This is a genomic window from Arsukibacterium indicum (assembly GCF_019100565.1).
Lineage (GTDB): Bacteria > Pseudomonadota > Gammaproteobacteria > Enterobacterales > Alteromonadaceae > Alishewanella > Alishewanella indicum.
In genome coordinates, this window is sequence record NZ_JAHRID010000009.1 from 57672 (window position 1) to 173014 (window position 115343).

The following is a 115343-nucleotide window of genomic DNA, read 5'->3' on the forward strand; positions in this document are numbered from 1 at the left end:
TGAATGTCACGCCGCCATGGCGTTTGGCATTACAAAAGCCCTGATAGAACGCCCACTGCAGATCTTTACTCCAGCCGTCCCCCGTTAACTGCAACTGAGTAACCCCCAGGTTATCCAGGCTACGCCCGGCTTTCTGGATAGCCCGAAGCGGTTCATTGCCGGATAAATGAATTTGATAGCCAGTTTGAGTCGGGCTTAACAATGCATTGGGGCCCCATTTTGCTGCGGCTTTATCGGCAGCAATACTGATTTGTAATAGTTCTGATGTTGAATTAGACGTTGAGTTAGACATAGTAATCCCCATTTAATAGAGCTTATTCGTGGTGATGGCTAGCTTTGGTGGTCTGAAGTGTACCATAGCGGGAATGCATACAACGAGCGCAACAGGTTAAAAGGCGGTTGTTGCGGGCTGTTTGGATGAGTATTACCAATTAAAATTAACCACTTATGCTGCAAACCCGGGGTAGTTGCTAAAACAGGTGACGGCTACAGCCACAATCTGTATACTTCGCCGGCTTTTTTATTAGTGATTGCGGTGGTGGCAATATTCTGCTATCTATAGCCGCCACTTTTTTTTGCTTGGCAGAATTGTACAGGAGATGATCATGCCAGAAGGCAAGAATGTTAAGACATTAGGGTTACTGGCGCTGGCCGGCGTAACACCTTATCAGGAAGCGGTCGGGGAAGAGTATATGAACCCGAAGCAGCTCGAGCATTTTCGCAAAATTCTTGACGCCTGGCGCCAACAACTGCGCGAAGAAGTAGATCGTACCAAGACTCATATGGCCGACGAAGCTGCAAATTTCCCTGACCCGGTAGACCGTGCGGCGCAGGAAGAAGAGTTCAGTCTGGAATTGCGCGCCCGTGATCGTGAGCGTAAGCTATTGAAAAAAATTGAGAAAACGTTACAAAAGATTGAAAATGACGATTTCGGATTTTGTGATACCTGTGGCATTGAGATTGGCATAAAGCGTCTGGAAGCAAGGCCTACCGCTGATCAGTGTATTGATTGCAAAACACTGGCTGAGATCAAAGAAAAGCAGTTAGGCGGCTAGTTGCTGCCACCGTGACAACCGCAAATAATCTCGCTAATAGTCTCGACATGCCAACAGCTGCTGCTGTTGGCCGGTTTGCTCCCTCCCCTTCCGGACCTCTGCATTTTGGCTCTCTGCTGGCTGCGGTTGGCAGTTATCTGTATAGCAAACAGCGCGCCGGTAAATGGCTGCTGCGCATAGAAGATATCGATACCCCCAGAGTCCGTCCGGGTGCAGACAGCAGTATTAAGCAAACCCTGGAGCAGCATGGCCTGCTATGGGATGGTGAAATCCTGTATCAAAGCCAGCGTACTGAGCGCTACCAGCAAGTCTTTAACCAGCTGCGTCAACAAGATTTATTGTACGGCTGTCAGTGCAGCCGCAAGCAAATTACTGCCGCTGGAGGCCTTTATCCGGGTACCTGTTCAACATTGAATCTGGGCAGTAAAAACCGCAGTGTTACAACGTTAAGCTGGCGTTTGCGTGCGTCGGGAGTGTCCAGCAGGTTTGTGGACTGCTTACTTGGCCCCCAGCAGATAGCGCCGGAGCTGGCCGCTGAGGACTATATTCTGTTGCGCAGGGATGGGTTATTTTCATATCAGCTGGCGGTAGTGGTCGACGATATGGACCAGGGCATTACCGAAGTGATCAGGGGTGCCGATTTGCTTAGCATGACATCCCGCCAGCAACATTTATTTCAGTTGCTGGGTGCAAAACCTCCTGTTTATGGCCATTTACCATTAGCGGTAACTGCGCCAGGCCATAAACTGAGCAAGCAAAACCATGCCACCGCACTTGCTAACTGGCCAGCCAGCTACACCATGGCCAAAGCACTGACAATCCTTGGACTGCAACTACCCATTGAGTTACAACAGGCTCCGGCCTCTGAACAGCTCACTTATGCTCTGGCCAACTGGCAGCCCGCTGCCATTCCGGCTGCACAGGAAGTATTAACCAGCGAATTTGGCTGATTTTAGCCAGATTAATTCTTTTTTGTTGCTTGCTGCGGTATTATTAGCCGTTTTTTTTATTCAGCAGCCAATGCCATCTGTCAGACTGGCGAGTGCTCAGGAGAGATATCATAATTTCGCGTGTGTTAGATTTCTGTCGCAGAACCTTAAGCGGCAAGCCTCAGGGCGACAATAAAACTAAGCCGGTTGCGGCCAGATCGGCTGCGGCCGCTGCGCCTGCTACCAGGGCGACAGCAAGCTCAATATTACCACCAATGCAGATCATTACCCGCGATCAGCATAGTATTTCACGGCGCGATATTAGTCCAAGTGCCCTTAAAGTATTGTATCGTCTGAAAGATGCGGGCTATGAAGCCTATCTGGTGGGTGGCTGTATTCGCGACTTATTACTCGGACTAAAACCAAAAGATTTTGATGTGGTGACTAATGCTCATCCGGAGCAGGTCAAACAGGTTTTTCGCAACTGTCGCTTAATCGGCCGCCGCTTCCGGCTGGCTCATGTGGTGTTTGGCCGGGAAATTATTGAAGTTGCTACCTTTCGCGGTCATCACAGTGGCGCAGATGACGAAGAAAATACTGCCCCCAAACTTAAAACCGCAAGTTTGAGTGACCACGGTCAGATTTTACGTGACAACGTATACGGTACTATTGAAGAAGACGCCGAGCGTCGCGATTTTACGATCAACGCCCTGTACTATTCAGTGAAAGACTTCGCAATTTATGATTTTGCCAACGGCATGCGCGACATTGCGGCCAGGCGCATTGAACTGATTGGCGATCCGGAAGTACGTTACCGGGAAGATCCGGTGCGGATGCTAAGAGCGATTCGGTTTGCCACCAAACTGAATATGGAAATCGCAGCCGACGCGCTAACCCCAATCAGCCAGTTAGCCGTATTATTGAAAAATATTCCCGCCCCGCGTTTATTTGATGAACTGGTTAAAATGCTGATGGCGGGCAAAGCATTTGACAATTTTATGCTGCTACGTGATACCCGAATTTTAAAACAACTGATGCCACAGCTGGACAAAATACTGAAGCAGGAACCCGAGGGCAAAGCTTTCAGCCTGGTTACCCGGGCGCTGCAGGATACCGATCAGCGGGTTGCGGTCGATAAGCCGGTTACCCCAGCTTTTATTTTCGCCGCAATGCTATGGTACCCGGTTGAGCTTCGCAGCCAGACACTGCTTGTTGAAAGCGGCCTGAACGAAATAGACGCCCTGAATATCGCGATGACAGAGGTGCTGGACGATATTCAGCGCACTATTGCTATTCCCAAACGGTTCAGTTTAACCATGCGAGATATCTGGGCATTGCAATCGCGGCTGACTAAGCGCAGTGGCCGCAGGGCTTTTAAGATGCTGGAGCAAACTAAATTTCGGGGCGCCTTTGATTTTCTGCAACTGCGCGCTGAAGCTGAGGGTGGCAGCCTGACTGAACTGGCCAGCTGGTGGCAGCAATTCCAATTTGCTGACGACGCCGAAAAGCTGGAACTGATCAACAGCCTGGGCCGGGCCGGACAGGAGCGGCCAAAACGCCGGCGCAACAACTATAAACGTAAGCGTAGCAGCACGCCCGATGCCTGAGCAGTCCGACAAACATCTGGTTTACCTTGGTCTGGGGGCAAACTTAGCCAATCCGGTTACCCAGCTGAAAAACGCGGTAACTGCAATACAGCAACTTGCCCACAGTCAGTTGTTGGCGGTTTCAAGCTTATATGGTTCAAAGCCGATGGGCCCGCAAGACCAGCCAGACTATATTAATGCCGTTGCTAAAATCAGCACAAGGCTTACGCCGCTCTCGTTGCTGGATGCACTACAGCAGATTGAGCAACAACAAGGACGGCAACGTAAAGCTGAACGCTGGGGGCCACGCTCGCTGGATCTGGATATTCTGTTATATGGCAACCACACTATTAACACAGAGCGATTAACGGTGCCGCATTATGGTTTAGCTCAGCGTGAGTTTGTGCTGTATCCGCTGGCCGAAATTGCCCCTCAGCTGATACTACCCTGTGGCACACCGCTACAGGTATTGCTGCAACAGGTACCATTAAATGGGCTGCAGAAACTAAACTAAACTTGCAGCAGCTAACTTGCAGCTGCCGGAACTTTGTGCGATCTTGCGCACCCGTATTAATGGTCGGATGAGAACTTTATGGCTAAGATCACCACAGCAGTATTGCAGAAGATGAAGCAACAGGCTGACAAAATCAGTATGTTGACGGCTTACGACGCCAGTTTCGCTAAATTGTTCGCTGAGCAGGGTGTTGATGTGCTGTTAATTGGTGACTCACTGGGCATGGTGCTGCAGGGACACAGCGACACGCTGCCGGTGACAGTTGCTGATATTGCCTACCATACCAAAAGCGTGCGGGCCGGCGCGCCTGATGCATTTGTTATTGCTGATTTGCCCTTTATGAGTTACGCCACCCCCGAGCAGGCAATGCAAAGTGTTACCCCGTTAATGCAGGCAGGCGCCAACATGGTAAAACTGGAAGGCGGTGACTTTTTACTACCTACCATTAAAGCCCTGACTGAGCGTGGCGTGCCGGTGTGTGGCCACCTGGGTTTAACGCCGCAATCGGTTCATATTTTTGGTGGCTATAAAGTGCAGGGTAAAACCGATGCTGCCGCAGATGCGATGGTCGCTCAGGCTAAAGCACTACAGGATGCCGGTGCTCAGCTGCTGGTGCTGGAATGTATTCCTACCCCATTAGCCAAAAGGATCACAGACGCCCTGCGCATTCCGGTTATCGGCATTGGTGCCGGTAATGTCACAGATGGTCAGGTACTGGTAATGCACGACTTACTGGGCATTAGCAGCGGCTATATTCCTAAGTTTTCCAAAAATTATCTGGCGCAAACCGGTGAGATCAGAAGTGCGATTGCCGCTTATGTCAGTGAAGTTAAAAGCCAGGTGTTTCCTGGCGCAGAGCACAGTTTTAATTAAATGAATATCATTGCCAATATCGATGAGCTGAGGGCACAAATTAACAGCTGGCGCCGTGCAGGTCAGAAAATTGCTTTTGTGCCAACGATGGGAAACCTCCATCAGGGCCACCTGCAACTGGTTGATGTCGCAAAAAGCCGCGCCGATAAAGTGATTGTCAGCATTTTTGTTAACCCCATGCAATTTGGCCAGAATGAAGATTTGGCTAATTACCCGCGTACGCTGGATGCCGATGTCGCGGGCTTAAGCCAACACGCTGCTGATGCCGTTTTTACCCCTACCCCACAATTAATGTACCCGCGAGGGCTTGAGGCCCAAACCTTTGTTGAAGTGCCGCAACTGGGTGACTTACACTGCGGTGCCAACCGGCCGGGCCATTTTCGTGGTGTGTCGACCATTGTATGTAAGCTGTTTAATCTGGTGCAACCTGATATTGCCTGCTTCGGTAAAAAAGACTTCCAGCAACTGGCAATAATCCGCCAGATGGTGATTGACTTATCATTGCCCATTGAGATTATTGGTGTGGCAACAGAGCGCGCCAGCGATGGCCTGGCGTTAAGTTCACGTAATGGCTATTTAAGCGACGATGAACGAGCTAAAGCCCCGGCCTTATATCAGGTATTGCAGCAGTTAAAAGCCCAAATAGCTGGCGGCAACCATGATTACCGCATGCTGGAGCAACAGGCTAAAGCCCAGCTGGCTGCAGCAGGCTTTGCACCGGACTACATTAATATCAGCAACCAGCAAAGCTTAGTGCTGGCTACAACCGCAACTGAGCCAAAAGTGATTCTGGCAGCAGCCAGACTTGGCACTACCCGGCTGATTGATAATCTGGAATTGTAATCCTTTGCTTTATATTGGCTGCCCAATGTGGGCTAATCCACGCTGGAAAGGCAGCCTGTTCGCCGCTGATCTGCCTAACAACCGGTTTTTAGCTGGTTACAGCCAGTTTTTTAACAGTGTCGAAGGCAATACCAGCTTTTATGCTGACCCAGCTGCCGATCAGCTTGCGCGCTGGTCAGAGCAATTGCCGGCAGATTTTCGGTTTGTGTTTAAAATACCACGTCGCTTCAGCCATGCGCTGAACGAGATTGATAGCAACGCGCTGTTGGCCTGGTGGCAACACTTTGCGCCAGTACACCCTTATATTGGCTTAATTCACTTGCAACTGCCGGCAACAGCGGGCCCGGCAATGCTGGGGCCTTTAAGTGCTGTGCTTGAACTTTTAAGCATTACGGTTCCCTTAGCGGTAGAAGTACGCCATCCGGCGTTTTTTGATAAAGCGGAACATGAACTGGCATTAAATAGGCTGTTGCAAGGTTTTAATGCAGAACGGGTGGTGCTCGATAGCCGGGCATTGTTTTCTGTTGCAGCCAGCAGCCCGGCATTACTGGACGCCCAGGCCAAGAAGCCGCGCCTGCCGGTCCATGCCATCAGCCTGAGCGCACGGCCAATGCTGCGCTTTATCGGCACCGATGATATGGAGGTAAACCGCCAGTTTTACACGCCCTGGCTGGCTAAAATTAATACCTGGCTGGGTGAGGGTAAAACACCCTACTGCTTTTTTCACACCCCGGATAACACCCTGGCACCCCAGCTATGCCGGCAGTTTGCAGCCGATTTACAGCAACACCACTCTGTATTGGCGCCGTGGCCAGGCGAGCAGCAGGCACAGCTGGGTTTATGGTAATTGATTCAGCGGCTTTTGATGCAAACTTGATCATTGTTTGACACTGCTACATCAGCGTTTTCGATAGCAATACTTATTCATTTAACGAACCCAGTGTTACGGTATTTCTGCCGGCTTGCTTGCTGGTGTACAAGGCTTCGTCTGCTTTTTTAAATGCCCGAACATAGTCGTATTGCTCGGGGATAACATGAACCAAACCAATACTTATGGTAAGGCCAACATTTAAGTTATCAATCAGCTGCAGCTGTTTGGCTACTTGCTCACATAACCTGTGGCTGATACTAAGCGCTGTCGGCTGATCAATATCAATTAATAAGGCTGCATACTCTTCGCCACCAATCCGGCCAATGATGTCATTGCAACGCAGTTGTTTTGACAACAGTTTAGCCACTGACGCTATTACCCTGTCCCCCACCCCATGACCAAAAGTGTCATTAACCTCTTTAAAAAAGTCTATATCAATCATTATTAAAGCAGATGGTAATAGAGGATGCTGCTGCCAGTAGCGCTCCACCTGATTAAAAAAATGCTCCCGGTTGGCCAGGCGGGTTAAACCATCTCGTTGTGATTTAAGGGTCAGCTTACGTTCCAGCTTCAAAAAGCTCAGCCATGGCAATAGCAGAGCCGTTAATGTGGTTAACAAAATATGGCTGGCCAGAGTATACAATGACGCTTCCGGCAAGCCATGCATATTCAACTGCTGCCAATTTATAATAACCAGGATTGTCTGAGTGAACATCACCGCGGCGTGCAGCAGAAAAACCGTTTGCAGGCTTCGGGTGAAAACCGGCTCGGTGATAATGGACTTGTGCAGCAGCCAGGCGCATAAACAAAACAGGGTACCGATCGCCATTGCAGCCAGGACGCTTAACAACCCCGGATGCTGATAGCTAATCAGAAAGCCAGCCACCACCAGTAGCAGGCAACTCAGGGCAAACTGACGCCGCCGTCTGGTGTAACGAAAGCGTGAAAACCTGATTAGGCCCGCGAAAACATATACCGGTGCCAGTAATAACAAAACATCAGCGATAAAAAACGTAAAAAATGGCGGTAACGAAGAAGGTCGCAGTGCAACTAACGCTGCGCCAAGCACAAAGAAAAAACAGGAGTAACTCCATAGCTTAAAACACTGATCTTTCGGTTTACGCTGATAAAGCAGGAACAGATAAACACCAACCGTAAGATTAATTGCCAGTGCTATTATTATTACCGTCGGTAAATGCATCTATTCCTCAACTATGTGGCTGCCGTGACGTTATCTGAGTTTGCAGTGTATAAAGCAGGCCAAACAAAACCGCGTGGCCCAGCATCACAACGTACCGGAAAAGTTTACTTAAAGGTACAACTATGCAAATTGAAACACCAGCTTACGCTATCAACTGGTGTTACTAAATAATTTTATTGTCGAAATATGTCAGGCCTTTAACCGGTCTATGAGCTATACGTTACTGAATTACATTTCTTTTTATCAAAAATAAGCCCGACAATGAGTAATTTTTATATGAAAACCTTGTATTTAGCACTGCTATTCACTCCGGCTCTTTGCTTAAGTGCTGGTAAGCCTGCACAGGTCACCGCCCAGCAGTTTGTTAATCTGCAACAGGGTGACGCTGTTTTCCCCGGATTTCGCCGTGCTCATGCCAAAGGTATTTGTATAAGCGGCGAGTTCCATTCTAATGGCCAGTTAGCTGGCTATTCGAAGGCCAGTCTGTTTAACGAGGGCGTTACACCTTTCATCGGCCGCTTGTCTATTGCTGGTAATAACCCGACAGCACCTGATTTAAAATCGCCGGTTCGAAGTATGGCGTTAAGTTTTGCTATCAGCCATACAGAGCAATGGCGCCTGGCGATGAATACCCCCCCGGTTATGGCAGTAGCCGATCCGCATACTTTTTATCAGCAAATACAAGCTGTACAGGCTGGTCCGGCTGCAATTCAGCAATTTTTATCTGAACACCCTGAAGCGAGCGAGTTCAGGGCCTGGGCCGCACAATATCAGGCGACAGGCAGCTTCGCGGCTGAGACCTATCACAGTATCAATGCGTTCTATTTGGTTAACAGTAACGGCGAACAGCAAGCAGTGCGCTGGGCAATGCAACCAACAGTGGCTGTCCCGGCCAGTGCTTTAGATGGTAACGATGCTCTGCAGACAGAAATTGCCAGCCGGATTGCCGGCGCTCCTGTGGTATTTAACTGGGTTTTCACGCTGGCAGAGCCGGCAGATGACGAAGATAATCCGACTAAAGCCTGGCCTGAAAACCGCCGGCAAGTAACCGCTGGCCAGCTGATACTTACCGGTACAACCGCCCAGCTCGAAGGTGACTGCCATGCTATCAATTTCGACCCACTGGTGCTACCCAGTGGTATTGCTGCAACCCGGGATCCGATTTTACGGGCACGCTCAGCTGCTTATGTAGAATCATACCGGCGCCGGGCAAAAGAGCAATTAGATGGTGCACTGGAGGGCAGCAATAATGACTAATGCGCAAACAACTGACTCAGATCGTTTTTCCCTGTCTATGCGACTGTTTCACTGGGGAATGGCCGCGCTGGTGTTGTCGATGCTGGCGGCGGGTTTGCTGATGGTGACATCATTGCAGCCCTGGCAGTTAACGCTGTTAAACATCCATAAAGCATGTGGGGTAATCGCTATTTTACTGGTAACGGCCAGGTTGATAAACCGCCTGCGACATAAGTTGCCAGCGCTGCCCAAAGAGTTGTCTGCATGGCAGAAAACTGTCGCAAAAGTATCACATTGGCTACTCTATATTTTAATGTTTGCCATGCCCGTTTCCGGCTACTTAATGCAGTATTTTGCCGCCCGGCCAATAGATATTATTGGTATATTTCGACTGCCGGCAGCGTTACAGGTCAATATTCAGTATTACTCGTTGTTTCGTGAGTTACACGCAGTGTTAGCAATCTCGCTTATTACTCTGATTGCATTGCATGCTGGCGCAGCACTACATCATCATTTTATTCGGAAGGATACGGTTTTAAAAAGTATGTTGTAGCACTTTTATCTTAGCCGCTAAGCGGCCAGAACAGCGGCAACAGCGTCATGGTTATGATAAACAGCAGCAAACTTAACGGGCCGCCGACTTTCAGGTAATCAATAAAACGGTAGCCGCCGGGGCCCATTACCAGAGTGTTGGCGGCATGTGATACCGGGCTGGCCAGGCTGGTAGCGGCTACCGCGACCACCATCATCGCGCTTTGGCCATTTACTCCAAGCGCGGTGCTAAGCAGCAAGCCAATAGGGGCCATAATCAACACCAGTGCTACTGTTGGTATCACCAGGGTGCCAAGCGCCGTAACCAGATATAAGCCCGCCATGACGGCCAGCGGGCCATACTGACCTAACCCTGACTGCACACCACCCGCCAACCAGGCAGCGGCGCCTGAGTGTTGCATCGCCAGCCCCAGCGGCAGCATGCCGGCAATCAGAAATATCGAGCGCCAGTCGATGGCAGCGTAGGCTTGCTCCATACTCAGGCACCGACTGGCAACCATTAGTGTTGCCGCCAGAATGGCGGCTAAATAAACCGGTAGCATGCCGGTTACTGTTAACAATACCATTAAACCAATCAGGCCAGCAGCCAGCGGAGCCTTGCTGGCATTAACCGGTTTCACCTGCACCGGATTCATCACGATTAAATGCTCGCTATCGGTTAATTTTGCCAGACGAGAGCGTGGCCCCACAATTAACAGGGCATCACCGGCCTGCAGCAACATACTGCCCAGAGCCGAGCGGTACGGGCGACCTTCGCGCCAAATCGCTGCGACCTCTACCTTGTAACGTTTATCAAGTTGCAGTGCGTTAACACTCTGCCCAATGTATTTGCTGCGCGGGTGCAACGTAGCTTCAACCAGTTCTAGTTTACCTTTGGCCAGTAAATCGAGATAAGGTGACATATCATCGAGCCGCTCCAGCTCTTTAAAACCGCGTAGAATATCCAGATCTTCTTCCCGGCCCTGGATTAACAATAAATCACCGGCTTCCAGTTTATCGTCAGAGCTGAATTGCTGAATAATTTCGCCGTGGCGAAACAGGCCAAGTAACCGAAAGTCAAAGGCATCACCCAGCCGGTTATCCGCAAAAGTACTGCCAACCAGTGGGCTGTCAGCAGGTAACCCCAGCACAAACAGCCGCTCTTCCAGCTTATACTGCCGTTTGACATCATCTGCACTTAACGGCGTTACGCTGCTGAACGCTTCCTGCTTAGGCATTGTTTCTAGCGCACTGCGACTCCCCTGCACCAGAATCCTGTCACCGGCGGCCAGCGACAAATCGGCCAGCCGGGTATAAAGCGTTTTACCTGGCCGCTTCACAGCCAATACGTTCAGCTGATAATTTTCACGAAAGCGGTGATGTTCAAGCTCCTCACCAGCAAGCGGTCCGTCTGCCGCTACTTCTAATTCTGCCAGACCACTGGCTGCCAGCAGCTTTTCGTGCAGCATAGGTGCTTCACGTTCAATGGTTAATGAGTTCCAGCTACGCAGCCGCTCAAAGCGGTTAAATTTACCCTGCGCCAGCACTATGTCACCGGCTTTTAATACCGTATGGCGTGAAGGTAGGGTAAAGGTTTCCTTACCACGGGTTAGCGCTATTATCATCAGACCAACTGTATTGATCAGCCCCGACTCTTCCAGCGTCCGGCCCGCTAACAAGGAAGGTTCAGGCAGGCGTAAAGCAAATATTCTCTCTTGCAGCCCGTATTGGTCGCTCAGGTTACGGCTACCTGCCAATCCGGTGCGACCAGGATCGGTATCAGGTAGAAAATACCGGCCAATAAAGGCCACAAACAGAGTGCCCGCCAGTAATATCGGCAACCCAATCAATGCAAAATCAAATAGCTGAAAACCGGGCTGGTTAGTTTTCTCCAACGCAATACTGACCAGCAAATTCGGTGGTGTGCCAATTAAAGTTAATAAGCCACCCAACATTGCACCGAATGCCATTGGCATCAGCACTTTTGCCGGCGAAATACCACAGCGTCTGGCTGCTTCAACTGTCACAGGCAGCAGCAAAGCGACAACACCAATATTGCTCATAAAGGCCGATAGCATACCAGCGACCAGCATAATTACGATGATCATCCGGGTTTCGCTATTTCCAGATAATCGAATGACCCGCCGGCCAATACTGTCAGCAATACCCGCCCGGGTAAGCCCCTCGCTCATAATAAACATCGCCCAGACAGTAACAACTGCCGGGTTACTGAAACCGCTGACCGCCTCAGATGGCGAGACCAATCCCATTAACGCCAGAATGCACAACATTAGCAATGCTACGATGTCCATTCGCAGCCATTCGGTAACAAATAGCACCAGCGCTGCCAACAGCAGCAGCAACACCAGGGCGATTTCAAGCGTCATAGTGGCCAAAACACCGTAAGCAGCGGCAGAGCAACTACTACTACCAGGATTTCCAGCGGCAGACCCAGCCGCCAGTAATCTTTGAACTTAAAGCCACCCGGGCCAAGAATAAGCGTATTGTTCTGGTGCCCTATCGGCGTTAAAAAAGCACAGGAAGCACCAATAGCAACAGCCATTAAAAATGAGTCTGCATTCACTCCCAGAGCCATAGCGGCGCCAATAGCAATTGGGCACATTACTGCCGCCGTTGCCGCGTTATTCATTAAATCAGACAAGAACATGGTAATCACCAACACCATTCCCAGAGCAATAATGGCATTGCCCTGAGCAACGTATTTCATTAATAAGCTGGCTATCAGCTCTGCTGTGCCGGTTGCTTCCATGGCACCCGCCACCGGAATAAGTGCCGCCAGCAATACAATCACCGGCCAGTCAATAGTATTGTAGACGGAGCGTGGTGGCACAGTTTTAAATACCATTGACGCCAGCACTCCGAGGGCAAAAGATATTGCCGCCGGCAATAATCCAAAGGCGGCGCCGGCCACAGCGCAAAACATAATTACACCCGCCAGCGCAGCCTGCTTTTTATCCGGAATTTTTAATTCTCTTTTAGCCAGTGGCACGCAGCCGTAATCACTGGCAAACTCCAGCACACTTTCACTGGTGCCCTGCAACAGCAGCAAGTCACCAGCCCGCATTCGCAGGTTGCGCAATCTGGACTTAGCCCGGGCACCATCACGGGATACCGCCAGCAAATTAAGATTATAGCGCGAGCGCAGCATAATATTGGTAGCTGAACGCCCCTGCAGCGTCGACTCTGGCCGGACTACCAGCTCCATCAGCACTATGTCTTCCGAATGTTGCGGCTTGCTTTCGGCTGCTTTGCTGTCCTGAGGTTTACTGTCAGTTTGTTTACTGTCTGCTGTATTTTTCTGAGCCGCGCCATTACGATTAGCGTCATCGTCAGACTTCGCCTGCTCGCTATCAGTTGTGTCTGCTTTAGCTGGTTTTTCTACGGCTTTTGATTCTTCCAGTTCCAGACCAAGGGTAGATAATACTGCACCCAGAGAGTCAACTTCAGCTTCAAGCACCAGAATATCGCCGCCACGGATTACCCGGCCACCGCTGGGGGCATTAATTTTCACATTGTTGCGGATAAGACCTACGATCTGCGTGCCACTGTCATCAAACTCTTTTTCAATATCATACAGTCGCATATCGGCAATTTTACTTTTTTCGGTTACCCGCGCTTCGGTAAGATAAGCTCCCGTTTCAAAGCCTTCAGTACCGGCTTGCTTACGGGCGGGCACCAGGCGCCAGGCCAGGACGACAAAGATAGATCCGGTAAGTGCTACTGCCACACCAACCGGCGAGAAGTCGAACATCGCAAAACCGGTATTCCCCTGCTGCGCCCGAAATCCAGAGACAATTAAATTAGGCGGAGTACCAATTAACGTGGTCATGCCACCAAGAATGGTGCCAAATGCCAATGGCATCAGTACCCGGCCGGGCGGCACATCTAAGCGGTTCGCAACCTGCAGTGCAACCGGCATCAGTAATGCCAGCGCGCCTACGTTATTCATAAAACCTGACAGTAGTGCACCGATCCCTACCAACGCTGCCAGACTAAGCATAAGCCCGGCATTTTTCGGCATCGCATGCCGGGCCAGCACATCGACTGCACCCGAGCGCTGCAGCCCGGCGCTTAACACCAGTACGCAGGCAACAGTGATTACAGCCGGATGGCCAAAGCCATTAAACGCAATGGCTGGCTCAATAACTCCGCATACCACACAAGCCAGTAATGCTGCCAACGCAATCATGTCGTGGCGCCAGCGGCCCCAGAGGAACATGCCAATAGTTACCAGTAGTATTAATATAATAATGCTTTGCGGCGTGGTCATAGCGGGCTCTTCTGGTTGACGAAATGACAGGCTGAACCGGCGGTTTCAGCTTACGAATAACAAATTAACCAGCCGCTACAGCCGGGCCCGGAATTTCGCCGCGTCTATAATGGCCCATAAATGGGCAATGGCAGCAATAATGGCTGGTATAATCAGCCACCATAATGCATAACCCACCGCACAAATCACAAAAAACAACAACGCTGCCAATATTCGCCCCTGTACCAGCTGCCCTAAACCCGGCACAAAAATATTACACAACGCGGCGATGACATTCCCACCCGAGCCCTGTCCTGACATCATACTCTCCTGTTTGGTTTCATTATTCTATAACGCACTTCTGTGGGCGTTGGCTATTGTTTAAGGGTAGCAATAAATTGTTGCGACTCGCTAATCGCTTTATTCATATTACTGATAAGCTTGGTAATGTCCCGCTCTATGCTGGCAAACTCATTGCGTAGCGCACCAATAGCCTGAGCATTGAGATTATGTTTCAGATACAAGCTGTTATCGCGCAGGCTATCCAGTACCGGTGCCATCGAGCTTTCGGCCTGACGCATGGTATTCAGCAATTGCTGGTACTGGCGTTGGGTCGATTTAAGTTTGGCAGCACTTTCCTGCTTCAGCTTGGCGTTGGTATACATGTCCAATTCTTCCTGCCACTCATCAAACAACGCTTCTGCCACATCTTCAATGCTGTTTATCCGCTCCGAGACTAATGCAGCGGCTTCGCTGCAGTTCTGGTATTGCTCATCGGTTTGCTCGTACTGTTTTTGCAAATCGCCACCGTCAAACTTTATCAACGTGCTAAATTGCTCCAGGGCCGATTTAAACTCCTGCTGGGCTTCCTGCTGGGCGTCTTGTGCTTTATTAACCCGGTCTGCCAGAATATCCCGTTTGTGAACACCAACCTTCTCCATCGTCGAGTAATAGGCGCTCTGACAACTGGTTAGTAACAGCACCGACATGAGTATTAATATAATCCGCATAGGTATTCCTTAAATTTAAGTAAGCCTTTTGCTGCTTAACAGCACCGACAATAGCAATTCATTATTAGTTTACAACATAAATACCGAAAAAATGTCTCAGATCAAACCTTAAGCTAACGGATAGCTATACTCTTTTACAACTAAGGGTAACAGGAGCCTGATTTGCTGCATCCCATTTTCGGTTTGGCCCGGGTCAACTTTTTAAGCCTTACCCTGGTGTGTATCGCTCTGGCAGCCAGCGCAAGCTGGCAGGCAGGTCATTTGTTATCGCCAATATTGCTGGCTCTGGTTACGGTAACAGGATTATGTGCCCATATAAGTGTCAATGCGCTGAATGAATACCTTGATTTTAAATCCGGTCTGGATTTTCTCACCAACCGAACGCCGTTCAGTGGTGGCAGCGGCACCCTGATTAATCATCCTGCTGCCGCTAATCTGGCCTTAGTGCTGGCAATCGTCAGTATGACGCTGGTTATCGCCGGCGGCTTATATCTGAGCTACCAGCTAAACTGGCAACCGTTACTCATCGGTATACCCGGGGTCCTGCTGATTTATGGCTACACCCGGCACATTAACCGCTGGCCACTGCTCTGCTTACTGGCACCGGGTATTGGCTTTGGCATTTTTATGACGCTGGGCAGTTACTGGGTACTTGCCGGCAATATAAGTGCTGCGGCGTGGCTGCTGGCATTGATCGTCACTTTACTGGTTAGCAATTTATTACTGCTAAACCAGTTTCCGGACGTTGAGGCAGATCGTCAGGTAGGCAGGCGGCACCTCCCTATTGTGATTGGCCGGCGCCATAGCGCCAGTGTGTATACCTTACTGTTATTACTAAGTTATCTGCTGCTGATTGCAGGCGTAATCAGCAGGATTTTACCCTGGCAATGTTTACTGGCGCTGTTAAGTCTGGCACTGGTAGCAAAGGTGCTACCGGGGTTATCCCGCTTTGCTGACAAACCGCAGCAACTGCAGCCTTATCTGGGTTTAAATGTGTTGCTTTGTCATCTCTACCCATTGCTGCTGGCCTTAGGGCTGATCTGGGCTGGTCAGGCGAACTACTGACTGTTGTTGGCGCAGCTAACCTCACGATTTAGCAACTGAATGTACTGCTCGACTTCAACCGGAATGTTAAATTCCAGCTCCGCTGGCAACCCTAACATTGCGCGCTTTTCGCGCCATTCAGACCGTAACGTGGGATACATTTCATTGAAGCGTGTCAGTTGCTCAGTTGACAACTTATCATTTCCTAACTGCTCACGCAGCGGATAAAGCAAATCAAACAGGTCCGGCATAACATCAATGGACAGCTGCAAATATGCTCTAACCATCAATTGAGTATCGTTAACCTGCTCATCTAAATCCGCTTCTCGCTGTTCCGGAGCGAGCTGACGCTCTGCATCCTTCCAGTCAACAAAGTACATTTCTGCCAATTGTAAAAATGCACCACCATATCCATGCAGCGCTGCTTGTTCAGCCCAGTAGCGCGCTTGAGCCAGCGCTGAACGATCCAAAACTGTTGACTGCTGTTGCTTATCTGGCTGGTCATAGCGCTGAAACAGGGCATAACGAAGATATTTCTCAGCCAGCATACGCATAGCATGGATATCAGCTGCTTGAGCTTGTTGCAACAGTTCTTCCATACTGAGGCGCTGATAGTAGCTCTCATGCAGATCAGCAGACAGTTCTTTTTGATACCAGTCCTGAAACTGATCTCTGGCCGGATGGCTTTGCAGTGCTTGCTCCAGTGCCTGGCAGTTTTGATTTGCTACTGGCTCTTCTGATTCGGCCGAAATATCAGCAGGTAAAACTGTTATATCACCTTGCTCAGGCAGATTTTCTGATAACGGTTTGCCGGGGTTACCAGCAATTGAGGGATTAGTATCTTGGGCTGTTACTCGCTCTTCAGTTGATACCCGCAACGATTCATTGGCGGTTGCTGCTTTATCACGTGGATAACCCAACCACAGCGCAACAATAGCGATAGCAACCAGTACCATAACAATGTTGCGTCGGACTTTCGCACGCATGACTATCAGCCTGTCAGCGTTTTCGCCAGCTGCAATAGCTTTGGATAAAACTCTTTATTTTGCTGGGCTATCTGATCCTGCTCCACCAATACATCATGCAGAATTTGCTCAGTGGTCAGCGGGTTCGCTAATACCACCCGGAACACGATAGTTTCCTGGCGGTTGTAGGCGGCCGGGGTTAAGCGGGTGCGCGAGACAAACGACTTACCCTCTTCCCGCTGGCGTTTCTGAATAAATTTAGTCAGGCCGTTTAACAGCTCGTTAAACTGCTGACGCTGCTCGCTCGTTGCCACAGCCATGGCTTTTTGCACCTGCGCCGGCACATAGCGGTAGGTCAGTAAACACAACTCAGGCGCGGTAATCAGCTCAAAATCAATATTATGCTCAATTAGGGTGGCAAAATAGCGGGCTTTTTCCAGCGAGCGGTTGATCAGAATTTCATAGCCATCGCGGCCAATCACCTGCAGACAGGCATGGACCAGCATCGCCATACCTGGGCGCGAACCTTCCAGGGTCTGACTACCCAAATCTTTAGAGCCTTTACGCAAGATATACTCGGCATGATGCTCAATGGCATGGGCTGATGACGGGTGCTTAAACACCACCATACCGGCACCCATCGGCACATACATTTGCTTATGGGCATCAATTGTCACCGAATCAGCCCGCTCTATACCGGCCATTAAATGCCGGTACTGATCAGACAATAACGTGGCACCGCCCCAGGCGGCATCAACATGAAAGTGACACTGAAACTGCTCTGCCAAATCGGCCAGTTGGCCAAGTGGGTCAATATTGCCGGTTTCGGTAGTACCTGCCACACCAACAATGGCCAGCACCTTAATATTTTTTGCAGTTAACTCACTGAGCACCTGCTGCATCTGCGCAACATCAACTTTGTTGTCGGCATCAGTTTTTACACTAACGACATAGTCACGGCCAATGCCCAGCACATCAGCTGCTTTACCTAACGAGTAATGGCCGCGTTCTGATACCACAATGGCCAAACCATCGTAACCATAATGCTTCAGCGCCCGGAATAAGCCTTCCCGGGCAATACCTTTAAAGTCGCCATCAGCTTTTAACAAACGGTTGCGGGCGATCCACAGCGCAGTAATATTGGCGACAGTACCGCCCGAGCAGAAGGCGCCCAACGAGTGATTGGCGCTGTGCATCCACTTTTTATAGAAGCTATCTTTTTCACCATAAACCAGATGATGCATCATCCCCAATACCTGACGCTCCAACGGCGTAAAAGCTTTAGAGGTTTCAATTTTCACCAGGTTCTGGTTTAACCCAACCATCATTTTTGACAGCGGCAGCACAAAGTACGGTAACGCTGAGGTCATATGGCCGATAAAACTGGGTGAAGCAGTATGCACAGAATGGGCAACCAGCTTTTGCATCATGCTTTCGGCATAATCGGAGACGAACTGCGGCGACAAAGGAATTTGATGTGCCTGAAAATCCCGCTCAATTTGCCAGAGTGGCTTTTCCAGCGCGACAATACTTTCCCGCAGAAAGCCTGCCAGGTTCTGTGACAGATTCTGTTCAATAATGCTCAGGGTGGAGTCCGGCGCCTCAGGCACGGTAAATATGCGCCAAAGCGCATCTTCAGAGGCGGCGGCCAGCCGTTTTGTCGGTTCTGTCATGCGTTATGCTACTCACTGAGCCGAATCAGGCCCCACTTCAGTCCTCTGATATCAGACGGCAGACCGGGGCAAAGAAAGGGCCTAACTCTACTGCAACTGCCCAAAAATGTCTGCAAAAATTTCACTGGCACCCCAGTGACCATGATCACACACTAGCTGCGCAGGCCGACACCACGGTTAATTAAATACAGGGCAAAGCTGAACATCACTACAATAAAGCTGGTTACTACCGCGAGTGCCAGCACCAGGCTGACATCACTGACCCCCAGAAAGCCGTAGCGAAAGGCATTAACCATATACACTATTGGATTTAACGCTGCTACGTTTTGCCAGAAACCGGGCAACATCGACAACGAGTAAAATATACCGCCGAGATAAGTCAGTGGCGTCAGCACAAAAGTAGGAATAATACTGATATCGTCAAAGGTTTTGGCATAAACAGCATTGATTAAGCCACCCAGTGCAAACAACATGGATGTCAGAACAACAGTAACAATAATAATTGCCAGATTGTGAATTTGAATATCAACAAAAAACAGCGACAGAATTGTCACGATAATGCCGACAAGCATGCCACGTGCCATACCGCCACCAACATACCCCAGCACAATAAGGTAATTAGGCACCGGCGCTACCAGCAACTCTTCGACGTTTCGCTGAAACTTAGCACTGAAAAAAGATGACGCCACGTTGGCATACGAATTAGTAATGACCGCCATCATAATTAACCCGGGTACTATAAACTCCATATAACTGAAGCCGCCCATATCACCAATCCGCGAACCGATTAAACTGCCAAAAATGACAAAATACAGACTCATGGTAATGGCAGGTGGCACCAGGGTTTGCACCCAGATCCGCATGAAACGGGTAATTTCTTTACTTAAAATACTTTGCAGAGCAATCAGGTAGCTGGCTTGCATTATTTTGCCTCCCCCCGACCATTTTCGACCAATGCCACAAACAACTCCTCTAACCGATTCGCTTTATTTCGCATCGACAACACATTCACTTTTTGCTGGCTCAGCTGCTCAAAAATCGGGTTTAAGCCGTCACTTTTAGCTATATCAACTTCGATGCTGTGTTCATCCAGCACCCGCCATTTTATCTGGTCCAGCTGCAAATTGGCTGGGTCCTGATCCAGATCCAGAATAAAGGTTTCAATAGTCAATTTGTTTAACAGTGCCTTCATACTGGTATTTTCAATAATCTGACCTTTATCAATAATGGCGATATTGCGACAAAGCATTTCTGCTTCTTCCAGATAATGGGTGGTCAGAATAATGGTAACCCCTGCTTTATTAATGTTGCGCAGAAACTCCCACATTGAACGGCGCAGTTCAATATCAACGCCAGCTGTTGGCTCATCCAGGATCAGCAGCTTAGGCTCGTGCATCAGAGCGCGCGCGATCATCAGCCGTCGTTTCATACCACCAGACAGCTCCCGGGCCCGGGCGTGCCGTTTATCCCATAACCCCAGCTGGCTTAAATATTTCTCTGCCCGCTCCAGGGCGAGTTTCTTCGGCACGCCATAGTAGCCGGCCTGATGCACCACAATTTGCAGCACCGTTTCAAACTGATTGAAATTAAACTCCTGCGGCACCAGCCCTAACTGGCTTTTTGCCTGCTCCAGCTGATCGTCAATGTCAAAGCCAAATACACTTACCTTGCCACCGCTTTTATTCACCAGGGAGGTTATCACACCAATAGTGGTACTTTTACCGGCGCCATTTGGGCCAAGCAGTGCAAAAAAATCGCCTTGTTTCACCTGTAAATCAATACCACTTAAGGCAACGGTGCCACTTTTATACACTTTATGTAACGCGGAAATATCTAACGCCAGACTCACTCACTTTCTCCTGTCTCTGCTCTGCTGCCTGAATCAGGCGCTGGCCGTTCACCGCCGTAGCCCCAACGGGCGGTCAGCTGCTGCGACACCCCAAGCTGGTCCAGGATGCGCGCGACCATAAAATCGACTAAATCACTGATTTGTTTTGGCTGATGATAAAACCCCGGTGCTGCCGGCATAATAGTGACGCCAAGCCTTGCCAGCTTTAGCAGGTTTTCCAGATGAATAGCACTTAGCGGTGATTCACGCGGCACTAAAATCAGTTTACCGCCTTCTTTAATGACCACATCTGCCGCACGCTCTATTAAATTGTCGCTGGCACCGCAGGCAATTGCTGCCACCGTGCCGGTAGAACACGGACAAATTACCATCTGTTTTGGTGCAGCAGAACCTGAGGCAACCGGCGAAAACCAATCATCTTTGCCATAAACTGTCAGCTGATTATCTGCACAGTTAAATAATTCTTGCAGCTGGCGGGTACACTTATCCGGCGCGCCGGCCAGTTTAATATTGTGTTCAGTAGCAAATACTACCCGCGCGGCGCTTGAAACCAGCAGATGCACCCTGATCCCCTGCTGTAATAGCAGCTCCAGCAAACGCCAGCCATAAGGCGCACCTGACGCACCGGTAAAGGCTAAGGTTATTTCCCGCATGCTTACTCCCATTTGCGCGCCAGCGCGCCGATCAGCTTGTCGTGTATGCCGCCAAAACCGCCATTACTCATAATGACAATGTTATCACCTTTCGCCGCCTGCCCAACCAGTAAACCAACCAGCGCCTCAATATCATGCGATAAAACGGCTTTCGGGCTTAAACTGCGGGTTAATGCTTCCAGCGACCAGTTAGCATTGGCGGGCTCATATAAATAAACTTTATCAGCAATGGCTAATGAAACCGGCAACGCGGCTTCATGCACACCCATTCGCATGGTATTAGAGCGTGGTTCCAACACCGCAATTAAGCGGCCCTGGCCCACTTTATTGCGCACCCCTTGCAAAGTAGTGGCAATAGCCGTGGGGTGATGGGCAAAGTCATCGTAGACCTTAATACCGGCAATGTCGGCTTTAAGCTCCATTCGCCTTTTTGGCGCCACGAACTTAGCCATCGCTTCCAGCGCAACGGTTACCGGTACCCCGGCATGGCGGGCCGCGGCTATCGCCATTACCGCATTATCGACATTATGCTGCCCCCCCAGCTGCCACTGCAGCTCGCCTTGTAGCTGTTGCCGGTAATAGAGTTTAAATGCGCTGCCATCATTATTAATCAGTTCTGCCCGCCAGTCCTGGCCATAACTCTGGCGCTCACTCCAGCACCCCATAGCCAGCGTCTGACTGACTGCTTTGGTATCTTCCGGCGATAACACCAGACCATTGGCTGGCACCATTCGCAATAGGTGATGAAACTGGCGCTGAATGGCGGCTAAATCGGGGAAAATATCGGCATGGTCAAACTCAAGATTATTAATCACCAGAGTGCGGGGCCGGTAGTGGACGAACTTTGAACGTTTGTCAAAAAAGGCCGTATCGTATTCATCCGCTTCAATCACAAAAAATGGCGACTCGCCCAGCCGGGCCGAAGTATCAAAATTCTGTGGCACGCCGCCAATCAGAAAACCCGGCGTCAGGCCTGCGGCCTCTAAAATCCAGGCCAGCATGCTGCTGGTGGTGGTTTTACCATGAGTACCCGCCACAGCCAGTACCCAGCGGTCCTGTAATACCTGCTCAGCCAGCCACTGTGGGCCAGAGGTATAACGCAAGCCACGGCTTAGCACATATTCCACCGCCTCATTGCCGCGGGATAATGCATTGCCGATGATCACTAAATCAGGCTCCGGGCTGAACTGGCTGCTGTCATACCCTTGCACCAGACCAATACCCAGTTCAGCCAATTGTTCACTCATCGGTGGATATACATTCTGATCAGCACCGGTAACCTGATGGCCCAGCGCTTTGGCAATTGCGGCTATGCCGCCCATAAAGGTGCCACAAATACCTAAAATATGAATATGCATCAGTTATTTCCTGCCTGTGCAGGCCCGTTAGTCACAGAAAAACAGATAAAACTACGATCAAAACTGCAATTTAACAATAAATTCTTTAAAATAGCCCGGCCCTACAACTTTACTACAGCAACAAAAGGAATAATAAAATGCGCCGCATTTCCCCGGTACTGCAACAGGACGGAGTGGAACCTGATTTAATAGCCCTGCTGAAAACTATTCTTGCCGCCTGCCGTGAAATCGCTTTTCGGGTCAGTCAGGGTGAACTGGCTGGAGTATTAGGTTCTACCCTGGGCGAAAATATTCAAGGGGAAACCCAAAAAAAACTTGATGTTATTGCCAATGAATTACTCAAAGAAGTGATTTTGGAAACCGGCGTAGTAAAGGCCATCAGCTCTGAAGAAGAAGACACCATTGTTGCAGGCAACCCACACGGTAAGTATCTGGTTACCTTTGACCCACTTGATGGCTCGTCAAACACCGACATTAACAGCCTGATCGGTACTATTTTTTCCATTTTGCCAGCCGACCCTGACAAAGCCCCTGATGACAGCAGCTTATTTTTGCAGCCTGGCACCGCCCAGGTTGCTGCCGGCTATGTGTTATATGGTCCGTCTACCATGCTGGCCCTGACAACTGGTCATGGCACCCGCTTGTATACACTGGATAACACCTATGGTGGTTTTTTGCTAACTGAAGATCAGGCGGCAATTCCCAAATATACAACAGAGTTTGCCATTAATATGTCGAATCAGCGATTCTGGCAGGAGCCAATGCAGCGCTATGTTGCCGACTTACTTCTGGGCAAAACCGGTCCGCGTGGCAAAAACTTTAATATGCGCTGGATAGCAGCCATGGTAGGTGATGTGCATCGGGTACTGTGTCGCGGCGGTATATTCGCCTATCCCCGGGATAGCAAAGATCCGCAGAAACCCGATAAATTGCGACTAATGTATGAAGCCAATCCAATGAGCTTTCTGGTAGAACAGGCAGGCGGTATGAGTTCAACCGGCTACCAGCGGATAATGGAAATTGTGCCGACAGATATCCATCAGCGGGTTGCAGTTATTCTGGGCTCAAAACATGAAGTGGAAACCTGTATTGGTTATCACAAAGCGTAGCCATTTCTAATGCCGGCGCTATAATAGGCGCCATTTTTAAACGAATTTTATTGTGAACCAAAGGACCAGACCATGAGCTTAAGCGATGTTGCAGCAGGTAAGAATCTGCCAGATGAAATTAATGTTATCATTGAAATTCCGGCCAATGCCGATCCGATTAAATATGAAGTAGATAAAGATACCGGCACCGTTTGGGTTGATCGTTTTATGTCAACGCCGATGTTTTATCCCTGCAACTATGGCTTTGTAAACCACACCTTATCGCTGGATGGTGACCCGGTAGATGTATTAGTTCCTACCCCTTATCCATTGGTACCAGGTGCAGTGATTAAATGCCGGCCGGTTGGTGTATTAAATATGTCAGACGAAGCGGGTGAAGACGCTAAAGTTATTGCTGTACCGGTAAGTAAACTGACTAAATTGTATGATCATATTCAGGACATTAATGATGTGCCTGAGCTGTTAAAGCAACAAATTCAGCACTTTTTCGAGCGCTATAAAGAGCTGGAACCAGGTAAATGGGTTAAAGTGCTTGGCTGGGGCGATGCAGCTGCGGCCAAAGCAGAAATTATGACGTCATTTGAGCGGGCAAAGAAATAAGCACAGACTTTCTGAGTTTATATTGAAAATAAAGCCGCAATCTGCGGCTTTATTTTTTGACAGTAGACCGGCTTATCCGCTTTTTTCAGTATTGTTATCTGCTAAAAATATCAGTAACTGGGCAGCGGACATAGGTTTAGCAAACAAAAAGCCCTGAACTTCATCACAACCCATAGCGGCAACAGCTTGTTGCTGCGCTTCGGTTTCGACACCTTCAGCAATCGTTGACAGGCCCAGCCTTTTACCCAAATTAATAATAGTTTGAGCGATAACTTCACCGGCAGGCTCAGTCACTTCACGCACAAAAGCACGGTCAACTTTAATCCGGTCCAACGGTAATTGCTGCAGATAACTTAATGACGAAAAGCCAATACCAAAGTCATCTATTGCCACTTTAATACCGGCATTTTTCAGTTTCTGCAGGGCATCAATCACAATTTTCGGCTCATCCATCACTACCGACTCTGTAATTTCCAACTCTAATAACGCCGGGTCAATATTGTAGCGGTTAACACAATCAATTACCGTCTGCACAAAATGATGGTTTCGAAATTGTGGCATTGATACGTTCACTGCAATGCGTAAATTACTATATCCCTGTGTCGCCAGATGCCTGATTTGCTGACAAGCCTGTTCAAGTACCCAACTGCCAATTTCAACAATCAAGCCAGAATACTCTGCCAGCGGAATAAAAACCGCTGGTGAAATATACTGCCCGTCCGCCACCGGCCAGCGCAATAACGCCTCCATCCCAACCACTTGTTTACTGGTTAAAGAAACCTGCGGTTGGTACCACAATTCAAGTTTGTCGCGACTAAAATCACTGCGCAGCTTTCGCAGCAGTGACAAGCGCTCAGCCATTTCATCTTCCATTTCTGGCTGATAAAACTGATAGCTCTGGCTGATACTTTTTTTAGCTTTATTTAATGCTATATAAACATGTTTTAAAATGGTCAAACCTTGCTCGGCAGAGTCTGTCAGCCGGCATAGTCCAAACGTGGCATTAACCTGCAGAGCATGTTCAGAGGCCTGAAATGGCTCGTTAAATACTTCTTCTAACCGCTCAGGCGTCAACTCATGCGCCGGCCCGACCAAACCAAACACATCTGCGCCAATCCGGCCAAGCTGACAACTGGTACCAAAGAACGAGATCAGTCGTAATGTCAGGGCAATTAGCAATTCATTGCCAACATCCTGCCCCAGACCATCGTTAACATCAGAAAAATGATCAATATCAACCAGCACTGCAACCATCCCCTGCGCATCAAAACGACGGGTGTCCTGCAGGATCTGGATGAACTCGTTGCGGTTTGGGGTTTTGGTTAAAGGATCAATATAGGCTGCATGTTTAAGCTGCTGAAACAATGTAACATTTTCATAGCCAATTGAAATGTTACTTAAAAACACTTCAATCAGTTGCCGGTCAAACGCTTCAATTGGCCGGTTTGTTTCAATATATACGGCCGCACAGTGGCTGTCGCTGCCAAGATATAACACCGTGTCCTGCTGACCAAAAATGTTCTGCCGCTGACTTAAACATAAGTTGATTTGCTGAACTATCCGCGGGTTATCTATTTTGTCCAACTGACATTTAATAAAAGGAGCATAGTGGCCGGCGGCGCCAAGTACATATATTTTGTCGCTGGTACTGCCGTCGTCCTCAATCTGCGCGCAAAGCACCCCTTCAGCATGTAAGCCAATTAATGATGCGATCTGAGTGACAACCCCTTCCGAAAATTCGTGCAGCGAATGCTGCTCAAGCAGGTTAGCACCGGCATTGATAATTTTCTGCAAACCAATCCGGTTCTGATTAATGGTACGAATTTGCTGATATGAGCGGATTGAAGCAATAATAGCGGTGACTAATTTACCGCGGGTTAACTCTGTTTTTGTTTTGTAATCGTTAATATCATATTCTTTAATTACGCTTTCTTCCGGCGCGTAACCGGGTTGTCCCGTTCTGAGTACAATGCGTAATTCTTCCAGATGCAGCTCATCACGGATCCGTTGCACCACTTTTAAACCAGCGTCATCAGACTCCATAACAACATCAAGCAGTACCATTGCTATATTGCTGTTGTTATGCAAAAACCGGATGGCTTCATCACCGGAGTATGCGTGATGAAAACAAAGTTTACGGCCCAAAACAATCAGGTCGTTCAGTGCCAGCTTAGTAACCGTATGAATTTCTTCGTCGTCATCTACAATGAGAATATTCCAGACGCCAACTGCAAGCTCCGGTTCAGACGAGGTTTGCTCGTCTTCTGCGAAAAACAGAAAATCTTCATCTGTTTCATTCGATTTCATGATTACGCCTTTATTTGTCTCATGACTTAAATATACATGCTTAACATAAAAAACAAAAAATGAATTGTTGTTTATTTTCTATCTTATTAGAAATTTTTCACAACCTGATATAAATTATCGCTGCTACTTGCCGCTATCGCAGCTAAATGCAAAGATAACTTTTTTCGCTTATGTCATATCGGATTAATTTTGAGTAAAGTAAACGCGGCGTCCGGTCAGCAGCGGTTGCTGAAGCTGGCACGTTACCATCTTGGTGCGCCGGTTGCTGGCAAAGCGGCTGCAATTAGTGATGACGCAGCCGCCGACATTAACGACCAGTCACCAGCCAACGCTAAACATCAGCAGCTGGCCGCCCGTTCTGGCGCACCTGACCCGGAAGGGGGGCTTAATCTGGCGCAGCGCGTCAGTCGTCGCCTGCAAATGCAGCGTGAACGCCAGCAACAAAATCTGGAAAAAATTATGGCGCTGGCGTTAGAATATTGTCCGGAGCGGGTTTCCACCCAGGAAGTAGATCCTGACTGGTTTTCCCAATACTGTGAATTAGTCCTCGACATCTCAAACCACAGCATGCAACAACTGTGGGCAAAAATACTGGCCGGTGAAATCGCTACACCAGGCCGGTTCTCCCTGAAAACCCTGCAAACGCTGAAACTGATGAGTTATAAGGAAGCACAAAGCCTGCAATTGGCCGCCAGTCTGAGCTGCCGCAGCAGACAAGAACAAAGTGGACGCATTTATTTTGGCTATATCCGCAAACCCACCCTCTGGCAATTGCTTACCGGCAAAAGAATGGCATTGCTCAATTTAAGTCAGTTTGGTTTAACTTATCCGCAGATCCTTAATCTGGTTGATATCGGCATCTTACACAACGTTGAAATTGAAAGTGGTGAATTACAACCCGGACAACACTTCAGTTGGCAGTTTCAAAGCCAGACCCTGGAATGTACTGCGCTGCAGCGCGGCGTAGTATTGCAATATTACAAGTATACTGTGGTTGGCAATGAGCTACTGCCGCTACTGAACAGCCCGACTCACAGTGGTTACTTAACCACCTTGCAGCAGCAACTTGGTGCGGTACTCGCGTTTAAATAAACTGACGTCGAACAATAACCCGGTTAGTTCTGGCGGTGCGCAAGTGAAAATTTGGTCAGTAAGGTATCTAACCTTGCAGGTTCAAGCGGTTTAAAAACAATATCGTCCATACCCGCTTCGCGATAGCGTTCTATTTCGGCAGGCATAGCGTGTGCAGTAAACGCGACAATAGGTATTTGCCGATAGTCCGGCATCTGGCGTAATTGTTTAGCAATATCGACTCCGGACATATCGGGCAGCTGAATATCAAGCAGAATCATATCAAAGCGCTGCTGCTGACAAAGTGAAAAAACTTCTGCAGCTGTTGTTGCAGTATGTAAAACCAGCGGTTTGTTCTTCAAAAGCACCTGCACGAATGCCAGATTTGTTTCGTTATCATCTACCACCAGAATTTGTTGTAACTTTGATGGAATTGACGATTGCTCAGCTATTTCCTGCACCATACCAAGACAAAACTGTTGGGTAGCCAACACATCGGGGATTAATTTCTGCCATTGCGGCAGTGCATCAGGTGCTGCGAAGCATAGTATTGTCGGGTTTAACTGCCTGAACCTGACTATTTGCTGGCTGTTGACCGTGTCAGAGTACTGCGGCAAAAATAACAAAATCAAATCAAATGCTTTATGTTCAATAAATTGCGACAACTCTGTGAGCTTTTGACATTTACTGACTTGAGACGCCAATCCTTTTAACGCCGAGCAGCGTAGCTGCCCCCGTTCTTCGTCAGCATCAAATACTAAGATATGCTGCAACATTTTTACGCCACTAACCGGTTCAGCCTGCACCGGAACCGTTAGCTCTAAAATACAGCCCAGACCATCAAGCGACTGAGAACTAAAAACTGCGCCAGCCGATTTTATCGAATTAAGCAAGGCAAGGTCGGCATCACTCCACTGCAAACCGAGCGGATCACCCGCTGCAATTAACTCCCGACAATGCCCTGGTAAACCGTTGCCATTGCAACTGGCGGTTAGTCGAAGCACAGGCTGAGGTTCGTCTGGCTGTAACTGGAGGGAAATGGCTACTTTGCTTATATCTTCGATCCGAAAACACAGCGTAAGCAGCGCCTGTAGTAATGACTTTAAGGTTTTCTGACAAATATTTACGGTATAAGTCAGGTTAGCTGAGTGCTCCTGCCAGTCGAGGCTGATTGCCGCTGAAGGCAACATTTCATTAAGCTCATCACGCTGCTCTGCTAACCAATTGCTGAGCACTACAGGTTGCCCTTTCAGACTGTGAGCGCTGAACTGATACTGTCCCGCTAACAAGTGCATTTGCAATAGACGACGTAACTGAGCCGGTTGCAACTGCTCTTTGCGATGCCACAGCAGCATGGTCTGTTCAAACCAGTGCTGCAAGTGACGCTGCTGCTCCTGCTGCTTCGTCGTAAGCATTTGCCTTTGCTGTTCTTGTTCTGCTAACTGTGCGGTGACATGGTGAGCCCGCTGCGTTAGTTGCTGCACCAATTGCTCTGTGGCCTGCTGATTTTGTTCAAGTATATTTGCCAGGTCATTAAATGCGTGTCTCAGAGGTTCCAACGCAGGAATAAGTGAGCCGGCTATCTCTCGCTGCTGCCCGGTGTTTTGCAACCGCCTGCAGTGATGAGCGATAAGTTCCACATCGGTAGCAAGCCGCAACTGGCCTCGTTTTACTGAACCAATGCTTACCACCAGGCCAACCGCTAAAGCCACTGTTAACAGGGCTAGCGGGACTAACCATAATAGCCCGTCAGGTTGTTTGGTATTAAAAACGATCACAACAAAACCGTTATCGGCCAGCGGTGGGGCAGCAGTTGGCCGCTCACTGCCCAGGCCGGCACTTACTGGTAATACAGCACGCAGGGTTCCGTCAGACTGGCTGCTAACCTGATATATATCAGCTACAACATCAATAACAGGGGCCGGTCTGGCGGTGCCACTACTGGCAATTAACTGTGATTGTGCATTGTAAGCAGCAATATACTGCACTGATAAACCAGAACTATTGTGTATTTGTCGCAGCTGATTTGCCAGCTGCTCACTGTCATTGGCGGGCAGATTGGCCTGGACTGCATAATTAACAGTTAGTGCCAGCTGCTGAATTTGCTGTAATTGCTGGTTACGAACTTCATTGTGCAGCCATACGATTACAAGTATCCATGACAGGAGCAGAGCAAGCAGCCAGGGAACAATTAACTGTCTGAAAATGTTTGTCAAAATGATATTGCCACCGGTCAGAGTAAAGTTACTATAAAGTGATTTCACACAAGCAACAAGGGTAGAGCCTTATCAGCCTGAGCGGCAGCAAATTTCTGCTGGATTGCCTGAGCGCCATCAGTTCGGTAGTTTAAAAGTGCAACTCGATTCCAGCAAAAACGCCTTTAAAATCAAGATTACTATATAAGTTATCCAAATCATCCAGTCGCAAATTAACTGCCCGGTAACCCACTTTAATTCTGATATCAACCGCTAGCGAATCGACAATTTCGTAACCAACCCCGGCTTGCACATCATACATCCGGCTATCACTCCAGCCGATGTAACTGCCCTGGGCAAATACGTCCAAACCAGTTAACGGTAAGCCAACTTTACTACTGATATACACTAAAGGTAACCATTGTGACACTGTCTCCTCGCCCTGTAAGCCATTTGGGCTTTGTTCAGAAACTGAAGCTGACCCGTCTACATGTTTGGCATTAAGGCCAAAATCGAGAGCAACCAGACTGTTATCCAGGATTTCATAGTAAAGCACGATATCAGTGTTCGTCAGATCTACCTGATTGGCAACCGTCGTGTTCACCGTAAAGTTCTCACCGCCGAAACTAAACTGACTATCAATTAATGTTACGCCCTGTGCTTCAAGTTGATTGTGCGCCACTCTGATATTTGGCAACACAGGAACCGGATGTTCGAGTGCAATATAAAAAGAGCCTTGGGTCTTGCTGTTAAAAGCAAACGCTGGAGCCGGTTCGCTGTTGCCAAAACTGCCTGTTACATCTGTGCGCCAACCATCACCACCAACATATACCCCCAACAGCGTATCAGCGCAGGTCTGTCCGGAAAATAGTACTGACCCCAGCATAACAGGCAACAGAGTTTTGATGACGGTGTATTTTTTCATACTGCTTATCCTTGAGTTAATAATTCTGATAAATCAATCAGTGCTGCATTGGCACGGGAAATGTAGTTTGCCATCACCAAACTATGGTTGGCCAGTAAACCAAAGCCACTGCCATTTAATACCATCGGACTCCAGATCGGCTGTTGGGTCGCCTCCAGTTCCCGGATGATCTGCTGCAGACTGACCATGGCATTGCGCCGGTGCAGTACTTCGGCGAAGTCTACTTCAACTGCCTTAAGATAATGCAGCAACGCCCAGGCTGCACCGCGGGCTTCGTAAAACTCATCATCAATCTTCCACCAGCTTGTTTTAACAACCTGATGGCGAGGACCATCAGTAGACTGACGGGCAGCTGCGTCGCCGGCAAGATCAGTGTTCAGCCGGTCCTGACCAACGCTGGCACTCAGCCTTTGAGAATAACTGCCTAATCGCTTTTCAACATTTTTAAGCCAGTCCCGCAGGTTGTCTGCGCGGGCATAAAACTGACTGCCTGCACTGCTACTGTCAGACAATGCATCGCGATACAAATAAAGCTGAGCAATCGCTTTACGATATTCAGACTCGGCACTGGGAATTGCCCAGCTTCGATGGTCGATATTAAATTGAGGCTGAGCGACCTTCAAAAATTCATTTTCAGCTGACTGAGATTGCGAACGACTGAAATCTTTACGAAATGCCAGTGCCAGATCACGTGACATTTCCAGCACACCAAATTCCCAAGCTGGCATATTATCAAGCAGGCTGTACGGCGGCAGAATATCATTTGCCAGATAGCCACCCGGCTTATCCAGCAAGGTTTCGGTCACTTTTATCAGCGCGGTGGTGGTGGTATAACCCACCGTATTCCGGTTAAGAGAACTGACATCTGAAGTTTGCTCTAGCTGCGTTCCGTCTTCTGTCATCAGCGCTGGTTCTCTGCTGACCCACCAGCTGATCACAACGAAACAAAATAACAGCAGCCCTGCAATAAAGTATGCAAAATTACGTTTACTCATGATTAATCCTTAGCGACGAGGCATTTCAGTTAGCGGCATACTCAACTCCAGCTGCTGACCATTGCTAAAACGCAGAACTACCATCACACTTTCACCTGCGAGTAACGGTTGTACCGGATTAAACAGCATCAGATGAAGCCCCCCAGGCTGCAGACTAACACTGCCATTTGCAGCAATATCGATATGGGACACATGCTCCATACGCATCACCCCATCCTGATGGGTATGCTGATGCAACTCAGCACGTTCAAATGCCGCGCTGTCAGCTGAGAGCAGCTTAATTGCTTCAGAGGTATTATTATTAATAGTAAAATAGCCCGCGGTTACGGTTCGACCGGGCATAGGCACCCTAACCTGGCCTTCGGTAACTGTTATTTCCGACGCATTTACAGGGGTTCCCGACAGAGCAAAAGCAGCAATGAATATAAAAGCAGTTAGTCGAATCATGTTACGCTCCCTTAACAAGTTTAGCGTATCTTACACCAAATAGGGGTGGGTAACAGCGACTTAGCACAAAGTTATAACCTTAAAATGGTATGGGCCCGGAACAGCTAACTCCGGGCTTTAAGCCACAACATTAATACTGGCGTAACAACGGTCCACAACACAAACGCCGAAAACATAGTGACAACTGGCAGTAAATACAGCAGCAATAAACTGCTTGCGGTCAGCATCGGTTACTCTGCCGACGGCTTGTTATCCGCTTTGGCTATTACGTCTTTTTGTGGCTTCACTTCAGCTTCCACCTGCAACAATTGACGAACCTCGGCGGCTGTTTTCTCCATTGCCTGACGCGCCTGCTGGGCAACTGCAATTTTGAGCTCAGCTATCTGATTCGCTGCTAATTGCTGTAATGCATCTGTAGCAGGATTGGCTTGTGCAGGAGCAGCAGTAAACAGTACGGCAGTGGTTAAGGTAAGAGCGGCTAACGTTTTCATTTAATATTCCTTCATAATAGTTAAGTTGTTTGTTACTACAACTTAGCTATTACAAAGCGTATGCCAACTTTTACTGAAGTGTATCCAACTGATTTATATAGACTTTAAATTTGCGCTCCATTCTGAAAAAAAGCACCGAAAATAAAAAACCAAAAAATAGCTAAATTAACCACTGAGTTGGTCAAAATATTAAAGACATATTCAACTCTGAGTTTCAACCGCCCGGGTTGATGCAAGGTGTTCCGGCACAAACGCCAGCGCCTGCATCAGCACCTCTGGCCCGGCCTCAATTTTATGACCGTTTTCACTTAAATGACGACGCCACTGCCTGGCGCCGGGTAAGCCCTGAAATAAGCCCAGCATATGGCGGACGATATGCCAGAAACGAGCACCTTGCTGCATTTGTTGCTCGATATAGGGCAGCATAGCTCTGACTAATTGATGCTGGCTCAGTACCGGTTGCTCATCTCCATAAATAAAATGATCAACCTGACTGAGCAAATAGGGGTTGGTGTAAGCTTCGCGCCCAACCATCACACCATCTACCAGTTGTAACTGGTAGCGCACGTCGTCCAGCGTCTTTATGCCGCCGTTTATACTGATATCCAGCTGAGGGAAATCTTTTTTCAGCTGATGCACTCTTGGATAATCCAGCTCAGGTATTTCCCGGTTTTCTTTCGGGCTTAACCCCTTTAACCAGGCTTTACGGGCGTGCACAATAAACTGCTGGCAGCCGGCATCAGCAATGATGCCGACAAAGTCGGTTAAAAACTGATAACAATCGAGCTCATCAATACCTATCCGGCTTTTTACTGTCACCGGTATCGAGACTTTATCCAGCATCGCGCTGACGCAGCTGGCGACAAGCTCTGGTTTAGCCATTAAACAGGCGCCAAACATGCCATTTTGTACCCGGTCAGACGGGCAGCCAACATTAATATTAACCGCATCATAACCGCGCTGCTCAGCCATTATGGCGCACCTTGCCATCTCGACCGGGTTAGAACCACCTAACTGCAGCACCAGCGGATGCTCCTGCTCGTTATAAGCCAGATAATCGCCTTTGCCATGGATAAGTGCGCCTGTGGTAACCATTTCAGTATACAACACAGCGTGTTTGCTCATTAGCCGGTGAAAATAACGACAATGCTTATCAGTCCAATCGAGCATCGGAGCGACTGAGAATTTGTGGTCCATAGCTAGAATTGCCAAAAGTCAGGTACCTGTAGCGTGTTAACAGCGATAAAGCAGCGTATTGTACAACAAATAATGGCAAAATGTCCGAAGGTAGCCAATTATCAGCCGGTCCGACGCGTGGAACTTAACAAGCATTATGCTACACTGCCAGCGACTGCTGCCAGGAGATGATATTGAGTATGTCGACAGAATCATTAGTTATCCGAGCTAAAGCAATTTGCGATAAAAACGGCGCACGCTTTACATCAATCCGGGAAAAAGTTTTTCGGTTAATGGCAGAAACTGACGGTGGTATGGGTGCTTACGATTTACTCGAACGATTAAAGCTAACTGAGCCAGCAGCCAAACCTGCCACGATATACCGCGCACTGGAGTTTTTAACCGAGCAGGGTTTTATTCATAAAATTGAATCAACTAATGCCTTTATGTTGTGTCACCATTTTGGCCATCATCATCCGGCTCAACTTCTGATCTGTGACAATTGCGGCAGCGTAAGCGAGCTACACTCGGCATTGCTGCAGCAAGAGTTTAGCAAGCTGGCAACAGAACGGGGTTTTAAGATAACGCATCAGACTATTGAAGCTCATGGTTTTTGCCATAAATGCCAGCAAGTTGCATAAATAAAAGCAAACTTATACGCTGGCTTGTATGATAAGCAAAATGCTCCTAGTCTTAAAACGTCAAGCTGGTTTTTTCCAACGTATAACTTACAGGCGCGTTCCATGAATGTAGAGTATATCAACCCTTTCCTATCGTCTCTGGTCAATGTTTTGGGCACCATGGCCAATACCACTATTGTGCCCGGGCAGCCTCGGATAAAAAAAGATGAAATAGCCCGTGGTGACGTGTCAGGCCTGATCGGCATGGTTGGCAGCGATATTAAAGGCTCTTTTTCTGTTAGTTTTGAAGAAGGTTTAGCACTGGAAGTGATGTACCGGATGCTGGGTGAAAAACCTAAAACGATCAATGCTGATGTAACCGATATGGTTGGCGAAATTACCAATATGGTAACCGGTGGCGCCAAACGCATTTTAGGCGACAAGGGCTACGAGTTTTCGATGGCCACGCCGATAGTTGTCTCTGGTAAAGCCCATACCATTACTCATAAATGTGAAGGCCCGACTATTTTAATGCCATTCGATTCAGAGTTTGGCAAAGTTCACATTGAAGTCAGTTTCGATAAGTAAGCGGGTTGGCTTTCAGACAGTAATGTACTGATAGTCTACCCGTGGCGTAATATTGCAAAGCAGCTCATAAGGAATAGTATCGGCGTACTTTGCAATACGTTCAATGGCCAGTTCCGGGCCCCACAACACCGCTTCTGCGCCAATGGTTTCTACCGGTTGCTGGCCCAGGTCTACTGTAATCATATCCATTGATACCCTGCCAACAAGCTGCACCTCCCTGCCAGCCAGCCAGACCGGTGTGCCGCTTACCGCATGGCGCGGATAGCCATCACCGTAACCAATCGCAATAACCCCTATCCAGGTATCTTGTTCTGCCTGCCAGTTTGCACCATAACCGACCGTCTCACCCTGCTTGATCTTGCGCATTGCAATTAACCGGCTACTCAAACGCATAACCGGCCGTAATTGATGCTGCCACCCCTGCTGATGGGTAAATGGTGAAATACCATGCAGTATTAAGCCAGGTCTTACCCAGTCACCGTGGCTTTCTGGCACATGAATAATCGCCGCACTGTTGGCCAGACTTTGCTGCTCGGCTTTATCACTGCAAAGCTGCTGAAACAATGTCAGTTGTTCGCTGGTTTTTACTGCTCCTGGCAGATCAGCGCAACTGAAATGGCTCATTAACCGGATACCAGGCTGTACAGCCGGACACTGCCATAGCCGACGATAAAATTCGTTAAATTGTTCAGGAGAAATACCAAGCCGGTGCATACCGGTATCAATTTTTAACCAGACCTTCAGCTGACCATCTAATTCTGCCTGCTCCAGTGCTACCAGTTGCAGTTCGTTGTGCACCACGGTTTGCAGATTATTTGCCAGTAATATGGGGAGTTCAGCGGCTTCGTAAAAACCTTCAAGCAACACAATGGGTTTAACAACTCCAGCAGTGCGCAATGCCAGGGCTTCGTCTATCCGTGCCACAGCAAATGCATCGGCCTCACTTAAAGCCTGGGCCACTCTAACCAGACCATGGCCGTAGGCATTGGCTTTTAACACTGCCAATACCTTGCTTGCAGGCGCTAATTGCTGTACCCGCTGCAAATTATGGCCAATGGCAGCCAGGTTAATTTGGGCTACCGGCCGGCGTGACATTAATATTCGTCCTCAAAACGGGCGCTGCCAGCATAATTGTCAAAGCGTGAGAAATGACCATGGAAGGTTAACCGCACTTTACCGATAGGGCCATTTCGCTGCTTACCAATTATAATTTCAGCCAGGCCTTTTTCGGCACTGTCCTCGTGATAAACCTCATCCCGGTAGATAAACATGATTAAGTCAGCATCCTGCTCAATAGAACCCGACTCCCGTAAATCAGAGTTCACCGGCCGCTTATCAGCGCGTTGCTCCAGCCCCCGGTTTAGCTGTGACAAAGCTATTACCGGCACTTTCAGCTCTTTGGCTAAGGACTTTAGCGAGCGGGATATTTCTGCAATTTCCAGGGTGCGATTTTCACTTAAGCCCGGCACGGTCATTAATTGTAAGTAGTCGACCATAATCATACTGAGGCCACCATGCTCCCGCGCTACCCGACGGGCCCGCGAGCGCACTTCAGTCGGCGTCAGGCCAGAGGCGTCATCGATATACATTTTGCCTTTGCTGTTTAACAGTTCAATGGCCGATGATAAGCGCGCCCAGTCTTCATCCTCCAACTGACCGGTACGAACCTTGGTCTGATTGATCCGGCCGAGTGAGGCCAGCATCCGCATCATAATCTGATCTGAAGGCATCTCCAGGCTGAATATCAGTACCGGTTTATCACTGGTAATAGCAGCATGCTCACACAGATTCATCGCAAAAGTGGTTTTACCCATCGATGGCCGTGCCGCCACAATAATTAAATCGGATGGCTGAAAGCCGTTGGTCATTTTATCCAGATCCATATAACCGGAAGACAAACCGGTAATGCCGGTTTGGGGCGAGCGAAACAGCGCATCTATTTTATCAATGGTTTTAGCCAGAATGTTATTGATGGGCTCTGGCCCTTCATTTGCGTTGGCCCGTTGCTCTGCAATCTTAAATACCTTACTTTCAGCAAAGTCCAGCAGCTCGGCACTGGTGCGGCCCTGGGTATCGTAACCCGCGTCGGCAATATCATGGGCAACCGCAATCATATCGCGCACTACAGCCCGTTCACGCACGATATCGGCATAGGCCATAATATTGGCGGCACTGGGCGTATTTTTGGCAATCTCACCCAAATAAGCAAAACCACCAATATCATCCAGTTGCTGGTTCGCTTCCAGTGCTTCAGAAACCGTAATTAAATCGATCGGTTGATTAGCCTCAGCAATCCGGGCCATGGCGCTAAATATAAAGCGATGCGAGCGCAGGTAAAAATCCTGCTCAACAACCTTTTCCGATACCCGGTCCCAGGCCTGATTATCCAGCATTAAACCGCCCAGCACAGATTGCTCAGCTTCAATGGAGTGCGGAGGCATTTTCAGGCCGGCAACTTGCTTGTCTTTATTACTGCTCATAACACCTGACAGAATTGGAAATAACTGTGCAATGCTACCTTGCCCGCGGCAGAATAAAAAGCAACGTTGTGAGTTTTTTTAAAAGAGGCGATACAATCTGGATAAAACGGGGGAAGGAACAGAGTGGCGCACTGCACAGCAGTGCGCCAATAGCCTTAGGCTTCTGCGATAATAACAACTTTAATGGTTGCTACTACTTCAGCGTGTAACTGCAGATCGATGTCGAACTCGCCAGTTTCACGTAAAGTACCGTTAGGTAATTTCACTTCAGCTTTAGTTACTTTTACGCCAGCTTCAGTAATGGCATCTGCGATATCGCGGGTACCTACTGAACCGAACAGCTTGCCTTCGTCACCGGCTTTAGAAGCGATAGTCACTTCAGCCAGTTCTGCCAGCTTAGCAGCGCGGTCGTTAGCGGCAGCTAAGTCAGCAGCCAGTTTGGCTTCTAATTCAGCGCGACGCTGTTCGAACTTTTCGGTGTTAGCTTTGTTAGCCGGAACTGCTTTACCCTGTGGGAATAAGAAGTTACGAGCATAACCAGACTTAACAGAAACATTGTCACCTAAACCACCAAGGTTAGCGACTTTGTCTAACAGAATAACTTGCATACTTATACCCCTTCTGTATTAGCTGTGTGAGTCGCTGTACGGCAACAAGGCCAGGTAGCGAGCGCGCTTAATAGCACGAGCCAGCTGACGCTGATACTTAGCGCTGGTACCAGTAATACGGCTAGGTACGATTTTGCCGCTTTCTGTAACATAGTTCTTCAGAACAGCGGTATCTTTGTAATCAATCTCTACAGTGCCTTCTGCAGAAAAACGGCAGAATTTACGGCGACGGAAAAAACGTGACATTTGTCTGTCTCCTAACTTATTTGTTCAATCTGCTGGGCGTGCAGTACCAGTTTTGCCTGACCACTGCGGTTCTGGTGCCGGTTTAAAAACCCGCTAACCTTCACCACGCTACCCAACGTCAAAGTTTGAGCTTGCTGATGTAACACTGTGCCGCTTAATACTATCTGCATTCTGACATAAGCCTGACGGTTAAGGCCGGCTTCCTGCTGATTGCTTCTGTGCTCTACGGTTATAACAGTGTGCGGGATACCCGCCGGACTCTCACTGCGTTCAGGGTGCCGGCATACGGCGCCACTAAGCACGATGATATTGTCCATCAAACTTACTCTTCGTTTTCTACCTGCTCTTCTGATTCACGAGGAGCACGGTCACGAGGACGGTCGTCACGTGAACGCTCTTCACGTACCTTAGCCATTGGAGATGGCTCAACTACGGCACCGTTAGTGCGCATAATAAGGTTACGTAATACCGCATCGTTGTAACGGAAGTTAGTTTCCAGCTCATCAATCACTGTTTGTGGTGCTTCCACATTCATCAGCACATAGTGTGCTTTATGCAGTTTTTGGATTGGGTAAGCCAGTTGACGGCGGCCCCAGTCTTCTAAACGGTGGATAGTACCGCCCGCTTCTTTGATTGCGCCAGTGTAACGCTCAATCATACCAGGCACTTGTTCACTCTGATCAGGGTGAACCATAAAAACGATTTCGTAATGACGCATTGTAGCTCCTTACGGTTAGTAAGCCTCGGGTGAGCTCGGCCGGGCTCGCATAGAGGCAAGGAACGTGAGTGTATGGCCGAAGGTCGCGTATTTTACGGAGTTAGCGGGTAAATAACAAGCAGAATATCGGGGTTCAGTTAAGTTCTCTGTCTTACGGCTTCAAACAGGCAAATTCCTGCTGCGACTGACACATTGAGGCTCGATACTGAACCAAACATCGGTATTTTTACCAGGCTGTCGCAGGTTTCGCGGGTTAACCGACGCAAACCTTCACCTTCGGCGCCTAACACCAGCGCTAACGGGCCTTTAAAATCGGCCTGATAGATTGTGGTGTCGGTTTCACCGGCAGTGCCAACAACCCAGACACCGGCGTCCTGTAATTCACGCAAAGTGCGGGCTAAGTTGGTTACCGTAATAAAAGGTACCGCTTCGGCGGCACCACAGGCAACTTTTCGTACAACCGATGTTAACTTTGCCGAGCGGTCTTTCGGGGAAATAACCGCATGAACTCCGGCGGCGTCGGCACTTCGTAAAATCGCACCGAGGTTGTGCGGATCGGTAACACCATCCAACACCAATAAAAATGGCTTATCTTTTTGCTCCAGCAAGGTTGCCAGGTCACTCTCATTGCCACTGCTGGCTAAACGCGCTTTGGCCACGATGCCCTGATGCTGGCCATTTACCATGTCATCAAGGGTTCTGCGGTTGCAGAACTGAACTGAAATACCATTTTGTCGTGCTTGTTGAATCAGCGGCTGCATCCGCTTATCTTCACGGTCTTTCATGATAAACAGTTCTAAAATATCCTGCGGTGCCCGTTCTAGCAGGGCATTAACCGCATGAATACCAAATACAAAATCTGCGCTCATACTTATTCTACGCTCTTAAATTGATTAACCTGACCGCTTATGATTTCTTTGCCCGGCGTCGCGGCTTTTTAGCACCACTTTTTGCAGGTTTAGCTTTAGCTGACACTTTAGCGGCTGGCTTTTTGGTGCCACGTTCCTGGCCTTTTGCATTGCGGCGCCCAGCACCAGCGGCTTTTGCCTCTTTTTCAGCAAAAGCAGCATTACGGCTGGCTTTTACTGCCCGACCCGACACATTGTGTTTTGGCTCACCGACCACGGCTAAATCAATTTTGCGTGATTCCAGGCTCACCGCTAAAACTTTTACCTTTACCTGATCACCCATCCGGTAACTGATACCACTGTGCTCACCCAGCAACACCTGACGTTCGGCATCAAACCGATAATAATCGTTTTGTAATGAAGTGACATGGACCAGGCCTTCGATGTACAAATCACTAAGCCTGACAAACAAGCCAAAGTTGGTGACGGTTGACACCACACCCTCGAACTCTGTACCAAGGTGATCCTGCATATATTCGCATTTTAACCAGTCAGATACTTCGCGGGTGGCATCATCAGCCCGGCGTTCAGTCATTGAACATTGCTCACCAAAATGGCTTATCTCTTTCTCACTGTAGGCTCGCTCACCGCTGACCTTTTGGTTTTGCTTAAGCAAAATCGCCTTAATCGCCCTGTGTAATACTAAATCCGGATAGCGACGAATAGGCGAAGTAAAATGCGCATAGGCCTCCAGCGCCAGGCCAAAATGGCCCTGATTGTCGCCCTGATATACCGCTTGTTTCATCGAGCGCAGCATAGTCGTTTCAATCAGTTCGCGATCGGGCCGGTCGGAGAGATCTGCCAATACCTGAGTTAACTCCAGCGGTGTGGGTTCGCTCGACAGGTTGGCCTCAATTCCCAGTTCGGCTAAAAAACGCCTGAAATTGGCAAAACGGTCACCATCAGGCCGTTCATGCACCCGGAACAAGGCATGAGCCTCATGCTTCTCAATAAAGCGCGCCGAGGCAACATTAGCCATAATCATACATTCTTCAATGATTTTATGGGCTTCATTGCGATGCACCGGTACGATTTGTTCAATTTTACGGTGACTGTTAAAAATAAAGCGGGTTTCGACCGTTTCAAACTCGATAGCACCGCGCTGGCCACGTACTTTAGCCAGTTTTTTATAAAGGCTGTACAAGGTTTCCAGGTTGGTCAGGTTCGCTTCATATTGCTTACGCAGCTCTGGGTCGCCCTGCAAAATGGCGTGCACTTTGTTATAAGTAAAACGGGCGGCCGAGTGCATTACCGCTTCATAAAACTGATAGCTCTCCAGTTTGCCGCTGGCACTAATATGCATTTCAGCCACAAAACATAAGCGATCGGTATGCGGGTTAAGCGAACACAGGCCATTTGACAACGCTTCAGGCAACATCGGCACCACGTGGTCGGGGAAGTAAACCGAGTTTCCACGTTCCAGTGCACTGCGATCCAGTGGCGTTTCTGGTTTAACGTATGCACTGACATCGGCAATGGCAACCCACAGTTTCCAGCCGCCGTTTTCTTTGGCTTCAGCATACACGGCATCATCAAAATCTCGGGCATCTTCACCATCGATGGTCACTAGGGGCAACCTGGTCAGATCGACCCGCCCCAGCTTAGCGTCCTCGGGCACCTGCTCGCCGTATTTAGCTACTTGCTGTAATACGGCTTCGGGAAATTCATGCGGGATCTGATGATTACGGATAGCAACTTCAATTTCCATTCCGGGCGCCATATGCTCGCCCAATACTTCAATTACTTTGCCGACTGCACTTACCCGTTTCGACGGGCGCTGCGTTATTTCAACTAATACAATTTGGCCATGGCGTGCAGCACCCTGCTCGCCTTCAGGGATCATAATGTCCTGAGTAATCCTGGGGTCATCTGGTACCACCACGCATACCGCATTATCTTTGTAATAGCGGCCTACTATTGGCTCGTTGCGTGGCTCCAGCACCCGTACAACCCTGGCTTCCACTTTATCTTTACTTTTCATTGCCGCTGCGGTCGCCAGCACTTTATCACCCGGCAGCACCCGTTGCATTTCATGATAAGGCAAATACCAGTCCGGCCCACCCTGCTCCAGCTTCAGAAAACCGAAACCTTCCCGGTGGCCGATAACAATACCTTTTACCAGGTCCATATGGTCAACCAGACCATAGCGTTTAGTCTTGGTGAAAATAAGCTGACCATCCCGTTCCATTGCCCGCAAACGCTTTTTCAGGGCAAAAATGGCATCATCATCGGTCAGGCCAAGCTCGGTAACCAGTTCGTCAAAATAAGCAGGTTGTTGCCGTTTTTCGATGTGCGCCAGAATAAATTCCCGGCTGGGGATGGGGTTTTCATATTTTTCTTGCTCACGCGCAAGATGCGGATCATTGACCGTCATTAATTAAACTTTTTTTCCTGTTTTCATATATTGAGTGTAACAGCTAAGCCGTCACATTGGATGAATTTCATCTGACAGGTCGTCTGGCACTGGCCACAACCCGTTCTGGCATCTTTTTGGCAAGCTGTTGCAGAAGTTGCTGTATTCTAGCATGAGTACCCTGATCTGCACTAATGGCATGATGCAGCCAGCGATAACTTTGTTCAAAATCAACCGGTGAGCCATGGCCATCAACCAGCAACTGCGCATAACGCAACTTAGCATTCAGGTTGCCCATCGCAGCTGCTTCATGCAGGTATACCAGCGCTTTATCAATATCAACCTGGACAAAGCGGCCAATATGATAGTAGCGGCCAACCTGCTCCAATGCTTCAGGTAAGCCTTGCGCGGCAGCCTGCAACATTAAATCCCAGCCCCGCTCCACGTTACGTGGCACACATACTGCGTACGCCAGCATGTCGCCATATAAAAACTGGTAAGCGGGCAGCCGCATAATATCTGCCCTGGCTTCAATATCCTGCACCAACTGACAATCATCAGCCCGGACCCGACGTAAATGACTGTTAGTTTTAATCAGATCTAACAACTCATCCTGACTGTACAGTTGCACAGCATCTACTTGCTGAGCATTGGCTGCTGGCACAGTTATCAAAGCTGATACAAGCAAGAAAACTGGTAATAACATAGCTGATTTCATAGGGTGTCAATTAACCGTTCATTTATGCTGACCAATAATATTCGTCTGCAAAAAACACGCCATTGCTGCTTACTGCTCATTATAACGCAGCCATTGTGGTTGCACCCGCTGCTGAGCGCGACGCTGTTCAAGCCCCTGACTAGTTACCGCAACTGCTGAGCACCTTCCGTTGTTTATGTAAGCCAGCGCTTCGGCGTACAGTGGGTCATCCATTACTCCCCAGTCACCAGTCACCGCAGCATTTACCGGGCAGTTTGGGCTAAGGCCGTCAAAGTAATCACCAAAATCAAGTGCATTTACTGTTTGAAAGTTAATTGCGAACAAACGGTAATCTCCCACCCGATCAGGCACCTGTCCGACAGGTTTACCACAAGTGGTTTCACCAATTTGCACCACGTCGATAAAAGGGCTCAGGGCATTGATCACAAGCTCACTGGAAGAGCAGCTACCTGCTGTGGTTAATACAAATACCCGGGGTAAGTTCAAATTGGTACGGCCAGCACCCAGTGCAAAGCCCACAGTACTGTTTTTCTGGATGTTTTTATCGTTATAGCGATACTTAACGAATATATTGCCCTGTAACTTAGGAAATGCGATTTGCGAGCTCAGTTGATTGGCCACCCGGATTAAACCGCCGCCGTTATAACGTAAATCTAATACCAGTTCATCGATATTTTGCTGAGCAAAAAAACTGAAAGCCTGTTCCAACTCGGTTTCAGATAATTCGATAAAGGTGTTGAATACCAGATAGCCGATTGTCTTATCGCCTAATTGTGTAACCGAACGATGCATCACTGTGTTAGTACTAACGGTACTTTTAACAAAGTCAGCTTGTTGCTGGCTGTTATCAGGCTTACGCCAGACAAACTGGCGCACCACCCCTTCTTCATTCGGGCCATATATATCATCACTGGTGGCAGTACCGGCATCAAGTCGGGCTAACCACTCAGCAACGCTGATACCATCAATTTCTATGATTTTATCCGCCCGACTTAAGCCACGCTGGGCAGCTGAGCCGGCGTCATACACATACAAAACCTGCAGTGCCGTATTATTGTCTGTACGTTGAGTGGCGAAACCATACCCAAAAAACACGGCGTTAATGTACCGATCCTGATATTGCTGCTCAGTCATAACAAAGCTGTAGCGATCCCTATCAGCAATTACCTGAGCTAAATATGCGGAGGGTGTGCTAAATGCCAGCGGGTTAACACCCGTTTTTAATTCGTCATACCACAGGTAATCAGCATTCAACTTACAGTAAAGCTGACTGTTAATGTCGGTACCGCTGCATTCAGCAACGTTGTTATCAGCCACATCTGAACTATCAGAACCGCCACAACCCACCAGTAGCAGGCTTAAAAACATCACCAGAAGCTTATTCATCACACACCTCCAACCTTCATGGCTACAGCCTATAAAAAAACGCCACCAAATGGCAGCGTTATTTTATACGATTGGGTTAGGCAAACGGATGCGTTAACACTATGGTTTGCACCCTGTCCGGCCCGGTGGAGACAATGTCAATTGGCACCCCGGTTAACTGCTCCAGCCGGCTGATATAATCACGCGCAGCCTGCGGCAATTGTTCCAGTTGCTGAATACCAAAGGTGTTTGCAGACCAGCCCGGCATCGTTTCATAAACCGGTGTTACTGCCTCATAACCTTCTGCTGCCAGTGGTGGTGTATCCAGCACGGTACCGTCAGGTTGCTTGTACCCAACACAGATACTGATGTTTTCAAGGCCATCGAGCACATCCAGCTTGGTAAGACAAAAGCCGGAAATACTGTTCAGCTGAACAGCACGACGAACGGCTACCGCATCAAACCAACCGGTACGACGTTTCCGTCCGGTAGTAGCACCAAACTCGTGACCTTTGACGCCCAGATGCTCACCCACTGCGCAATTAAGCTCAGTTGGAAACGGGCCGGAACCGACACGGGTAGTATATGCTTTTACAATACCAAGCACGTAATCAAGATAACGTGGGCCAAAGCCACAGCCGGTTGCTACACCGCCTGCTGTTGTATTGGAAGAGGTGACATAAGGATAAGTACCGTGGTCAATATCAAGCAGGGTACCCTGAGCACCTTCAAACATGATGTTGTCACCATTTTTGCGGGCTTTATCCAGCAAATCGGTGACATCTACCACCATAGACTTCAGCAAATCTGCCATTGCCAGCGCGTTATCAAGGGTGGTTTGATAATCAACCGCTTCAACTTTGTAATATTGCGTCAGCGTGAAGTTATGCAACTCCATAACGACTTTCAGCTTCTCTGCGAAGAGTTCCGGGTTAAACAAGTCACCCACGCGCAAACCACGGCGTGCTACTTTATCTTCGTAAGCCGGGCCAATACCGCGACCGGTAGTACCTATCGCTTTGTCACCCCGGGCTTTTTCCCGCGCTACGTCCAGTGCCACGTGGAATGGCAGGATCAACGGGCAGGCTTCGCTTAGCAACAGCCGCTCTTTAACCGGAACGCCACGCTGTTCCAGCATGGTCATTTCCTTTAAAAAAGCTTCCGGAGACAGCACAACACCATTACCTATCACACATTTTACATTTGCGCGCAAAATACCTGATGGAATTAAATGCAATACCGTTTTCTCGCCATCAATAACCAGCGTATGACCGGCATTGTGACCGCCCTGATAGCGCACCACATAACTGGCTTTGTCGGTTAATAAGTCAACGATTTTACCTTTTCCTTCGTCACCCCATTGAGTGCCGAGCACAACGACGTTTTTGGCCATGGTTCCTACATCATGGAAAAAATTAGGCGAGGATTCTATCAAATCGCTGGCCAACTTACAGCTGTGAAACTAAAAAAAAGCTGGTTTTTTATCCTGCCATTAACGAATAGTGCAGCTTATCATTGCTGCAAACAGGACAAATCAAAACTCTCACTGATTTGATATAAACCAAACCCAAAGCGCAACCGGTCGCCTCGATAGTCGGTAACAATGCTTTTGTTTTTCAAAAACGCCGCTAAATCAGCCACTTCACTATTACTTGCAAGTTTAAAAGTAAAAAAGTGACCGTGCTGTTCTAAATCAGCGAGCAACAAATTGCTCTGGTTTAATTGCGGATGCTGCTGGCGTGTCAGTTCTGCTAAAAAGGCCTTTTGCAGCTGCTGAACGTAGTGGTGTATTCTGCCTACAGTTATGCCTTGTTGCTTGAACAACAGCATTACTGCATGTAAACGGTACAGGGCGGTGTAGTCCATGGTAGCACCCGCGAAATGATTACCATCATTGCTATACAACACCAGAGCCGATTTTTCAGCAGCCAGCGTACCAAATTCAGCAAACCACCCCGTATACCAGGGCCGTTGATTGCTGCCTGGTGGCACCGCCATAAAACAGCAGCCCTCGCCGCCCTGCGCATATTTATAGCTGCCTGCCAGATAAAACGCATGTTCAGCAACCGCCGAAAGATCTGTGGGTAACGCCATAAAACCATGATAACCGTCGATCACCAGCATGGCATCGGTAGCCGCTGCCAATTCGCTGACGAATCCGGGCAAATCAGCTATCGCATAACCGGAATTAAAAAAAACCTGGCTGCAAAACACCATATCCGGCTGCTGTGCTTGCACTTCAGCTGTAAAGCGCTCTGTGAAGGTGGTAAAAGGTTCTGTTGGCACGATAATCAATTCAACATTCTCAAATTCTGCCAACCGTTTCGCCTGTCGTTGAAAACTATAAAATTCACTATCTGTGCTCAGTACCTTAAGCGGCTTAGTTAAATCAAAACAGCTGAACAGGCGCATAACCAATTCATGGGTGTTACCTGCAAATACAATTTGCTCAGGCGATGGTAAATTAAGAACATCAGCAATCAGCTGCTGGGTATTCGGGATCATCTGCCCGAAAATATGCTGCCATTTGTCATCAACAAGCCGGGCACTGTCGTCCCAGTAAGCCAATGTTGCCTCACGGGTAACGTCTGGCCAGTAATGATGAGAGTGGCTGGCAAAATGTTGCCTGCCCTGATTCGCCTGTAAAAAGCGCTGATAAAAATGCTGGTACATAGGGCCTCCGCCACAGGTTAATGAACCCAAATTTGCGCTAACGAAAAAGGCCCGTCAGGGCCTTTTTTATTCTTAGCTTTCTGGTTAGTTTTGCACTTTATCTGACTTCATATATTTGAAGAAGTCATTATCTGGCTGAACCACCATAATATCGTCTTTATCCTTAAAGCTGTTTTTATACGCTTCCAGACTCCGGACAAACGAATAAAACTCGGGATTGCGGTTGTATACATCGGCGTAAATTTTTGCAGCCTGGGCATCACCCTGACCACGAACCGCACGAGAATTACGCTCAGCGTCAGCCAGCATAACGGTTACCCGGGCATCAACATCAGCCCTGATAATATCTGACTCTTCCATACCCTTTGAGCGATGCTCCCGGGCCACTGCATGCCGCTCTGCCTCCATCCGGGCGAAAATAGAACTGCTTACCTCAGTTGGCAGGTTAATTTGTTTAACCCGGACGTCAATCACTTCAATACCCAGCTCATTGGCCGCCTGACCTGCTTGCGCTAAGGCACTTTCCATCAACTGCGTCCGCTCACCAGAGACAATTTCCTGAATAGTTCTGGCACCAAACTCAGTTCTCAAACCATTGTTAATGTACTGCTTTAACAGTACTTCGGCCTGAGAAGTAATGCCACCTGTCGATAAAAAGTAAGCGCCGAAATCTTTAATACGCCATTTTACATAACTGTCGACCAGCAAATCTTTTTTCTCTGCAGTAACAAAACGGTCAGCTTGATCGTCAAGGGTCTGGATCCGGGAATCCAGCTTACGTACCATTTCAATCATTGGAATTTTCAGGTGCAGTCCCGGCTCATATACAACAACCTGACCGGCATCGTCCCGCTGAATTTTACCAAACTGGGTAACAATAGCCCGCTGCCCTTCCGGTACCACAAATAATGCCGAAACAACGATAATTGCCACCACGACAATAATAGCGATAATAAAATTTTTCATAACTTAACCCCTTCCGCTACGCGTCGAACCGCTGCGCAACGATTCCTGCTGTCGTGGCGCATTGTTATCTGTGCTCCGAGCTGGAAGTGGCATTGGGTTGGCACTACCACTACTACTGCTGCCACCAGACTGATTCATAAACTTATCTAATGGTAAGTACATAATATTATTGCCATTTTCAACATCTACAATCACTTTTGACGTATTGCTATATACCGATTCCATGGTTTCTATATACAAACGATCACGGGTCACTTTTGGTGCCGCCAGATATTCCGGTAACAGCTGTTCAAAGCGCGCGACCTCACCCTGTGCTTTTAGTACAATTTGTTGCTTATAGGCTTCTGCTTCCTGCATTACCCGGTTAACCTGGCCCCGTGCCCGTGGCTCAATTTCGCGGGCATACGCCTGAGCTTCCTGAACGAAACGTTCCTGATCTTCCTGAGCTTTAATTGCATCATCAAATGCATCGCGCACTTCTTCAGGTGGCCGAGCATCACGGAAGTTAACGTCAACCAGATTCAACCCCATATTATAAGGCGCAATGATAGACTCCAGTTCCTGACGGGTATTCTGACGCACGACTTCACGGCCACGGGTTAATACGTCATCCATGATTGAATGACCTATAACAAACCGCAGTGCGGCATCGGTTGCTTCACCTAAGCTTTTATCCGCATCTACTACTGAGAACAGATAGTCACGGGCGTTATAAATACGATACTGCACCTCAAACGTTACCCGAACCAGGTTTTGATCCTGCGTCAGCATAAAGCCGTCAGATCGCAGTGACTTTACTTCCTGCACGTTAACGGGCGTAACAGTATCAATAAAGGTTGGTTTCCAATGGATGCCAGCACCCACTTCGGTGTGGTACTGACCAAATCGCAGTATTACCCCGCGTTCTGCATCCTTAATAGTGTAGAAGCCACTGATACCCCACACTATAGCCGCTATAACAAGGATAAGAATAAATGCTGCAGAGGCGCCATTGCCAGATGATTTATTACCACCACCGAAAACACCGCCAAACTTCTTACCAAAATTGCGGAATACTTCATCTAAATCGGGTGGACCCTGGTCACGACCGCCCTGTTTCCAGGGGTCGTTGTTTTTGCCATTGTTACCCGGCTCATTCCAAGCCATGTTTAACTCCATCTCAAGTTATAAATTAACGGTTAATGTATCAAATATCAGCAGCCTTGACGATATAGTTTTCCAGTTCGCCATTGCTGTGCTTTAACATCCGTGCCCACTGCGCTAACGAAAGACGAAGTTCAAGCATACAAACACCGTCATCATTGAAACGCTCTGTTGTAATCACCTGCAGCTCGTGAAACTTTGCCCGCAACGCTGAACAATGAGGCGGCAGCGCCAGTTTCAGTTTTATATGTTCTGTCGATAACAGATTGGCGATGGCTTGCTGCAGCAATGTAATACCGTCGCCGGTCAGTGCTGAAAGATACACTGCCCGGGGCAGGCCGTCATCACCATGCTCTATACGGGCGTTTTGCCCCATTTGATCTACTTTATTAAAAACCTGCAGCTGCGGCACACTGTCAGCGTCAATATCTGTTAACACTTGCCGGACTGAGGCTATGTTTTCGTCTTTTCTTGGGTCGGCACCATCGATAACATGCAGTTGCAGGTCCGCATCTCTGGTTTCCTGCAGTGTCGACTTAAAAGCGGCCACCAGGTTATGAGGCAAATGACGAATAAAACCAACGGTATCAGCCAGCACAATTGGCCCGAAATTATCCAGTTTAACCTGGCGTAAGGTCGGATCAAGCGTGGCAAAAAGCTGATCAGCAGCATAAACACTGGCCGAGGTCAGCCGGTTAAACAAGGTAGATTTGCCAGCATTGGTATAGCCGACAATTGACACAACAGGAGTAGCACTGCGTTGGCGGGATTTACGCCCCTGTTCACGCTGCAGACCAATTTTCTCCAGACGCTGCAACAATGCCTTTACCCTCTCACGCAACAGACGCCTGTCTGTTTCAAGCCGGGTTTCGCCTGGCCCACGCAAACCAATGCCACCTTTTTGCCGTTCGGCATTGTCCCAACCACGAACCAACCGCGATGCAAGATGTTGCAGTTGAGCAAGTTCAACCTGCAACTTGCCCTCATACGTTCTGGCGCGCTGGGCAAAAATATCCAGAATCAGGGTGGTTCGATCAATCACCCTGGCTTGCACTAAGTTCTCCAGATTCCGGGTTTGGCTTGGGCTAAGAATGTGGTTAAAAACAACTACGTTTGCCGCAAATTGCTCAACGGCAGTTTTAATTTCCTGGGCTTTACCTGAACCCACAAATAAACGGGTGTCTGGTGCCCGGCGATTAGCAGTAACAGTATGCATGGCTTGCACATTTGCAGAAGCAACCAGCATGGAAAGCTCCTGCAAATCTTCGTTACTGTGCTCTTGCGGAAAGGTTACATGAACCAGAATGGCTTGTTCTGCAAGCTCGGCTAAATCAAACAAGCGCTATTGCTCCTGGCCTTATTCCACGTCCTCGCCGTCGCTGTCGCTTTGACCCGCACCATGGCTGACCATAGTATTGACCGCCCGAGCCGGCACAACGGTAGAAATGGCATGTTTATATACCATCTGGCTTACGGTGTTTTTAAGTAAAATGACGAATTGATCAAAAGATTCAATCTGCCCCTGAAGTTTAATTCCATTCACCAGATAAATAGAGACCGGAATACGCTCTCGTCTGAGGGTGTTTAAAAATGGATCCTGTAAAGATTGGCCCTTTGCCATGTGCCGCTTTCCTTTTTTTATTAGTGAGCTGTATATAGGTATTATTTTTTTTAATTCAAGTTGTTAAAGCTAACTTTTTTTTCCATCTTAACTAGCTTAGCGAAGAAAGCACCGCTTGCAAGTTTTCTGCCGGTTCCGCCTCACTTTTTAACCAGATAACGTCCGGCCAGCCTCTTAGCCAGGTCAACTGCCGCTTTGCCAGTTGCCGGGTTGCGGCAATGCCCTTGGCAATCATCTCGTCATAACCAAACTCGCCGTCCAGATATTGCCAGACCTGACGGTAACCAACACAGCGCATAGCCGGTAAATCGGCATGCAGCTGCGGCAAGCTTTTAAGCCGGACAACCTCCTGCTCAAACCCGTCAGCCAGCATCTGGCGGAACCTGTCAGCAATACGTTGATGCAACAGGGCGCGATCAATTGGCGCAATGGCAAATTGGTGTACTTTATACGGAAAAGGTTCCCCTTTTTGCGCAGTTAATTCTGTCAGGGTGCTACCTGTCAGCCGATATACTTCCAACGCACGGTTTATTCGCTGCGGATCATTTGGATGAATCCGTTCTGCAGAAACCGGATCAATTTGCTGCAACTGGCGGTGCATTGCCGGCCAGCCTATGGCGTCAGCTTCAGCTTCAAGCGTTGCTCTGACAGCATTGTCAGCGGCCGGTAACGGTGAAATACCGTCAAGCAAAGCCTTAAAATACAACATCGTGCCGCCAACCAGTATTGGTATCTTACCGCGCTTGCGGATATCACTGATAAGGCGCAGCGCGTCATCCCGGAAATCTGCTGCAGAATAACTTTGCCAGGGGTCAAGAATATCAAGCAGATGATGGGGTGCCTGTATTAATTCTTCACTGCTTGGCTTAGCAGTTCCGATGTCCATCCCACGGTAAATTAACGCACTGTCAACACTAATAAGCTCTGCTGGCAGAAGCTTAAGCAACTCCATTGCTAGCGCTGTTTTGCCAGACGCTGTTGGCCCCATAATGAAAATAACCGGAAGAAGGCCGCTCATAGTTGTCCTTGCTGGCGTATTGCCTGAATACTGTTGCTTAAATCCAGGGGCACTGCCAGCCAGTGTTTGCTTTCGGATAACGCATTGGCAAAGTAGTCTAACAATGCCGCACTGCTAAGCCAATTCGATGAAAGTAGCATAGACAATATGGCCTGACTGCTAAGTGCAGGTTTAGCGGGTTGCAGCAATGGCAGTGCCTGAAGTAACCACTGACTCAGCGGGGTGGAACGCAGCCACGGCGCCACGGCTCTGAAAATGGCGGTACTGTCATGTAGCAAAATATCGAACCCCAGCTGTTGCAGCAGCTCAGCACCAGCCAGCAACTGCTGCTTTTCTGTTGGAGTTACCATTAAGCGAAGTGGTAGCAACAACGGTACCTGCTGACCATCATCCAGCCATTGCCTGGCCAGACTGGCCGCTAAATCCACTAAGACTAAACCGTCTGAGCCCTGCGCAACTGCAAAGCCTTGCCCTGCCGGCAAAAAAACAGCCGCAGTAGTGGTAGCGGACCCAACCTGATTACCCGCCGCTTCATATTGCCCGTGCAAATACTGGATCTGCTGCCGGCTCTGCCGGGCCTCCGGCCTGCCTGAGTTCTCAGCAGAAGGAGCAGGCCAGCCCGGCTGCGGATCTGACCAAGTATGACGGCGTGTCGGTCTGGCATTACCAGCAGATGTATCAGTTGAAATATAAGAGGCCGGCGGATCTGCTACCTGGGATGGCGCAGAAGCTGGCTCGCCAGTTAACTGATTAAGCGCATCTGACAGGGCACTGACTACAAAATCGTGCACCAGCCGTGCCTGATGAAAGCGCACTTCATGCTTGGCCGGGTGCACATTAACGTCTACTTCTGTTGCCGGTATCTGCAGATACAGCACAAAACCCGGCTGTTGCTCTGCATTAATTCGTTCACCATAAGCCTGCCGGATAGCATGGTTTAACAATTTATCTCGCATCATCCGGCCGTTAACGTAGCTGTACTGACAACCAGCCTGGCTCTGGCATGCCTGCGGTGACAGCAGCCAGCCACTGAGTTTCAGCGCTCCATAGCTGTTTTCGATATAAGCAGCTTGTTCCGCAAAAGCCCGGCCACATAGCATAGCCACTCTCTTCATGCGGGCTTGCTCTGTGGTGGCTCGCGGCAGACGACGCACACTCTGACCGTTATGATTTAGCTGCCAGCTGACATCGAACCGGCTCAGCGCCAGCCTTTTTATCAGTTCATCAATATGGGTAAATTCTGTTTTATCTGTTCGCAAAAACTTGCGCCGGGCCGGCGTGTTAAAAAATAAGTCGACCACTTCAATGCTGGTACCTTCAGGATGGGCAGCCGGCTTAACTGTTACAGCCATATCCCGCCCTTCAGCCTGCGCCTGCCAGGCCGCAACCTGGCCTGGCGGTTTCGACGTTAGCGTTAGCCTGGATACCGAGCTGATACTGGCTAAGGCTTCACCGCGAAAGCCCAAACTGGTAATTTGCTCCAGGTCATTTAAATCACTGATTTTACTGGTTGCATGCCGGCTTAATGCCAATACAAGTTCTTGCTCAGCAATACCGGAGCCATTATCGCGAATACGGATAAGCTTGCTGCCACCTTTCTCGATATCAATATCAATCTGACTGGCGCCGGCATCCAGGCTGTTCTCAATCAGTTCTTTTACTACTGAGGCAGGCCGCTCCACCACCTCGCCAGCAGCAATCTGGTTCGCCAGTTGCGGTGGCAGAATTTTAATGGTCATTGTCACGGGATCCGTAAAACCTGACCAATCCGGATACTGTCGTTGCTTAATTGGTTATGACTGCGCAACGCGTCTACCGATACATCATAGCGCTGTGCTAATAACGACAAAGACTCACCAGCCTGCACTTTATGCTCCCGCGCCCGTTGCTGGGCGAACAGCGAATCTGCCGGCGGCGCCAGCTGAAAATGACGCTTTAACGCCCGGTGCAGCGACTGTGCTAACCGGGCCTGATGACTGGCCGATTTAAGTTGTCTTTCATCATTTGGATTGGAAATAAAACCCACCTCTACCAGAATGGACGGAATATCGGGTGATTTCAGTACGCCAAAACTGGCTGCCTGCGGTTTTGCCTGATGTAATGAGGTTATCGTGCCCAGCTCGCCCAGCACCTGATTTGCCGCCTGATATGCCGTAACCATAGAGTGGTTCATTGATAAATCCAGCACGGTTTGCGCTAAATAGCGCTCGTTAGCCGAATCCCGGATAATTTCTGCCACACCGCCCAAAAGCTCAGAGTGGCGTTCTGTTTGTTCCAACATCCGGCCCACTTCGGTGGTTGCCCGCCGCAATGACAATACCCATACCGAGGCACCTTTTGGTTGAGGTGAGGTAAAGGCATCGGCATGAATTGATACCAGTAAGTCTGCCTGATGGCCCCGGGCGACTTCTGTGCGGCGGTTAACGTGGATAAAATAGTCGCCGGTTCGCACCATTACAGCGCGCATGCCGGGCTCTTTGTTGATAAGCTCGGCTAGCCGGTTGGCAATTGGTAAGGTCAGGTTTTTCTCATAAATGCCACTTGGGCCAATAGAGCCTGGGTCTTCACCACCGTGGCCGGCATCAATGGCGATCACAATATCACGCGCAGCACGGATACTCGGCGGCGGTCGGCTCTCAATGCGCTGCTGCTCGGGGAAGTCAATAACCAGGCGGTGACCATATGGGGCAGTTGGCGTCAGGGCAAACACGGTCGGTTTTACATTGCGGGTTAAGTCCAGCACAATGCGCATGCTGCTGTCATCGCCACTACTTCGTATCGCTTTAATTAAAGATGAGTCACCACTGATCGCTGGTAAGGTTGCACTGCCGGTAATATTACTGAGATCAATAACCAGCCGGTCCGGATCATTAAGACTAAAACTTTTGTACTGCGGTGCAGCAGCCAAGTCCAGCACTACCCGGGTATTATCGGGTGAGGGCCAGATCCGAATGCTTTGCACCTGATTACTGGCATAACTTAACGCTGAAAAAAACCATAAGATGGTTAGCCCGGCGCAGCTAAGAAATTTATTATTATTTTTCATCATCTCTTATTGCATCTACTATGGTACGGCCCGCTGCAGTGCTGGCACTGATAACCAGCTGCCGTTTAGTATCCAGATAACTTAAGTGTATGTCGAGATCCGGCTCAGGTAAATAACCCTGCCCCTTTTCAGGCCACTCCAGTAAACACAGGCTCTGGCTGCTGAAGTAATCACGGATCCCCATAAACTCCAGCTCTTCCGGGTCGGCCAGCCGGTACAAATCAAAATGATACACAGTAAGCGCTGCTAACTGATATGGCTCCACCAGTGTGTAAGTCGGGCTTTTAACGGTACCCTTATGCCCAAGCGCTTGCAAAATACCGCGGCTGAAGGTGGTTTTACCTGCCCCCAGACTGCCATGCAAGAAAATAACCTGGCCGCCCTGCAACTTAGTGGCTAAGCGTGCAGCAAAGGCCAGCGTTGCGTTTTCATCTGCCAGAATTGTTGTATATTTTGCTATCACACGACCTCAGATTTTAAAAACGCATTTGCAATCCCGACACTCTGTAGCCATGTTAACAAACTATGGCAAAGCCCGGCCAGCAAAACTGCGATGAAAATCACAGTATTCCCCGAGCACTCTGACCAGAAAATGAATATCCGGTTCCCGGCCATCTTCGCGCTATGTTAAAGTATTGCTGATGTCAGACTCTACCGCCCGGGGAAATAACCGCTATGGCTATCGATTACCAACAGCTTGCCTGGCAAATAAAGCAGTGGGCTAAGGAGCTGGGGTTTCAGCAACTGGGTATTACTGATACTGACATCAGTAGCGAAGAGCCGCGGCTGGCCGCCTGGCTTGAGCGAGGCTATCATGGCGAAATGCAATATATGGCAGAGCATGGCATGCTGCGTGCCCGCCCTGCTGAGCTGCTACCCGGAACATTACGGGTGCTGAGTGCCAGAATGGACTATCTGCCGGCACAAGCTGGCTTTGCCACCAACCTGGCTGATCCAAGCAAAGCTTACATCAGCCGTTACGCCCTGGGCCGCGATTATCATAAGTTAATCCGTAACCGCCTCAAACAACTGGCTCAAAAAATCAGCGACGAAATTCCTGAACTCGGTTTCCGGCCTTTTGTTGACTCAGCGCCGATACTTGAGCGCCCTCTGGCACAACAGGCTGGCCTGGGCTGGGTAGGCAAGCACAGTTTATTACTGGAACACGGTGCCGGCTCCTGGTTTTTTCTCGGTGAATTACTTGTCAATATTCCTCTGCCCGTTGATGAGCCACATCAGGGTGATTGTGGCAGCTGTGTCGCCTGCATCACAAGTTGCCCGACAGGAGCTATTGTTGAACCTTATGTGGTTGACGGCAGCCGTTGCATTTCCTATTTAACCATTGAACTGAAAACAGCCATCCCTGAAGCCTTGCGGCCATTAATAGGCAACCGCATCTATGGCTGTGATGACTGTCAGCTGGTCTGCCCGGAGAATCGGCAGGCGCCGCTGAGTATTGAAGCTGACTTTCAACGCCGGGCCCAGTGGCAGGACCAGGATTTGCTGCAACTTTTTGCCTGGGACGAAGCCACTTTTTTACGGCTGACTGAAGGTAGCGCTATTCGTCGGATTGGCTTTGAGCGCTGGCAGCGCAATATTGCCGTCGCCCTTGGCAACGCCCCCTATAAACCTGAGATTATTGAAGCGTTACAGCAAGCCAGAACAACCAGCTCACCACTGGTATGCGAGCATATCGACTGGGCATTGGCGCAACAAAAACGGAAAAGCTGGCAAGCCGAAAACATACTGCCAAGGTCAACTGAGCGACTGGTAAGAATTATTCACAAGGGGTTACCGCGGGATGCATAAGACCTGTCTGGCGTTTAGCTAAACGTTGCTGCGCCAACACAACAATCTGCTGCTGTCTTGGCTCTTTAGCTTGCTGCCATTCCAGTATTTCGGCAAGCAAACGGCCGCAGCCTAAACATATGTCTTGCTGATCGAGACAACAATTTCGGACGCAGGGCGATTCAATCATCTTTGCTTACCACAGTAACGTCGGATATAGATAGCTACCCAGGGAGAAACTGATTTGAGTGTAGCAAAAAAATAAAACAAAAAGCCGCTTTAAAAGCGGCTTTTTGTTCGAATTTGGAGCGAGTAACGAGGTTCGAACTCGTGACCTCGACCTTGGCAAGGTCGCGCTCTACCAGCTGAGCTATACTCGCATCGGCCAACGCTGTTGCGTTGTGATGGCGCGCATTTTACAAAATCAGCGCGCTTATGCAAGCACTTTATGATGGTAATTTGAAAAAATATTGGCGATAGGTTACTAATTCAGCAATCGACTCCCGAATATCGTCCAATGCCAGATGCGCGCCGGTTTTTTTTACGTTATCCAGTACTGCCGGATGCCAGCGTCTGGCCAGTTCTTTTACCGTGCTGACGTCCAGATTACGGTAATGAAAATAGCCCTCAAGCTCTGGCGCATATTCAGCTAAAAACCGCCGGTCCTGACCAATACTATTGCCGCACATCGGCGATTTACCTTTAGCGACATACTGACTTAAAAATTTAATAGTTTGTTTTTCTGCCTCAGCCAGACTCACTTTGCTGGCCAGGCAGCGGGCCGTCAAACCACTTTTACCATGCTGCTCTACGCACCATGGATCCATATTATCCAGGATCTGGGCCGAGGTGCTGATAGCAAATACCGGGCCTTCAGCCAGGATATTCAGTTCGCTGTCGGTGACAATGGTCGCCATTTCCAGAATTACATCTGTCTTAGGTTCAAGTCCGGTCATTTCCAGGTCCAGCCAGATTAAATTAGTGTCATTTGTTGCCATATCCCTTCCTTACATGCGCGCTGCTTTGTTCAAATTCAGATTACAGGTATGATACACGCCTTAAGCTTAACACTGATAGCGCCTGTTTGCGCACAACGGTAAAACCAGCAAGTGACCAAAAAAAAACACCTGACCAAACGCCAGACCGACCGGATTGCCCAGAACGAGCAAAAGCGGCTGCGGGGGAATAAAAAAGCTAAAGCCGAGCAATGGGATGATGATGTGCTTTTGGCCGCCGAGCCGGGCCTGGTACTTAGCCGTTTTGGCCAGCATGCCGATATTGAGGATTTGAGCGGCAAAATAGTTCGCTGCAATATGCGCCGCACCATCAGCTCGGTCGTTACCGGCGACAAAGTTGTCTGGCGCCGGGCCCGGCAAAGTACCGGCAGCATTGACGGCGTTATCGAGGCAGTGGAAGAGCGAAGCTCAGTTTTGTTGCGGCCTGATTTCTATGATGGTTTAAAACCCGTGGCGGCAAATATTGATTTGATGATAATTGTTTCGGCTATTTTACCGGCGTTGTCATTAAATATAATTGACCGCTACCTGGTCGCGGCCGAAATGACCCATATCAAACCATTGCTGGTTATCAATAAAGTCGATTTACTGAGCGAACAGCAGCATCAACAACTGAACGAGCAACTGAGCCTGTATCGTAAAATTGGCTATGATTACCTGTTAGTAAGTGCCAAATCAGGCCAGGGAATGCCTGAGCTGCTTGAGCAAATACACAGTGGTACCAGTATTTTTGTCGGCCAGTCTGGAGTGGGTAAATCATCATTGATGAATAATCTGATGCCAGGCCTTACCGCGGCAACACGGGAAGTATCGGAAAATTCCGGCTTAGGTCAGCACACCACTACCGTTTCCAGGCTGTATCACTTGCCAGAAGGCGGCGATTTAATTGATTCACCGGGCATTCGTGAATTTGCTTTATGGCACTTAAGCGAACAGGAAGTGACTGAAGGTTTTATTGAGTTTCAGCCCTGGCTTGGCCGCTGCAAGTTCCGGGATTGCAAGCATATCAGTGATCCTGGCTGTGCCATTCAGCACGCGGTAGAGCAAGGTGAAATCAGCAGCGAACGCTACGACAGCTATTTAAAAATCCTGGCCAGTATGGTGCAGGACAAACCGAATTATTTTTAAGTAAAAGGTTAGTAACTCAATGGATAAAGTTAAAATTACCCTGCAATACCTGATGCCGAAACATCTTATCTCACGCCTTGCCGGTAAAATTGCCGCAGCTGAACTGGGCTGGTTCAGTCATTTCTTAATTAAGCGCTTTATCAAAGCCTATAAAATAGACATGAGTGAAGCCCAATGGGAACGCCCGGAAGACTATGCCAGTTTTAACGAATTCTTTACCCGGCCTTTAAAAGACGGCATCCGCCCGCTGGCAAGCGAACCTGACATTGTTGCTCATCCGGTAGATGGCGCTATCAGTCAGCTGGGCCCGATTGTTGACGGCAAACTGGTGCAAGCTAAGCATCACAACTACTCATTGCAAAACCTGCTGGGAGGCCTGGAGCAAACATCAGCACCTTTTGCCGGCGGCTCTTTTGCCACTATTTATCTTGCGCCAAAAGATTATCACCGGATTCATATGCCGGTAACCGGCACCCTGCGTGAGATGATTTATATCCCCGGTGAGCTGTTTTCAGTAAATCCGTTAACCGCTGAATGTGTGAAAGACTTATTTGCCCTGAATGAGCGGGTAGTCACCATTTTCGATACTGAGTTTGGCCCAATGGCGCTGGTGCTGGTTGGAGCAACCATCGTCGCCAGTATTGAAACCGTCTGGGCCGGCACTATTACCCCGCCAACCGGCAAAACCATTTTCCGCTGGACTTACCCGGCAACCGGTAATACTGCCGTTAAACTGGAAAAAGGGGCTGAAATGGGCCGCTTTAAACTAGGTTCTACCGTGGTACTGGCATTCCCGGCTGGCAAAGTAGAGTTTCTGGCTGACCAACAGCCCGGCACTGTCACCCGAATGGGTGCCCCTTTTGCTGAAATTAACTAATTAATCCTCTCCTGAGCAGGACATTGTAATGTCCTGCTCCTTTCTCTGCACTCGCGATAGCGCCGTATATTTTTTCTGCGACACGCCGTAAACCCATCCATGGGGGCTCGTTTCCGCCCGTCCAGGGCTTCAACGGTCTCAGAAAAAAATACTCTGCTCCCGCTTAATCTGCAGTAAACTAATCCAGAACGGTTCAGAGGAGGATGCATGCAAATCATTGCTCATCGTGGCGCCAGTGGCGAATACCCCGAGAACACCCTGCTGGCTATTGAGCAAGCCATCGTTCAGGGTGCGGATGCTATTGAGATAGATGTATTTGCCGTGCAAGGCGAGCTGCTTGTGATTCATGATCACCATCTGGAGCGCACCACCAATGGCACTGGCAGTATTTATCAATATAGTTTAGCCGGGCTAATGCAACTGGATGCCGGCCAGGGCCAGCGTATTCCAACCTTGTGGCAGGTACTTGAGCTAACCCATGGCAAATGCTGGCTGAATATAGAATTAAAAGGCAACAATACTGTCGCACCGCTGCTGGCACTGCTTGATAAAGCCGAACAGCAACTGGGGTTTGACTGTCAGCAGCTGCTGATTTCCTCGTTTAACCATCATTTACTTGCCGTAATAAAGCTTAAGCGGCCCGATTTAAAGCTAGGCGCGTTAACCGCCAGCCTGCCAGTCGATTATGCGGCCTTTGCCAGCCAATTGCAGGCATATTCAGTTAATTGCGATGTCAGCTTTATTAATCAGGCTATGGTCGATGATGCCAAAGCTCGCGGCCTGAAAGTGTATGTATACACCGTAGATCAGCCCGACGATATCAGGCGTTTACAAGAGTATGGCGTGGATGGAATTTTCTGTAATTACCCGGCCAGAAGCCGGGCACTGACAATCAAAAAACCCGCTGGTTAAGCGGGTTCGTCGGCGTGATGTTCACTGTCGCAGCTTTGACACTGGTTGCATAAGCGCATGTTCATAACGTGTGCCAGCACCACCAGTGACGCGCCGACAATTAATACTGCATGCTCATACTCATGGCCCCAAACATCACGTTGCCAGTAAATAAATACACCTAAAAACAACGAGTAAAACGGATAAAGCTTGCGATGATAACGATGAAAACCAATAAACAGCGCTACAAAGCCGAGCACAATGGTAAACAACAGCATAATCCGTTCAAACGCATGGTTATGGTTAACTGTTAAGCCAAGCAGAGGCAACAATGGCAGCAATACCGGTAGCAAAATACAGTGAATCGCACATAGCGACGTCACAGCAATACCTACTTTGTCAAATAACACTCTGGCTCTGGCTAACACGCTAATGATTCCGCTTCGCTAAACTCACTAAAAAGATATAATATAACAAATCAAAACACAAATAAACGACCTGCTAAAAAATAAGTTTTAGTTGTGTTGCCTCAAACCGGTCCGGCAGCTGATCACAGCTGCCGGTTATGGCATAATAGCCCCCTGTCATATTTTACGGACTCCATATGGACACCTTGCTAAGCCAACTTGATGAGAACCTGAAAGAACTGTATCGCAAAGCATTAGATGCCGATGCAGTGTTAGACCAGTTGCAACAGCAGGGTCAGGCGAAGCATCAGAGTATTTTTCCTGCCAGCAGTGATTTCAGCGTTAACAGTAATCGCTTTATGCCTTATTTAAGTGAAGCCGCTGAGCAGGTTGCCGCTATCAGGCAAAGTCAACAGTTTAATACCGCCACACTTGCCCGGGTTGTAAAGCAATTACAATTGCTGCACAAAACACTGGCTGAGTTTCGTCTTGCAGTAAAGTAGCAATTGGTAAGTTTGTTGGCTTCAGGCTACTGGTAAAAACAGCGAAATCTACTATGCTTAATGGTGGTTAATTGAACCGATGAAAGCTGTGAGTAGCCGATGCTAGTTAATACCGTTACCAGTAACACTTTGAATGTTGCCGCAACAGAAGCGTCGAATACCAACCGGACCGCGGCCGCTGCCCCTTTAGTTGCAGACACAGGAGCAGCGCAAAACAATCTGAAGACTACGGCGATTCAGACAATAGCGGATGCCCCGGCAACTAATGCCGTGCAAACTGCTGAAGCAAACTCTGAAAGTGTCAGGGTTAGCAGCAGTATTGGCCGGGCGGCGAGCGCCGGCCAATTAACACGTGAGCAGGCATTAGAAATTTACCGCAATATAGCCCGTTTTTTATAACGACAGCACTATTGTTGCGTTTTACTCACCTTGGCAGGTAGCGCCGCATGTTCAGTAATTTCCGGCTGTAATTCTTGTTTAAACCAGTCCTGCAACATCACTCGTTCAAACTCAAATTCTGGTGAATTTCCTCGTGGCGTCATCCGGCTCATAAATCCCATATCACGTAAACGTTCCTCACCACCAACCACTTCTTCGCCATACTGGTCACGTAGCAGATGATTAAACCTTACCGCGGGCGAATGAATTTCTTTAATTACCCGAATCGCCTGGCCGGTATTAGTGACAAAATAATCCACTTCCCCTGCCAGATCAATATCAGTGATGGTTACCTGCCAGCTGTAACCGTCAGGTAAGTCGGTGGCAATTTCCTGAAAAAACTTTTCAAAATTACGCTTAACACGTTCCTGAAAACGGCTGCGGGAATCATTTGCTGCACGAATATCGGTAAATTTATCAGGGTCTTGCCAATTCAAATCCAGTTCTGCACCAGATTCTGTATTACCGAGCACTGGCGCTGACATTATCAGCGCAACCATTGCTATTAAATATGTTTTCATTACAACCTCCAACTAATACTAGCTATCGTATGAACGCTAAATTCATGTGAACAGTAAGACCATGATCAAACCGTTAAGTTTAGATTACCCTTAAACTATAGTTCACAACGTATCCGGTATGCTGTGTAAATTTGTATTAATAGACCACAGATTGTGTAAAGTTGTAGCAAAAAAAAAGCTCCCGGTATCAGCCGGGAGCCTTTTATTGGTAGGCGCGATTTACATCATGCCGCCCATACCACCCATGCCGCCCATATCAGGCATTGCTGGGGCATCTTCTTTTGGTAATTCAGTGATCATCGCCTCGGTGGTGATCATCAGTGAACCCACAGATGCTGCAAACTGCAGTGCTGAACGGGTTACTTTGGTTGGGTCCAGAATACCCATCTCCAGCATATCGCCGTACACATCAGTTGCCGCATTGTAACCGTAGTTACCTGAACCTTCTTTCACCTTGTTGACAACCACTGACGGCTCTTCACCGGCATTCGCCACGATTTGACGCAGTGGTGCTTCCATAGCACGTAGCGCAATTTTAATACCATGGGTCTGGTCTTCATTGGCACCAGTTAAGCCTGTTAGCTTAGCTGCAACACGCACCAGGGCCACACCACCGCCAGGTACCACACCTTCTTCAACTGCCGCCCGGGTAGCGTGCAATGCATCTTCAACCCGTGCTTTCTTCTCTTTCATTTCCATCTCAGTGGTCGCGCCCACTTTGATTACCGCAACACCGCCAGCCAGTTTGGCCAGACGTTCCTGCAGTTTTTCTTTGTCATAGTCTGAAGTGGCTTCTTCGATCTGCTGGCGAATTTGTTTCACCCGGCCATCGATACCATCCTGCTCACCAGCACCATCTATAATGGTGGTGTTATCTTTAGTAATAACAACCCGCTTAGCCGTACCTAAATCTTCCAACGTGGCTTTTTCCAGTTCCATACCAATTTCTTCAGAAATTACAGTACCACCGGTTAGGGTTGCAATATCCTGCAGCATGGCTTTACGACGGTCACCAAAACCTGGCGCTTTAACCGCAGACACTTTAACAATGCCACGCATGTTATTAACTACCAGAGTAGCTAACGCTTCACCTTCCAGGTCTTCAGCAATAATTAACAACGGCTTACCGGCTTTCGCCACACCTTCTAATACCGGCAATAATTCACGGATATTAGAGATCTTCTTGTCAACAGTCAGAATGAATGGGTTATCCAGTTCTACCTGGCCGGCTTCCTGATTGTTAATAAAGTATGGAGACAAGTAGCCACGGTCAAACTGCATACCTTCAACCACGTCCAGCTCGTTGGCTAAACCCTGGCCTTCTTCAACAGTAATTACGCCTTCTTTGCCCACTTTATCCATGGCATCAGCGATGATTTTACCGATTTCTTCGTCAGAGTTAGCTGAAATCGTACCTACCTGAGCAATGGCTTTAGTGTCGGCACAAGGTTGAGACAAGTTTTTCAGCTCTTCTACTGCTGCAATAACGGCTTTGTCGATACCACGCTTTAAATCCATCGGATTCATGCCGGCAGCAACGGCTTTCACGCCTTCGTTGATAATGTTCTGGGCTAATACTGTCGCGGTTGTAGTACCGTCACCGGCTTCGTCATTGGCTTTAGAAGCAACTTCTTTCACCATTTGCGCGCCCATATTCTCGAACTTGTCTTCCAGTTCGATTTCTTTGGCTACCGACACACCATCTTTAGTGATAAGTGGTGAACCAAATGATTTATCCAGAATAACATTACGTCCTTTCGGGCCCAGGGTAACGCGCACTGCGTTTGCCAGAATGTTCACGCCCTTAAGCATTTTATTGCGAGCTTCGTCGCCAAAACGTACGTCTTTTGCAGCCATTTTAAAATTCCTTAATTCAGTTCTAAGTTAAACGATGAGTTAACGTGCAGCTTTAACAGTGCAACTTAATCGAGGATCACACCTAAAATGTTGTCTTCTTTCGTGATCACAAACTCTTGCCCGTCTACTTTTTCAGTGCGCTCCACATAGGCACCGAACAATACTTTGTCGCCAACTTTTACATCTAATGGCTTCACATCGCCGTTATCCAGAATGCGACCATTGCCAACTGCAACGACTTCGCCACGGCTGGATTTCTCAGCTGAAGCACCAGTTAAGACGATGCCACCCGCTGACTTGCTCTCTGCTTCTAAGCGTTTAATGATGACACGATCATGTAATGGACGAATATTCATGCTCTAATCTCCTAAAGCGTTTTTGTGTTTTAACATGGGTGTTAAAATGTGTGTTCGGTATATGGGGCAGTCGCGAAAAAAATCCAAGGGGCAAACTAAAAAATTCTTACTGCGCCCTTGAATCAGCAACGTCAGCAAGGTGTTCTTAATCATTAATTAAGAAAGGTTTGAAATAATTGGCTGGCGCGACAGGTCTGATAATGACAAAAGTTGGTCGCAACTAAAAAGACCAACTGAGCATTATTGCCGTATAGTAGCGGGCAGACGCAGGCAACCGTGAACGCCAGCGCCCACCCATCATTCAGAAGGTTTTAATTGATGTACAAACTGTTTTTGCTGCCTTTTTTACTTTGGTTTTCACTACTGGGACTAACCGTCAGCACTCTGCCAGCTAATGCGCAGCAAAGTTCAGTGCTTGATAGTCTGCTGCAACGGGATGACAATTTCCTGCCGGCGGATCAGGCTTTCGTTATGGATTTCCGGCAGCAGGACGACGAGCTAATTGTTAACTGGACTATCGCAGATGGCTACTACATGTATCGCGATAAGTTTAAGTATGGCGGAGTGGCTGTTAGCTTTTCACATCCGACTTACCCGCCCAGCATGCAGATAGAAGATGAATTTTTCGGGATAACGGAGGTTTATTTCCATCAGCTGACCTTGCGTATTCCGTTGTCTGATATCAGCGAAGATGCATTTTTGCGTATTCAGTACATGGGCTGTGCTGAAGCTGGTTTTTGTTACCCACCAATAAAAGCGGAGATCCCGCTGTCTGTTCCGGGTGATTCAGCAGTATCAGATGAAACAGGCGGGGGCGATAACCGAACATCAGGCTCCCCCGTCTCCAGTCAGTTTAATTTGGCAGAGCGGCTTAGCGACGGCTCTGTCTGGCTGAATATGGGCGTGTTTTTTCTGCTAGGTCTGGGCCTGGCCTTCACCCCCTGTGTTTTCCCAATGTATCCTATTCTAAGCAGTATTATTGTTGGTCAGGGCAAACAACTTAGTACTGGCCGGGCCTTTGGTCTTTCATTCAGTTATGTGCAGGGTATGGCCCTGACTTACTCTGCATTGGGCCTGGTTGTGGCCAGCTTAGGCGTTAAATTTCAGGCCTGGATGCAGCATCCTGCAGTGCTGATTGTTGCTGCAGTCATTTTTGTTTTACTGGCACTGGCCATGTTTGGCGGCTTTAATTTTCAGTTACCCGCCAGCTGGCAGGCAAAAGTCACGTCAGTCAGTAACAAACAGCAGGGCGGTAGTTTAAAAGGCGCGTTTGTTATGGGGGCATTATCTGGCCTTATTGCGTCACCCTGCACCACTGCACCGTTATCAGCGGCCTTAATGTATGTAGCACAGAGCGGTGATTTAATGCTCGGGGCTGTTACCTTGTACATTCTTAGCCTCGGCATGGGTATTCCTCTGATTTTACTGGGTACGTCTGGTGGTAAGCTGTTACCTAAAGCCGGGCCATGGATGAACAATGTAAAAACCGCTTTTGGTTTTCTGCTGTTACTGGTGCCGATAATTTTACTGGAACGCATTCTGCCGTTCTGGCAGATATTGTTGCTGGCATCGTTACTCAGCCTGCTGATTTGCGGTTATTTATTTAAACTGCTGTTTGACGCCAAAAGCAGCTCAGCCAGAGCCAGTTTACTGGTAGCTGCTCAGGTACTACTGCTGACCACAGTATTTGTTAACTGGCACTATTTTAGTCCGGCACAAACTGCGGTTGTTGCAACAACAGACACCAGCCAGACAGGTCAGTTCATTGACGTCGCCGATCTAGCCGCTCTGGAGCAACAGCTGGCTGAGGCAAAAGCAGCAGGACAGTACACACTGGTCGATCTTTATGCCGAATGGTGTGTGGCATGCAAGGAATTTGAACAGTTTACTTTTCCGGCACCGCAGGTTCAGGCGCATACCAGTAAAATGCGGTTGATAAAAATTGATGTGACCAGGATGACCCGCTCTGATGAAAAACTGTTGAACCATTATCAGGTGCTGGGATTACCGACGTTACTGTTTTTCAGCCCCGATGGCGAAGAGCTAACTAAAGCGCGGGTAACCGGCTTTATGAAAGCCGCGCCTTTTGCTGAGCATCTGGCAGCGATTACTGGCAATTAACCGTTTAACAAAGGCCAGTTTGCTGTTAAAAGTTACGCAGCTGGCCAACTTTCTCACTGCCAACTTTGACCATCTTTTAGCCCGCCATTTTGATCACTCTGGCTGATAAGACCAGTATTTTGCTGCCATTTGTCACGATTTCACTATAATAAGGCGCTTATCAGGTAATAAAGGGCGCATTCAATGTTTTGAATTAAGCAAACAGGTGCATTTTGACACCGGCTCTCGTAAGATAAAGCTTATTCGTAACATTTAGCGGAAATACAGGACAAATGGCGGCAAAATACCGAATTTTACTTTTAAATGGTCCAAACCTGAACATGCTGGGCGTTCGTGAGCCGCAAGTGTACGGTGCCGCCAGCCTGAACGATATTGTCAATGAGTTGGAAAATCAGGCGGCCACCATAAATGTCAGCTTGCAGCATTTTCAGTCAAACGCCGAACATGAACTCATTGCTGCCGTGCAACAGAGCCTGGGGCAACAGGATTTTATTATCATTAATCCGGGTGCCTTTACCCATACCAGTATCGCATTGCGTGATGCACTACTTGCAGTCGCTATTCCCTTTATTGAAATTCACTTATCTAACGTGCACGCCCGGGAGGCGTTTCGCAGGCACTCTTTTCTGGCGGATATTGCCCGTGGGGTTATCTGCGGCCTTGGCGCCAAAGGTTATCACTATGCGCTTGACGCAGCAGTATCAGCATTGCAAACAACCAAGTAAATGAACTAACAAATTAACTAACATCAGGCGACAGACATGGATATTAGAAAAATTAAAAAATTAATCGAATTGCTGGAAGAATCTGGCATTTCTGAGCTGGAAATTACCGAGGGTGAAGAGTCAGTGCGGATTAGCCGCAACAGCCCGGTACAGCAGTACGCTCCAATGCAACCTATGCAGTATGCCCAGCCACAAATGCAAGCACCGGCACCGGCCCCTGCAGCTGCTCCAGCAGCAGTTCCGGCAGAGGCGGCCAAACCCACCAGCGGCCAGGTTATTAAATCACCGATGGTAGGCTCCTTTTACCGGGCTGCATCGCCAACGTCTAAAGCCTTTGTTGAAGTAGGCCAGAGCGTGAAAGTGGGTGATACCCTTTGTATTGTTGAAGCCATGAAAATGATGAACCAAATCCAGTCTGATAAAGCAGGCGTGGTAAAAGAAATTCTGGTTGAAAACGGCGACCCGGTCGAATTTGATCAGCCGTTATTTATTCTCGAATAACCGAAAAGGCTGACCGATGCTAGAAAAAGTACTCATTGCCAACCGGGGCGAAATTGCACTGCGTATCTTACGCGCATGCAAAGAACTCGGTATTAAAACGGTAGCGGTGCACTCCACCGTTGACCGTAACCTGAAACATGTGCTGCTGGCAGACGAGACCATTTGTATAGGCCCGGCTCCGTCACCGCAAAGCTATTTAAATATTCCGGCACTTATTGCCGCAGCGGAAGTGACTAATGCCCAGGCTATTCACCCGGGCTACGGCTTTTTAGCCGAACGCGCTGATTTTGCTCAGCAGGTAGAAGAAAGCGGCCTGGTATTTATTGGTCCGCATCCGGAATCTATTCGCTTAATGGGCGACAAGGTATCTGCCATAGAAGCGATGAAAAAGGCTGGCGTACCTTGTGTGCCAGGTTCAGACGGCGCAGTTGGTGACGATGCTGACACCAACAAAAAGATTGCGAAACGTATAGGTTATCCGATTATCGTTAAGGCTGCCGGCGGTGGTGGTGGTCGTGGTATGCGGGTAGTACGCAGTGAAGAAGAGCTGGTCAGTTCAATTGAGATGACCAAAGCTGAAGCCAAAGCCGCTTTTGGTAACGACATGGTGTACATGGAGAAATTCCTGGAAAACCCACGTCATATCGAGATCCAGGTATTGGCTGATGGCCAGGGCAACGCTATCCATTTAGCAGAGCGTGACTGCTCAATGCAGCGCCGGCACCAGAAAGTGGTGGAAGAAGCACCAGCACCGGGCATTACCCCGGAACTTCGCGCTTTCATTGGTGGTCGTTGTGTTGATGCCTGTAAAGTAATGAACTATCGCGGTGCCGGTACCTTTGAGTTTTTGTTTGAAAACGGTGAGTTCTTCTTTATTGAGATGAATACCCGTATTCAGGTAGAACATCCGGTGACTGAAATGATCAGTGGTGTCGATCTGATTAAAGAACAGCTGCGGGTAGCCTCTGGCATGCCGTTGACACTGAAGCAGGAAGACATTGTGATTCGCGGCCATGCTGTTGAGTGTCGGATTAACGCAGAAGATCCGGTAACCTTTATGCCATCACCAGGCAAAATTACCCGTTTCCACCCTGCCGGTGGTAATGGTGTGCGCTGGGATTCACATATTTATGCTGATTACAGTGTGCCACCAAACTATGACTCCATGGTTGGTAAGCTGATTACCTATGGTGAAAGCCGTGAAATCGCTATTGCCCGGATGCGCAATGCACTGGACGAACTGCTGGTGGAAGGTATTAAAACCAATATTCCGCTGCATAAAGACATTATGCGTGATACAGCGTTCTGTAAAGGCGGCACCAATATTCATTACCTGGAGAAAAAGCTGGGAATGAAATAGCCCTGCAATTCACTGCTACTGCAGTAATTAGCTAAGATTTAAGGCCGCAATTGCGGCCTTTTTGCTATAATGCGCCGAAATTGCAGCAAGAGAACCCACCATGCCCTGGATCCAACTACGCGTTACTACTACTGAAGATAAAGCCGAGCAAGTCAGTGATATGCTGCAAGGCTGGGGGGCACAGGCGGTCAGTTTTGTTGATGCGCATGATACGCCAATTTATGAGCCTATGCCTGGTGAGGTCATTTACTGGACCCATACCGTAGTGGTGGGTTTATTTGACGCCGAGCACCCGATGGAGCAGGTGATAACTAACTTGCAGCAGGTGGCTTTTTTTAAAGACAAGCTGCAGTACAAGCTGGAACAACTGGAAGACAAAGACTGGGAACGCGAGTGGATGGATAACTTTCATCCGATTAAGTTTGGCGAACGTTTATGGGTGTGCCCAAGCTGGCGTGACATTCCAGACCCGTCCGCTGTTAATGTCATGCTTGACCCAGGCCTTGCTTTTGGTACCGGCACCCACCCCACTACGGCACTGTGCATGCAATGGCTGGATCAGCATATTAAGCCGGATCAAACGGTTGTCGATTTTGGCTGTGGCTCAGGCATTTTGGGCATAGCAGCATTGAAACTGGGCGCAAAACGGGTGGTTGGTATCGACATTGACCCACAAGCAATAGAAGCAAGTACCGCCAATGCCGCCCGCAACAACGTTAGCGGCCAGATAGAGCTTTACCTGCCAAAAGATCAGCCCCAATTGCAGGCCGATGTCGTTGTAGCCAATATCCTGGCCGGCCCGCTGGCAGAGCTCAGCCAGATAATCAGTGGCTATGTAAAGCCTGGTGGCTTGCTGGCGTTGTCAGGTATTTTGCAAAGTCAGGCCCAGAGCGTAATTGATGCTTACAGCAATAACTTCAGCTTCGACCCTGTGGCCGAGCAGGACGAATGGGTGCGGTTAAGTGCCCGAAAACATGCTGGTTAAGCCAATGACTAACTGGTGGCAAAACAAACAACCGTACAATTATCTTTTTGCTCAGGCCATTGTTTCCGGGATTACAGCTGCAGGAAAACACGCCTTTTCAGCCTTTTAGCGAATGTCAATCCCTGAACGGCCAAATTAATTACACTTTTGTTTAAATAATAACCTTTGCTTTGTTGGCAAAAATCCGTAAACTTAGCGCCCCTTGGGGTTAGAGCCTTGGATTACATGGTGCGCATAGGTCCTTATCAGTTAGCGAACAAGGTAATTTGTGCTCCGATGGCCGGAGTCACTGATCATACTTTTCGTGAGCTTTGCCGGCGGTTTGGCGCGGCTTTAGCTGTATCTGAGATGCTGTCAAGCAATCCACAGGTCTGGCAAAGCGAAAAGTCACAAAACCGGATGGGACATCGCCAGGAATCAGGGATCCGCTCGGTACAAATTGCCGGCAGTGATCCGGCGCAAATGGCTGCAGCAGCCCAATATAATGTTGAAATCGGTGCCGACATAATCGACATCAACATGGGTTGCCCGGCAAAAAAAGTGAATAAAAAACTGGCAGGCTCGGCGTTATTACAATACCCGGAGCTGGTAGAAGATATTATTCAGGCAGTGGTAAAAGCAGTAACAGTACCGGTAACCCTGAAAATCCGTACCGGCTGGGACCCTGAACACCGTAATGGTGTGCAGATAGCCCGCATAGCCGAGAATAGTGGTATTCAGGCACTGGCTGTACATGGCAGAACAAAAGCCTGCATGTATAAAGGTGAAGCCGAATACGACACCATTAAAGCGATAAAGCAGGCAGTGTCACTGCCGGTTATTGCCAATGGTGACATTACCACGCCGGAAAAAGCACAATATGTGCTTAATTACACCGGTGCCGACGCCATTATGATTGGCAGGGCGGCACAGGGGCGCCCCTGGATATTCCGGGAAGTGACCCATTACCTGGCAACAGGTGAAAAACTGGCTGCACCAGCAATTGCTGAAGTGCAGCAAATCATGCTGGAGCATGTGCAGGGCTTACATCAGTTATATGGTGTGCATTTGGGGCCTAGAATTGCCCGTAAGCACGTCGGCTGGTATTTAGCTGAGCACGATGCCCAGGGTGTGTTTCGCAGCGAATTCAATGCTATTGAGCAGGCTGAACGCCAGCTCGAGGCATTAAATGACTATTTTCATAAACTAGCAGCAACCTAACGCAAAAGAGATAAGCAATGTTTAATTCGAACGTTACTTCGCCATTTATTACTAATGCCCATGTTCAAACTCAGGAAAAGCCACAAGCGTTAAGCAACGCCGTGCAGAAAGCCGTCGCTAACTACCTGCAACAGTTAAACGGTCAGGACGTTAATGACCTGTACGAGCTGGTGTTGTCAGAGTTAGAGCGGCCGTTACTGGAAGAGGTGATGAAATACACCCGCGGCAACCAGACCCGCGCAGCTAACCTGATGGGCATCAACCGCGGTACCCTGCGTAAGAAGCTGAAACAATACGGCATGAGTTAATGCCACCGCGGGGCTCCGGCCTCGCTGCTAAGCACCTTCGGGTGCTTTTTTATTGGATAAGTTAAAATCTGATTTCTGCAAGCGATAAGAGAATTAAAGCATGACAACACTACGTCCTATTCGCCGCGCACTGTTAAGTGTGTCTGACAAAACCGGTATCGTTGAATTCGCCCGCGCCCTGGCAGAGCAACAGGTTGATATTCTGTCAACCGGCGGTACCGCTAAATTGCTGGCTGAGAACGGTATTAAGGTGACGGAAGTTTCCGACTATACAGGACATCCGGAAATTATGGACGGCCGGGTGAAAACTCTTCATCCGAAAATTCACGGCGGTATTCTGGCAAGGCGTGGTGTTGATGAAAATGTGATGGCCGATAACAGTATCGGCCCGATAGATCTGGTGGTGGTTAACCTGTATCCATTTGCGAGCACCGTTGCCAAGCCTGGCTGCACCTTGGAAGATGCCATTGAAAATATTGATATCGGCGGCCCGACTATGGTGCGCGCTGCGGCTAAAAACCACAAAGACGTCACCATCGTGGTGAATGCCCGCGACTACAGCTTAGTGCTCGCTGAAATGAACGACAACAATGGCGCCACTACCCATGCTACCCGTTTTAGCCTGGCCATTAGCGCGTTTGAACATACCGCACAATATGATGGCATGATAGCTAACTATTTTGGCGCCATGCTGCCAGCTTATGCTAACCCTGCCGAGCCAGTCAGCAAGTTTCCGCGCACCTTTAACAGCCAGTTTGTTAAGAAACAAGACTTACGCTATGGTGAAAACAGTCATCAGAGCGCGGCCTTTTATGTACAGGATAGTGCAACTGAAGCTTCCGTTTCAACTGCTAAGCAGTTGCAGGGCAAGGCGTTGTCCTATAACAACATCGCTGACACTGACGCCGCACTGGAATGTGTGAAAGAGTTCGACGAGCCTGCCTGTGTTATCGTCAAGCACGCTAACCCGTGTGGCGTAGCCATTGGCGATTCCATTTTAAGTGCCTATAACCGTGCTTACCAGACCGACCCAACCTCAGCCTTTGGCGGAATTATTGCCTTTAACCGCCAATTGGACGAAACCACGGCCAAAGAAATCATCAGCCGCCAGTTTGTCGAAGTGATTATTGCTCCTTCTGCTACCGATGCGGCAGTAGCGGTAGTAGGCACCAAGCCAAACGTGCGGTTATTGGTATGTGGCAATTTTAGCCAGGCCGCTAATGCGCTGGATATCAAGCAAGTTAACGGCGGCATGCTGCTGCAGGACCGCGATCAGGCCAAAATCACTGCTAACGATTTAAAGATCGTGACCAAGCGCCAGCCCACTGAGCAGGAACTGAAAGACTTACTGTTCTGCTGGAAAGTAGCTAAATTCGTCAAATCGAATGCCATTGTCTATGTTAAAGACAGCATGACCATTGGCGTTGGTGCCGGCCAGATGAGCCGGGTGTACAGCGCGAAAATTGCCGGCATCAAGGCTGCCGACGAGAAGCTGGAAGTAAAAGGCTCGGTAATGGCCTCAGACGCCTTCTTCCCGTTCCGTGATGGTATCGACGCCGCCGCCGCTGCCGGTATTACTGCGGTAATTCAGCCGGGCGGCTCAATGCGCGATGCTGAAGTCATTGCCGCCGCCGACGAGCACGGCATGGCCATGGTGTTTACCGGTGTTCGCCATTTCAGACACTAACAGCAAGTTTGCTTAAGAAACACGAAAGGCCGCTTGCGGCCTTTTTTATTGCGTCATTTTTTCTAAGAAGTTGGCTGTAGAAAATCACCAGTCAAAATTTGCTCTAGTTCATCAATCGGATGGTTATAGACATAAACCCAGGCGGTAACGATTTCGCCGTTTTGCAGAGTAATGTGTTGTTTAAGCCGCAGGTATTCGGTGGGGCTGGCAAAGCCCGGGCCGCACGCTTCGTACTTATCCAGTTCAGCCAGCAATAACTCAGGCTGCTGTAGCTGATACACTTCGCCTGTTACCTGCCATGCTGGACCATGGTCTGGCACAGCCCCGGGATAATAATCAACCAGAAACAATTTTGCCTGCAACCGGCCCTGCCCTAGCAGGCTGGCATGCTTCAGCAGTAACTGATAGCAACGATTGCCGGCGGCGCGGCGTTGGGCGCGTTGGCGAAGGGTACCGTACACGAATAAGTAGTCTGGCATTGGTAAAAACCGGGAAGTAAAGACCGTCAATTCTACATAAGTTTAGCCGGAACTAACCACTCCAGCTGAAAGCTCTTGCTAACTTCGCCGTATGTCAGACAAGTTAACGACGCTTTTCTGATTTTCAGCGCCGGCTGATGACAGCCCAGCAGTAAACTAATCAGAGCTGAAATATCCGGCTCATGTCCGACCAGCAAAGAATGCTGCGGCAATTCGGGCAGCTGCTGATACAGCTGGCTTGAGGCGCTTTGACTGTCAGTGGCCAGGGCCAGCCAATCCTGCTCTTTGGCTGGCGCCAGCGCTGCTTCTTTACACACTATTGCTGCAGTCTGGATTGCTCTGGGATAAGGACTGCTCAACACAATATCTGGCTCAATATTATGCCGCTGCATAAATCGGGCAACCCGTCGGGCCTGCAAGCGACCTTTTTCCACCAGGCAGCGGTCAATATCCAGCTGATTAGGCCGGATAACCTCTGCGGTAGCGTGACGAAGAAAATATAAGTATTTATTCATAACGGCGGCAGTTATAGCACGGTGTTAAGGCAAATTTATGACAGTAACAATGCCTGCAGGATATTTAACCCAGCTTAGCGCCATTGGGCACCGGGCTATCGACTCCGACCAGCACAATGGCACCGTCTTCGCGGGCAAAGCCGGTTACCAGACACTCAGATTGGATGGGGCCGATTTGTTTGGGCGGAAAATTTACCACCGCCAATACCTGTCTGCCGAGCAATTGCTCCTTGCTGTACAAGGTAGTGATTTGAGCACTGGACTTTTTAACGCCTATGTCGCTGCCAAAGTCTACCTGGAGTTTATAAGCGGGTTTGCGAGCCTGTGGAAAATCGTCGACGGCAATAATGGTGCCTATCCGAAGTTCTACTTTGGCAAAGTCCTGCCAGCTGATGGTTTCCATTTTGCCTCCCGCGCTAAACTGTTATGCTGCTATGCTAATATCCTGAACATAAAGCATAACTTAATCCGGAGAACCCTATGGCGCAATGGTTAAATGCAACGGTTTCTGAAACAATTTACTGGACCAGCAACTTATTCAGTATAAAAGCAAAAACCGGACCGCTGCCTTTTATTGCCGGCCAGTTTGTCAGGCTGGCAGTTGAAGGCCCTGAAGGGCGTGTGCAGCGTGCTTACTCATTAGTAAACCCACCCGATAGCGAGTATCAGGAATTTTTAATCAGTACGGTGGCAGATGGCTTATTATCACCATTACTGCAGCAGCTCACCCCTGGTGACAGCATTGGTATCAGCCAGCCTGCCAGTGGTTTCTTTATTCTGGATGAGGTGCCTGACGGCGACAATTTATGGCTGATAGCGACAGGCACCGGCATTGGTCCCTATTTATCTATGCTGGCGACCAGCGAACCTTACCGGCGTTTTGCACATATTATTCTGGTTCACAGCGTTCGAAATGCGGCAGATCTGGCCTATAAGGACCTGATTGAAGGTTTTAAGGCGGCACACCCAGGGCAATTGCATTATCAACCTGTTGTCACCCGCGAACTTCATCCGGATGCATTACATGACCGCATTCCAAATTTAATCAGCTCGCATCAGTTGCAGCAACAATGCGGCCAGTTACTAAACTCGAATTCTCAGGTGATGTTATGTGGCAACCCACAAATGATCACTGATACCAAGGATTTGCTAATCAGCTTAGGGCTAAAAAAGAACCTACGTCGCACCCCAGGCAATATCACGGTGGAGCAGTACTGGTAGCGATACGCCACGGTCTGAACTAAACGCAGCATCAGAAGATACCGGCTAAAGAGCGCAGCAAGCCCTGATGCAATGGCTGCTCGGCATCCTCCCAGCTAAGGTTAGCTTTATTGGCAAAGCTAACCACTTTTACCTGATACTTGCGCCGATCAGTGGCCAGCTCCCATAATAATTCAGTGTTGCCACTGTCACCCTGCGTCAGGCGCTGCATGCTGCTTTCCTGCACCATACCAATACTGTCTGGCGCTATCCGCTCAGCCAGCTGAATATCAGTCAGCATAGTGTAATATTTATCCTGCACCAGCTGGTTACCCACATACTCAGCGCCAGCCCAGGCAGCCAGCACCACCAACGCTCTGGCAATGTCCTTGCCGTCAATATTGGTACCGTAGCTGGCATCGGCGTACACCGCCACGTTGCTCGCCCGACGCTGTGCACTAATCCGCTCAGTCTCAGGTTCTGGCAGGGCAACTCCAGGGTATAGCAGTTGATGGATTTGCTCCGGGCTCATATTGTATTCACCACTGGCCAGCACCACTTCAGGCCGCTCCTTTAATACCGTGCGTACATTCACCTGCAACCAATACTGCGCCTGCTGCGGTGAGGCAACTAACTGATAGCCGCGACTAAGCAATAAATCCCGCACGTCATCGGCCAGCGGCAACTGATACTCTGCAGCAGTCTGGCGAATATCCAGATAAATGGTGCGAAGCTCAGGCTCTACCGGGTCCAGATAGATGGTTTCGCTCATCCGGGTTTGCACATCTAGCTTGCCTTTTGCAACCGAGGTATGCAACGCCATACAGCCGGTTAACGGCATCAGCACCAGCAAGCACAGGAACAAACGCATTTAGAATAAACCTGCCAGTGAACGGGCGACGCCATCGGTGAGCTGTGGTGCAGCCTCAGGCCATTTTAAATTGGCCTGATTGGCATAGCTCATAACCCGGCTCTGGTATTTTCTCATATCAGTCTGACGCTGATAGCTTGAGGTTGTGCTGCCACTGTCACCCTGCAATAACTGATGTTCTGAGCGTTCACTTACCGAGCCACCAAATCGCTCCATAATCTGAATATCAGTAATGACGGTGTAGTACACATCTTCAACCAGGGCATCAACAATAGTACCGGCAGCAGCACCCGCTACCGCGGCACCAAGCCCTGCTGCACCTGAACCCCCTGTTGCCCGGTGAATCGCGTAACCGGTAACTGCACCGCCGGCCATGCCCGGACCTGCAGCAAACGCGCGATTAGCATCGCGGCCGTTCGTACGTCCGACCTGCAGCACATTGGCTTGTAACCAATAATGCGCCTGTCCCGGACTATCAATCACCTGATAGCCTTTGGCGCGCAGATTAGCTACTACCTGGGGTTTAATATCAAATTCGGGTTTATCAGAGGTGTTGCGCACATCAACAAAAATAGTGCGCTGTGCTGGTTCAACCGGGTCCAGAAAAATACTGGAAGACATCTTGGTCTGCACATCCAGATTGCGTTTCGCAACCGAGGTGTGCAAAGCGCCACAACCTGCCAGACTGAGCAGCAGCGCTGCCGCCAACACCCGTTTCAGAAGTCTCATATACCCCTCGCTATATTAGATTTTATCAATTCTGCTATTGTCCGCAGCAAAGCTGAATATTATCTGAATAGTTAGCAAAGCGTTAATATCCAATAGTAAAACAATGTAACGATCTATTGCTGCCAATGGCCACCGTCATTTAGAGCCAATTACCTTTACTTTTGCGCTGCAATCGCTACAATACGCGCCGCTCTTTTGTTTGTTCTTTATACAGCTCTTTTTAACGCTCTTTATAAAATAAGGTAATCGCTATGCATCCGATGTTGAACATCGCTATCCGCGCTGCCCGCAGTGCTGGTAACATTATTGCCCGTGCCTGTGGCCAGTTAGATATGGTTCAGAAACTGCAAAAAGGCAGCAACGACTTTGTCACTAACGTCGACAAAGAAGCTGAACAGGCTATTGTAGCAATTTTGAAAAAGTCTTTTCCAACCCATGGTATTGTTGGTGAGGAGCATGGCGATTACGGTAACAGTGACAGCGAGTTTCAGTGGATTATTGACCCGCTGGACGGCACCAGCAATTTCATTAAAGGCATTCCGCATTTCGCGGTTTCAATCGCCTTAAAACATCAGGGTAAACTTGACCAGGCAGTGATTTTTGATCCACTGCGCGGTGAGCTGTTTACCGCCTCACGTGGCCGCGGTGCCCAGTTAAACGGCACCCGTATCCGGGTTACTGCCCTGCCAGATATGACCGGTGCTATTTTAGCTACAGGTTTCCCGTTTAAAGCAAAGCATCATTTAGACAGCTACAGCAAAATCTTTAACAGTTTTTTTGCGGATTGCGCTGATATGCGTCGTACCGGCTCTGCTGCGCTGGATTTAGCTTATGTGGCTGCCGGTCGCTTTGATGGCTTTTTTGAAATTGGCTTAAAGCCCTGGGATATTGCAGCGGGTGAACTGATTGTCCGCGAAGCTGGTGGTATGGTATGTGATTTTACCGGCGGTTCTAACCAGATGAAAAGCGGTAACATTGTTGCTGCCAGCCCGAAAGTATTACAGGCAATGGTTAAAGGTATGCGACCGCACTTGTCAGAAACTCTGGCTAAGTAAAGCAGCTATCTGTTCCGGCTTAGCGTCCTGTTCCGGCTTAGCGCCAGGTCCTAAGCCGGCACTTCTACTGTTAATCCCTGCTCTGTCCACTCCCGGTAGCCGCCTGCCAGACTTAATACCTGCTGATAACCCATCTGCTGCAAGCTTGCTGCCGCAAGCGCTGAACGATACCCCCCACCACAGTACAACACAATTTTTTGCTTTTTATCCGGCACAGTCTGTTCAATATCCCGTTCAATTATGCCCTTGCCCAGGTGCATCGCCTCGGGTAAATGGCCTTTTTGCCACTCGTGATCTTCCCGCACATCCAGCAACACGTAAGGTTGATTATGCTGCAGTAATTCACGGATAGTAATTTCATTAATATCAGCCTTTGCCTGATTAACCAGGGCAATAAAGCCGGGTGCATGTTGAGCAGCCATAGCTTTCCTCACTTTATGATCACTAAAAAATCAAAAAAAATGCCAGTCACAGACTGGCATTTGTAGCATATAAACCGCTTTTTTACAGCAATAGCTTCTACAGCAAAGGCTCGGTGCCTTCCCCTTCTTTTTCCGGCGGTGGCGGTGGTAGCATATCTTCACGGCTGATACCCAACTGCACAGCCAGGGCACTGGCCACAAAAACTGACGAATAAGTACCAATTGCAATACCAAACAACAAAGCAAACGCAAAGTTGTGAATTAATGCACCACCCATCGTAAACAACACCACCAGTACAATTATAGTGGTTAATGACGTTACTACAGTACGGTTTAAGGTAGACGTAACCGCCTCATTAATGGTTTCATGCACAGTTGCATCACGCAGCTTTCGAAAGCTTTCCCGAATCCGGTCAAATACCACTATGGTGTCATTTATCGAATAACCAATTAACGCCAGAATCGCTGCCAGCACGGTTAAGTCAAATTCAAGTTGCAGCAACGAGAATAAACCAAGAGTAATAATCACATCATGGCCCAGAGACAACACAGCACCCACTGATAAACGCCATTCAAATCGCATGGTGACATATAGCAGAATCCCTATCAGGGCCGCCAGCATGGCTAAACCGCCCTGCTCTTTCAGTTCATCACCAACGCTTGGGCCAACAAACTCAACCCGGCGCATTTCAATCGGCTCGCTGGATGTAGCGCTCAACGCCCGCAAAACCTCATTTGAAATGGTAGATTGGTCAATGCCTTCGCGCGGTGAGATCCTAATCGCCACATCTTCGCTGGAACCAAAGTACTGCACCACAGCATCAGCATAGCCATTATCTGCCAGCACTTTGCGTACCTGCGATAAATCAGCGCCGCCACTGTAACCTACTTCAATAACGGTACCACCGGTAAAATCCAGGCCCCAGTTCATGCCTTTGACAGTGATAGTGGCAATGGAAGCAATCACCAGCAAACCGGATAACACCAGCGCCGGCATTTTAAACCGCATAAAATTAAGCGGTTCGGTAAAGCGAAATATTCTCACACCGCCCCCTTACATAGGAAGTGACTGCACGCGGCGGCCACCCCAGATTAAATTAACCAGTAAACGGGTACCCACTACTGATGTGAAGATTGAGGTCAGAATACCAATCGCAAGGGTAATAGCGAAACCTTTGACAGGTCCGGTACCAATACCAAACAGGATCAGCGCCACCAGTAACGTGGTGATATTAGAGTCGGCAATAGTGGCAAAAGCGCGATCATAACCGTGATGAATGGCTTGCTGCACACTGCGTCCTTCAGCGAGCTCTTCGCGGATCCGCTCAAATATCAGCACGTTAGCATCAACCGCCATACCCACAGTCAACACAATACCTGCCATACCCGGCAAGGTTAAGGTTGCCCCCGGAATCATCGACATAAAGCCGGTGATCAGAATAAGGTTGGCAATCAGCGCCACGTTGGCGATTAAACCAAAAGCTTTGTAATACAGCACCATAAAGATCAGTACTACCACCATACCCCACATAATGGCGGTCATACCCAAATCAATGTTTTCTTTACCCAGGCTTGGGCCTATGGTCCGTTCTTCAATGATTTGGGTTGGTGCAATCAGGGCACCGGCACGCAACAACAACGCCAGATTCTGTGCTTCAGCCGGGTTATCAATACCCGTGATCCGGAAGCTGCGACCCAGCCGCGCCTGAATAGTGGCGGCATTAATCACTTCTTCATACTTCACCAGTACTGGCGTACCGTCTTCGTTACGCTCTTCACCAGGCTTGTATTCAATAAATACCGTGGCCATTTGCCGGCCAATGGTGGTGCGGGTTGCATTAGATAATAAGTTACCACCCTGAGCATCAAGCGAAATACTGACTTGTGGCCGCGAATACTCATCGTAGCCAGAAGTTGCCCCGGTAATATGATCACCGGTAAGCATGGTGCGGTTTTCCAGCAAATAAGGCACGCCGTTACGATCGCGATATAAACTCGCCCCCGCCGGCAGACGACCGTCTAAGGCCGCACCTAAATCAGAGTCATTATCGACCAGACGAAATTCCAGGGTTGCCGTGGCGCCCAGAATTTCTTTAGCCTGAGCCGGGTCTTGCACCCCTGGTAACTGTACAATAATCCGATCGGCACCCTGGCGTTGCACCAGTGGCTCAGCTACACCAATTTCATTTACCCGGTTACGGATAATGGTAATATTCTGCTCCAGCGCATATTCGCGGATTTCTTTAACCCGGTTTTCGCTTAAACTGACAACCAGGCTATGCTCGCTATCACCGTCACTGAATAGCAGCTCCTGGTCGTTTTTAGCTAGTGCAGACCGCGCTGCGGCCACATCTTCAGCACTACGCAGTAAAATCTGCACCTGAGCGCGCTCTAAATCGGCCTGCACTGCCCGGTAGCGTATCCGCTCTTCGCGTAAGTCGGCCCGGAATGCCTGCACCAAATCGTTAAGGTTTTTGTCGATTGCTGCTTTCATATCAACAGCCATCAGAAAGTGAACACCACCGCGTAAGTCCAGGCCCAGTTTCATCGGGCTGGCACCAATGGCGCGTAGCCATGCCGGTGTAGTTGGAACCATGTTCAGGGCAGTAATGTAAGTACTGCCTAATTGGCGCTCTGCCACTTCCCGTGCCCGCAGCTGATCTTCAGCACTGCTGAACCGGGCCAGCAGCTGGCCCTCGGTCAGGGTAACAGATTTAGCTGTTATATTTGCGGCAATAAACGCCTGTTCAAGTTCAGCACGGGTGGTTTCGCTCACCACACCGCCACGGCTGGCATTAATATTTAATGCCGGGTCTTCTGGGTACACATTAGGCAAGGCATACAGGAATGCTGCCAGCAGCACCCCCAGCACCACCAAATACCGCCAGAGAGGATTTTTGTTTAGCACAAGATGATCCTTTTTTATTCGCTTCGCCGCTTACAGCGACTTTAACGTGCCTTTTGGTAACACGGCACTGATCGCTGATTTCTGCACTGTTACTTCAGTGCTGTCGTTTAATGCTACCGTAACGAAGTCTTTGTCATCAGCAATTTTACTGATCCGGCCAACGATACCGCCCTGAGTTAATACTTCATCACCTTTACCCAGTGCAGCCATCAAATTACGATGTTCTTTAACGCGCTTGGCTTGTGGCCGGTAAATTAAGAAATAGAAAATCAGGCCAAAGGCCAGCAACATAATAATTAAATCCCAGCCACCACCCTGTGGTGCTGCTGCAGCGCTGTCGGCATAGGCATTGCTGATAAATAGACTCATGGTTATCCCCTTAAAATTAATCAAATAGTTAAGTTTTTAATTTATTACTTTAGTTAGTGCTAGTCTTAGTTAATTAGTGCTAACCAGTGTTTCAGTTTAATCCGACCCATTATCCAATTGCTCCAGTGGCGGCACAGCCATATCACGCTTCGCATAAAATGTACTGACAAACTGTTCCAAGGTACCAGCGGCTATGGCGTCACGCAATCCCTGCATCAGTTTTTGGTAATGATGCAAATTATGAATAGTGTTAAGCCGCGCACCCAGTATTTCATTACACCGGTCCAGATGATGTAGATATGACCGGGAATAATTTTTACAAGTGTAGCAATCGCATTCCGGATCCAGAGGCGAGATATCCTCTTTATGTTTGGCATTGCGGATTTTCACCACACCGGTACTAATAAACAGGTGGCCATTGCGGGCATTACGGGTAGGCATTACACAATCGAACATATCAATACCACGGCGCACGGCTTCAACAATATCTTCCGGCTTGCCAACCCCCATTAAATAGCGGGGCTTGTGGCTCGGCATCTGGCCAGTGGTATGGTTCAAAATATTAATCATATCCTCTTTCGGTTCACCCACCGATAAACCACCTATGGCGTAGCCATCAAATCCAATTTCCTCCAGGCCCTGTAAGGAGACATCACGTAAATTCGGGTACATGCCGCCCTGAATAATGCCAAATAACGCGGCAGGGTTGTCTGCATGAGCATCTTTACTGCGCTTCGCCCAGCGCAGCGACATTTCCATCGATTTTTTTGCCTGTTGCTCGGTTGCAGGATACGGGGTGCACTCGTCGAAAATCATCACGATATCTGAGCCTAAATCACGCTGCACTTCCATTGAGCGCTCAGGGGTCAGCATAATTCGCTCGCCATTAAGCGGTGAGCGGAATTTTACGCCCTCTTCCGTGATTTTTCTAAGCTCCCCCAGGCTGAACACCTGAAAGCCACCAGAGTCGGTCAGAATAGGCTTATGCCAGTGCATAAAGTCGTGTAAGTCACCGTGTTTCTTAATGATCTCAGTGCCCGGGCGAAGCATCAAGTGAAAAGTATTGCCCAAGCATATCTGGGCACCGGTGGCATCCAGCTCTTCCGGCGTCATGCCTTTAACGGTGCCATAAGTGCCTACCGGCATAAAGGCTGGTGTTTCAACTGTGCCACGCTCAAAAATCAGCCGGCCACGGCGGGCCCGGCCATCGGTGGTATCTAATTCAAATTTCATTACTATCCTCAATCGCCAGAAAGACAGTCTGGCTTATTTCGCGGCGCATTATAGCAGCTAAATCCAGATTAACTAAATCACATGGATAGGGTTTCGGGGATAAGGAAATTCACGCTCCGCCGCCTTCGACAGCACATCCCTGTGCTGTCTCAGCCTCCGCGGCATCCCTGCCGCTGCTGCGCGCAAACACCTTATCCCCTCTTTAGCTGACGTATTTAACTAATAAACATCGCATCGCCATAAGAGTAAAACCGGTATTGCTCGTTTATTGCTGTATCGTAGGCATTCATCACATGTTCGCGGCTGCTAAACGCAGATACCAGCATAATCAGCGTTGATTCCGGCAAATGAAAGTTAGTGATCAGCGCATCAATCACTTTAAACTGGTAGCCGGGGTAGATAAAAATCTGGGTATCGCCGTTATAGCTAATCAGCTTGCCACCGCCCTGCTGAGCCGCCGACTCCAGTGAACGCACCGAGGTGGTGCCTACCGCTACTACTTTGTTGCCACGGGCTTTACAGCTGGCAATAGCATCTACCACCTGCTGTGGCACCTCGATATACTCAGCATGCATCTTATGTTCCAGTACATTATCAACACGTACCGGTTGAAACGTACCTGCGCCAACGTGCAAGGTAATATAAGCAAACTCTACGCCTTTAGCTTGCAGCTTATCCAGTAACGGCTGGTCAAAATGCAGGCCGGCAGTCGGTGCGGCAACGGCACCAGGCTTTTCATTATAAACCGTTTGATAACGCGCTTTATCTTCTTCGGTGTCAGGTCGGTCGATATAGGGCGGCAGTGGCATGTGGCCTAACCGCTCCAGCATCACCAAAACCGGCTCGTCAGCCAACACTTCCAGCTCAAACAGCTCGTCATGGCGCTGATTCATCCGTACTTCGGCCGAATTTTCCAGCACTAGCACAGTGCCGGGTTTAGGCGCTTTACTGGCCCGGACATGCGCTAAAAAGCGCTTATCGTCTAACATTCGCTCAACCAGTACTTCAACTTTACCACCTGAGGCTTTCTGGCCAAATAGCCGTGCCGGGATCACTTTGGTATTGTTAAACACCAATAAGTCGCCTGGCTTTAGAAAATCGGCTAAGTCTTTGAAAATATGATGGCTTAATTCACCGCTTTGTTTATCCATCGCCAACAGACGGCTGCTCGAACGTTCGGCTTTGGGAAATCGGGCAATAAGTTGCTCTGGCAACTCGAATGAAAAGTCTTTAACTTGCATACTTTTAGTTTGCATAGCGGGGGTTCCTTGGCTTTACCGACCAGAGGCACGGCTGTAAAAAAACAGCCGGTATTCTAGCAGAACCCAAACAAAAGTTACTGGCATTTTTGCTGCAGCACTTCAGTTATTAAGCTGGTCATTAAACGATAACTGCGGGCTTTACTTGATGTTGGCCGCCAGGCAACACCAATGTCACGGTATGCGTTACCACTGGCAGGCAGCTGAGTAATCAATTCAGTACTGTCGAGCAAGCCACTGTTAATAGCCATTTGCGGGATAAAGGTGACCCCCAGTTTGTTATTTACCATCTGGGTTAAAGTATGCAAGCTAGTGGCAAAGAACGGGTTTACCTTGCGGCTGTCTTCTAACTCACAGGCTTTTACGGCATGACCGGTCAGGCAATGCTCACGCTCCAGCAAAAAAATACTTTCGTCTGGCCACTGGCTGATATCCTGATTAAACCCACGGCCCAGCCAGTCTTTGTGCAGCACCAGCTTAAAGCCATCCTGCGCCAGTACTTCAGTATGAAAAGCGCCGGTTTCATAAGGCAATGCCAGCAAAACCATATCCAGCCGGCCCTCGGCCAGCGCATGCAGCGAGTTGTCGGTAGTGTCTTCACGCAGCAGTAACTGCAAGTCCGGATACCGCTCCCGACATAAACTCATTACCTCACTAAGTACAAAAGGCGCAATAGTTGGGATGCAACCTAGTCTGAACGGTCCCGCCATAGGTTTACCCTGCGACTTGGCGAATTCAGTCAGCTCTTCACATTGCTCAATGATATGCCGCGCCTGACGCACTACATCTTCGCCCAGCGAAGTAAAGATAAACGTCTTATGGTCCCGTTCGAGTAGCTGGGTTTGCATGGTCTCTTCCAGGTTGGCAATGGCCGCACTGAGCGTCGATTGCCCGACAAAGCATGCTTCGGCCGCCCGGCCAAAATGCTGATGTTCATGCAACGCCAGCAAATACTGCAGCTGTTTAACACTTGGCAATCTTTTCATAGCAAATTCCGATTAAAATCTGAAACCTATTCAATATTACAAATCAATATAAACTATTGCTGTTGCCTGGTCGAGTACCATTAACAGAGGATGCCCACTCAGCTTTTTAACGTAAAGGAAACTTTCTAGCATTTTATTTTCAACTTTATTTTCAACTACTTACTGCTGGCATGATCTTTATTTGTAAATTACAAATTGAAACAGTTATTAATTTGTTATAGCTTGGACTTATAGCCGTGTGAGATTGTAGCTATAAAGTAGCAAGCATCTGAATGATTCTCTTATACAGAGAAAACAAGTTTCATACAGGTTGAAGCCTGGTTGCGAGTTGGGCAGTCCGCAAATCAGTTTGAAGGAACAATTTATTATAAAAATCACCTCAGGAGGGTGAATCATGTCCAAATTAACCAAACCACTCGCTTTGGCCAGCTGTAGCTTGCTGGCACTCGCCGTTAGCAGCGCCCTGGCCGCCACAGACAAAATCAGCACCGATGACAACCGCTACATCATTAAATATAAAAACAGCAGTCTGGGGCTGAGTAAGCAAGACGATTTCGTATTAAGCCAGCACAAACAGACCAAAGACGCGATTCTGGCGCGATTAGCTGACAATGGCAGTAAGTTAAAACGACAGGGTGCCAGAGTGCATCATCTGTTGGCCGGGCAACGCGCCATTGCTGTTGAGCTGCGGCCTGGCATGGTTAACTTGCTAAAAACCGACCCAGCGATTGAAATGATAGAGGTTGACCAGCGTCGTTATCCACTAATGCAGCAAATTCCTTATGGTTTTCCAATGGTGCAGGCCGATTTGGTCAGTGATGAGTTTGCCGCAAACCAAACGGTTTGTGTTATCGACTCTGGTCTTGACTTACCCCATGAAGACTTTGCTTCGGGCAATATCAGCGGCACCAATGATGTGGGTACCGGCAACTGGTTTGACGCCGGTGGCCCCCACGGTACACATGTCGCCGGCACTATCGGCGCCCTGAACAATGACACTGGTATTGTCGGCATTATGCCAAACGGCCAGTTGAATATGCACATTATCAAAGTGTTTAATGCCGCCGGTTGGGGATATTCATCTACGCTTGCCAGTGCAGTCAATGCCTGTGCCGATGCAGGCGCAACAGTGGTTAATATGAGCCTGGGGGGTGCCGCGCCAAGTGCAACAGAAAGTAATGCAATGCAGGCTGCCTATGATGCGGGTTTGCTACTTATTGCTGCAGCCGGTAATGATGGTAACACCGCTATGTCGTACCCTGCTTCTTATGATTCAGTGGTATCGGTTGCTGCAGTAGACAATACCAGAACTCTGGCAGATTTCTCACAGCGCAATGCTCAGGTCGAATTAGCCGGCCCGGGTGTCGATGTTCGTTCTACCTATCCTGAAGGTCAGGGTCTGGAAGGTCAGCTCAGTGTCGACAGCGTTTTTTACGATGCGATCCCGATGTCTGGTTCAGGCAGTGGCGCTGTAAATGCAGAATTTGCCGATTGCGGTCTGGCAGTTGAGGCCTGTACTGATGTCACAGATAAAGTGTGTTTAATTTCCCGCGGCGAGGTTGCCTTCTCACAGAAAGTTGAGTCTTGTCAGGCAGGTGGTGGCCTTGCAGCTATCATCTATAACAACGAGTCAGGTAATTTCAGCGGCACCGTGGAAGGCACCACCGCAACCATTCCGGCTGTTAGCATTTCCCAGGAAGATGGTCAGATGCTGATGACTCAGCTGGGTAGCACTGCTAATCTGATATCAGGAGCCAGTAATTACGGTCTGATGAGTGGCACGTCAATGGCATCGCCTCATGTGGCTGGTGTTGCTGCACTGGTATGGAGTCACTTCCCGGATTGTAGCAATGCCCAAATCCGCTCTGCCCTTGCCGCCACAGCGGATGATTTAGGTGCGGCAGGCCGTGATACGTCTTACGGTTTCGGTCTGGTGCAAGCTAAAAATGCGGTGGACTATCTGGCAGAATATGGCTGTAGCGGCTCCGATGACGAGCCAGACGAGCCAACGCCACCGGAGGCCACGGTACTGGAAAACGGTGAGGCAGTAACCAATCTGGCCGGTGCCGGTGGTGAAGAGTTATTGTTCAGCCTGGACGTACCGGCCATGGCAACCGGCTTATCTTTTGTTATGAGTGGTGGTACCGGCGATGCTGACATGTATGTCAAATTCGGCGCAGCACCTACTGTCGGCGACTACGATTGCCGGCCTTACCTGGCTGGCAACAATGAAAGCTGTGACATTGACCCGGCACAGCAAGGTACCTACTTCGTTAAGGTAATTGGTTATACCGCCTTTACTGATGTTAGCCTGACCGGTAGCTATACTGAGGCAGACGATCCGGATTTACCTGATGCTGGCGGGGAAACCATTACCAATATCAACATTGGCCGTCGCAGCTGGCAGCACTACACGCTGGATGTTCCTGCGGGTATGGCACAGCTGAGTGTAACCATTACCGGTGGCCGCGGCGATGCCGATCTTTATCTCAAGTATGGCAGTATGCCAACAGCGGGTAGTTACGATTGCCGGCCAAACCGCAACGGTAATGAGGAAAGCTGCGTTATCTCAAACCCTGAAGCAGGCGTATGGCATATGTCGGTTTATGGTTTCCGGGCAGTCAGGGATTTAACGTTGATCAGTGAATACCAGCCATAAACGGTTAGCGATCCGGAACGGGTCAAACAAACTGAAATGGGGCTGAAATTCAGCCCCTTTTTTTTATTCCGGTATCTCAGAGTAACTACAGCGTGAATAAGAACTGCAGAATGTAGAAGAAAATAATTGCTAAACCTGCACCCACCGGCAGGGTAATAACCCAGGATATAAAGATATTGCGCACTACGCCAAGATTAAGTGCAGCGATACCCCGGGCCAAACCGACGCCTAATACTGCGCCGACTAATGTTTGAGTTGTAGAGATCGGCAACCCTGCGCCTGACGCAATAACAACGGTTGACGCCGCAGACAATTCTGCAGCAAAGCCGCGGCTTGGTGTCAGATGAGTAATAGCGGTACCGACAGTTTTAATTACCCGGGCACCCAACGTTGCCAGACCGATAACGATACCAATACCACCCAATGGCAGGATCCACCAGGCCAGCGCCGCTTTACTGGCAATTTCGCCACCCGAACTGACCACGCTAACAACTGCAGCCAGTGGCCCTATCGCATTGGCGACGTCATTGGAACCATGGGCAAATGCCATACAACAAGCGGTGGTGATCATTAACACACTGAAAATGCGTTCAACGTTGTTAAACTGCATTTTCTTATCCGCCGCCGGATCAATTTTTATCCGGCTGATGGCAATTTTACCAATGATACCGACTATCACCCCCAACACCAACGCCAGCAGATAGCCATTGGCCGTACTGATATCCAGGCCTATATGTTTCAGGCCCTTTTGCACAGTAACCAGCGCCATAACAAAGGCAGCAAATGCCATATAAAAAGGCACATACTTTTTGGCATTAACAATGGGTTGATCAGTATCGAAAATAAGCCGTTGCGCACTCATAAAAAACAGGTACGCCAGAATACCGGCCAGAATAGGGGTTACCACCCAGCTACCGACAATGCCGCCTACTTTATCCCAGTGCACGGCGTCAATACCGACACACACTGCCGCAAAACCGATAATAGACCCAACAATTGAGTGGGTGGTCGATACCGGCCAGCCAAAATAAGAGGCAACGATAAGCCAGGTTGCTGCAGCCAGCAGTGCCGCTATCATGCCGTAGACCATCAGCTCGGGCGTATCAACAAAGAACGCCGCATCAGTAATGCCACCCCGGATGGTTGACGTTACCGAACCACCGGCCAGATAGGCGCCGGCAAACTCAAAGATGGCAGCAATAAAAATGGCCTGTTTAATGGTCAACGCTTTGGAGCCAACCGAGGTGCCCATGGCGTTAGCTACATCATTAGCGCCAACGCCGTAAGCCATCAGAAAGCCAAAAACAGCAGCCAATATAACCAGAATGAGGCCGTATGATTGAATAATATCCATCAGTAATACCTTTTTAATTAACGGGCTAGCATGATTTCTAAGCGAGAACCCACTTTCTGGGCAATATCGGCTAAATCGCCAATCCACTCGATAGTCCGGTATAAAAACATCACATCTACCGGGTTCAGCTGAGCTTCGGCCCCCCGCACAGCTTTTCGCAACTTAATCTGCATTTCGTCTGTGTCATGTTCAATTGCATCCAGCTTTTCAACCATCTTAATAACCAGATCCACTTCACGGCCGCGAAATCCGGTTTCCAGCAATTCATCCAATTCGTTGATCACTTCAGAGGCCATTGCTGTGGCATCAATACAGCGTTGAATGTAGGCATGGAAATCCGTTTGAATGGCGTCAGGAATTTCCAGCTCACGGCCCAATACCCGGCCAGAAATATCTTTGGTTTTATTGGCAATTTTGTCTTGCTGTGCCACTAATTCCAGAATGTCGGTCCGGTCGACCGGTAAAAATAATCCACGCGGTAAGTTTATCCGGATTTCCCGCTTCATTTTGTCTGCTTCTTTTTCCAGAGCAACGATGCCTTTTCGAACTTCAGCCGCAGTTGGCCAGTCTTTCTGATACACAGCAGCAAAAAAAGGTAGCAACAACTCACTGGCTTCATGCACTTTGCGTATATGTTCTTCAATGGGCTTTATCGGTGACTTGGCAAACACGGATAAAAATGTATTACCTGGCATAGTGTGGCCTCATAATATTCAGGGTGAATAAGGTCGGCGCGCATTGTAACTGCAATCAAACCGCAATAAAAATGAAATATTAGCAGATAAAACACAAACGCCTCAGCCAGAAGTCTGGTTGAGGCGTTTTAAAAAAGCGAACTGGTTTAAAAAAATCAGCTGCGGGCTTCTTTCTCAAGGGTTTCTTCAGAGCTGTGTCTGACCACTTTACCCTTCACAAAAAATATAATGTATTCAGACAGGTTTTTGCACCTGTCACCAATCCGCTCCAGCGAACGGGCCGACCACAGCACATTCATGATTTTTGGAATGGAGCGTGGATCTTCAATCATATAGGTCATTAACTGCCGGGTTATCGACTCGTATTCGCGGTCAACTTTCTTATCTTCTTTATGCACGGTTAACGCTGCTTCCACGTCCATCCGGGCGAAGGCGTCCAGCACATCATGCAGCATCTGACCAACATGCCGCCCCAGATTATCCAGGTTAACCAGTAAATCCTGCTGTGCACTATTAAACGACTCCAGTGCCACTTTGGCAATCCGCCGGGTTTCATCACCAATCCGCTCCAGATCAGCAATGGTTTTTAAAATTGCCATAATCAGTCGTAAATCGCTGGCAGCCGGCTGACGCTTAGCAATAATCCGGGTACATTCCTGATCGATCTGTAACTCCCAGTCATTTACCTTTAAGTCGTTCTGAATCACTTGTTGTGCCAGCTCGCTGTCGCTATTGGCTATTGCTTCCAGTGCATCAAACAGCTGTCGTTCAATTAAGCCGCCCATTGCCATAACATGGTTGCGAACCTGCTCTATCTCTTCGTTAAACTGGCTGGAGATATGCTTTGATAAATTTAGCTTGTCCATTAAATGACCCTTGCTGCTGTTAAATGTGCCGTTTGCTGAATGTGCTAGCCAAAACGACCGGTAATATAATCTTCGGTAGCGCGTTGACTGGGATCAGTAAACATTTTATTTGTTTCATCAAACTCTATCAGCTGCCCCATATTTAAAAAGGCGGTGTAATCTGACACCCGGGCTGCCTGTTGCATATTGTGAGTAACAATAACCAGAGTATAGTGCTGTTTTAAGTCGTACATCAGCTCTTCAATTTTCAGAGTTGAAATCGGATCTAATGCCGACGCCGGCTCGTCCAGCAATAAAACTTCCGGTTCTATGGCTATCGCTCTGGCGATCACCAGCCGCTGCTGCTGTCCGCCTGACAAATTCACTGCGCTGTCGTGCAACCGGTCACGTACTTCGTCCCACAGCGCTGCTTTACGTAAAGCAGATTCTACTAACTCGTCAAGCTGTCTTGCTTGCTTTATACCCTGTAAACGCAGACCGAAGGCAACATTTTCATACACCGAATGTGGAAACGGATTTGGCTTCTGGAACACGATGCCCACCCGACGCCTCAGCTCCGCCACTTCAATTTCAGAATGGTAAATATTTTTACCATCAAGCAAAACTTCACCCGTCGTCTGGGTATCTTCAAGTAGTTCATTCATCCGGTTAAAACTGCGCAATAAGCTGGATTTACCGCAGCCTGACGGACCAATAAAGGCAGTAATTTTGTGTTCAGGTATCCGTAGATTAATGTGCTGCAAGACGGTTTTATCAGCAAATTTTAGTGATAAATCCTGAACGTCCAGTTTTGCAATAAACTCTGCCGTCATATATTACCCTGCTAATGTTACAGTTTTATTACTCTGGCAGCGGCCGGTTGCGATAACGCAATGCCAGTCGCTTACGTAAACGGTATGCCAGCAGATTGAGTATAAATATCAGTGTAATCAACACCAGTGCTGAAGCAAATACCAGTGGCTCAGCCCGCTGTGCATCCGGGCTCTGCAGACCGGCGTCGTAAATATGCATGCTCAGACTGGTAATTTTCTGCTGCAATTGCAAATAAGGAAAGTCGCTGGATAATGGCAGTTCCGACACGGATTTGACTACCCCGACAAAGACCAGAGGCGCCACTTCACCTGCAGCCCGGGCGATGGCCAGCATCAGGGCAGTAACCATCGCTGGCGATGCCTGAGGCAACACTATTTTCCAGATCACCTCAGCCTTGGTTGCTCCCAGCGCAAAGCAACCCAGCCGCAAATTTTTGGGAATGCCGGCTAACCCCTGCTCGGTCGCTACGATCACCACCGGCAAGGTCAGCAAGGCAAGGGTCAGCGATACCCATAGTAAACCTGGCGTACCAAAGGTCGGTGTCGGCAAACTGTCGTTGAAAAAAAGATTATCAATGTTGCCACCAAGGTAGTATACGAAAAAACCCAACCCAAACACCCCAAACACAATGGATGGTACCCCCGCCAGGTTATGCACGGCCACTCTGATCAACCGCAGCAACAAGCCCTCTTTCGCATATTCATGCAGGTATACTGCTGCCAGTACACCCAATGGTGTAACCAGCACTGACATCAGCAGCACCATTAACACCGTGCCCAGTATCGCCGGAAAAATCCCCGCCTGGCCCGAAGAACCGCTGAGAAACTGCCACCAGTTAACCAGATACTGCAGCAGTTTTTCCCCGGTATGGCCGGTCAGTTCCGAGGGCCAGAAAACACCGATACTCTGCACCACAATAAAAGCCAACAGACCAAAAACAAGCAGCAAGCTCATGGCAACAGCGCCGGCATTCAACCAAATCCAGGGCGCCCCCTGGCGAAACCAGTTTCTGAGCATGACTACAACCTCTGGTACTTTTTACGCAGCCGCTGCCGGATAACTTCGGCGGCGGTGTTGGCAACGAAGGTTAATAGCAGCAGAATTAGCGCTGCAACAAATAGCACTCTGAAATGGCTGCTGCCCACAGTTGCTTCCGGCAATTCAATAACCAGGGTCGCCGTTAAACTGCGAAGCCCTTCGAACAGATTAAAATTGGTTATCGGGCTATTACCGGTTGCCATTAACACGATCATGGTTTCACCTATTGCCCGGCCAAACCCTATCAGGGTGGCGGCAATCAGCCCGGGTAATGCTACCGGCAAGCTGATCCTGAGTACCGTCTGCCACTGAGTAGCGCCAAGCGCTAACGCGCCGCGGGTCAACTGTGGGGGAACCTGGTACAGCACATCATCTGCAATGCTGAAAATGCCCGGCACAACAGCAAACCCCATGGCAATACCGATAATTAAGGCATTGCGTTGCTCATAATAAATGCCCAGCTCATCGAGATACTGTCGCACTCCGCCCTCGAACAGACTATTGTCTAGCAGGTTTGCCACCCAAAAAACCATCAGACTTATCAGGCTCAGCCACACCATGAGTAACAAAACTTCCCAGCCGTCACTACAACGTTGCCTGAAACCAGGGGGCAAGCTGGGCCATATCGCTGCAAGCAGCAACACACTGAGTGGCATCATGACTATCCAAAGTACTAACGCCAGCAGTTGGCTCTCTATTACCGGCGCCAACCAGACTGCGGCTATAAAACCAAGAATTACCGTTGGAAATGCCGCCATCAGCTCAATAAGGCCTTTAATACGCCGGCGCGGCCCGGCAGGCAGAAAACAAGCGGTATAAATGGCCGCCATAATGGCCAGCGGTGCCGCGAACAGCATGGCATACAAGGCCGCTTTCAAGGTACCGGTTGTCAGCGGCACTAACGAAAATTTAGGCTGATAAGCATCTGCCGCCGACGATGTTTGCCAGACGTAGTCGGGGCCGGCGAAGCCCTCATACCAAACGCTGTGCCATAAGGTTTGCCAATGCACCTCCGGGTGGGGATTATCCATAACAAAGGTATGGCGGCTCGTATCACTGTAGACATTAAGCTGCTGGTTGTCAGCAGAGAAAGCTAGCGCCTTAACGTCGGTAATACCGCTGGCTGTTTGCCACAACGGTTTAGCCATAGCGGAATAATACAACGTCAGCTGGCCATCAGCAGCCAGCGTAGCAAAGCCGCGGCGGTTATGTTCCGGTGCAATGTGCAGAATTGCCGAAGATTGTGCCGGTAACTCCCGCACCAGTCGCAGATGGGCCAATGCACTGTTGTCAGCTAATAAAAACCACTGCTGCAAGCGACCACTTTGATACCCTGCCAGCACGGACTGATCAGCAGTCAGCCAGCGTAAACTGGTCAGAGTGTCACGCGTTTCAGTTAGCTGCCACTGCTGTAAACAGCTGTCATCGTCGTTTTTGGCAAACAGACACGCAGCACCGTCTGCGGTTGCCAGCAAGCTATACTTTCCGTTACCGGTAACGGCGCTGAATGCCGGCACACTGGGCCACGGCGTCTTGCCGTTGGATATTTCTGCCGGCTCTGACTGATAAACCGCCGAAACCGGTGGCAATGCAGTGCCGGTAATATTCCGGAATAATGGAATCACTTCGCTGAACAGGTAGATAAACAGCGCTGCCAGCATAACAACCACACTGATGCCGGATAAACCAATCACACCATGCAGCAGCCGGTTATACCAGCGCCGGCGCCGCTGCAGTTTATATGGGCTGTGCTTAGCAGCAGGCAATGACATTATTCCAGTTGCTCAGGTAAAGCGGCTAAACCAAGGACCTGCCGCCAGTTGCTGACAATCTCTGCCGGCAAAGGCAGAAAACCATCCTGCAGAACCAGCTGCTGCCCGGTTACTGACAATACCAGATCAAAAAATGCCAGCTCATCAGCAGTTAACGGTTGGCCGGGTGGCTTATTAACATAGATATAAAGTTGCCTGGCCAACGGGTAGTCGCCGCTGAGGGCATTTGCTGCCGTCGGTGCAACCGCCTGACCGTCAGCGGTTATGATTGGCAGCACTTTAACATTGTGTGTTGCGTAACCAATACCTGAGTAACCAATACCCGCCACCGACTGACTGATAGCCCTTAGCATCGCAGACGAGCCAGCCAGCTGATTGGTACGCGCTTTTAAATCGCCATTACACAACACATGCTGTTTAAAATAGCCATAGGTTCCCGAGACAGAGTTACGGCTGTACATACTGATAAAACGCTGTTGCCAGTGGCCTGCCAGCCCAAGCTGTCCCCAACGCTGTATATCCGCTGCCCCACCACAGCGCCGGTTTACTGAGAATATCGCGTCCAGTTGCTGCAAACTGATCTGGGTTAGTGGATTGTCGGGGTGAACATAAACTGCAAGTAAATCAATGGCGACGGGCACAGCCGTTGGCAGATAACCAAAGCGCTCAGCAAATTGCTGCAACTCTGCCTGGCGCATCGCTCTGCTCATCGGCCCAAGTTGAGCAGTGCCTTCTATCAGTGCCACCGGGGCTGTAGACGAACCTATGCTCTGGATCTGAAAATTGACCGTCGGGTTGCGGCGGCGATACTCTTCGCCCCAAAGTTGCATTAGCTGCTGCAGGGTATCTGAGCCGACACTGGTTAAGGTACTGTCAGATTTAGCGGCAACCGGCGTCACGGCACCACCGCTGATACCTGCTAGCAGGATCAGCCCTGGCAAAACTCTTCGCCATCTGATTAGCCACATCTTTTTTTACCTGTACCCGATAATCTTGCTGACACTATCTTATAACAGCATGACGTGACAAAACAGCAAACCAAAAATAATTTGTTAAGTAGCGTTTTAAAATCAGAAAGTTGTGTCTACACTCTTGGGTCTGAACTTTAAAAAAATTTTTGACGCATATTGCGCATAACCAGCCGTGTGCAGCGCGGTTCAACCTATAGTGATAGTAAGGGAATATCCATATGAAGCAGTTAGTCCTTACCGTTATTGGTAAAGATAAAGCAGGGTTAGTAGAGCAGTTAGCCAGGGTAATAAATGACCATAATGGTAACTGGATGGCCAGCAACTTAAGTCACCTGGCCGGGTATTTTGCCGGTATAGTGCAAATAGAAGTGGCAGAGCCTGATCTGGGTAATTTAGTCACGGCACTTAGCAACGTTAGCGATTTAGATATTAAAGTTCAGCAAGGTGAACACAGCGAACTGAATAAACAACAGCAGTTGCGCTTTGTTATCACTGGTAACGACCGGCCAGGCATTGTCCGTGAGCTGTCATCAGTTATTAAGCACAAAGGCACTAATATTATTCAGTTTTCCAGTAATAAACAAAGCGCCCCGAATTGGGGGGTGCCGCTATTTCATGCTGAAGCAACTGTGCAACTGCCAGCAGGTTTAAGCCGCGATGAAGTCATTAAGGCGCTGGAAGCTATTGCTGCCGATATTGTGGTTGATGTAGAAACCTGAGTGGACTGAACGCTCACTTATCTGACGAAACAACCACGCTTTTAATAACTGAGCCTTTCACCCGGCTGTTTGCGGGGTGAAAGGCTTCATCATTTTGTCACAAAAATGCCATAGTGTGCTTTGCAGGCAGTTAGCAGGAGCAATCAGAATGGATCAGCCGGCATCACCACAAACCAACGTCGGGGCACACCCTGAATACCCGTTATTTCCACGCGAGCTCAGTTGGCTGGCTTTTAATGGCCGGGTACTACAGGAAGCAGCTGACACCCGTAATCCGCCTATTGAGCGGCTGCGTTTTTTAGGCATTTATTCAAATAACCTGGATGAGTTTTTCCGGGTACGGGTTGCCGACGTTAAACGGCGGATCTTGCTGAAAAAATACCAGACCTGGGAGCATGAAGATGCCGAAACCCTGTTGCAGCAAATTCAGCAACAGGTTAAGGAGCTGGGCAAACAGTTTAATAAAATCTACCTGGATATTCAGCTGGAGCTGCGCAAGCACAATATCGAGTTAATTGATGACAGTAAGCTGACCGAAGCTCAGTCTGCCTGGGTTAAGAACTTTTTCCGCAGCGAAGTGAAACGGCATATTTCGCCAATTATTTTGTCAAGTACCGACAGCTCGCTGAGCAAAATCCTGGAAGATAATACGACCTACCTGATGGTGGAGATGACCGGCAGCGGTAAACCCGACTATGCCATTATTGAAGTTCCGACCGCTGAAGTATCGCGTTTTATCGAGTTGCCATTACATTTAAATACCCGTAAGAAAAATGGCCATTACCGGCGTCAGATATTATTGCTCGATGACATTATTAATCATTGTGCCGGCGATTTATTTAATGGCTTTTTTCAGTTTGAAACTATTTGCACTTTTTCACTAAAGCTTACCCGGGACGCTGAATATAATATCAGTGATACCCTGGACCAGAGCCTGATTGATAAAATGTCTAAAGGTATCCGGCAAAGGTTAAAATCAGAACCCACCCGGCTGGTTTATGATGCAGCCATGCCAGAGCAAATGCTGAAAGTACTGACTAAGCAGCTGGGCACCAGCTCTACCGACGCCCTGATTGCCGGCAGTCGGTATCGTAACTTTAAGGACTTTATTGGTTTTCCGAATCTGGGCCATCAAAGTATGGAATTCCCACCAATGGAGCCGTTGCCCAGCCCGGATTTTGAGCATTACCCCACCAGTTTCGATGCGATCCGCGCGACTGATATTATGCTGTATTATCCTTATCATAATTTCAGCTACTTCACTGAGTGGGTGCGGCAGGCATCGTTCGATCCCAAAGTCAGCCATATTAAAATGACCATGTACCGGGTGGCCAAGCACTCGCGGGTTATTCATTCCTTACTGGATGCGGTTCGCAACGGTAAAAAAGTTACAGTAGTAGTCGAATTAAAGGCCCGGTTTGATGAGGAAAATAACATTAACTGGGCCAGACGGATGACCGATGCAGGTATTGAAGTGATATTCGGCCAGACCACATTAAAGATCCATTCTAAACTGTGCCTGATTACCCGTCAGGAAAAAGGCAAAGCCGTTCGTTACGGCCATATTGGCACCGGCAACTTTAATGAGAAAACCGCTCGTATTTATACCGATATGAGTTTATTTACCTGCCACAGTGAAATTACCGCTGAAATTGATCAGGTATTCGAGTTTATTCAATACTCGTACCGGCCATTTAACTTCCAGCATTTGATCGTTTCGCCTACCTGGAGCCGGCCACGGTTACTCAGTTTAATTCAACGCGAAATCGATTTTGCGACCAGTGGCCGCAAAGCCGAAATTTTTCTGAAAGTAAATAATCTGGTTGATGAAGAAATAGTACAACTGCTTTATAAAGCCAGCCAGGCCGGCGTAAAAATCCGGATGATCATCCGCGGCATGTGCTCATTGCTGCCCGGATTACCGGGTAAAAGCCAGAATATTAAGGTCATCAGCGTACTTGACCGCTATCTGGAGCACGCCCGGGTTTATTTGTTTCACAATGGTGGTGATACCGCGCTGTATATTTCTTCGGCCGACTGGATGACCCGCAATATTGATCAGCGGGTAGAAGTAGGGGTACCGGTTTACGACAACCGGATTAAGCAGCAGATTATCAGCACCCTCGATATCCAGTGGCGGGATAACGTTAAGGCGCGTATTATTGACGGTAAACATTCTAATGCTTATGTTAAGCGCGGCAACAAACGCAATCTGCGTTCCCAGCAGGAAATATATCATTTCCTGGCGCGCCAGCAGGCGGTACAGGTTGACCCAGACAATTGACTGAATCAGAACAGACAGCAGCATCAAACGCCGACTATATGGCAGCCGTAGATCTCGGCTCAAATAGTTTTCATATGGTTATAGCCCGGGTGAATGATGGCTCTCTGCAGCTGTTGCACCGGGAAAAGCAAAAAGTCCAGTTGGCTGAAGGCCTGAATGATGAGTTAGTGCTCAGCGAGGAAGCAATTGAGCGCGGCCTGCAGGTACTGGCACAGTTTGCAGATACCCTGCAGCCTTTTGCCCCGAATGCGGTGCGGGTGATAGCCACATACACCCTGCGCAGGGCCCGCAACGCTGCCACGTTTTTACGCCGGGCCAAAGTGGTGTTTCCTTTCCCGATAGAAGTTATCTCCGGCCAGGAAGAAGCCCGCTTTATTTATCAGGGTGTTGCCCACTTTGAACACTTCAGTGCAAAGCGGCTGGTGATAGATATTGGCGGGGGCAGCACCGAGTTCGCTATTGGTGAAGGCTTACAACCATTAAGACTAAGCAGCCGCAATATGGGCTGTGTCAGTTACGGCCAGAGCCATTTTGCCCAGGGCAAAATTAGTCCGCGGCGTTTTGAACGTGCCATTTTGCAGGCTGAACAGGAGCTGGAACCCATAGTCAGCAGCTTTCGCACTGCCGGCTGGCAACAGGCTGTCGGCACCTCAGGTACCGTTAAAACCATTAAAGATGTAATAAGTGGCCTTGGCTGGAACAGCAGCAGTATGCGCTTAAACGACCTGACGGCCTTAAAAAATCATTTACTGCAGTATCAGCATGCAACTGAGCTGACATTGAGCGGTTTAACAGATGATCGCAAGCTGTTACTCTGTCCCGGTCTGGCCATTTTAATCGGTGCTTTTAATATGCTGCAAATAGATGAGCTGGTTTATGTCGATGCCGCGCTACGCGAAGGTGTGCTGTATGAAATGAGCGACCGGCTGCAGCATCACGATATCCGTGAGCATACCATCAGCAGCATGATGCGCCGCTATTCAGTTGACGAAGCCCAGACTCTACGGGTACAACACACAGCCCAGTCACTATTTAATCAGGTGCAGGATGCCTGGCTGCTAACAGACGATGATGGTCTGTTGCTGAGTTTTGCCTGCCGGGTTTATGAAATTGGCCTGCATATCAATTCTTCTGGTATTCAGAAGCATTCTGCCTATATTTTGCAAAACGCTAACCTGCCAGGCTTTAACCAGGAACAGCAACAATTACTGTCGTGCCTGGTCCGCTTTCACCGTCGTAAAATCCGGGCTGACGAGATTCCTATTTTTAGTTTATATCAGCTACCACAGGTTATAAATTTGCTGGTATTGTTACGGCTGTCAGTATTACTTAATCAAAAAAGGCGTGATGACTTTGTGCCAGAAATTACCGCCAGCGCCAGTGCTCAGCAACTGCAATTGGGATTGCCGCCAGAGTGGCTGATGCAGCAAAGTGTACTGGCTGCTGATTTACAGCTGGAGCAAAAAGCCCTGAAGAAAATTGCTTTCAGGCTGGATTGTCCCGGGTTGACTGAGACAGCGGCATTTTAATAAAGCTGGAATTTGCAAGCATCGATGAGCCACTGGGGCGGTACTATAGCGTTTTGGCAGGGCTCTCCAAGCAGGCATCCGCACCGGGATCCCAGCTGCCGGCCACATGCTGCAAACCACTTAACCGGCCGGCCTGATACCCTGCCTCCAACTGCTGCGGGTTTTGACAAAAGCGACCAACCGAAAAATTTGCCGGCGGTGCTACCACCCTTACCCGGCAATCTGCTGGTGGGCTGGCAATAAATTCCAGCGCCTGATTGTAGCGGGCTGTTCTGGTTAACACCGCACTGAACATTTGTGGATACTGTTTAAAAAACGGTTTCATTAAAACTGGCATGGGGCTGGCCCGTTTGCGATAGCCACTGGGCTGCGACAACACCACAGTAATATCCCTCGCCCCCATGGCATAAGCTTTTAACACCGGAATGGCATCGGCCAGGCCGCCATCCGTCATCTGTTCACCGTCAATCCGTGGAAAATCGCGATACATCAGCGGAATGGCGCATGATGCCGGAAACAGCTGATGCATGTTGTCTGCCGTCACCTCAAAATAGCGGGCCTGACCGGTGATAACGCTGGTAGTTACCGCATAAAGCGGTACCTGCTGTTGCAGATAGTGCTCCACGTTGAGCGGCACCTCATCAAAGGAGGCGTGCCATAACCAGCTGACATCACAAAAATGGCCACCTTTGAGGTAACGGCGCCAGTTTAAAAAATCAGTACGGCGGGCATGATCCAGCAGAATTTGCCGGCTACGGCCATGATCTCCGGCTAAATAGCCAATCAAATTAGTGGAACCGGCAGAAACGCCAATCGCAAACTGAAACGGCTGATACTGCTGCTCAATAAAAGCATCCAGCACACCAGCTGCAAAAATGCCACGCATGGCGCCACCTTCAACCACCAAAGCAGCTTTGTTCGCGTGGCTCAGCTTATTCATCGCACCTCCTGTTGACAATAACCAGCCTAACATAGCTCTGTTGCCGGTTACAGCGATGTAAGACGCCAGTCAATGTTGGCGCGTTTGCCTGCCCAGAGTATGCAAAATGCGGTTACGGGTTGAATGCCAGTGGTTTTTTGGCAAAGTGGGAGCCTGAGACAGTATGTCGTCAAAATCGATAGTGTCTGCAACACGGGCTGGCAGGTGAGCAAAATACAATTTAGCGGGCTTCAGCGACGCAACCCGCTGCAGTGACTGTTTATACTGGTTGGGGTGACACACCGGGTATGGCGGTACCAGCCGCTTTTTCACCGAAACAATTAAGTCGGCAATATACAACTGCCTGCTCGGTTGATGCAGCACAGATACATCATGATCGGTATGGCCAGGGGTGTAAATAATCTGCCAATCCGGAAAGCCCGGTAATCGCTGGCCGTCTTCGAGCAACAAATCAGGTTTTAATATCGGGTTGTACCAGATATGCCGTTTCGGCTTACCTAATCGCTTGGCCACCCACCAGGTCAGGCTAACATCAATAAGATGGGCGCAGCGCCCCATAAAACCACCATACCAGTATTGTGCCTTGGGATGACAGGCAATATTGGCGCCGGTCAGGCGCCGGAGCTTATGCGCACCACCGGCATGATCCGGATGCATATGCGTCACCAGCACCAGTTTCAGGTCGCTTAGCGGCCGGTTCAGCTGTTGCTGAATAAAGCGACACACTGCAGTCACGTCAGCCCGGCTACAACCATCAAGCAGCAGCAGACCACCCTGATCAGCTATCAGGTAAATGTGCTGAATATAACCCCTGATAATATGCAACTGCATCCGTATACGTCTACCGCCTTATAATCAACTGGTCCGACATTACCTAAGCCGGCGGCAATTTTCCAGCGGCAATTGCCATTTTTATCCGCCAGGCTTATGGTAGTACTATAACTATCCGCCACGGAGCGACTATGCGCTGGTCTTTACTCAGTTTATCGTTACTGCCATTTTTATACACCCCCATCAGTCTGGCCGCAGACCAGCCTGCCTCCGCTAAACATCAGCTGAGCAGGCACATTGAGCAAGTAATGCCAAAAGTAATTGCCTGGCGGCGTGATATTCACCAGCATCCTGAGCTGTCAAACCGCGAAGTACGCACGGCGGCAAAGGTAGCGGCGCATTTAGAGAAACTGGGCCTTGAAGTACGCACTGGCATTGCCCACACCGGAGTGGTCGGTATTTTAAAAGGGGCAAAGCCAGGTCCGGTGGTGGCGCTGCGGGCCGATATGGATGCATTGCCGGTAACCGAGCAAACCGGCTTGCCGTTTGCGTCTGAGGTAATCAGCGAATTTAACGGTCAGCAGACCGGGGTAATGCATGCCTGTGGTCATGATGCCCATGTTGCCATGCTAATGGGTGCCGCCGAAGTGCTGAGCAAACAACAAGCCGATATTGCCGGCACTATTATGTTTATCTTTCAGCCGGCCGAGGAAGGCCCGCCAGCGGGTGAAGAAGGCGGCGCTAAGATGATGCTGGCCGAGGGGTTGTTTGCTAACCCTACCCCCACGGCAATTTTTGGCTTGCATGTCTGGCCGGGCGAACCGGGCCAGCTGCAGGTTAAAACCGAAGGCATAATGGCCGCCGCCGACAGCTTTCAGATAACCGTCAAAGGCAAACAGGTGCACGGCTCCAGCCCGTGGCGAGGTATCGATCCGATAAATGTCACAGGTCAGCTTATCAACGCTATTAACCTGATCCCGGCGCGGCAAATAGATGTCACCAAAGCGCCGGCGGTGGTGTCGTTCGGCCAGGTACACGGCGGTATTCGCTGGAATATTATTCCGGATGATGTGAAATTAGAAGGTACTATCCGAACCTTTGATAGCGAGATGCGCGAAGACCTCATCGCCCGGATGGCGCACACCAGCAAGCATATTGCCAAAGCCAGTGGCGCCGAAGCTGATTTTCACGTGCACAATTTCGCCGCCGTTACCTGGAATGACCCGGCTCTGACAGACTGGGCGATGCCAAGCCTGCAGTGGGCAGCTGGCGATAACGGCGTGGCATCAATAAAACCGATTACCGGCGCCGAAGATTTCTCGTTTTATCAGCAACAAATTCCCGGGGTGTTTTTCTTTTTAGGTATATCGCCTGCTAACACCCCGCTAAGTGAAGTGCCGCCAAACCATTCGCCGATGTTTGATGTCAACGAAGACGCACTGATAACAGGCGTAAGGGCACTAACCGGCCTCGCGCTGGATTACCTGGCTTCACCGCCGCAACATGTAGCTGCGGAGTAAAAATGAGCACAGAACTAAAAAGCAATGAGCCATGCCGTTGCAGCTGGGTTGACTTAAGCAAACCCGATTATGTCACCTATCATGATACCGAATGGGGCGTACCGGTACATGACGATAATAAACTATTTGAATTCCTGACTCTGGAAGCAGCACAGGCTGGTCTTAGCTGGTATACGGTGCTAAAAAAGCGCGACAATTACCGGGCTGCTTTTGCCAACTTTGACCCGGTGCAGGTGGCAGCCTTCGATGATGCTAGAGCCGCTGAACTACTGCAAAACCCAGGCATTATCCGCAACCGGTTAAAGATTGCGGCTGCTATTAATAATGCCGCACGCTTTTTAGAGGTGCAGGCCGAGTTTGGTAGCTTCAGTAACTACCAATGGCAATTTGTCGGCGGCAAGCCACAGCAAAACAGTATCGCCAGCCCGGCAGATTTTCGGGCCACCAGCCCGGAATCGGACGCCTTTAGCAAAGATTTAAAAAAACGCGGTTTTAAGTTTGTCGGTTCAACCATTATTTATGCTCATATGCAGGCCTGCGGTATGGTAAACGACCATCATCAAGATTGCTTTCGTAATGCAGAGCTAATCAATCTCTTAACACGGGCCTGACACAGCAAAAGATGAAGTTATTCAGAGCTGGCCAGTTAAGTTCACTTACCAGCAGCTATGATATTCCTTACTCAGATAGTTTTTTTATTATCTTAGGTGGTCCGCAAGCCCACTCACGCGATCTGGCACGCTTTGCACTATTTTATTTGAATGTAATACTTAGGCTAAATGTAACTTTTTGTTACCACCACCGGCGGTAAATAGCCCGCCGATATAACGAGTTTGGTGTTATGAAAATCTGTACTGTGCTGCTACTATTGTTATGGTCCTGGTTCAGCCAGGCCAACACTGTGTTTTCGGTGTGCTACGAAGGTTCTGGCATGGCGCCATTTATCAGTGCCGGTAGCGATGACAGCCAACCGGAAGGGTTTCTGGTTGAAATGTTAAATGCGGCGGCAGCACCACTTGCCATTCGCCTGCAATACCAACAGGCGCCATGGCTAAGGTGCCAGAAAATGGTACAAAATAACCAGGTTAATGCCACCTTAGCAATGATTTGGTCACCTGAACGGGCATTGCAGTACCGTTTTCCCGATCAGCAAAGCGGAACAGAGCAGTCACAGCGTTATTTATGGCGGGCAGAATACCCGGTATTTCACTCAAAAGATAAAGGTTTTACCCTGGCTCAGTATCAACCAAAGTTTGGTATCAGCGCACCATTAGGTTATATCGTCGAAGACTGGCTGCAGCATCAAGGTTGGCTTAGTCCCTACAAATTTAAGCAGGACGAAGGCTTTAAAATGGTCGCAGGCGGCAAACTGGACGGGTATAGTGTTGAACGAATGATTGGTAGCTATCATTTGCAACGGCTCGGCCTTACCGACAAGATTGACGTCAGCGACGACAATTTACTGGTTAAAAACTGGCATATCGTATTCAACCCTGACTCCTATGCACAGAATACCCAGCTAATCGAGCAGTTTTGGTTTAACCTTATCGCCGCCAGGAAAAATCTGGAGGCGAATTATCCTTACCCGCAAACCACATCACAGCACACATCACAGCAGTAGTGCAGCGACTGGCCGCCAAACATCAATAATACTATTTTACTTTAAATTTAGCTTTTTTAAGTGGCGCGGTTTTATTATTGCCCAGCACCAGTTCGGCGGGTATGGTAAATGAGAAACTGCTGCCACGACCAGGCTCGCTAAAAATCATTAACTGGCTGTTATGGCGGGATAAAACGTGCTTAACAATGGCTAAACCCAGGCCGGTACCACCAGTATTACGCGCCCGCGCCTGATCCACCCGGTAAAACCGCTCGGTTAAACGTTTAACATGATGTGGCGCTATGCCCTCGCCGGTATCATTTACTGCAAATACCGCCCGTTGATGCTGGCGCTGCCAGCTGACGGCGATCTCGCCTCCCGCCGGAGTGTATTTAATCGCATTGGTTACCAGGTTAGAGAACGCGCTACGCAGCTCTTCAGTCACGCCGGTAACTTTTAAGTCTTCTTCAATATGAAAAATGATAGTATGCTGTTTTTCCCGGTTAAGCGCCTGCGCTTCCTGCTCCAGCGAAGCCAGCATAGCCGGTACATCCACTTCATCATCAAACTGGACCCGGGCCGAGGCTTCAATCCGCGACAAGGTCAATAATTGCTGCACTAAACCATCCATCCGCCGGGTTTGCTCCAGCATCACCGTATGGGCTTTTTGCCACATGGCCGGATCAGGCAAACGCTCCGCATCGATCACCTCCAGGTATCCCTGCAGCACGGTTAGCGGTGTACGCAACTCATGTGAGACATTTGCGACGAAATCTTTGCGAATTTGCTCCAGCTGTTTTAACTGGGTAATGTCACGGATAATCAGCAGGTACTGTTCACTGCCATAAGGCATCATCTTGCATTCCAATACCAGGCTATTGTTGCCGCTGGCACTGATCTCCAGCGGCTGCTGAAACTGCTTCTGCTTTAAAAAACTTTGAAATTCCGGGTTTCGAACTAAATTATCAATCCGCTGGCCTTCGTCACTGGGCCAGCGCAGCCCCACCAGCATCTGAGCCAGCTTGTTACACCAGACAATAGTCCAGTCGCTGGTCAGTACCACTACTGCTTCGGGTAACGCCTCGGCACCATCACGGAAACGCCTTACAAGATTACGCAGTTCTTTGCGCTTTCTGCGCTCCCGCCTCTGCTGGTAATAAATGCCGTCGAAAATTTGTTGCCAGAAGCCTTTGCCTTCCGGCGGGGTAAGCTTTCTGTCATGCCACAACCACTTGGTAATTAAAAACAGGTGTTTATAGTTTGACGCCAGCAAGTAAAAACTGAGCAATAACATAAACAGCATGCTCTGGCCAAATGGCCAGCCCAGTAGCCCCGCCAGGGCGAAAAAAAGGAAGACTTTGCTGAAAATCTTCCCTTTAGAAAGCTGTGGCCGCATAAAACCTACTTAGCAGAAAAGCGATAGCCTGAGCCCCGCACAGTTTGCACCAGCTTATCATGCCCTGCCACAGAAATCGCTTTGCGTAAGCGACGAATATGCACATCGACTGTTCGATCTTCCACGTAAACATTAGTGCCCCAGACATGGTCCAGCAACTGCTCGCGGCTGTAAACCCGTTCCTGGTGGGTCATAAAAAAATGCAGTAACCGAAACTCAGTTGGCCCCATATCCAATGGCTGCTGTTCTGCCATGACCCGGTGTGCTACCGGGTCGAGTTTGAGCCCCTGCACTTCAATAATCTCATCCAGGCTGGTTGGCGAAACCCGGCGAATAACTGCTTTAATCCGGGCCATCAGCTCCTTCGGTGAAAACGGCTTGGTGACATAATCATCAGCCCCCACTTCCAGGCCGCGTACTTTGTCTTCTTCCTCACCGCGGGCAGTGATCATGATTATCGGAATATTTCGGGTCAGATCGTGTTGCTTCATTTTCTTAGCAAACTGAATACCGCTGCCTCCCGGGATCATCCAGTCCAGCAGCACCAAATCCGGATAAGGTTCAATCAGTTGGTTCACCGCGCTTGGGAAGTCCTCGGCCGTTATAGCCTGATAACCATTTTGTTCCAGTACAAAGCACAACATATCGCGGATCGGGGCTTCATCTTCCACCACCAGGATCTTTCTTGCCATAGGGTTCACCACATTCTGTTAGCCGGCGTTACTACCGGACGGTTCTAACTGTCTCTGTTACCTAGTATTACTGCAGTTTATGACATTTTTATGAAAACACGAGGTTAATCTTGGTTCGCCACAAAACCCGCACCAACCAGAACAACTTAGTAACAATCATCACAATATTTAAACCTCACGCTTGCGGTAGTTGCATGACAGTAAAATGAATTTTTTTTGACAGTTCTGGCACCAGACCAAAGCCCGGTGGCACTTGCCCACACTGTAACTTAGGCGTCGCATTACTGTAATAAAAGCGTCATTCGTCTGCTGTAGGGTGCCTGCAACTTGATTGGCAACACCTACAACAACTCAACGGAGAGATGGTAATGGCTTTACGCAAACTGTTAAAACTAAGCGCAATCGCGTCTGCATTAATATTGGCCGGCTGCGGTGGCGACTTGGTAGTTAATGCTGGTGGCAATAACAACGGTGGCGGCAATGGCGGCGGCGGTGGTACTCCTCCACCGGTGACTTCTGATTGCCCGGCATTTGCAACTGAAGGCGACAGCCTGGCCGGCGTTGACCTGCCAGTATGTGAAATCAGCGGCACCATTACCAGCGACACCCGCCTGAGCAATGATATTGCCTGGTCATTAAGCGGTAAAGTAACGGTAGGTAACGACAACGCTGACAGCGCTACCCTGACCATTGAGCCAGGTACATTTGTGTTTGGTAAAAGTGGCGCCGACTATCTGGTCATTGCCCGGGGTTCAAAAATCCAGGCTGTCGGTACCGTCGACGCACCTATCATTATGACGTCAGTAAATGACATGCTTGGCTTGTCAGATAATGAATCTTCAGCAGAATGGGGTGGCTTAGTATTACTGGGCAACGCACCAAGCAACAAATGTGACCAGGCTGCACTTGCCAGCTGCGAAATTCAGGCAGAAGGTGAAGCCGGCCCCTACGGCGGTGCTGATCCGGAAGATGACAGCGGCGCTCTTAAGTACGTGCAGGTGCGCTATGCCGGTTTTGAAGTTATCCCGGACAACGAATTAAACGGTATCACTTTTGCCGGCGTTGGTCGCGGAACTGAAGTTGAGTATATTCAGGTACATAACAATTTAGATGACGGCGTGGAATTCTTTGGCGGTACGGTAGACGCCAAATACGTGGTACTGACAGGCAACCGTGACGATTCGCTGGACTGGGCAGATGGCTGGACTGGCCGGATGCAGCACGTGTTAGTGCGTCATAACCCTAATAATACTAAAGCAAACCGTGGTATTGAAGCCGACAACCAGTCAGGTAACTTTACCGCTGAACCGGTATCCAAGCCGCGGATTGCTAACATGACCATCATTGGCAATAACTTCGATGGTGAGGATGATTCAGAAGGCGTATTACTGCGCGCCGGTACTGCCGGCGAGTTGTACAACTTTATTGTCACCGGCCCGGCAGGTATGGGTGAGTGCTTTGAAATAAACTCTGCTGAATCGGTAACTAACGCCGGTAATGGCGAAATTATCTTCCGCAATTCTATTCTAGACTGTGCAGAGCCAACCAAAAACTCTACAGATGACGCGGGTAACGTCACGCTGGATGCCAATGCCTGGTTCCGCGCTCAGCCGGGCAACATTATTGGTGATGCCTTACTGGGCGGCTATATCCCTGCGCCGAATTCTCCTGCGCTTGGCAATGGTTATAACGTAGCTAACAACGTTGACAGCTGGTTTGACAATGTCGATTACATTGGTGCCTTTGATGGTGAAAACGACTGGACGGTAGGCTGGACGGTTGGCCTTCACCCGGAAGATGATTTAGCTGCCTGCCCTGCTGGCACCAGTGAAGTTAACAGCTTATCAGGCCGCTTAAACTGCCAGTTAACTGGTGACATAACAGCTAACGTGACCCTGGCTGCGGGTGCTGATTATGTGTTAAGTGGCCGGGTGCGGATTGGGGTTGATAAAACCACCTCCGCCACCCTGACCGTTGAGCCAGGTGTGCGCATTTACGGAAAATCAGGTGCTGACTTCCTGGTGGTTACCCGCGGCTCAAAAATTGAGGCCAATGGTACCGCTGCCAACCCTATCGTCATGACCTCAGTGCAGGACATTATCGGTTCGCCAACCGCAGCTGGTCAGTGGGGTGGTTTAGTACTACTGGGCAACGCGCCAAGCAACAAATGTAACCAGGCGGATTTAGCCAGCTGTGAAATTCAGGCAGAGGGTGAAGCCGGCCCATACGGTGGTGCAGACGCAGACGATAACAGCGGTACTTTAAATTATGTAGTGGTTAAACATGCCGGTTTTGAAGTTATCCCGGATAACGAATTAAACGGTATCACCTTTGCCGGCGTGGGCTCAGGTACTCAGTGCTCAAACATTCAGGTACACCAGAATGTGGATGACGGTATCGAAATGTTCGGCGGCAGCGTCAGCTGTAAAAACGTGGTGTTAACCGCTAACGGTGATGACTCAGTAGACTGGGCAGATGGCTGGAACGGTAAACTGCAATTCGTGCTGGTTAAACATGCTGCCGATGGTGCCAAAGCTAACCGTGGTATTGAAGCAGATAACCAGTCTGGTAATTTCACCGCCACGCCGGTATCAAACCCAACCATCGCCAACATGACCATTATTGGTAACAGCTTTGACGGTGACGATGACTCAGAAGGCGTATTACTGCGCGCCGGCACCAATGCTCAGCTGGCTAACTTCGTTATCACCGGCCCTGAGACCATGGGCGAATGTCTGGAATTTGATTCAGACGAAACCAAAGCGCTGGCAGCGGCCGGTTCATTAACCATGACCCACTCTGTCATTGCCTGTGCCGAACCATTCAAAGGCGACCTGGGTAACGGTACTACCACTGAACAGTGGTTCCTGGGCCAGGAAGGCAATAGTGTGGCAGCGAACCAGGCTGCGGTTTTAGACGGTATCTTTACCATTGACGCCACCGCACCAAAAGATATGTCTGCGCTTGATAGTTTCTTTGAAGCAGTGGACTTTGTCGGTGCTGTTGAAGCGGGTAATGACTGGACTGCTGGCTGGACAGTTGGCTTAGACGACTAAGCAAATCGGCACTGCCGGGGCAACCCGGCAGTGCCTTTTCTTATTCAGACTATCGATACACCAAGACTAGTAACCGTTTTAAGCTGATAGGACAACGTTCAGATGAGCAGCATTCAAAAATTTAGTTTCAGCCGTGTTGGCCGCAGTGTACTACTGGCCTTAGGCACGACCACTGCGATGATGTCGTTAAATACCATTGCACAAGAAACGCCAGAACCCACTCAAGCCGGGCAGGAAGAAGTAGAACGCATTGCTGTATCCGGCCGCCTGATGAGCTCTGCTGCCTCTGCTGCTGCAGAACGTCGAGAGCAAGCCTATGTAGCAGAAGTACTCGGTATGGAACAAATCTCCCGGGCCGGTGACAGCAATGCTGCAGCCGCCCTGCGCCGGGTTACCGGCTTAACCCTGGTAAAAGATAAGTTTATTTATGTTCGCGGTTTAGGTGAACGTTATTCCAGTACCTTACTAAATGGTGCCATGGTGCCAAGCCCGGACCCTACCCGTAATGTTATTCCGCTGGACATGTTTCCGGCCGGTATTATCGAAAGTTTAGTAGTACAAAAAGCCTACTCACCAGAGCTGCCGGCGGCCTTTGGTGGTGGTAATGTTAATATTCGCACCACTGCAATTCCACTGCAAACCAGTTTTAATGTCTCAGTGGGTACCGGCTATAACAGCCTGAACAGCGATGATGGTTTTGAGTATGCCGGTGGGGGTGATGACTGGCGCGGTAAAGACGATGGCCAGCGCAGCATTTCTGCCGAGCTTGCCAGCGCCCAGCAACAATATGGCATTCTTACCCCAATTAATATTGCCGAAGCCTTAGGCGGTATCAACGCCGGCAATCTGGCACAGGCTGAAACAATAGTGCGCGAGCTGGGTACTGCGTTTAACCGCGATATTGATATCAGCCGCACTACAGTTAAACCAGATTTCGACGCCAGTGCCTCGTTTGGCACCCGCTTCGACCTGACCAAAAATGTGGTTTTCGGGGTAATGACCGGCCTTAGCTACGACAGATCCACTCAGAATATTGAAGAGCGTGAACGCTACTATTCAGTATCGGGCGATAACCTGGTACCGCTGAATCGTTACGATGATATCAAAGGCACTGAACATCAGGTAAAACTGTCAGGCATGCTGAACTTTGGTTTAGAGCTGGGGGTGGATCACCGGCTGGAAACCTCGACCATTTACCTGAGCGACACCAAAGATGAAATAAAAATTAAAAACGGCGACAGTATCGAAACCATTAACGAGACTAACCGTTCTAATACCGATACCAGCATTTTATATGAAGAGCGCACCAAGCTGAGCAATCAGTTGCGTGGTAAGCATAACTTTCCGTTCTTAATGGACCTGGCAGTAGACTGGCAATATACCGACGCTAAAGCACGGCGCAATGCACCGGGTGAAGTGGAGTATCGTTACCTGAATGAGACTCAGGATGATGGTTCGGTGTTCTCGTTTTTACGCCGCAACCAGAATGCCGTAAACTACAGTTTCAGTGATATGAAAGATAACACTGAAAACCTCAGCTGGAATGCGACATTACCACTGACCCTGGGCAAAGCCGAAATAACCTTCAGCGGTGGCTACAGTTACTTTGAGCGCAGCCGGAATGCCCAGACCGATCGTTTTAACTTTGATACCGTGGGTTTCAGCCTGGAGCAACTGTCGGGTAGCTTCTCGGAAATTTTCTCTGATAGTAATATTTTAAACCCGGCTAATCGCTTTAAAATTTCCAACGTTACCACTCAGGCCGATGACTATCTGGCAGCGCAGATGATTGATGCCGGCTACGGCGCACTGGAAATTAACTACGACTACTTGCTACGGTTAAACATTGGTGTGCGATACGAAGATTTTAAACAAATCTCGTTACCCTTGGGTGCTGATGGCAACGTCAGCGGCAATGTCACTGATTCAGTATTACTGGAAGACGGTTTTTACCCGGCGCTGTCATTAACCTGGTTTGTTAATGACGATTTACAAGCCCGCTTTGGCTACAGTAAAACGGTAGTACGGCCAGACTTACGGGAAGTGACCCCGGTATTATACGTTGACCCGTTAACCGACTTTAAAGTAACCGGTTTTGCCGGCCTGAAAAGCACCGACATTGGCAGTTTTGATGCCCGCTTAGAATGGTACTACGATACCAGTAATTACAGCTTTGGCTTGTTTTACAAAGATCTGGAAAACCCGATAGAGGCTATCGAACTGTCTGGTTCCGATGGTAACTTGCTGATGTCATTCCGTAATGCCCAAAGCGGCAAGGTGTATGGTGCGGAAGCTGAATTTTTACAGCAACTGGATATGTTCAGCGGCGAGTTCGGTAAATTTGCCAATAACTTCTTTTTAGCCGGCAACCTGACAGTCAGTGAGTCTGAAATCAGCATTCAACCCTTCCCGGGCGCCGATTTAACCAACCTGACCCGGGGTTTAAGCGGCCACTCTAAGTATGTTGCTAACCTGCAACTGGGTTTTGACTCTGACGACAACAAGCATAATGCCACCCTTACCTATAACGTATTTGGTAAGCGGATTGCCTTTGCTGGTGTTAACGACAAAGATGATGCCTTTGAGCAGCCGTTTAATTCACTGGATTTCACTTACGGTTATACGCCGCTGGAAAATATGACGGTAAAACTTGGTCTGAAAAACTTATTGGATGAAGACGTAGAAATTCTGCAACAGGGTGAAATTCTGCAGCAACGGACTGAAGGACAGAGCTATAGTTTAAGCTTTTCTTACAGATATTAGCAATGCAAACGGCAAAGGCCACCGTATGATTACGGTGGCCTTTTTTAGTTTAAAAATAATATTTAACGCCTAACATACTGACCAAAGGGTCTATCTGAACGTTAACTTTCTGTATTGCTGTATTATTTAATCTCACTTCAGCATCCGTTTCGATATCAATCATGCTAAACATAAGATGCACGCCCCACTGCTGGTTTATCCGCCAGTCGAAGCCAGCCTGATAAGCTAACCCAAAGCTGGCGTCTAAATTCAGTGATAAAGTGTCTTGTGTATTTGCAACACCAAGGTCAGTCAGCGCCTGTCGCAGTTCATCGGAAACTGACTCCTGGAAAAAATGCGTGTAATTGATGCCAACACCAATAAAGGGCATAAAATCAGTCGTTGAAGTTAGCGGATAGAAACGGGCAAATATGGTAGGCGGTAAGTGTTTTGTATCGCCAATTGCCAGGCCATCTATTGCTGAACCGGCAACACGAATATTATGCGAAAAAGGTGTCGCAGCCACCACGCTGGCCGACCAGTACCGATTAAAGGAGTAATCAACAGTAATACCAAGCTGAGTGTTGTCATTTACCGTAACTGAGGTAGACCCCGAGGGCAATGCCGCCACCTGCTCAACCACGTTAAGGTTACTGCTACTGGCATCGGGAGCCACAGTAATAGGCCCAACATTTACAGACCACTGCGCCTGAGCGTTAAACGCAGAAAAGCTAATAACAGCGAAAGCAATCAAGGTTTTCTTGTTTTCAATCATCATTAATTCTCAGGAAAAATTAAAAAAAACCCCTTTTCAAACGAAAAGGGGTAGACAGGTCAGTTTGCCGCGTAAGGCAATGACGAGTGATGGAGAACTATACGAAGCTTACCTTCGGCGTCTTTCTTAAAGCCCCAGGTTTTATCGACAGTAGTGGTATTGCCAGCTTTGTCGGTAACATGAACATGGCCCATAGTTAACGCCAGGTCGCCGTTTAAATAAACGCCTGCGTTTTCATATTCATATTTTTTCCAGCCTTTCAAGGCAAAGCCGCCATCCTGAGCGAAGTTTTTGTCACCGGCAACAAAATAAGACAAGGCGCCATCATAGGTAGTTCGAAAGGTTTGCTCGCCGTTTGCCAGCGTTGGTTTAAATAATACGGCGCCCATATTGTAACCATAAGCAGCATCCAGCACTTGTTTTGCTAAAGCTTTGGCAGCCGCAGCGCCTTTTTGCTCGTGCGTGTTACTGATATTTATCAGCGCCTCGCCCCAAGCTTGCTGAGCTGCTTTTACTTCTGCAAGCGTAATACTGTTATTTACAACTTTTTCAGCAAATGCAGCAGATGAAAACAATACTGCGGCGGCACATAACGTTACTTTATTTAGAGCTAGTTTCATAAACACCTCACTTCATTAATCAGCAAGGTAATGATGACTTATTCAGGTAAAATTAATCCTGACGGAAAGATTAACTGTAGCGGCTAATTAAGATGAACAGAACATGACAATTAAACCCTTAAGAAGCCGGCAAAGCGTCCGCTGATAAGCTATAGCCTATACCGCGAAACGTTTGAATATATTTAGCATTGAAATCATCATCAATTTTCCTGCGCAGCCTTCTGACGTAAACATCCACTACGTTGGTCAAAGGGTCAGTATTCATTCCCCACACGTTGGCAAGAATGCGCTCGCGGCTGAATACCTTTCCAGGCTGAGATAATAAAAACTCCAGTACTTGCAGCTCTTTGGCAGTAAGTTTAATAACTTTTCCTGCCCGTCTGACTTGCAATGAAGATTTGTCGTACTCAAGCTCACCGAAATTAATAATATTGTCAACATGCGACGATAAATCCCTTTTCGACAATACTTGAATTCTTGCTAATAACTCTTCAAATGCGAATGGTTTACCCAAGTAATCATCAGCGCCGCTATTTAACCCCAGCACTCTGTCCTGCACCTCATTAAGGGCTGATAAAATAAGAATTTTTGCCAGCACTCCTTTGGCACGCATAAGAGTACAGAGCGCGATACCATCAACATTGGGTAACATTCTGTCAAGAATAATGACCGCAGGCTGCACTTGCAAAACCAGGTCTACGGCATCCTTGCCATCAGCACAGGTTTGTACCAGAAACCCTTCGCTTCTTAATCCGCGCTCAAGAAAGCTGGAGACACGAACGTCATCTTCAATTATCACAATGCTCATGATGGTGCAGCCTCCACACGGATTTTGACAGTCATTGTAGTTCCTTGATTTAAATTACTTTTAACTTGAATTCTTCCCTGATGCTGTTCTATCAGATATTTAGCCAGCGATAATCCAATACCAAGACCATCGGGACGAAGCTTACGGGCATTATCCGCACGGTAATAACGATCAAAAACA

At 48.9% G+C, this 115343-nt stretch carries 111 protein-coding genes, 1 tRNA gene and 1 pseudogene (2 of these 113 cut by a window edge); 40 read left to right on the top strand and 73 right to left on the bottom strand.

The features are described from left to right. Nucleotides 1-292 carry the beginning of an aminopeptidase PepB gene (gene pepB / locus KQY15_RS16460; RefSeq protein WP_217671015.1) on the bottom strand. The gene continues 1037 nt to the left of window position 1, outside the view, so 292 of the gene's 1329 nt are visible here — the first part of the coding sequence; it begins with the start codon at nt 290-292; its stop codon lies beyond the left edge, outside the window. Nucleotides 293-605: 313 nt separating this feature from the next. Between pepB and dksA the strand changes: the two genes are divergently transcribed. The 7 genes from dksA to KQY15_RS16495 all read left to right on the top strand — a co-directional run bounded on the left by dksA (nt 606) and on the right by KQY15_RS16495 (nt 6647). Further along, nucleotides 606-1055, top strand: coding sequence for an RNA polymerase-binding protein DksA (dksA, locus tag KQY15_RS16465; protein ID WP_019675979.1), 450 nt, complete (start codon nt 606-608; stop codon nt 1053-1055). Nucleotides 1056-1102: 47 nt separating this feature from the next. Further along, complete coding sequence (gene gluQRS, locus KQY15_RS16470; RefSeq protein ID WP_217671016.1) at nt 1103-2005, top strand: tRNA glutamyl-Q(34) synthetase GluQRS; 903 nt, start codon at nt 1103-1105, stop codon at nt 2003-2005. 122 nt (nt 2006-2127) lie between these two features. Beyond that, on the top strand, nt 2128-3591 hold the full coding sequence (pcnB, locus tag KQY15_RS16475) for a polynucleotide adenylyltransferase PcnB (protein WP_308160260.1): 1464 nt from the start codon (nt 2128-2130) through the stop codon (nt 3589-3591). Next, nucleotides 3584-4084: a 2-amino-4-hydroxy-6-hydroxymethyldihydropteridine diphosphokinase gene (gene folK, locus KQY15_RS16480; RefSeq protein WP_217671017.1), complete on the top strand. Its 501-nt coding sequence runs from the start codon at nt 3584-3586 to the stop codon at nt 4082-4084. Before pcnB ends, folK begins: the two co-directional genes overlap by 8 nt. Before the next feature lie 78 nt (nt 4085-4162). Further along, complete coding sequence (gene panB, locus KQY15_RS16485; RefSeq protein WP_217671018.1) at nt 4163-4957, top strand: 3-methyl-2-oxobutanoate hydroxymethyltransferase; 795 nt, start codon at nt 4163-4165, stop codon at nt 4955-4957. Continuing rightward, the gene (gene panC, locus KQY15_RS16490) at nt 4958-5800 is read left to right on the top strand and encodes a pantoate--beta-alanine ligase (RefSeq protein ID WP_217671019.1); all 843 of its coding nucleotides are present in this window, start codon (nt 4958-4960) and stop codon (nt 5798-5800) included. A gap of 4 nt (nt 5801-5804) precedes the next feature. Then, entirely contained in the window at nt 5805-6647 is an 843-nt protein-coding gene (locus KQY15_RS16495; RefSeq protein ID WP_504739205.1) for a DUF72 domain-containing protein, read from the top strand. A 73-nt stretch (nt 6648-6720) separates the two neighbouring features. Here KQY15_RS16495 and KQY15_RS16500 read toward each other — a convergent pair whose 3' ends face one another. Then, the gene (locus tag KQY15_RS16500) at nt 6721-7872 is read right to left on the bottom strand and encodes a GGDEF domain-containing protein (RefSeq protein ID WP_217671021.1); all 1152 of its coding nucleotides are present in this window, start codon (nt 7870-7872) and stop codon (nt 6721-6723) included. 261 nt (nt 7873-8133) lie between these two features. On the opposite strand from KQY15_RS16500, the gene KQY15_RS16505 reads away from it, so the two are divergent. Together KQY15_RS16505 and KQY15_RS16510 are read left to right on the top strand one after the other, a co-directional pair. Continuing rightward, the gene (locus tag KQY15_RS16505; protein ID WP_254795784.1) at nt 8134-9129 is read left to right on the top strand and encodes a catalase family peroxidase; all 996 of its coding nucleotides are present in this window, start codon (nt 8134-8136) and stop codon (nt 9127-9129) included. Further along, a complete protein-coding gene (locus tag KQY15_RS16510; RefSeq protein WP_217671022.1) occupies nt 9122-9661 on the top strand; it encodes a cytochrome b in 540 nt (179 codons plus the stop codon). The genes KQY15_RS16505 and KQY15_RS16510 overlap by 8 nt, the downstream gene beginning before the upstream one ends. 10 nt (nt 9662-9671) lie before the next feature. Here the strand turns inward: KQY15_RS16510 and KQY15_RS16515 are convergent, their stop codons facing one another. The 4 genes from KQY15_RS16515 to KQY15_RS16530 all read right to left on the bottom strand — a co-directional run bounded on the left by KQY15_RS16515 (nt 9672) and on the right by KQY15_RS16530 (nt 14919). Further along, nucleotides 9672-12026: an SLC13 family permease gene (locus KQY15_RS16515; protein ID WP_217671023.1), complete on the bottom strand. Its 2355-nt coding sequence runs from the start codon at nt 12024-12026 to the stop codon at nt 9672-9674. After that, nucleotides 12023-13930, bottom strand: a complete 1908-nt coding sequence (locus KQY15_RS16520; RefSeq protein WP_217671024.1) for an SLC13 family permease — start codon at nt 13928-13930, stop codon at nt 12023-12025. The genes KQY15_RS16515 and KQY15_RS16520 overlap by 4 nt, the downstream gene beginning before the upstream one ends. 75 nt (nt 13931-14005) lie before the next feature. Beyond that, entirely contained in the window at nt 14006-14233 is a 228-nt protein-coding gene (locus tag KQY15_RS16525) for a hypothetical protein (protein WP_254795785.1), read from the bottom strand. Nucleotides 14234-14283: 50 nt separating this feature from the next. Continuing rightward, nucleotides 14284-14919 (bottom strand): DUF2959 domain-containing protein, encoded by a 636-nt coding sequence (locus KQY15_RS16530; protein ID WP_217671025.1) that lies wholly within the window; start codon nt 14917-14919, stop codon nt 14284-14286. A gap of 162 nt (nt 14920-15081) precedes the next feature. Between KQY15_RS16530 and KQY15_RS16535 the strand changes: the two genes are divergently transcribed. Further along, a complete protein-coding gene (locus KQY15_RS16535) occupies nt 15082-15984 on the top strand; it encodes a prenyltransferase (RefSeq protein WP_217671026.1) in 903 nt (300 codons plus the stop codon). Here the strand turns inward: KQY15_RS16535 and KQY15_RS16540 are convergent. The 6 genes from KQY15_RS16540 to mpl form a co-directional block, all read right to left on the bottom strand. After that, the gene (locus KQY15_RS16540) at nt 15978-16949 is read right to left on the bottom strand and encodes a hypothetical protein (protein WP_217671027.1); all 972 of its coding nucleotides are present in this window, start codon (nt 16947-16949) and stop codon (nt 15978-15980) included. The two genes, KQY15_RS16535 and KQY15_RS16540, sit on opposite strands and share 7 nt — an antisense overlap. A gap of 5 nt (nt 16950-16954) precedes the next feature. Further along, entirely contained in the window at nt 16955-18601 is a 1647-nt protein-coding gene (gene panP, locus KQY15_RS16545) for a pyridoxal-dependent aspartate 1-decarboxylase PanP (protein ID WP_217671028.1), read from the bottom strand. 152 nt (nt 18602-18753) lie between these two features. Beyond that, nucleotides 18754-19524 carry an ABC transporter permease gene (locus KQY15_RS16550; RefSeq protein ID WP_217671029.1) on the bottom strand — a complete coding sequence of 257 codons (771 nt, stop codon included), beginning with the start codon at nt 19522-19524 and terminating at the stop codon, nt 18754-18756. Further along, on the bottom strand, nt 19524-20450 hold the full coding sequence (locus KQY15_RS16555) for an ABC transporter ATP-binding protein (RefSeq protein ID WP_217671030.1): 927 nt from the start codon (nt 20448-20450) through the stop codon (nt 19524-19526). The genes KQY15_RS16550 and KQY15_RS16555 overlap by 1 nt, the downstream gene beginning before the upstream one ends. Further along, nucleotides 20447-21103, bottom strand: coding sequence for a flavin prenyltransferase UbiX (locus tag KQY15_RS16560; RefSeq protein ID WP_217671031.1), 657 nt, complete (start codon nt 21101-21103; stop codon nt 20447-20449). Before KQY15_RS16560 ends, KQY15_RS16555 begins: the two co-directional genes overlap by 4 nt. 2 nt (nt 21104-21105) lie before the next feature. Next, nucleotides 21106-22461: a UDP-N-acetylmuramate:L-alanyl-gamma-D-glutamyl-meso-diaminopimelate ligase gene (gene mpl, locus KQY15_RS16565; protein WP_217671032.1), complete on the bottom strand. Its 1356-nt coding sequence runs from the start codon at nt 22459-22461 to the stop codon at nt 21106-21108. 137 nt (nt 22462-22598) lie between these two features. Between mpl and KQY15_RS16570 the strand changes: the two genes are divergently transcribed. Together KQY15_RS16570 and ppa are read left to right on the top strand one after the other, a co-directional pair. Then, nucleotides 22599-23570 carry a class 1 fructose-bisphosphatase gene (locus tag KQY15_RS16570; protein WP_217671033.1) on the top strand — a complete coding sequence of 324 codons (972 nt, stop codon included), beginning with the start codon at nt 22599-22601 and terminating at the stop codon, nt 23568-23570. A 72-nt stretch (nt 23571-23642) separates the two neighbouring features. Then, the gene (gene ppa / locus KQY15_RS16575) at nt 23643-24170 is read left to right on the top strand and encodes an inorganic diphosphatase (RefSeq protein ID WP_097111474.1); all 528 of its coding nucleotides are present in this window, start codon (nt 23643-23645) and stop codon (nt 24168-24170) included. 72 nt (nt 24171-24242) lie between these two features. Here the strand turns inward: ppa and KQY15_RS16580 are convergent, their stop codons facing one another. Then, the gene (locus KQY15_RS16580; RefSeq protein WP_217671034.1) at nt 24243-26477 is read right to left on the bottom strand and encodes an EAL domain-containing protein; all 2235 of its coding nucleotides are present in this window, start codon (nt 26475-26477) and stop codon (nt 24243-24245) included. A 189-nt stretch (nt 26478-26666) separates the two neighbouring features. Here KQY15_RS16580 and KQY15_RS16585 point away from each other — a divergent pair, with 189 nt between their 5' ends. Continuing rightward, nucleotides 26667-27569 (top strand): TIGR03899 family protein, encoded by a 903-nt coding sequence (locus KQY15_RS16585; RefSeq protein WP_217671035.1) that lies wholly within the window; start codon nt 26667-26669, stop codon nt 27567-27569. Nucleotides 27570-27592: 23 nt separating this feature from the next. Here the strand turns inward: KQY15_RS16585 and KQY15_RS19270 are convergent, their stop codons facing one another. The 6 genes from KQY15_RS19270 to dusA form a co-directional block, all read right to left on the bottom strand. After that, a complete protein-coding gene (locus KQY15_RS19270) occupies nt 27593-29812 on the bottom strand; it encodes a response regulator (protein WP_217671036.1) in 2220 nt (739 codons plus the stop codon). An 82-nt stretch (nt 29813-29894) separates the two neighbouring features. Continuing rightward, entirely contained in the window at nt 29895-30668 is a 774-nt protein-coding gene (locus KQY15_RS16595) for a TIGR04219 family outer membrane beta-barrel protein (RefSeq protein WP_217671037.1), read from the bottom strand. Between the two features lie 5 nt (nt 30669-30673). Then, nucleotides 30674-31663: a DUF2333 family protein gene (locus KQY15_RS16600; protein WP_217671038.1), complete on the bottom strand. Its 990-nt coding sequence runs from the start codon at nt 31661-31663 to the stop codon at nt 30674-30676. A gap of 9 nt (nt 31664-31672) precedes the next feature. Next, entirely contained in the window at nt 31673-32110 is a 438-nt protein-coding gene (locus tag KQY15_RS16605) for a copper chaperone PCu(A)C (RefSeq protein ID WP_217671039.1), read from the bottom strand. Between the two features lie 230 nt (nt 32111-32340). Continuing rightward, nucleotides 32341-32601 carry a hypothetical protein gene (locus KQY15_RS16610; RefSeq protein ID WP_217671040.1) on the bottom strand — a complete coding sequence of 87 codons (261 nt, stop codon included), beginning with the start codon at nt 32599-32601 and terminating at the stop codon, nt 32341-32343. 201 nt (nt 32602-32802) lie between these two features. Next, a complete protein-coding gene (gene dusA / locus KQY15_RS16615) occupies nt 32803-33798 on the bottom strand; it encodes a tRNA dihydrouridine(20/20a) synthase DusA (protein WP_217671145.1) in 996 nt (331 codons plus the stop codon). A 179-nt stretch (nt 33799-33977) separates the two neighbouring features. Here dusA and zur point away from each other — a divergent pair, with 179 nt between their 5' ends. Next, nucleotides 33978-34418 (top strand): zinc uptake transcriptional repressor Zur, encoded by a 441-nt coding sequence (gene zur / locus KQY15_RS16620; RefSeq protein WP_217671146.1) that lies wholly within the window; start codon nt 33978-33980, stop codon nt 34416-34418. A 102-nt stretch (nt 34419-34520) separates the two neighbouring features. Then, nucleotides 34521-34985 (top strand): chemotaxis protein CheX, encoded by a 465-nt coding sequence (locus tag KQY15_RS16625; RefSeq protein WP_217671041.1) that lies wholly within the window; start codon nt 34521-34523, stop codon nt 34983-34985. A gap of 12 nt (nt 34986-34997) precedes the next feature. On the opposite strand, the gene alr is transcribed toward KQY15_RS16625, so the two are convergent. The 20 genes from alr to tsaE form a co-directional block, all read right to left on the bottom strand. Further along, nucleotides 34998-36080 (bottom strand): alanine racemase, encoded by a 1083-nt coding sequence (alr, locus tag KQY15_RS16630; protein WP_217671042.1) that lies wholly within the window; start codon nt 36078-36080, stop codon nt 34998-35000. Further along, nucleotides 36080-37465 (bottom strand): replicative DNA helicase, encoded by a 1386-nt coding sequence (gene dnaB, locus KQY15_RS16635; RefSeq protein WP_019675939.1) that lies wholly within the window; start codon nt 37463-37465, stop codon nt 36080-36082. The genes alr and dnaB overlap by 1 nt, the downstream gene beginning before the upstream one ends. Before the next feature lie 155 nt (nt 37466-37620). Further along, entirely contained in the window at nt 37621-38073 is a 453-nt protein-coding gene (rplI, locus tag KQY15_RS16640) for a 50S ribosomal protein L9 (RefSeq protein WP_217671043.1), read from the bottom strand. An 18-nt stretch (nt 38074-38091) separates the two neighbouring features. Further along, nucleotides 38092-38319, bottom strand: a complete 228-nt coding sequence (gene rpsR / locus KQY15_RS16645) for a 30S ribosomal protein S18 (RefSeq protein WP_008218940.1) — start codon at nt 38317-38319, stop codon at nt 38092-38094. Between the two features lie 11 nt (nt 38320-38330). Then, nucleotides 38331-38636, bottom strand: coding sequence for a primosomal replication protein N (priB, locus tag KQY15_RS16650; RefSeq protein ID WP_217671044.1), 306 nt, complete (start codon nt 38634-38636; stop codon nt 38331-38333). Between the two features lie 5 nt (nt 38637-38641). Beyond that, nucleotides 38642-39037, bottom strand: coding sequence for a 30S ribosomal protein S6 (gene rpsF / locus KQY15_RS16655; protein ID WP_217671045.1), 396 nt, complete (start codon nt 39035-39037; stop codon nt 38642-38644). 137 nt (nt 39038-39174) lie between these two features. Next, the gene (gene rlmB, locus KQY15_RS16660; protein WP_217671046.1) at nt 39175-39906 is read right to left on the bottom strand and encodes a 23S rRNA (guanosine(2251)-2'-O)-methyltransferase RlmB; all 732 of its coding nucleotides are present in this window, start codon (nt 39904-39906) and stop codon (nt 39175-39177) included. A 37-nt stretch (nt 39907-39943) separates the two neighbouring features. Beyond that, the gene (rnr, locus tag KQY15_RS16665; RefSeq protein WP_217671047.1) at nt 39944-42319 is read right to left on the bottom strand and encodes a ribonuclease R; all 2376 of its coding nucleotides are present in this window, start codon (nt 42317-42319) and stop codon (nt 39944-39946) included. 67 nt (nt 42320-42386) lie between these two features. Further along, the gene (locus KQY15_RS16670) at nt 42387-43004 is read right to left on the bottom strand and encodes a tetratricopeptide repeat protein (protein WP_254795786.1); all 618 of its coding nucleotides are present in this window, start codon (nt 43002-43004) and stop codon (nt 42387-42389) included. A gap of 81 nt (nt 43005-43085) precedes the next feature. Then, complete coding sequence (locus tag KQY15_RS16675) at nt 43086-44402, bottom strand: S41 family peptidase (RefSeq protein WP_217671049.1); 1317 nt, start codon at nt 44400-44402, stop codon at nt 43086-43088. 76 nt (nt 44403-44478) lie between these two features. Continuing rightward, complete coding sequence (locus tag KQY15_RS16680; protein WP_217671050.1) at nt 44479-45774, bottom strand: adenylosuccinate synthase; 1296 nt, start codon at nt 45772-45774, stop codon at nt 44479-44481. 119 nt (nt 45775-45893) lie between these two features. Then, nucleotides 45894-47054, bottom strand: coding sequence for an aminotransferase class V-fold PLP-dependent enzyme (locus tag KQY15_RS16685; protein ID WP_217671051.1), 1161 nt, complete (start codon nt 47052-47054; stop codon nt 45894-45896). 84 nt (nt 47055-47138) lie between these two features. After that, nucleotides 47139-48020 carry a protease modulator HflC gene (hflC, locus tag KQY15_RS16690; protein WP_217671052.1) on the bottom strand — a complete coding sequence of 294 codons (882 nt, stop codon included), beginning with the start codon at nt 48018-48020 and terminating at the stop codon, nt 47139-47141. A 3-nt stretch (nt 48021-48023) separates the two neighbouring features. Continuing rightward, nucleotides 48024-49166 carry an FtsH protease activity modulator HflK gene (hflK, locus tag KQY15_RS16695; RefSeq protein ID WP_217671053.1) on the bottom strand — a complete coding sequence of 381 codons (1143 nt, stop codon included), beginning with the start codon at nt 49164-49166 and terminating at the stop codon, nt 48024-48026. A 40-nt stretch (nt 49167-49206) separates the two neighbouring features. Next, on the bottom strand, nt 49207-50502 hold the full coding sequence (hflX, locus tag KQY15_RS16700) for a ribosome rescue GTPase HflX (protein ID WP_217671054.1): 1296 nt from the start codon (nt 50500-50502) through the stop codon (nt 49207-49209). An 18-nt stretch (nt 50503-50520) separates the two neighbouring features. Continuing rightward, nucleotides 50521-50784: an RNA chaperone Hfq gene (gene hfq / locus KQY15_RS16705; protein WP_217671055.1), complete on the bottom strand. Its 264-nt coding sequence runs from the start codon at nt 50782-50784 to the stop codon at nt 50521-50523. A gap of 91 nt (nt 50785-50875) precedes the next feature. Next, nucleotides 50876-51802: a tRNA (adenosine(37)-N6)-dimethylallyltransferase MiaA gene (gene miaA, locus KQY15_RS16710; RefSeq protein ID WP_217671056.1), complete on the bottom strand. Its 927-nt coding sequence runs from the start codon at nt 51800-51802 to the stop codon at nt 50876-50878. Further along, nucleotides 51799-53541 carry a DNA mismatch repair endonuclease MutL gene (gene mutL / locus KQY15_RS16715; RefSeq protein WP_217671057.1) on the bottom strand — a complete coding sequence of 581 codons (1743 nt, stop codon included), beginning with the start codon at nt 53539-53541 and terminating at the stop codon, nt 51799-51801. Before mutL ends, miaA begins: the two co-directional genes overlap by 4 nt. A gap of 2 nt (nt 53542-53543) precedes the next feature. Then, entirely contained in the window at nt 53544-54851 is a 1308-nt protein-coding gene (locus tag KQY15_RS16720) for an N-acetylmuramoyl-L-alanine amidase (RefSeq protein ID WP_254795787.1), read from the bottom strand. Beyond that, complete coding sequence (tsaE, locus tag KQY15_RS16725) at nt 54838-55308, bottom strand: tRNA (adenosine(37)-N6)-threonylcarbamoyltransferase complex ATPase subunit type 1 TsaE (RefSeq protein WP_217671147.1); 471 nt, start codon at nt 55306-55308, stop codon at nt 54838-54840. Before tsaE ends, KQY15_RS16720 begins: the two co-directional genes overlap by 14 nt. A gap of 215 nt (nt 55309-55523) precedes the next feature. On the opposite strand from tsaE, the gene queG reads away from it, so the two are divergent. Further along, a complete protein-coding gene (gene queG / locus KQY15_RS16730) occupies nt 55524-56657 on the top strand; it encodes a tRNA epoxyqueuosine(34) reductase QueG (RefSeq protein WP_217671058.1) in 1134 nt (377 codons plus the stop codon). Here the strand turns inward: queG and KQY15_RS16735 are convergent. From KQY15_RS16735 to orn, 3 genes are all read right to left on the bottom strand, one after another. Next, nucleotides 56626-56826, bottom strand: a complete 201-nt coding sequence (locus KQY15_RS16735) for a DUF1289 domain-containing protein (protein WP_217671059.1) — start codon at nt 56824-56826, stop codon at nt 56626-56628. The two genes, queG and KQY15_RS16735, sit on opposite strands and share 32 nt — an antisense overlap. Nucleotides 56827-56940: 114 nt before the next feature. Further along, nucleotides 56941-57016: transfer RNA gene (locus KQY15_RS16740), tRNA-Gly, on the bottom strand. Nucleotides 57017-57082: 66 nt separating this feature from the next. Continuing rightward, entirely contained in the window at nt 57083-57634 is a 552-nt protein-coding gene (gene orn, locus KQY15_RS16745) for an oligoribonuclease (protein WP_217671060.1), read from the bottom strand. Between the two features lie 111 nt (nt 57635-57745). Between orn and rsgA the strand changes: the two genes are divergently transcribed. The 3 genes from rsgA to KQY15_RS16760 all read left to right on the top strand — a co-directional run bounded on the left by rsgA (nt 57746) and on the right by KQY15_RS16760 (nt 60569). After that, on the top strand, nt 57746-58780 hold the full coding sequence (rsgA, locus tag KQY15_RS16750; protein ID WP_217671061.1) for a small ribosomal subunit biogenesis GTPase RsgA: 1035 nt from the start codon (nt 57746-57748) through the stop codon (nt 58778-58780). Nucleotides 58781-58799: 19 nt separating this feature from the next. Continuing rightward, a complete protein-coding gene (gene asd, locus KQY15_RS16755; protein WP_217671062.1) occupies nt 58800-59657 on the top strand; it encodes an archaetidylserine decarboxylase in 858 nt (285 codons plus the stop codon). 207 nt (nt 59658-59864) lie between these two features. Further along, a complete protein-coding gene (locus KQY15_RS16760) occupies nt 59865-60569 on the top strand; it encodes a glycerophosphodiester phosphodiesterase (RefSeq protein ID WP_217671063.1) in 705 nt (234 codons plus the stop codon). Here the strand turns inward: KQY15_RS16760 and KQY15_RS16765 are convergent. Next, entirely contained in the window at nt 60566-60976 is a 411-nt protein-coding gene (locus tag KQY15_RS16765; protein WP_308160262.1) for a MerC domain-containing protein, read from the bottom strand. The genes KQY15_RS16760 and KQY15_RS16765 overlap by 4 nt on opposite strands. Nucleotides 60977-61152: 176 nt before the next feature. Here KQY15_RS16765 and KQY15_RS16770 point away from each other — a divergent pair, with 176 nt between their 5' ends. Together KQY15_RS16770 and KQY15_RS16775 are read left to right on the top strand one after the other, a co-directional pair. Continuing rightward, nucleotides 61153-61458: a prephenate dehydrogenase gene (locus KQY15_RS16770; RefSeq protein ID WP_217671064.1), complete on the top strand. Its 306-nt coding sequence runs from the start codon at nt 61153-61155 to the stop codon at nt 61456-61458. Between the two features lie 99 nt (nt 61459-61557). Beyond that, nucleotides 61558-61857: a hypothetical protein gene (locus KQY15_RS16775; RefSeq protein WP_217671065.1), complete on the top strand. Its 300-nt coding sequence runs from the start codon at nt 61558-61560 to the stop codon at nt 61855-61857. An 8-nt stretch (nt 61858-61865) separates the two neighbouring features. Here the strand turns inward: KQY15_RS16775 and KQY15_RS16780 are convergent, their stop codons facing one another. From KQY15_RS16780 to KQY15_RS16790, 3 genes are all read right to left on the bottom strand, one after another. After that, on the bottom strand, nt 61866-62417 hold the full coding sequence (locus tag KQY15_RS16780) for a DUF3016 domain-containing protein (protein ID WP_217671066.1): 552 nt from the start codon (nt 62415-62417) through the stop codon (nt 61866-61868). Between the two features lie 219 nt (nt 62418-62636). Next, nucleotides 62637-64274, bottom strand: a complete 1638-nt coding sequence (gene groL, locus KQY15_RS16785; protein ID WP_217671067.1) for a chaperonin GroEL — start codon at nt 64272-64274, stop codon at nt 62637-62639. Nucleotides 64275-64339: 65 nt separating this feature from the next. Next, a complete protein-coding gene (locus KQY15_RS16790) occupies nt 64340-64630 on the bottom strand; it encodes a co-chaperone GroES (RefSeq protein WP_217671068.1) in 291 nt (96 codons plus the stop codon). A 318-nt stretch (nt 64631-64948) separates the two neighbouring features. On the opposite strand from KQY15_RS16790, the gene KQY15_RS16795 reads away from it, so the two are divergent. The 8 genes from KQY15_RS16795 to purH all read left to right on the top strand — a co-directional run bounded on the left by KQY15_RS16795 (nt 64949) and on the right by purH (nt 73517). After that, entirely contained in the window at nt 64949-66751 is a 1803-nt protein-coding gene (locus tag KQY15_RS16795) for a protein-disulfide reductase DsbD (protein ID WP_217671069.1), read from the top strand. A 272-nt stretch (nt 66752-67023) separates the two neighbouring features. Next, nucleotides 67024-67476 carry a type II 3-dehydroquinate dehydratase gene (aroQ, locus tag KQY15_RS16800; RefSeq protein ID WP_217671070.1) on the top strand — a complete coding sequence of 151 codons (453 nt, stop codon included), beginning with the start codon at nt 67024-67026 and terminating at the stop codon, nt 67474-67476. Between the two features lie 36 nt (nt 67477-67512). After that, a complete protein-coding gene (gene accB / locus KQY15_RS16805; protein WP_217671071.1) occupies nt 67513-67977 on the top strand; it encodes an acetyl-CoA carboxylase biotin carboxyl carrier protein in 465 nt (154 codons plus the stop codon). Between the two features lie 16 nt (nt 67978-67993). Further along, complete coding sequence (gene accC / locus KQY15_RS16810; RefSeq protein WP_217671072.1) at nt 67994-69337, top strand: acetyl-CoA carboxylase biotin carboxylase subunit; 1344 nt, start codon at nt 67994-67996, stop codon at nt 69335-69337. Nucleotides 69338-69437: 100 nt separating this feature from the next. Beyond that, nucleotides 69438-70322, top strand: a complete 885-nt coding sequence (gene prmA, locus KQY15_RS16815; protein ID WP_217671073.1) for a 50S ribosomal protein L11 methyltransferase — start codon at nt 69438-69440, stop codon at nt 70320-70322. A 225-nt stretch (nt 70323-70547) separates the two neighbouring features. Next, complete coding sequence (gene dusB, locus KQY15_RS16820) at nt 70548-71522, top strand: tRNA dihydrouridine synthase DusB (RefSeq protein WP_217671150.1); 975 nt, start codon at nt 70548-70550, stop codon at nt 71520-71522. A 17-nt stretch (nt 71523-71539) separates the two neighbouring features. After that, entirely contained in the window at nt 71540-71830 is a 291-nt protein-coding gene (gene fis / locus KQY15_RS16825; RefSeq protein WP_019676480.1) for a DNA-binding transcriptional regulator Fis, read from the top strand. 100 nt (nt 71831-71930) lie between these two features. Then, nucleotides 71931-73517 carry a bifunctional phosphoribosylaminoimidazolecarboxamide formyltransferase/IMP cyclohydrolase gene (gene purH, locus KQY15_RS16830; protein ID WP_217671074.1) on the top strand — a complete coding sequence of 529 codons (1587 nt, stop codon included), beginning with the start codon at nt 71931-71933 and terminating at the stop codon, nt 73515-73517. A gap of 62 nt (nt 73518-73579) precedes the next feature. Here purH and KQY15_RS16835 read toward each other — a convergent pair whose 3' ends face one another. The 3 genes from KQY15_RS16835 to KQY15_RS16845 all read right to left on the bottom strand — a co-directional run bounded on the left by KQY15_RS16835 (nt 73580) and on the right by KQY15_RS16845 (nt 74914). Further along, nucleotides 73580-73996 carry a gamma-glutamylcyclotransferase family protein gene (locus KQY15_RS16835; RefSeq protein ID WP_217671075.1) on the bottom strand — a complete coding sequence of 139 codons (417 nt, stop codon included), beginning with the start codon at nt 73994-73996 and terminating at the stop codon, nt 73580-73582. A gap of 32 nt (nt 73997-74028) precedes the next feature. Further along, nucleotides 74029-74511, bottom strand: coding sequence for a SixA phosphatase family protein (locus KQY15_RS16840; protein ID WP_217671076.1), 483 nt, complete (start codon nt 74509-74511; stop codon nt 74029-74031). A gap of 64 nt (nt 74512-74575) precedes the next feature. Then, a complete protein-coding gene (locus KQY15_RS16845; protein WP_217671077.1) occupies nt 74576-74914 on the bottom strand; it encodes a tRNA-binding protein in 339 nt (112 codons plus the stop codon). Between the two features lie 77 nt (nt 74915-74991). On the opposite strand from KQY15_RS16845, the gene KQY15_RS16850 reads away from it, so the two are divergent. Next, entirely contained in the window at nt 74992-75732 is a 741-nt protein-coding gene (locus KQY15_RS16850; protein ID WP_217671078.1) for a ferredoxin--NADP reductase, read from the top strand. Between the two features lie 31 nt (nt 75733-75763). Here KQY15_RS16850 and traT read toward each other — a convergent pair whose 3' ends face one another. Together traT and KQY15_RS16860 are read right to left on the bottom strand one after the other, a co-directional pair. Further along, nucleotides 75764-76582 (bottom strand): complement resistance protein TraT, encoded by an 819-nt coding sequence (gene traT / locus KQY15_RS16855; protein WP_217671079.1) that lies wholly within the window; start codon nt 76580-76582, stop codon nt 75764-75766. Continuing rightward, nucleotides 76583-77311 carry a complement resistance protein TraT gene (locus KQY15_RS16860; RefSeq protein ID WP_217671080.1) on the bottom strand — a complete coding sequence of 243 codons (729 nt, stop codon included), beginning with the start codon at nt 77309-77311 and terminating at the stop codon, nt 76583-76585. It lies immediately after the preceding gene. A 251-nt stretch (nt 77312-77562) separates the two neighbouring features. On the opposite strand from KQY15_RS16860, the gene suhB reads away from it, so the two are divergent. Continuing rightward, nucleotides 77563-78366 carry an inositol-1-monophosphatase gene (suhB, locus tag KQY15_RS16865; protein WP_214001093.1) on the top strand — a complete coding sequence of 268 codons (804 nt, stop codon included), beginning with the start codon at nt 77563-77565 and terminating at the stop codon, nt 78364-78366. 50 nt (nt 78367-78416) lie between these two features. On the opposite strand, the gene KQY15_RS16870 is transcribed toward suhB, so the two are convergent. The 7 genes from KQY15_RS16870 to KQY15_RS16900 form a co-directional block, all read right to left on the bottom strand. After that, nucleotides 78417-78788, bottom strand: coding sequence for a rhodanese-like domain-containing protein (locus KQY15_RS16870; RefSeq protein ID WP_217671081.1), 372 nt, complete (start codon nt 78786-78788; stop codon nt 78417-78419). 97 nt (nt 78789-78885) lie between these two features. Beyond that, complete coding sequence (secF, locus tag KQY15_RS16875; protein WP_217671082.1) at nt 78886-79833, bottom strand: protein translocase subunit SecF; 948 nt, start codon at nt 79831-79833, stop codon at nt 78886-78888. A gap of 9 nt (nt 79834-79842) precedes the next feature. Continuing rightward, on the bottom strand, nt 79843-81696 hold the full coding sequence (gene secD / locus KQY15_RS16880) for a protein translocase subunit SecD (RefSeq protein ID WP_217671083.1): 1854 nt from the start codon (nt 81694-81696) through the stop codon (nt 79843-79845). Between the two features lie 30 nt (nt 81697-81726). Then, nucleotides 81727-82065, bottom strand: a complete 339-nt coding sequence (yajC, locus tag KQY15_RS16885; RefSeq protein ID WP_217671084.1) for a preprotein translocase subunit YajC — start codon at nt 82063-82065, stop codon at nt 81727-81729. Nucleotides 82066-82161: 96 nt separating this feature from the next. After that, a complete protein-coding gene (gene tgt, locus KQY15_RS16890; RefSeq protein ID WP_217671085.1) occupies nt 82162-83298 on the bottom strand; it encodes a tRNA guanosine(34) transglycosylase Tgt in 1137 nt (378 codons plus the stop codon). Nucleotides 83299-83513: 215 nt separating this feature from the next. After that, nucleotides 83514-84539 carry a tRNA preQ1(34) S-adenosylmethionine ribosyltransferase-isomerase QueA gene (gene queA / locus KQY15_RS16895; RefSeq protein ID WP_217671151.1) on the bottom strand — a complete coding sequence of 342 codons (1026 nt, stop codon included), beginning with the start codon at nt 84537-84539 and terminating at the stop codon, nt 83514-83516. Nucleotides 84540-84634: 95 nt separating this feature from the next. Continuing rightward, on the bottom strand, nt 84635-85543 hold the full coding sequence (locus KQY15_RS16900) for a hydrogen peroxide-inducible genes activator (protein WP_217671086.1): 909 nt from the start codon (nt 85541-85543) through the stop codon (nt 84635-84637). 394 nt (nt 85544-85937) lie between these two features. Between KQY15_RS16900 and KQY15_RS16905 the strand changes: the two genes are divergently transcribed. Then, the gene (locus KQY15_RS16905) at nt 85938-88202 is read left to right on the top strand and encodes a S8 family serine peptidase (RefSeq protein ID WP_217671087.1); all 2265 of its coding nucleotides are present in this window, start codon (nt 85938-85940) and stop codon (nt 88200-88202) included. A gap of 85 nt (nt 88203-88287) precedes the next feature. On the opposite strand, the gene KQY15_RS16910 is transcribed toward KQY15_RS16905, so the two are convergent. The 7 genes and pseudogenes from KQY15_RS16910 to KQY15_RS16940 form a co-directional block, all read right to left on the bottom strand. Then, nucleotides 88288-89556: an inorganic phosphate transporter gene (locus tag KQY15_RS16910; protein ID WP_217671088.1), complete on the bottom strand. Its 1269-nt coding sequence runs from the start codon at nt 89554-89556 to the stop codon at nt 88288-88290. 17 nt (nt 89557-89573) lie between these two features. Further along, nucleotides 89574-90251 carry a TIGR00153 family protein gene (locus tag KQY15_RS16915; RefSeq protein ID WP_217671089.1) on the bottom strand — a complete coding sequence of 226 codons (678 nt, stop codon included), beginning with the start codon at nt 90249-90251 and terminating at the stop codon, nt 89574-89576. A 155-nt stretch (nt 90252-90406) separates the two neighbouring features. Beyond that, nucleotides 90407-91117 carry a phosphate signaling complex protein PhoU gene (gene phoU / locus KQY15_RS16920; RefSeq protein WP_214001084.1) on the bottom strand — a complete coding sequence of 237 codons (711 nt, stop codon included), beginning with the start codon at nt 91115-91117 and terminating at the stop codon, nt 90407-90409. A 44-nt stretch (nt 91118-91161) separates the two neighbouring features. Then, nucleotides 91162-91929, bottom strand: coding sequence for a phosphate ABC transporter ATP-binding protein PstB (gene pstB / locus KQY15_RS16925; RefSeq protein WP_217671090.1), 768 nt, complete (start codon nt 91927-91929; stop codon nt 91162-91164). Between the two features lie 28 nt (nt 91930-91957). Next, nucleotides 91958-92788: pseudogene (pstA, locus tag KQY15_RS16930) on the bottom strand (phosphate ABC transporter permease PstA); the annotation flags it as partial. 161 nt (nt 92789-92949) lie between these two features. After that, a complete protein-coding gene (locus KQY15_RS16935) occupies nt 92950-94740 on the bottom strand; it encodes an ABC transporter permease subunit (protein ID WP_217671092.1) in 1791 nt (596 codons plus the stop codon). Further along, a complete protein-coding gene (locus KQY15_RS16940; protein WP_217671093.1) occupies nt 94740-95708 on the bottom strand; it encodes a PstS family phosphate ABC transporter substrate-binding protein in 969 nt (322 codons plus the stop codon). The genes KQY15_RS16935 and KQY15_RS16940 overlap by 1 nt, the downstream gene beginning before the upstream one ends. 221 nt (nt 95709-95929) lie before the next feature. On the opposite strand from KQY15_RS16940, the gene KQY15_RS16945 reads away from it, so the two are divergent. From KQY15_RS16945 to KQY15_RS16955, 3 genes are all read left to right on the top strand, one after another. Next, on the top strand, nt 95930-96430 hold the full coding sequence (locus KQY15_RS16945) for a glycine cleavage system transcriptional repressor (protein ID WP_217671094.1): 501 nt from the start codon (nt 95930-95932) through the stop codon (nt 96428-96430). Nucleotides 96431-96578: 148 nt separating this feature from the next. Beyond that, nucleotides 96579-98714 (top strand): polyphosphate kinase 1, encoded by a 2136-nt coding sequence (gene ppk1, locus KQY15_RS16950; protein ID WP_217671095.1) that lies wholly within the window; start codon nt 96579-96581, stop codon nt 98712-98714. Further along, nucleotides 98711-100243, top strand: coding sequence for a Ppx/GppA phosphatase family protein (locus KQY15_RS16955; RefSeq protein ID WP_217671096.1), 1533 nt, complete (start codon nt 98711-98713; stop codon nt 100241-100243). The genes ppk1 and KQY15_RS16955 overlap by 4 nt, the downstream gene beginning before the upstream one ends. Before the next feature lie 43 nt (nt 100244-100286). Here KQY15_RS16955 and KQY15_RS16960 read toward each other — a convergent pair whose 3' ends face one another. Both KQY15_RS16960 and KQY15_RS16965 read right to left on the bottom strand, forming a co-directional pair. Next, nucleotides 100287-101183 carry a patatin-like phospholipase family protein gene (locus KQY15_RS16960; RefSeq protein WP_217671097.1) on the bottom strand — a complete coding sequence of 299 codons (897 nt, stop codon included), beginning with the start codon at nt 101181-101183 and terminating at the stop codon, nt 100287-100289. Nucleotides 101184-101252: 69 nt separating this feature from the next. After that, entirely contained in the window at nt 101253-102014 is a 762-nt protein-coding gene (locus KQY15_RS16965) for an MBL fold metallo-hydrolase (RefSeq protein WP_217671098.1), read from the bottom strand. 131 nt (nt 102015-102145) lie between these two features. On the opposite strand from KQY15_RS16965, the gene KQY15_RS16970 reads away from it, so the two are divergent. The 3 genes from KQY15_RS16970 (at nt 102146) to KQY15_RS16980 (ending at nt 105095) form a co-directional block, all read left to right on the top strand. Then, nucleotides 102146-103474 carry an amidohydrolase gene (locus KQY15_RS16970; protein ID WP_217671099.1) on the top strand — a complete coding sequence of 443 codons (1329 nt, stop codon included), beginning with the start codon at nt 102146-102148 and terminating at the stop codon, nt 103472-103474. Between the two features lie 2 nt (nt 103475-103476). Further along, nucleotides 103477-104085 (top strand): DNA-3-methyladenine glycosylase I, encoded by a 609-nt coding sequence (locus tag KQY15_RS16975; RefSeq protein ID WP_217671100.1) that lies wholly within the window; start codon nt 103477-103479, stop codon nt 104083-104085. 230 nt (nt 104086-104315) lie between these two features. Continuing rightward, a complete protein-coding gene (locus KQY15_RS16980) occupies nt 104316-105095 on the top strand; it encodes a substrate-binding periplasmic protein (protein WP_217671101.1) in 780 nt (259 codons plus the stop codon). A 31-nt stretch (nt 105096-105126) separates the two neighbouring features. On the opposite strand, the gene phoR is transcribed toward KQY15_RS16980, so the two are convergent. Both phoR and phoB read right to left on the bottom strand, forming a co-directional pair. Further along, nucleotides 105127-106470 carry a phosphate regulon sensor histidine kinase PhoR gene (phoR, locus tag KQY15_RS16985; protein ID WP_217671102.1) on the bottom strand — a complete coding sequence of 448 codons (1344 nt, stop codon included), beginning with the start codon at nt 106468-106470 and terminating at the stop codon, nt 105127-105129. A gap of 5 nt (nt 106471-106475) precedes the next feature. Continuing rightward, nucleotides 106476-107162, bottom strand: a complete 687-nt coding sequence (gene phoB / locus KQY15_RS16990; RefSeq protein WP_217671103.1) for a phosphate regulon transcriptional regulator PhoB — start codon at nt 107160-107162, stop codon at nt 106476-106478. Between the two features lie 368 nt (nt 107163-107530). Here phoB and KQY15_RS16995 point away from each other — a divergent pair, with 368 nt between their 5' ends. Together KQY15_RS16995 and KQY15_RS17000 are read left to right on the top strand one after the other, a co-directional pair. Continuing rightward, nucleotides 107531-110218, top strand: a complete 2688-nt coding sequence (locus KQY15_RS16995; protein WP_217671104.1) for a beta-helix domain-containing protein — start codon at nt 107531-107533, stop codon at nt 110216-110218. A gap of 102 nt (nt 110219-110320) precedes the next feature. Then, nucleotides 110321-112981: a TonB-dependent receptor domain-containing protein gene (locus KQY15_RS17000; RefSeq protein WP_217671105.1), complete on the top strand. Its 2661-nt coding sequence runs from the start codon at nt 110321-110323 to the stop codon at nt 112979-112981. Nucleotides 112982-113030: 49 nt separating this feature from the next. Here KQY15_RS17000 and KQY15_RS17005 read toward each other — a convergent pair whose 3' ends face one another. The 4 genes from KQY15_RS17005 to KQY15_RS17020 form a co-directional block, all read right to left on the bottom strand. Continuing rightward, on the bottom strand, nt 113031-113738 hold the full coding sequence (locus KQY15_RS17005; protein ID WP_254795788.1) for an OmpW/AlkL family protein: 708 nt from the start codon (nt 113736-113738) through the stop codon (nt 113031-113033). Nucleotides 113739-113794: 56 nt separating this feature from the next. Further along, nucleotides 113795-114355 (bottom strand): metal-independent carbonic anhydrase family protein, encoded by a 561-nt coding sequence (locus KQY15_RS17010; protein WP_217671106.1) that lies wholly within the window; start codon nt 114353-114355, stop codon nt 113795-113797. 118 nt (nt 114356-114473) lie between these two features. Continuing rightward, a complete protein-coding gene (locus tag KQY15_RS17015) occupies nt 114474-115163 on the bottom strand; it encodes a response regulator transcription factor (RefSeq protein ID WP_217671107.1) in 690 nt (229 codons plus the stop codon). Beyond that, on the bottom strand, nt 115160-115343 hold the 3' portion of the coding sequence (locus KQY15_RS17020) for a sensor histidine kinase (RefSeq protein ID WP_217671108.1). The gene runs 1409 nt beyond the window's last position; only the last 184 of its 1593 coding nucleotides appear in the window; its start codon lies off the right edge, out of view; its stop codon occupies nt 115160-115162. The genes KQY15_RS17015 and KQY15_RS17020 overlap by 4 nt, the downstream gene beginning before the upstream one ends.

What these genes read in the sequence shown, in the direction of transcription:
- dksA (WP_019675979.1), top strand. Translation starts at nt 606, where the DNA reads ATGCCAGAAGGCAAGAATGTTAAGACATTAGGGTTACTGGCGCTGGCC.
- gluQRS (WP_217671016.1), top strand. Translation starts at nt 1,103, where the DNA reads ATGCCAACAGCTGCTGCTGTTGGCCGGTTTGCTCCCTCCCCTTCCGGA.
- folK (WP_217671017.1), top strand. Translation starts at nt 3,584, where the DNA reads ATGCCTGAGCAGTCCGACAAACATCTGGTTTACCTTGGTCTGGGGGCA.
- panB (WP_217671018.1), top strand. Translation starts at nt 4,163, where the DNA reads ATGGCTAAGATCACCACAGCAGTATTGCAGAAGATGAAGCAACAGGCT.
- panC (WP_217671019.1), top strand. Translation starts at nt 4,958, where the DNA reads ATGAATATCATTGCCAATATCGATGAGCTGAGGGCACAAATTAACAGC.
- KQY15_RS16500 (WP_217671021.1), bottom strand. Translation starts at nt 7,872, where the DNA reads ATGCATTTACCGACGGTAATAATAATAGCACTGGCAATTAATCTTACG.
- KQY15_RS16505 (WP_254795784.1), top strand. Translation starts at nt 8,134, where the DNA reads ATGAGTAATTTTTATATGAAAACCTTGTATTTAGCACTGCTATTCACT.
- KQY15_RS16510 (WP_217671022.1), top strand. Translation starts at nt 9,122, where the DNA reads ATGACTAATGCGCAAACAACTGACTCAGATCGTTTTTCCCTGTCTATG.
- KQY15_RS16515 (WP_217671023.1), bottom strand. Translation starts at nt 12,026, where the DNA reads ATGACGCTTGAAATCGCCCTGGTGTTGCTGCTGCTGTTGGCAGCGCTG.
- KQY15_RS16520 (WP_217671024.1), bottom strand. Translation starts at nt 13,930, where the DNA reads ATGACCACGCCGCAAAGCATTATTATATTAATACTACTGGTAACTATT.
- KQY15_RS16525 (WP_254795785.1), bottom strand. Translation starts at nt 14,233, where the DNA reads ATGATGTCAGGACAGGGCTCGGGTGGGAATGTCATCGCCGCGTTGTGT.
- KQY15_RS16530 (WP_217671025.1), bottom strand. Translation starts at nt 14,919, where the DNA reads ATGCGGATTATATTAATACTCATGTCGGTGCTGTTACTAACCAGTTGT.
- KQY15_RS16540 (WP_217671027.1), bottom strand. Translation starts at nt 16,949, where the DNA reads ATGCGTGCGAAAGTCCGACGCAACATTGTTATGGTACTGGTTGCTATC.
- panP (WP_217671028.1), bottom strand. Translation starts at nt 18,601, where the DNA reads ATGACAGAACCGACAAAACGGCTGGCCGCCGCCTCTGAAGATGCGCTT.
- KQY15_RS16550 (WP_217671029.1), bottom strand. Translation starts at nt 19,524, where the DNA reads ATGCAAGCCAGCTACCTGATTGCTCTGCAAAGTATTTTAAGTAAAGAA.
- KQY15_RS16560 (WP_217671031.1), bottom strand. Translation starts at nt 21,103, where the DNA reads ATGCGGGAAATAACCTTAGCCTTTACCGGTGCGTCAGGTGCGCCTTAT.
- mpl (WP_217671032.1), bottom strand. Translation starts at nt 22,461, where the DNA reads ATGCATATTCATATTTTAGGTATTTGTGGCACCTTTATGGGCGGCATA.
- KQY15_RS16570 (WP_217671033.1), top strand. Translation starts at nt 22,599, where the DNA reads ATGCGCCGCATTTCCCCGGTACTGCAACAGGACGGAGTGGAACCTGAT.
- ppa (WP_097111474.1), top strand. Translation starts at nt 23,643, where the DNA reads ATGAGCTTAAGCGATGTTGCAGCAGGTAAGAATCTGCCAGATGAAATT.
- KQY15_RS16580 (WP_217671034.1), bottom strand. Translation starts at nt 26,477, where the DNA reads ATGAAATCGAATGAAACAGATGAAGATTTTCTGTTTTTCGCAGAAGAC.
- KQY15_RS16595 (WP_217671037.1), bottom strand. Translation starts at nt 30,668, where the DNA reads ATGAAAAAATACACCGTCATCAAAACTCTGTTGCCTGTTATGCTGGGG.
- KQY15_RS16600 (WP_217671038.1), bottom strand. Translation starts at nt 31,663, where the DNA reads ATGAGTAAACGTAATTTTGCATACTTTATTGCAGGGCTGCTGTTATTT.
- KQY15_RS16605 (WP_217671039.1), bottom strand. Translation starts at nt 32,110, where the DNA reads ATGATTCGACTAACTGCTTTTATATTCATTGCTGCTTTTGCTCTGTCG.
- KQY15_RS16610 (WP_217671040.1), bottom strand. Translation starts at nt 32,601, where the DNA reads ATGAAAACGTTAGCCGCTCTTACCTTAACCACTGCCGTACTGTTTACT.
- dusA (WP_217671145.1), bottom strand. Translation starts at nt 33,798, where the DNA reads ATGGACCACAAATTCTCAGTCGCTCCGATGCTCGATTGGACTGATAAG.
- zur (WP_217671146.1), top strand. Translation starts at nt 33,978, where the DNA reads ATGTCGACAGAATCATTAGTTATCCGAGCTAAAGCAATTTGCGATAAA.
- KQY15_RS16625 (WP_217671041.1), top strand. Translation starts at nt 34,521, where the DNA reads ATGAATGTAGAGTATATCAACCCTTTCCTATCGTCTCTGGTCAATGTT.
- alr (WP_217671042.1), bottom strand. Translation starts at nt 36,080, where the DNA reads ATGTCACGCCGGCCGGTAGCCCAAATTAACCTGGCTGCCATTGGCCAT.
- dnaB (WP_019675939.1), bottom strand. Translation starts at nt 37,465, where the DNA reads ATGAGCAGTAATAAAGACAAGCAAGTTGCCGGCCTGAAAATGCCTCCG.
- rplI (WP_217671043.1), bottom strand. Translation starts at nt 38,073, where the DNA reads ATGCAAGTTATTCTGTTAGACAAAGTCGCTAACCTTGGTGGTTTAGGT.
- rpsR (WP_008218940.1), bottom strand. Translation starts at nt 38,319, where the DNA reads ATGTCACGTTTTTTCCGTCGCCGTAAATTCTGCCGTTTTTCTGCAGAA.
- priB (WP_217671044.1), bottom strand. Translation starts at nt 38,636, where the DNA reads ATGGACAATATCATCGTGCTTAGTGGCGCCGTATGCCGGCACCCTGAA.
- rpsF (WP_217671045.1), bottom strand. Translation starts at nt 39,037, where the DNA reads ATGCGTCATTACGAAATCGTTTTTATGGTTCACCCTGATCAGAGTGAA.
- rlmB (WP_217671046.1), bottom strand. Translation starts at nt 39,906, where the DNA reads ATGAGCGCAGATTTTGTATTTGGTATTCATGCGGTTAATGCCCTGCTA.
- rnr (WP_217671047.1), bottom strand. Translation starts at nt 42,319, where the DNA reads ATGACGGTCAATGATCCGCATCTTGCGCGTGAGCAAGAAAAATATGAA.
- KQY15_RS16670 (WP_254795786.1), bottom strand. Translation starts at nt 43,004, where the DNA reads ATGTTATTACCAGTTTTCTTGCTTGTATCAGCTTTGATAACTGTGCCA.
- KQY15_RS16675 (WP_217671049.1), bottom strand. Translation starts at nt 44,402, where the DNA reads ATGAATAAGCTTCTGGTGATGTTTTTAAGCCTGCTACTGGTGGGTTGT.
- KQY15_RS16680 (WP_217671050.1), bottom strand. Translation starts at nt 45,774, where the DNA reads ATGGCCAAAAACGTCGTTGTGCTCGGCACTCAATGGGGTGACGAAGGA.
- KQY15_RS16685 (WP_217671051.1), bottom strand. Translation starts at nt 47,054, where the DNA reads ATGTACCAGCATTTTTATCAGCGCTTTTTACAGGCGAATCAGGGCAGG.
- hflC (WP_217671052.1), bottom strand. Translation starts at nt 48,020, where the DNA reads ATGAAAAATTTTATTATCGCTATTATTGTCGTGGTGGCAATTATCGTT.
- hflK (WP_217671053.1), bottom strand. Translation starts at nt 49,166, where the DNA reads ATGGCTTGGAATGAGCCGGGTAACAATGGCAAAAACAACGACCCCTGG.
- hfq (WP_217671055.1), bottom strand. Translation starts at nt 50,784, where the DNA reads ATGGCAAAGGGCCAATCTTTACAGGATCCATTTTTAAACACCCTCAGA.
- miaA (WP_217671056.1), bottom strand. Translation starts at nt 51,802, where the DNA reads ATGAGCGGCCTTCTTCCGGTTATTTTCATTATGGGGCCAACAGCGTCT.
- mutL (WP_217671057.1), bottom strand. Translation starts at nt 53,541, where the DNA reads ATGACCATTAAAATTCTGCCACCGCAACTGGCGAACCAGATTGCTGCT.
- KQY15_RS16720 (WP_254795787.1), bottom strand. Translation starts at nt 54,851, where the DNA reads ATGATGAAAAATAATAATAAATTTCTTAGCTGCGCCGGGCTAACCATC.
- queG (WP_217671058.1), top strand. Translation starts at nt 55,524, where the DNA reads ATGGCTATCGATTACCAACAGCTTGCCTGGCAAATAAAGCAGTGGGCT.
- KQY15_RS16735 (WP_217671059.1), bottom strand. Translation starts at nt 56,826, where the DNA reads ATGATTGAATCGCCCTGCGTCCGAAATTGTTGTCTCGATCAGCAAGAC.
- orn (WP_217671060.1), bottom strand. Translation starts at nt 57,634, where the DNA reads ATGGCAACAAATGACACTAATTTAATCTGGCTGGACCTGGAAATGACC.
- asd (WP_217671062.1), top strand. Translation starts at nt 58,800, where the DNA reads ATGGATAAAGTTAAAATTACCCTGCAATACCTGATGCCGAAACATCTT.
- KQY15_RS16760 (WP_217671063.1), top strand. Translation starts at nt 59,865, where the DNA reads ATGCAAATCATTGCTCATCGTGGCGCCAGTGGCGAATACCCCGAGAAC.
- KQY15_RS16770 (WP_217671064.1), top strand. Translation starts at nt 61,153, where the DNA reads ATGGACACCTTGCTAAGCCAACTTGATGAGAACCTGAAAGAACTGTAT.
- KQY15_RS16775 (WP_217671065.1), top strand. Translation starts at nt 61,558, where the DNA reads ATGCTAGTTAATACCGTTACCAGTAACACTTTGAATGTTGCCGCAACA.
- KQY15_RS16780 (WP_217671066.1), bottom strand. Translation starts at nt 62,417, where the DNA reads ATGAAAACATATTTAATAGCAATGGTTGCGCTGATAATGTCAGCGCCA.
- groL (WP_217671067.1), bottom strand. Translation starts at nt 64,274, where the DNA reads ATGGCTGCAAAAGACGTACGTTTTGGCGACGAAGCTCGCAATAAAATG.
- KQY15_RS16790 (WP_217671068.1), bottom strand. Translation starts at nt 64,630, where the DNA reads ATGAATATTCGTCCATTACATGATCGTGTCATCATTAAACGCTTAGAA.
- KQY15_RS16795 (WP_217671069.1), top strand. Translation starts at nt 64,949, where the DNA reads ATGTACAAACTGTTTTTGCTGCCTTTTTTACTTTGGTTTTCACTACTG.
- aroQ (WP_217671070.1), top strand. Translation starts at nt 67,024, where the DNA reads ATGGCGGCAAAATACCGAATTTTACTTTTAAATGGTCCAAACCTGAAC.
- accB (WP_217671071.1), top strand. Translation starts at nt 67,513, where the DNA reads ATGGATATTAGAAAAATTAAAAAATTAATCGAATTGCTGGAAGAATCT.
- accC (WP_217671072.1), top strand. Translation starts at nt 67,994, where the DNA reads ATGCTAGAAAAAGTACTCATTGCCAACCGGGGCGAAATTGCACTGCGT.
- prmA (WP_217671073.1), top strand. Translation starts at nt 69,438, where the DNA reads ATGCCCTGGATCCAACTACGCGTTACTACTACTGAAGATAAAGCCGAG.
- dusB (WP_217671150.1), top strand. Translation starts at nt 70,548, where the DNA reads ATGGTGCGCATAGGTCCTTATCAGTTAGCGAACAAGGTAATTTGTGCT.
- fis (WP_019676480.1), top strand. Translation starts at nt 71,540, where the DNA reads ATGTTTAATTCGAACGTTACTTCGCCATTTATTACTAATGCCCATGTT.
- purH (WP_217671074.1), top strand. Translation starts at nt 71,931, where the DNA reads ATGACAACACTACGTCCTATTCGCCGCGCACTGTTAAGTGTGTCTGAC.
- KQY15_RS16835 (WP_217671075.1), bottom strand. Translation starts at nt 73,996, where the DNA reads ATGCCAGACTACTTATTCGTGTACGGTACCCTTCGCCAACGCGCCCAA.
- KQY15_RS16840 (WP_217671076.1), bottom strand. Translation starts at nt 74,511, where the DNA reads ATGAATAAATACTTATATTTTCTTCGTCACGCTACCGCAGAGGTTATC.
- KQY15_RS16845 (WP_217671077.1), bottom strand. Translation starts at nt 74,914, where the DNA reads ATGGAAACCATCAGCTGGCAGGACTTTGCCAAAGTAGAACTTCGGATA.
- KQY15_RS16850 (WP_217671078.1), top strand. Translation starts at nt 74,992, where the DNA reads ATGGCGCAATGGTTAAATGCAACGGTTTCTGAAACAATTTACTGGACC.
- traT (WP_217671079.1), bottom strand. Translation starts at nt 76,582, where the DNA reads ATGCGTTTGTTCCTGTGCTTGCTGGTGCTGATGCCGTTAACCGGCTGT.
- KQY15_RS16860 (WP_217671080.1), bottom strand. Translation starts at nt 77,311, where the DNA reads ATGAGACTTCTGAAACGGGTGTTGGCGGCAGCGCTGCTGCTCAGTCTG.
- suhB (WP_214001093.1), top strand. Translation starts at nt 77,563, where the DNA reads ATGCATCCGATGTTGAACATCGCTATCCGCGCTGCCCGCAGTGCTGGT.
- KQY15_RS16870 (WP_217671081.1), bottom strand. Translation starts at nt 78,788, where the DNA reads ATGGCTGCTCAACATGCACCCGGCTTTATTGCCCTGGTTAATCAGGCA.
- yajC (WP_217671084.1), bottom strand. Translation starts at nt 82,065, where the DNA reads ATGAGTCTATTTATCAGCAATGCCTATGCCGACAGCGCTGCAGCAGCA.
- tgt (WP_217671085.1), bottom strand. Translation starts at nt 83,298, where the DNA reads ATGAAATTTGAATTAGATACCACCGATGGCCGGGCCCGCCGTGGCCGG.
- queA (WP_217671151.1), bottom strand. Translation starts at nt 84,539, where the DNA reads ATGCAAGTTAAAGACTTTTCATTCGAGTTGCCAGAGCAACTTATTGCC.
- KQY15_RS16900 (WP_217671086.1), bottom strand. Translation starts at nt 85,543, where the DNA reads ATGAAAAGATTGCCAAGTGTTAAACAGCTGCAGTATTTGCTGGCGTTG.
- KQY15_RS16905 (WP_217671087.1), top strand. Translation starts at nt 85,938, where the DNA reads ATGTCCAAATTAACCAAACCACTCGCTTTGGCCAGCTGTAGCTTGCTG.
- KQY15_RS16910 (WP_217671088.1), bottom strand. Translation starts at nt 89,556, where the DNA reads ATGGATATTATTCAATCATACGGCCTCATTCTGGTTATATTGGCTGCT.
- KQY15_RS16915 (WP_217671089.1), bottom strand. Translation starts at nt 90,251, where the DNA reads ATGCCAGGTAATACATTTTTATCCGTGTTTGCCAAGTCACCGATAAAG.
- phoU (WP_214001084.1), bottom strand. Translation starts at nt 91,117, where the DNA reads ATGGACAAGCTAAATTTATCAAAGCATATCTCCAGCCAGTTTAACGAA.
- pstB (WP_217671090.1), bottom strand. Translation starts at nt 91,929, where the DNA reads ATGACGGCAGAGTTTATTGCAAAACTGGACGTTCAGGATTTATCACTA.
- KQY15_RS16935 (WP_217671092.1), bottom strand. Translation starts at nt 94,740, where the DNA reads ATGTCATTGCCTGCTGCTAAGCACAGCCCATATAAACTGCAGCGGCGC.
- KQY15_RS16940 (WP_217671093.1), bottom strand. Translation starts at nt 95,708, where the DNA reads ATGTGGCTAATCAGATGGCGAAGAGTTTTGCCAGGGCTGATCCTGCTA.
- KQY15_RS16945 (WP_217671094.1), top strand. Translation starts at nt 95,930, where the DNA reads ATGAAGCAGTTAGTCCTTACCGTTATTGGTAAAGATAAAGCAGGGTTA.
- ppk1 (WP_217671095.1), top strand. Translation starts at nt 96,579, where the DNA reads ATGGATCAGCCGGCATCACCACAAACCAACGTCGGGGCACACCCTGAA.
- KQY15_RS16960 (WP_217671097.1), bottom strand. Translation starts at nt 101,183, where the DNA reads ATGAATAAGCTGAGCCACGCGAACAAAGCTGCTTTGGTGGTTGAAGGT.
- KQY15_RS16965 (WP_217671098.1), bottom strand. Translation starts at nt 102,014, where the DNA reads ATGCAGTTGCATATTATCAGGGGTTATATTCAGCACATTTACCTGATA.
- KQY15_RS16970 (WP_217671099.1), top strand. Translation starts at nt 102,146, where the DNA reads ATGCGCTGGTCTTTACTCAGTTTATCGTTACTGCCATTTTTATACACC.
- KQY15_RS16975 (WP_217671100.1), top strand. Translation starts at nt 103,477, where the DNA reads ATGAGCACAGAACTAAAAAGCAATGAGCCATGCCGTTGCAGCTGGGTT.
- KQY15_RS16980 (WP_217671101.1), top strand. Translation starts at nt 104,316, where the DNA reads ATGAAAATCTGTACTGTGCTGCTACTATTGTTATGGTCCTGGTTCAGC.
- phoR (WP_217671102.1), bottom strand. Translation starts at nt 106,470, where the DNA reads ATGCGGCCACAGCTTTCTAAAGGGAAGATTTTCAGCAAAGTCTTCCTT.
- phoB (WP_217671103.1), bottom strand. Translation starts at nt 107,162, where the DNA reads ATGGCAAGAAAGATCCTGGTGGTGGAAGATGAAGCCCCGATCCGCGAT.
- KQY15_RS16995 (WP_217671104.1), top strand. Translation starts at nt 107,531, where the DNA reads ATGGCTTTACGCAAACTGTTAAAACTAAGCGCAATCGCGTCTGCATTA.
- KQY15_RS17000 (WP_217671105.1), top strand. Translation starts at nt 110,321, where the DNA reads ATGAGCAGCATTCAAAAATTTAGTTTCAGCCGTGTTGGCCGCAGTGTA.
- KQY15_RS17005 (WP_254795788.1), bottom strand. Translation starts at nt 113,738, where the DNA reads ATGATGATTGAAAACAAGAAAACCTTGATTGCTTTCGCTGTTATTAGC.
- KQY15_RS17010 (WP_217671106.1), bottom strand. Translation starts at nt 114,355, where the DNA reads ATGAAACTAGCTCTAAATAAAGTAACGTTATGTGCCGCCGCAGTATTG.
- KQY15_RS17015 (WP_217671107.1), bottom strand. Translation starts at nt 115,163, where the DNA reads ATGAGCATTGTGATAATTGAAGATGACGTTCGTGTCTCCAGCTTTCTT.